Source organism: Bordetella genomosp. 8 (assembly GCF_002119685.1).
GTDB lineage: Bacteria > Pseudomonadota > Gammaproteobacteria > Burkholderiales > Burkholderiaceae_B > Bordetella_C.
The window spans coordinates 4,152,991-4,268,333 of the sequence record NZ_CP021108.1; the positions used below are offsets into that span (position 1 = coordinate 4,152,991).

Sequence of the window (115,343 nt, forward strand, 5' to 3'; positions counted from 1 at the left end):
GTGCGCACCAGCACCCCGCCGGTCGTGATCAACATGATTTCGTGCTCGGGCTGCACCAGCACCGCGCCGACGACCTTGCCGTTGCGCGAGCTGGTCTGGATCGCGATCATGCCCTTGGTGCCGCGGCCATGGCGGGTGTATTCGGTGATGGACGTACGCTTGCCGAAGCCGTTTTCGGTGGCGGTCAGCACGCTCTGTTCTTCGTCGCCGGCGACCAGCATGGCAATGACGTTCTGCGCGTCTTCCAGCATCATGCCGCGCACGCCGCGCGCATTGCGGCCCATCGGACGCACGTCGTTTTCGTCGAAGCGGACGGCCTTGCCCGCATCGGAGAACAGCATCACGTCGTGCTTGCCGTCGGTCAGGTCGGCGCCGATCAGATAGTCGCCGTCATCCAGGTCGACGGCGATGATGCCCGCCTTGCGCGGGTTGGAGAAATCGGACAGCGGCGTCTTCTTGACGGTACCGCGCGAAGTCGCCATGAACACATAGTGATCGTCGCTGAACTCCTTGACCGGCAGCACCACGTTGACTTTTTCGCCGTCGGCCAGGGGGAACATGTTGACGATGGGCTTGCCGCGCGAGGTGCGCGTGCCTTGCGGCACTTCCCAGACCTTCAGCCAGTACACCCGGCCGCGGTTGGAGAAGCACAGCAGGAAATCGTGCGTGTTGGCGATGAAGAGCTGGTCTATCCAGTCGTCATCCTTCATGGCCGTGGCCTGCTTGCCGCGTCCGCCCCGTTTCTGCGCCCGGTACTCGGACAAGGGCTGGCTCTTGATGTAACCGCCATGCGACAGGGTGACCACCATGTCGGTCGGCGTGATCAGGTCTTCGGTATCGAGCTCGGTGGCGTTGAGTTCGACCTCGGAACGGCGCACGTCCTTGGCGGCGGTGGAGAACTCGGCCTTGATGGCCTGCAGTTCGTCGCCGATGATGACGGTAATACGCTCCGGTTTGGCGAGGATGTCCAGAAGATCGGCGATGGTAGCCATCACTTCCTTGTATTCGCCAACGATCTTGTCCTGCTCCAGGCCGGTCAGGCGCTGCAGGCGCATGTTCAGGATTTCCTGCGCCTGCGTATCGCTGAGCCGGTAGAGGCCGTCTTCCTGCATGCCATAGCTGGGCAGCAGGTCGTCGGGCCGATAGGCGGCGATGCCGCCGGGCGTGTCGCCATCCGCGCGCGTGAGCATTTCACGCACCAGGGACGAATCCCAGGAGCGCGCCATCAATTCCTGCCGCGCCACCGGCGGCGTCGGCGCCGCCTTGATGATGGCGATGAATTCGTCGATGTTCGCCAACGCCACCGCCAGGCCTTCCAGCACGTGGCCGCGTTCACGCGCCTTGCGCAGCTGGAATACCGTGCGCCGCGTCACCACCTCGCGGCGATGCTGCAGGAAGTACTCCACCATCTGCTTCAGGTTGAGCAGGCGCGGCTGGCCGTCGACCAGCGCCACCAGGTTCATCCCGAAGGTATCCTGCAGCTGCGTATTCTTATAGAGGTTGTTCAGCACGACCTCGGGCACTTCGCCGCGCTTGAGCTCGATGACCAGGCGCATGCCGTCCTTGTCCGACTCGTCCCGGATATCGGAAATGCCCTCGATCTTCTTTTCGTTGACCAGCTCGGCAATGCGCTCTTGCAGGGTCTTCTTGTTGACCTGGAAAGGAATCGCGTCGACCACGATGGCCTGGCGATTGCCCTTTTCCATGTCCTCGATGTGCGTCTTGGCGCGCATCACCACCCGGCCGCGTCCGGTACGGTAGCCTTCGCGCACGCCCGACAGGCCGTAGATGATGCCGCCGGTCGGAAAGTCCGGCGCCGGAATCAGCTCGATCAGCTCATCGACGCTGCATTCGGGATTGCGCAGGCAATACAGGCAGCCGTCGATGACTTCCTGCAGGTTATGGGGCGGGATATTGGTGGCCATGCCCACTGCGATGCCCGAACTGCCGTTGACCAGCAGGTTGGGCAGCCGCGACGGCAACAGCAGGGGTTCTTTCTCGCTGCCGTCGTAATTGGGGCCAAAGTCGACCGTTTCCTGATCGATGTCGGCCAGCAATTCGTGCGCAATCTTGGCCAGGCGGATTTCGGTGTACCGCATGGCGGCGGCGTTGTCGCCGTCGATCGAGCCGAAGTTGCCCTGCCCGTCCACCAGCATGTAACGCAGGGAGAAATCCTGCGCCATCCGGACGATGGAATCGTAGACGGCCTGGTCGCCATGGGGATGGTATTTACCGATCACATCGCCGACGATACGGGCCGATTTCTTGTAAGCCCGATTCCAATCATTGTTCAGCTCGTGCATCGCGAACAGTACGCGGCGGTGCACCGGTTTGAGCCCGTCCCGCACGTCTGGCAGGGCGCGCCCCACGATCACGCTCATGGCGTAATCGAGGTAGCTGCGACGCATCTCTTCTTCCAGCGATACCGGAAGCGTCTCCTTGGCGAAGGAATCCATATATATAAGTAAGTGGCGACTCGAGTGAAGCCCTGGCCGTGGCGACCCATGGCGACTTAGTGACCGACCCCATGGCCGAACCCAGCGGCTGGCCTGTGGGCTGGAACCCTTCCGCGGCCGTTGCCGGCATGGCGCGCCGCGCGGCATGCCCGCCGGGAAAACAGGAAATTCTATCATTGCGGGCCCGCAAGGCCGGGTCGCGCGGCGTCATTGCGCTCGGGAACAGCTGGCGCGGCGCTTGCTCATCCGAAGGCTACACAGGGCTGTCGCCCCCTGTTGCCAAAAACCAACATAGGGCGATCGCTCTGCGCTGAAATGCTCGAGTCCGGCATGAATGCACGGGTCAGGGCACGACAAATGCCTTAAGATTGTTTCCAGCACGCAGGAAACCCAGTCGCAATTCTTTGAACCTATTCTTGGCGTTGCTATACTGGCCCCGTTTTCCTGATAGCGGCGGGGGTTCGCTGCGAGTCACTTATCCAGCTTCAAGCTCAACGAGGAGAAACATGAACAAACCCTCCAAATTCGCTCTGGCGCTCGCGTTTGCCGCCGTTACGGCCTCCGGTGCTGCCTCGGCCCAGACCGTCGACAACTGGCGCAACCCGTTCGGCAACGTGTGGAAAAACGGCACCAACGAATTGTGCTGGCGTGACGCGTTCTGGACTCCCGCCACTGGCATCCCCGGTTGTGACGGTGTGCCGGTCGCGCAGGCTGCTCCCAAGGCGCCGGCCCCGACGCCGATGGCCGCCAAGGTGGTCTTCAACGCCGACACGTTCTTCGACTTCGACAAGTCGACGCTGAAGCCGGAAGGTCGCCAACTGCTGGATCAAGTGGCTCAGCAAGCCCAGGGCATCAATCTGGAAACGATCATCGCCGTCGGCCACACCGATTCGATCGGTACCGAAAAGTACAACCTGGCCCTGTCGCAGCGCCGTGCTGCTTCGGTCAAGTCGTACCTGGTGAGCAAGGGCATCCCCGCCGACCGTATCTACACGGAAGGCAAGGGCGAATCCCAGCCGATCGCCACGAACAAGACCGCCGAAGGTCGCGCGAAGAACCGTCGCGTGGAAATCGAAATCGTCGGTACCCGTCGCGCCGGTCAGTAATCCAGTCGGGCGCTACAATGAAAGGCCTCGCGCAAGCGAGGCCTTTTTTTATTTGCCCCTCTAATATATACCCGTCGCAAACCCCGAGACTTCCCCTGCCATGACGCTGACACCCACCGCTGCCCTGCCCGCCAACGCCGACCAGGCCGAGCTGGATAAATTCAGCGCGCTGGCGGCGCGCTGGTGGGACCCGGACAGCGAGTTCAAGCCCCTGCATGCCATCAACCCGTTGCGCCTGGACTGGATCCGGCAGACCGCCGGCAGCCTGGCGGGCAAGCGGATCCTGGACGTGGGCTGCGGCGGCGGGATCCTGTCGGAGAGCATGGCGGCCGAAGGCGCCGACGTCACCGGCATCGATCTGGCCGAAAAGTCGCTGAAGGTCGCCCGGCTGCACGGCCTGGAGTCGGGCGTGAAGGTGGACTACCGCGCCGTCGCGGTAGAGCAGCTGGCGCAGGAACAGCCCGAACGGTATGACATCGTCACATGCATGGAGATGCTGGAGCACGTGCCGGATCCGGCCTCGGTGGTGCGCGCCTGCGCGGCCCTGGTGGCGCCGGGCGGCTGGGTGTTCTTTTCCACGCTGAACCGCAATCCCAAGTCCTTCCTGTTCGCCATCGTCGGCGCCGAATACGTGCTGGGCCTGCTGCCGCGTGGCACGCACAGCTATGAAAACTTCATCAAGCCCAGCGAACTGGCCTCGGCCGCGCGCATGGCGCAGTTGCAACCGGTGAAGATCTCGGGCATGACCTACAACCCGCTGACCCAGGTCTATGCGCTGGCCCCGGACGCCTCGGTGAATTACCTGATGGCGACGCGCAAATGAGCGCCCTGATCCTGTTCGACTTCGACGGTACGTTGGCCGATACCGCCCCCGACCTGGCCGCCGCCGCGAACAGACAGCGCGAGCGGCGCGGCCTGGATCCCATGCCGTATGAGCTGCTGCGCCCGGTCGCGTCCCAAGGGGCGCGCGGCCTGCTGCGCGTGGCGCTGGGCATGATGCCGGACCATCCCGAATTCGATGCAACCCGGACATTGTTCCTGGCCGACTACGCCGCCAGCTCTACCGTACATACGCGGCTGTTCCCGGGGATCCGGGAATTGCTGGCCGATATCCGACGCCGCGGCCACGCCTGGGGCATCGTCACGAACAAGGTGACGCATCTGACCTTGCCTATCGTGGAATTCCTGGGGTTGATGGACGAAACCGCCGCCTTGGTATGCGGCGATACCGCGCCGCGCTCCAAGCCCTACCCCGACCCCTTGCTGCACGCGGCGCGCGAAGCCGGCTATGACACCGACCGCTGCGTCTACGTGGGCGACGACCTGCGCGATGTCCAGGCCGCCCACGCGGCCGGCATGCCCGCCATCGCCGCCGGCTACGGCTACCTGGGCGGCGATCACGACATCACATTGTGGGAAGCCGATGCACGGGCCGACACGCCCGACGCCCTCTGGGACGCCATCGAAAGCGTGCTGCCGGTGCGTGCCCGCCCCGCCACGCCTTGAAAAACCGGCGATCCGCCCCGATATTCGTTGAAGACCGGGCCTATGCCCGCCAGGACTGAGCCAGTACCGGGCGGGCGGCAGGGTCGCATTGAGAGTACAATGAAAGGCAACTGGGGCCGATCCGGATTCGACGTGGGTCGCGAAACAGTGCAGGGCATGCCGAGCACCAGTCAGCTCGTAAATCCACTGGAACACTACAAACGCCAACGACGCGTTCTTCGCTCAAGCAAAAGCTGCTTAATGAGCCGCTGCACTGACTTGTCTTTGGGTCAGGTGGAGGAAGGTAAAACTTCCTAGGGGGCAACCCCGAACCGCTGCAGTGTCATCGAACAAAGAATCGGTGTGGACTGGGGTCTGACGGTTCACACTTAAATCACATGACTCGCTTCGGGCCGGCCTGTCGGTTGGCTAAGTCCGGGGTTAAAACCAAATAGATCGACTACGCATGTAGAACTGCCTGCAGAGGGCTTGCGGACGGGGGTTCAATTCCCCCCGGCTCCACCAGATTCGCAGGAAGATCAGTACGATCAGCACGTTCAATGGCCGGCTTCGAGCTTCGAAGACCGGCCTTTCTTTTGTTCGTGCGTGACCGCCTGGAACGGCATCCTGCGACCCGCCCCGGCGAGATGTCCCGGTTTGCGTCTACCGTGCGGCCTTCTTCGCCGGCTTCTTCGCGGATTTCCTCGCCGTCTTTCTCACCGCTGTCTTCGACACTTTCCCTGCGGTTTTCTTCGCCGACCGTGTCGCCACAGGTTCGGGCTGCGGCTGGTCCGACGCGACCTTGCGGTCCGCGGGCGCGGGTTGGCCGCCGACACCCAGTTGGGGAACCACGCCGTGAGGCCCGGACTGGACCTTTTCGCCGGCCTGCCAGGCCGCGACGTATTCGTTGCCGGCCTCGACCATCGCCTGGCCGATGCTCGCGTAGTCGGCTTCGTTCAGGTTCGCCAGCGAAGCGCGTATGGACCAGGGCGGGCCGCCGAAGCCGCCCCCATCCATCAGGACCACCCCGGATTTCTCCGCCAGCCGGAACAGGAAATCGACCGGCTCATAGTTCTTGCGCATGTAGTCGCAGAACTCGTCTCCATAGGTGTTGTGGGCCCACACCATGAAATCCAGCTCGACGTAATACCACGCGCGCTCCTTGTCTTCGGGAGGCAGCGGAATGCCCAGGCCTCGCCACAAGGCATCGCGGCGATCGTGGACGAGCTTCATGGTGAGCTGCTTGTAGCTGTCCTTGCGATCCAGCAGGTGCGACAAGGCGAACAGCGCCATCTGCACCTGCTGCGGCAGCGACAGTCCCGCGGTGTGGTTCAAGGCGACGTCGCGGCTGTCGGCCACCATCCGGTCTATCAGCTTGAGCTTTTCGGGTTCCAGCGTCAGCGCGCCGTAGCGCTCATGCAGGCGCCGGCGTTCCCGGCTCGGCAGATTGGCGATGAGCCGGTCCATGCAGTTGTTCTCGTGGATCGCGATGACGCCCAGCCGCCAGCCGGTGCACCCGAAATTCTTCGAAAACGAATACACGCATATCGTGTTGGCCGGCACCTCCGCCATCAGGGAGCGGAAGTTGGGCACGAAGGTGCCGTAGACATCGTCGGTCACCAGGATCAGGTCGGGATTCTTCCTGATGATGCCGATGATCTGCCGCATCTCCACCGGGCTGAACGCCACCGAAGGCGGATTGCTGGGATTGACCGTCACCGCCATCCTGATCCTGGGATCGGCCAGCTTGGCGATTTCGTCGGCGGGGTAGTGCCAGTCGTGCGTGCCGTCCGCGCGCAGGCTGCTGGCATTGATCGGCACGATCTGGAAGTTGAATCTCTCCAGGCGCGAGATCTCGATGTAGGGCGTGAAGGTCGGCAGGAAAAGCGCGACCTTGTCGCCCTGCTTCAGCAAGCCGTTCTGCTGCAGGCTGTCGAAGATGTAGCACATCGCGGCGGTGCCGCCTTCGACGGCGAACAGATCGAACTTGCCCTTGGGCGGTCGGCCATCGCACATCTCCTTCATGAGATAGTCGTGCACCACCTGTTCGGTGTGGACCAGCATGCGATCGGGCACGGGATAGTTGTCGCCCACGACGGAGTCGACCAGCTCGTGTATCCATGCGTCGGGGTCGAAGCCTTTCTTCTTCCCATAGGCGAGCACGCTGTCCAGGAAGGCCGCGCCCGGCGCATGGCTGTTTTCGCGGATGAACGCGCGCAGCCGCCGGGCGATGCCCGGCTTCGCCGGCAGGCCGGCCATGATGCCGTAGTCGAACACGCGGCGCGCCTCGCACATGGCGAAGTGCCCCAGCAGGAAAAAGGCCTCGCGGGGCTCGGTGGCGATCCAGTTGGGGTTGCCGCGGCCGGCATTCAGCATGATCGCGGTGGAAGTCTTTTCGCGATCCCGCGCCAGGTTGATCAGGAAATCCTTCAACTCGAAGGGCGACAGCTGTTCCAGTTCCTTCTGGCGGGAACGCGTGGTCCTGAGTGCCGAAGCCATGTCGGTACGGATGGGCGGCAGAACAGATTTCGCTTGGGAGATCATGATGGTTTCCGAAGAACAGGTTTGCGTTGGGCGAGCCGACCCTGCCTGGCGCGTCGTGGTGTGGCGTGACGCGTCGTGAATGAAGGGGTCGGCAGGCCGGATGACATCAAGCCATCAGCATGACGATGACGATTCCCCAGATGATCAACAGCGTATTGCCTATCGCGTAGGGGATGGTGTACCCGAGCGCCGGCACCTGGCTCTTGGCGCTTTCCGTGATCTGGCCGATCGCGGCCGTGGTCGTCCGGGCGCCGGCGCATACGCCCAGCGCGATCGCCGGATGGAACTTGAACACGTAGTGCGCGAGAGGAACGCCCAGCAGCATCGGCACGGACGTGGCGATCACGCCGGCCAGGAACAGCTTGAGCCCCAGCTGCCGGAAACCTTCGACGAAGCCCGGGCCGGACGAAATACCCACCACGGCAACGAAGGTCGTCAGGCCTACCGATGTCAGGAACCAGTGCACCGCTGCCGGCACCCTGCCGAAGGTGGGATGGACGGAACGCAGATAGCCGAAGATCAGGCCGGCAATCAAGGCGCCTCCCGACGTCGACAAGGTGATGGGAATGCCGGACACCGTCAGCACGAGCGAGCCCAGCAGGCCGCCGATGACGATGCCGAAGCCGACGAAGACCATATCCGTCTGATCGGTCTGGCGATCCGCGTAGCCCAGCTTGTCCACCATCCGCTCCACGTCGCGCTTGGCGCCGACGATGAACAGATGGTCGCCGCGATCCAGCTTCAACCCCCAGTTGACCGGCATTTCGTGCCCGCCGCGCACGACCTTGCGCAGGAATACGCCTCGACCGAACGACGACTCGGGCGACTGCGCGATTTCTCGCAGCGTCTTGCCGGCAATGTCCTTGTTGGTGAGCACGACCTCGATCAACTCGGCGGGCAGGTTGATGAGATCGGGGTCTTCGACCTCCTGCCCGACGTTGGCGGCGCCGTGCAGCACCAGTACGTCATGGCGACCCGCCAGGCCGAGGATATCTCCGGCCTGCAAGGGGGTGTCCGGCGCGGCATCGACGATGTCGCCGCCACGGCGGATACGCTCCACGAAGACCCGCTCATCGCCGAAGCGTGCCTCCAGATCGGCCACGGTCTTGCCGATTAGGTCGGCCTGGTCCAGGCGATACACGCGGGCGATGAACTTGCGATAGCCGGACAGCTCGAGCGTGTCCTGTCCGCCGGACATCTGCGCCTCATACTCCTTGCACGCCTGCACCAGATCCACGCGCATGAGCTTGGGTCCGATGCTGGCGAGCAGCCATGCGCTGCCTATGGTGCCGAAGATGTAGCAGACGGCATAGGCGACCGGGATGCTGTTGATCCAGCTGGCACGCGTGGCACTGTCGACCTTGGTGAGCCCGTTGATCGTGTCTGTGGCCACGCCCATCACCGCGGAGATGGTCTGCGCCCCCGCCAGCAGGCCCGCGCCAGTGCCGGCATCGAAGCCGAAGGCCACCGCGGTGCCCCAGGTGGCGAGCAGGCATAGCACGCATAGCACGACCGCGAACAGGACCTGAGGCAGGCCATCGCTTCTCATGCCACGGAAGAACTGCGGCCCCACCCCGTAGCCGAGCCCGAACAGGAACAGCAGGAAGAAGACCTGTTTGACGATAGGCGCGATCTGGATATCGAGCTGCCCGACCAGCACCCCGACCAGCAAGGTGCCCGTCACCGCGCCCAGGCTGAAGCCCTTCACCTTCTTGGCGCCTATCCAATAACCCACGCCTAGCGTGAGAAAGATCGCGAGCTCGGGATACTTGCGCAGCGTTTCGAAAAGCCATTGCATTGTCTGACTCCCAAGGAGAACAACACTGACGAACGGCTAAAGCACTTCGTAGGAAGCGGCGCGGATGTCCCCTTGAGGCACCGCGCCTGATGATCGCTGCAGCTTGGATGGCGTCAGGCCGCGAACGACGGCGAGACGATGAGGCAGGGCTCCAAAGGTGAGCCTTTCCGCAGGCATTTGCAATACCGCGATAACGTCGCCACCGCCTTTTTGGTAACTATCTTTGGTTCTACCGTACTTTTCCAAAATCGTTGAGCACGATCTCGTATATCTCGCGATCTACAGGCAGCTGTTTGTCCGCACTTCAATGCGAAGACACGTACACCGCATGCGCATGGGCCGGTGGCAGGGCAAAGCTGGTTTTCATGCGGCGCGCCTCCGCCGCCGGTGTCAGGCCGAACAATCTTTTGAACTCTCGATTGAATTGCGATGCGCTTTCGTAGCCGACCTCGTGGCAGGCCACGGCGGCGGTGTACCCTTCGCGCACCATCAGCAGCCTGGCCTGATGCAGGCGCGTCGATTTCACGTACTGCATGGGCGAGGTACTGGTGACCGCCTTGAAGCTGGCATGGAAAGCGGGCACGCTCATGCCGGATTCCGCCGCGAGCGCATGGATATCCAGCCGAGTCGCGTAGTCGGCATGGATGCGGCGCAAGGCCTTGCCGATCTTTCCGAAGCGGCCCTGCATCGACAGGGCGGCGCGTATGGCCTCGCCCTGCGGACCGGTCAGCACGCGGAAGTAGATTTCACGCACCAGCGACCTGCCTAGCAGTTCGCCTTCCAGCGGGCGGCTGAGCGCCGCCAGCAGACGCAGCACCGAAGCGAAAAAATCCTCATCCATCGGACTGGACGTCATGCTGCGCGGGTTGCCGGCGGACGGCGCGCCGCCCAGGCGATCGATCTCCAGCATCAATTCCGCCGCCAGCGCGAAGTCCAGGTGCATGTAGATGGCGAGCAAGGGCCGCTGTGCCGTGGCGTCGGTCTCCATGGTGAAGGGCACCGGAACGGACACCGCCAGGTAATGCCGCTCGTCATACACATAGACCTGATCGCCGAAGTAGCCGCGCTTGGTGCCCTGGCAGACGATGACGATGCCGGGATCGTAGAGGACGGGCGTACTCGCCAGCGGACGATCCGACCGCAGGATGCGGACATCGGGCAAGACCGTCAGGTTATAGCCTTCGGCCGGCGCCAAGGCACGCAGCAGCGAGATCGCCCTGGCATGCATGGGTGTGGTCCGCCATGAATGCGGCGGCGCGGGAGGCGTGCCCGGACGCGTGGACGCGCGCCCGCCCGCGCGCCGCCGGACGTCAGTGCCCGGCATGCCGCGGAGCCACCGCCGCGCCCATGCCGGCACGGCAGCAGGAGCAATAGAAATAGGCAATAAACATAGAAAATATGGCCTCAAATTTTGGGCGACGAATGACTATTATGCACTTACTGTTTCTATTCCGGAGGCCAAATGTCTACCAATACCACTCTCCTCATCACCGGCGTAAGCAGCGGATTCGGCCGCGCACTTGCGAGCGCGGCGCTGCAAGCCGGGCATCGCGTCGTGGGTACCGTGCGCAGCGCGGACGCGGCCCGCGCGTTCGAAACGCTGCATCCCGGGCTTGCCATCGCCCGGCGGTTGGACGTGACCGACTTCGACGCCATCGATGGCGTCGTGGCGGATATCGAGGCCCGGGTGGGCGCCATCGACGTGCTGGTGAACAACGCCGGGTATGGGCACGAGGGGGTGATGGAAGAATCGCCCCTGTCCGACATGCGCCGGCAATTCGACGTCAACGTGTTCGGCGCGGTCGCCATGATGAAGGCCGTTCTGCCGTATATGCGGCAGCGTCGACGCGGCCGCATCCTGAACATCACGTCGATGGGCGGAATCATCACGATGCCAGGGATTGCCTACTATTGCGGCAGCAAGTTCGCGCTGGAGGGCATCTCCGAAACCGTGGGCAAGGAGGTGCGAGACTTCGGGATCCTGGTCACGGCGGTGGAACCGGGGTCTTTCCGGACCGATTGGGCCGGCCGGTCCATGGTGCGTACGCCACGCACCATCGCCGATTACGACGCCGTCTTCGATCCCATCCGCAAGGCGCGGGAGGAGAAAAGCGGCAAGCAGCTGGGCGATCCCGAAAAGGCGGCGCGCGCCATGCTGGAATTGATCGCGAGCGAAAATCCGCCCGCGCGCCTGCTGCTGGGCAGCGACGCCCTAGCGCTGGTGCGCGCGAAGCTGGCCGCCATGTCGGAAGATATCGATCGGTGGGAAAACCTGACCCGCTCCACGGACGGTCAGGCGACAGTGCAATAGACAGTGCAATAATCACGCTATCGCCTGGAGATAGCCTTGAACCGCCTGGATGACCCTGCACACGACCGTGAAGTCGGCAACGCCGATTCCACCCTGGATACCACTCGCATCGACGATGTGCGCATCGGCGCCGTACGGCCGTTGATTTCTCCCGCCTTGCTGCTGGACGAGCTGCCGGTCTCGCCGGCGATACAGGACCTGGTGGAGCGCACGCGCGGCGCCATCGCGAACGTGCTGCATGGGGGCGACGACAGGCTGGTCGTGGTGGTGGGCCCCTGCTCCATCCACGACCACGACCAGGCGATGGACTATGCCCGGCTGCTGAAGGCCGCCGCGGACGAGCTGCGCGACGACCTGCTGATCGTCATGCGGGTGTACTTCGAAAAGCCGCGCACGACCGTGGGTTGGAAGGGTTATATCAACGATCCGCGCCTGGATGGCAGCTACCGCATCAACGAAGGCCTGCGCCGCGCGCGCGAGCTGCTGCTGGACATCGCCGGCCTGGGCCTGCCCACAGGTACCGAATTCCTGGATCTGCTGAGCCCGCAGTTCATCGCGGACCTGATCGCCTGGGGCGCCATCGGCGCGCGCACGACGGAAAGCCAGAGCCACCGCCAGTTGTCGTCCGGCCTGAGCTGTCCGCTAGGCTTCAAGAACGGCACGGACGGGGGCGTGCAGATCGCCGCGGACGCCATCGTGGCGGCGCGCGCCAGCCATGCCTTCATGGGCATGACCAAGATGGGCATGGCGGCGATTTTCGAAACGCGCGGCAACGACGATACGCACGTGATCCTGCGCGGCGGCAAGCAAGGCAGCAACTACGATGCGGCCAGCATCGACGCCTGCTGCCAGATCCTGAAGAAGGCCGGCCTGCGCGAGCAGGTCATGGTGGATTGCTCCCATGCGAATTCGAACAAGTCGCACAGCAGGCAGGTGGACGTGGCGCGCGACGTCGGCGCACAGCTCGCGGCGGGCGACCGCCGCATCGTCGGCGTCATGATCGAAAGCCATCTGGAAGAAGGCCGCCAGGACCTGAAGCCCGGGGTGCCGCTGCAGCGCGGCGTTTCCATCACGGACGCCTGCCTGGGCTGGGCGCAGACCGAGCCGGTGCTGCGCCAGCTGGCCGGGGCGGTGCGCCAGCGCCGCGCGGCGCGCTGACAGTTTCCGTACAGCTACACCGGCGTATGCTGCCCGGCATCGGAACTTCTGCCAGGAAACCGCCATGCTGAATGCCGCCTCCGCCCGCATGCTCGCCGACTACAAGCGGTGGGCCAATCGCGAAACCTTCGCCATCGTGATGGCGCTGCCGTCCGACGAGATCTACAAGGACCGGGTGTCCCTGTTCAAGAACTTCGCCCGGTCGCTGAACCACACCTATGTGGTGGACCTGATATGGCAGGCCCATATCGAAGGCCGCGAACACGGGATAGCGGCGCTGAATGCGGTCACGCATCCGGAAATCGAGGACCTGTGGCGGGCGCAGCAGGAGCTCGACGACTGGTACATCGACTGGGCGGCCACGCAAACGGATGACTCCCTGTCGCGGGAAAAGGATTTTTCCCTGATCGGCGGAAACACCGGGCGCATGTCGAACGGTGAAATGCTGATGCACGTGGTCAATCACAACAGCTATCACCGCGGCTTCGTGGCGGACCTGCTGACACAGATGTCTGCCCCCCGCCCCAGCGTGGACTTGCCGGTGTACAAGCGCAAGCTGGCCGAAGGCGCGATCCGCGCCTAGCCGGGCACGCCGCCATGCCACCCCGCCGGACCCATCGGGTCCGGTTTTTCATTTCCGTCCCCTGAAAACAGCTGGAGGAACCGGCAACCCGACCGGCGCGCGCCCGCTCAAGTCATATATATGATTTGGTTGACATGGATGAAATTCGAAAATAAGATCATCGCCACGATCAACAGCGAGTGCGACGCAGGATTCATGCGATCGCGCCGCCATCAGGAGGAGACTCATGATTCATGCCGTATTGCATGACGCCAAGGACACGGTGGCCGTCGCCGTGGTGGAAGGGATAACCGCGGGCACGGAACTGAACGCCTGGATCATGGATGAAGACAAGGTCATCCAGGTCAAGGCCAGGCAGGACATTCCCATCGGGCACAAGGTCGCGATGAAAGACATGAAGACCGGCGACACGGTCTTCAAGTACGGCGTCGACATCGGCAAGGTGGTGGCCGACATCCAGGCGGGCCAGCACGCGCACGTCCACAACATCAAGACCAAGCGCTGGTAAGCCGCCCCGCCTCCCTATTCACGCCTGCCCAAGGAAACATTCATGGCTGTCATTTCCGCATCCACCACCTTCCGCGGCTATCGCCGCGACAACGGCCGCGTCGGCGTACGCAATCATGTGATCGTGCTGCCCGTGGACGACATTTCCAATGCCGCGGCCGAAGCCGTGGCGAACAACATCAAGGGCACGATGGCGCTGCCCCATCCCTATGGGCGCCTGCAGTTCGGCGAAGACCTGGAACTGCACTTCCGCACGCTGATCGGCACGGGCTGCAATCCCAACGTCGCCGCCGTCGTCGTCATCGGCATCGAAGAAGGCTGGACCAAACGCATCGTCGATGCCATCGCCAAGACGGGCAAGCCCGTCGCGGGCTTTTCCATCGAATTGCACGGCGACCATGACACCATCATGCGCGCGTCCAAGGCCGCCAAGGAATTCGTGCACTATGCGACAGCGCTGCAGCGCACCGAATGCCCGATCAGCGACCTGTGGGTATCGACCAAGTGCGGGGAGTCCGACACGACTTCAGGCTGTGGGGCCAATCCCACCGTGGGCAATGCCTTCGACAAGCTGTACCCCCTGGGCACCACGCTGGTATTCGGCGAGACGTCCGAGCTGACCGGCGGCGAGCATATCGTGGCGGAGCGCTGCGCCAACGACAAGGTGCGCGAGCGCTTCATGTTCATGTTCGACCGCTACCAGGCCATGATCGATCGCTGGAAGACCAGCGACCTGTCCGAATCGCAGCCGACCAAGGGCAATATCGCTGGCGGCCTGACGACGATCGAAGAAAAGGCCATGGGCAACATCCAGAAGATAGGCAAGAAATGCCGCGTCGACGGCGTGATCGACAAGGCGGAGATTCCCGATCACAGCGGGCTGTGGTTCATGGATTCATCGTCGGCCGCCGCGGAGATGGTCACCCTTTGCGCCGCGTCGGGCTATGCCGTGCACTTCTTCCCCACCGGCCAGGGCAATGTGATCGGCAATCCCATCCTGCCCGTCATCAAGATCTGCGCAAACCCGCGGACCGTGCGCACCATGTCCGAGCACGTCGACGTGGATACGTCGGGTCTGCTGCAACGCGACATGGACCTGGACCAGGCCGGCGACAAGCTGCTGGAATGCATGATGGCCACCATCAACGGCCGCTGGACGGCGGCCGAAGCGCTGGGCCATCGTGAATTCGTCCTGACGCGGCTGTTCGAAAGCGCCTGAAGCCGGGCGCTTCCCGGCGCACCGGCCCGCAGATGGCCGGGCGCCACGGCGCCGCCGCCGCACACGTGGACGGTGGCGCATCCTATCGGAGGAGACACCATGAAACGCATATCCACGGATCTGCCGCTTTCCGCTGGCCGCCGTTCCGCCCTGGGCGTGCTGGGCGCCGCAGGCCTGGCGCTGGCCGCGCCGTCGTTCAAGGCGTACGGGCAAGGCGACAAATGGCCTTCCAAGCCCATCAATTATGTCGTGCCCTTCCCGCCCGGCGGGCTGACGGACGTGGCGGCGCGCCAGGTCGCCAAGGCCATATCGTCATCCGAAGGCTGGAACGTGGTGGTGGAAAACAAGCCCGGCGGCAGCGCCAATATCGGCGCCGCCTTCGTGGCGCGGGCCGAACCGGATGGGTGTACCTGGCTGGCCATGACCATGTCGCACGCCGCCAACGCCACGCTGTTCAAGGGCAAGGCGGGGTATGACCTGATGACCGACCTGGTCCCACTGGCGGGATTGGCGTCGTCGTCCATGATGATCGTGGTCAACCCCAAGAGCGACATCAAGACGCTGGCCGATTTGACCAAGGCGGCGAAGGCCAAGCCTGGTTCCCTGTCAGCCGGTTCCAGCGGCAACGGCACGCCGCCGCACCTGACGCTGGCCTTGTACCAGCAGCTGACCGGCACCAAGCTGCTGCATGTGCCGTACAAGGGCGGCGCGCCATCGCTGACCGACCTGATCGGCGGCCAGTTGGACGTGATCTTCTCCAACTATCCGGAATCGCTGGCCTACGTCAAAGGCGGCCAGTTGCGCGCCCTGGCGGTCTCGACGAAAGAGCGCAGCCCGGACCTGCCCAACGTACCGACCGTGGCGGAGGCCGGACTGCCGGAGCTGATCGTCGAGAACTTCACCGGCGTGATGGTGCCCGCGCATACCGATCCCAAGCTGGTGGAACGCATCGGCAAGGCCATCGAAAAGCAGGTGCAGCAGCCGGAAATGCAGAAGGCGCTGACGCAGCTGGGTTTCATTCCGCGTCCGCGCGGACCGGCGGAGTTCAAGCAGTACCTGGCGGGCGAAGTCGCGCGCTGGGCCAGGACGATACAGGAAGCGAACATCCAGGTCGGCTAGCCGCCCGGATGGGCGCCGTCACGCTGGCGCGGGCGCATGGGCGCCGACGCCGGTTTCATCGTCATGTCGTGCGAGCGAGGCTATGCACATCGTTATTTCCGAATTCATGGACGCGCCGGCGGTGGACCTGCTGCGGCGCGACTTCGACGTCCGGTACGAACCGGACCTGGTGGACCGGCGCGCCGAGCTGCTCAAGGTCCTGGACGGCGCCGACGCCCTGATCGTGCGCAACCGCACCCGCGTGGATGGAGAGATGCTGGCGGCCGGGCGCGGGCTGAAGGCCGTGGGCAGACTGGGGGTGGGACTGGACAACATCGATGTGGTGGCGTGCCGCGATCGCGGGATCCACGTGCTGCCCGCGACCGGCGCCAATGCGCGCGCGGTCGCGGAATACGTGGTGACCAGCGCCCTGGTGCTGATACGCGGCGTCTACCACGGCAGCCTGGCGGTGGCGCAAGGCGCCTGGCCGCGCCCGGCGATGTCCAATGGCCGCGAGGTTCATGGCCGCACGCTGGGCATCGTCGGCTTCGGCGGCATCGGCCGCCTGACCGCGCGCCTGGCGCGCGGGGTGGATATGCAGGTCGTCGCGCATGACCCGATGCTGGCGGACGACGATCCCGTCTGGCGTGAGAGCGGCGTCACGCCGGTGCCCCTGATCGAGCTGCTGGCGCGATCGGATGCCGTCACCCTGCATATTCCCCTGACCGAAGGCACGCGCAATCTGTTCGACGCGCCGCGCATCGCCGCGATGAAGGACGGCGCCGTCCTGATCAACACGGCACGCGGCGGCATCGTCGACGAAGCCGCGCTGGCGCGGGCCCTGCGCGAAGGCAAGCTGGGCGGCGCCGCCGTGGACGTGTTCGACGACGAACCGCTGCCCGCCGGCAGCCCCCTGGCCGATGCGCCGCGGCTTATACTCACGCCCCACGTTGCGGGGCTGAGCATGGAAGCCAACACACGGGTTTCCGACATGGTGGCGCAGCGCGTAGCGGAAGTATTGAAATCGGGAAATCGACATGGCCACGATGCAACTTGACGCGCTTTACGATCTTGCGGCCGCGGCGCTGCAAGGGGCCGGCGCCAACCCGCGTATGGCCGCGGACACCGCGCGCGCCTTGATCTACGCCGAAAGCCAGGGCATCGCGTCGCACGGCGTATCGCGCGTGCCGTTCTACGCGACGCACCTGCGCAATGGCCGCGCGGATGGCCAGGCGGTCGCCCGCATCGCGCGCGAACGCGGTGGCGCGGTACTGGTGGACGCCGCCGATGGCCTGGCTTTCAGCGCCTGTGCGCTGGCGATCGAGCAGGCCATCCAGCGCGCGGGCGAACATGGCGTGAGCTTCGCCGGCGTCTGCAACAGCCATCATTTCGGCGTGGCGGCCTACCACCTGGACGCGGTGGCCAGGGCCGGCATGGTCGGCCTTGCCATGGGCAACTCGCCTTCGGCGATGTCGGCCTGGGGCGGCAAGCGGGCGCTGTTCGGCACCAACCCCATCGCGGCGGTATTTCCGCGCCGTGACGCGCTGCCGCTGGTGATCGACCTGTCGCTATCGGAAGTCGCGCGCGGCAAGCTGATGGTGGCGGCGCGCGACGGCAAGGACATCCCGCTGGGCTGGGCGCTGGATGCCGACGGCCAGCCCACCACCGATCCCAAGGCAGGCCTGGCCGGCAGCATGCTGCCCATGGGTGGCGCCAAGGGCGCCATGCTGGCGTTGATCGTCGAGCTGCTGGCCTGCGCGCTGACCGGCGCGCATTTCGGTTTCGAGGCGGATTCCTTCTTTACCGAGCAAGGCAACCGCGCGCGCATCGGCCAGGCCTTCCTGGTCATCGACCCGGGCGCGCTGGCGGGGCGTGACGTTTACCTGGAACGCGTCGATACGCTGGTATCGGCTATGCTCGCGGACGAAGGCGTGCGCCTGCCCGGGCAACGCCGCGCCGGCCTGGAGCAGCAGGCGCACGTACAGGGCGTGAATGTGCCCGAGACCTTGCTGGCCGAAATGAAGGAGCTGGCGGGCCGGGCCTGAAACCGGAGACAGACATGGCGGAAGCCGGCAAGACCCGTATCGGCATCATCGGCGTGGGCCAGATGGGCCACGGCATCGCGTTCAACATCGCCAAGGCCGGCTATCCGCTGGTGTTCCTGGACCATCCCGGCAACCAGCCGGTGGACGACCTGCTGGCGCGCGGCGCCACCAAGGCGGCGACCGCGGCGGACGTGGCGCGGCAAGCCGATATGGTCATCCTGTGCGTGACCGGCACCCCGGAAGTCGAAGACGTCCTGTTCAAGGCCGGCGGCGTGCTGGCCGGGATGCGCGCGGGCACGGTGGTGATCGACTGCTCCACCGCCATTCCTTCGTCCACGATGAAAGTGGCCCAGGCCGTGGAAAAGGCCGGCGGCCTGTTCCTGGACGCACCCATGACCCGCACGCCCAAGGAAGCCGCCGAAGGCCGGCTGAACCTGATCGTGGGCGGCGATCCCGCGCTGTTCGAACGCTGCAAGCCGGTGCTCCAGGCCTATGCCGAGAACATCGTGCACGCGGGCCCGATCGGCTCTGGCCATCGGCTGAAGCTGCTGCACAACTATGTGTCGCTGGGTTTTTCGGCGGTGCTGGCAGAGGCAGCGGCGTGCGCCAGGCTGGCCGACGTGGATTCCGCCGTGCTGCTGGACATCCTGGCCAAGGGCGGCGGCGATGGCGTGGTGCTGGGCCGGCTGCGCCCTTATATCGAATCCGGCGATACGGGCAGTTTCCGGTTTTCCATCGCCAACGCGTTGAAGGACATGGGGTACTACACCACCATGGCGCAGGAAACCGGCGCGCCGCACGGCACGGCCCAGGCCATACGCGATACCTATGCGCGGGCCAGCCAGGCCGGCATCGCGCAGGCCCCCGTGCCGGAGATCATCGAGTATCTGGCCGGCTCGGAGCCGCCACCAGCCAGGTAAGCTCCGCCTCGTCGAAGCCGGCCGCGCGGCGGGCCTCCAGGTTGAAGGGCCCGCGCTGTCGCGGCGCGGCATGGCGCGCGGCCAGTTCGGCATGCCAGGCGATGCTGTCCTTGCCATGAAGGGCGCATAGATGACGCCACCATCGGTTGCCGACCGCGACGTGGCCGATTTCCTCGCGCAGGATGACGTCCAGGATGGCCGCGCCGGCCTCGTCGCCGACGGCCAGCAGCTTGTCCCGTATCTGCGGTGATGCATCGAGGCCGCGCGCTTCCAGGATGCGCGGCACCAGGGTCAGGCGGGCCGCCAGATCGTCGCGCGTCTTTTCCGCCATTTCCCATAGGCCGTTGTGGGCGGGAAAGTCGCCGTAGCCGTGCCCCAGCGTGGCCAGGTGCGCGTTCAGCAACTGGAAATGGCTGGCTTCTTCCTTGGCCACGCGCAGCCAATCGCGGTAGAAATCCGCCGGCATGCCGGCGAAGCGCCATACGATGTCCAGCGCCAGGTTGACGGCGTTGAACTCGATGTGCGCGATCGCATGGATCAGCGCCGCCCTGCCGGCCAGGGTGCTTACGGGGCGCGGCTTGAGCTGTGCGGGCGGCACCAGTGGGGGACGCGGAGGCCGGCCGGGCAGGTCGGGCGGTTCCTGCAATACGGCCATGCAGTCGACGGGTGCATCCGGCGCCATGGCGTCGACCTGGCGCAGCTTCTGCTCCCAGGCCGGCAGCGCCAGCGCCCGCAGGGCGGCCGCGCGCAGCTCGGTCTGCCCGGGGTTGGGAGGTGCGGCATCATTCATCCCGCCAGGGTAACGGAAAAGCGGGGGCGGGACCGGCCCTGCCCTATACTGCGGGCATCCATGCCTACCGCCATGACCGCCGATATCCGCCTGCAAGTCCTCGAATCACTCAGCGACGTGGAGCCTGCCCTGTGGGACGGTCTGGCGGGAGCGCAGCCCTTCCTGCGCCATGCCTTCCTGAGCGCGCTGCACGAGACCGGCTGCGCGGCGCCCGATACGGGGTGGACGCCCTTCTACCTGAGCCTGTGGCGTGGCGATGCGCTGGCTGGCGCGATGCCGCTCTACGTCAAATCGCACTCGCGCGGCGAATTCGTGTTCGACCAGCTCTGGGCCGATGCCTTCGCCCGCCATGGCTTGCGCTACTACCCCAAGCTGCTCTGCTCGGTGCCCTTCACCCCGGTGACCGGGCCGCGCCTGCTGGCCGCCTCGCACGAGGATCGCGTCGCGCTGGCGCGCGGCGCCATCGAACTGGCGGCCAGGCTCAAGCTCTCGTCCCTGCACGTCCTGTTTCCCAACGACCAGGATGCGGCCGCGCTGCGCGAAGCCGGCTACCTGATCCGCCAGGGCGTGCAATTCCACTGGCGCAACCAGGGCTATCGCGATTTCGACGGCTTCCTGGCGTCGCTGAACCACGACAAGCGCAAGAAACTGCGGCAGGACCGCAAACGAGTGGCGGCCGCCGGCGTCGGCTTCCGCTGGCGGCGCGGCGGCGACATCGACGATGCCGCGTTGCGGTTCTTCCATGGCTGCTACCAGGAAACCTACCGCAACCACTGGTCCAGCCCATACCTGAACCTGGAGTTCTTCCAGCGCATACACCGCGCCTTGCCGGATGCCCTGGTGCTGATCGAAGCCCATCGCGACGGCGTGCCCATCGCCTGCGCGCTGAACATGACCGACGGCGGCGCCCTTTACGGGCGCCACTGGGGCACGCACGATTTCGTCCCCGGCCTGCATTTCGAGACCTGCTATGTGCAGGGGATCGAGTATTGCCTGGCCAACGGCATCGACCGCTTCGAGGGCGGCGCCCAGGGCGAACACAAGATGGCGCGCGGCCTGCTGCCCGAGCCCACCTGCTCGGCCCACTGGATTGCCGACAGCCGCTTCGAGGCGGCCATCGCGGACTTCCTGGACCGCGAGGGCGCCGCCATGGGCGACTATCGCGAAGAATTGGCCGCCCATACGCCGTTCAAAAACAACGGCGCGGGCTGAAATGACCTGTCCTGGGACGCCAGGACCGTGGTTTGCTTGATATTGCACATTGCTGCATCGTATTGTGTCGGCTCTGCTCATCAAGACAAAATTCAAAAGTCCTGCCAACGAAGGTGTACGGTCCATATGAAGAACCAATCCTTGAAACGGCGCATTTATGCGAGCTTTGCCGCAATCCTGGCGGTGATGCTTCTGATGGTGATCGTGGACTACACGCGGCTGCTGGCGGTGGACCGCGACGCGCAGGGCATGGACCAGGATTCGCTGCCGGGGCTGCGTTATGCCATGGACATGCGCAACACCTGGCGCGACGCCTACGATGTGCTGCGCGAAGGCGTCAGCGCCCAGGTCGAACAGACCGCCACCGCCGCGGTCTCCAAGGTGCGCGCCGACGTCGCCCGCACGCAGGGCCAGCTCGATGCCGACATGCGCGGGTATGAGTCGACGCCATTCATCGGCGACGACAGGGCGGTCTATGACGACTTCAAGCGGGCGCTGGACGCCTATCGCAAGATCGAGGACCGGATACTCGGCAGCCTGCAGGCCGGCGATGCGGCCGGCGCGCGCGACCTGCTGCGCGGCCAGCTGCAGCAGGTGTTCAAGGAAGGCCTGGCGGTGACGGACAAGATGCTGGCCGAGAACCGCCAGCGCACCGACGACGCCATCGATCACATACTGGCCGCCCTGCGCCATGCGGAAGCCATCATGCTCGTCGGCCTGTTGCTGGCGGTGATCGTGGCCGTGGCGGCGGGCGCGCTGCTGATGCGGGCAATCAACGGGCCCATGCAACGCATCGTCTCGGTATTGGGGGCATTCGGCAAGGGCGACCTGGCCAGCCGGCTGGACCTGGGACGCCGCGACGAATTCGGCGCCATCGAAACGGGCTTCAACCGCATGGCAGACGAACTGACGGATCTGGTCGGCAAGGCGCAACGCTCCGCCATCCAGGTGGCGACATCGGTCACGCAGATCGCGGCCACGTCCAAGGAGCAGCAGGCCACGGCGTCCGAAGTCGCCGCCACCACTACCGAGATCGGCGCGACTTCGCGGGAGATCGCGGCAACATCTCGCGATCTGGTGCGGACCATGAACGAGGTGTCGGGCGCCGCGGACCAGACCGCCAGCCTGGCCGACGAAGGCCATCACGATCTGGCGCGCATGGAAACCACGATGCGCACGGTGATGGACGCCGCCGGCTCGGTCAACGCGAAACTGGCGGTGCTGAACGAGAAGGCCGGCAATATCAACCAGGTGGTGACCACGATCAACAAGGTCGCCGACCAGACCAACCTGCTGTCGCTGAATGCGGCCATCGAGGCCGAGAAGGCGGGCGAATACGGCCGCGGCTTCGCCGTGGTGGCCACCGAGATCCGACGGCTGGCGGACCAGACCGCCGTCGCCACCTTCGATATCGAACAGATCGTGCGGGAAATCCAGTCTTCCGTGGCGGCCGGCGTCATGGGCATGGACAAGTTTTCCGAAGAAGTGCGGCGGGGCGTGAACGAGATGCAGCAGGTGGGCGAACAGCTGGCCCAGATCATCCAGCACGTGCAGACGCTGGCGCCACGCGTGCAGATGGTGAACGAAGGCATGCAGGCCCAGGCAACGGGCGCCGAACAGATCAACCAGGCGCTGAGCCAGCTGGCCGACGCCACGCAGCAGACCGTGGAATCGCTGCGCCAGTCCAGCGTCGCCATTGATGACCTCAACACGGTCGCGGGCGAACTGCGCGGCAGCGTCACGCGGTTCAGGATGTGATGGCTACCGCCGCGACGCGCGCAAACACCGATCCGGCACGCGCCGAAACCGGCACGCGGGCCAGGCGGCTGTTCCTGCGCTTCGACATCGCGGGCGACCGCTACGTCCTGCCGGCTTCGCCTATCGTGCGCATGCTGCCCTGGATGCCGCTGAAGGGCTTGCCGGCCGCGCCGGCGTGGGCGGCGGGCGTGCTGCTGTACGGCGATGCGCCAGTGCCTGTCATCGATATCAGCGCGCTGGCGACCGGACGCCATTCGGCGGCGCGGGCCAGCACGCGGATCGCGGTAGTGGAATACCGGGCCACGCCGCCGGCGCGGCTGCTGGGGCTGCTGTTGGAGCACGCGACGCAGACCGTGCACTACGACGAGGGCGAGTTCGTGCCCTGCGGCCTGGACTATCCCGATGCGCGTTATCTCGGTCCCGTGCGGCCCGACGAACAGGGCCTGGTGCAGATGGTCGGCGTCGATGACCTGCTGCCGGCGCGGGTCCGCGAGCACTTGTTCCAGCAAGCCGCGCGGGCCGTCGGCGGGTCCGCGGGACAGGAGTCCGCGCCATGACGATGGACGACTTCAGCGCACTGCTCAAGCGGCGGATAGGACTGGATGCGGAATCCATAGGCACGGCCGCCGTCGAACGGGCGGTACGGCAACGCGCCCAGGCCACCACGGGCGGCGATCCGGCGGCATATTGGCAGTTGCTGGTCGGCTCCGTCCGGGAACAGCAGGAGCTGATAGAAACCGTGGTGGTGCCGGAAACCTCTTTCTTCCGGCATGCCGAGTCGATGGACACGCTAGCCCTGCTGGCGCGCCAGCGCGCCGCGCACGGCGACGCCCTGCGCATCCTGAGCCTGCCCTGTTCCAGCGGAGAAGAGCCCTACACCATCGCCATGGCGCTGCTGGATGCCGGCATCGATCCACAGCGTTTCGCCGTGCTGGGCATGGATATCAGCGACCGCCTGGTGGCGCGCGCCGAACAAGGCATCTATGGCCGCAATGCGTTTCGGGGCGAGGCGCTGGACTACCGGGCGCGGCACTTCGCAGAGACGCCGCAGGGATATTCCGTGAGCCCGCGCGTGCGGGCCCACGTGCGTTTCCAGTCCGGCAATCTGCTGGATCCGGCGCTGGCCTTGCCGGCCGATGCCTACGACTTCGTGTTCTGCCGCAATCTGCTGATCTACTTCGACAATCCGACGCAGGAGGCCGCGGTGGGCGTGCTGCGGCGGCTGTGCCGTACGGACGGCGTGATCTTCGTCGGACCGGCCGAGGCCAGCCTGCTCACCCGGCTGGGGTTGAAGCAGATCGACGCGGCGCGCGCTTTTGCATTTCGCAATGCCGTGGCGGCCACGCCGGCAGCGGACCTCAAGCGTGCGCCGCTGGCGGCCGGCCGCGGCGCCGCGCCGCGCCGGCCCGTCCGAGCGCCCGCGGCTCCAGGACGGACCCGGCCGTACGCGCTGACCTGCGCGGCGCCCCAGGCGCCGGAGCCCCGCCTGGGAAGCAAGGGCGACGGGCAGGCGCCGGAGCCACGCGCGGCAAACAAGAGTGACGGACAGGCAACGGCGTCGCGGCCCGGTGCCATGCCCGACCGTGGCACGGCCGGAACAGCCTCGCTGGAACACATACAGGCGCTGGCCGATGCCGGCCGGCTGGACGACGCCCGCGCCGCGGCCAATGCGCACATCCAGGCACACGGCGCGTCCGCGCCGGCCTATTATCTGATCGGGCTGCTGGCCGATGCGGCCAACCAGCCGGCGGCGGCCGAGATGGCATACCGCAAGACGCTGTACCTGGATCCGGGGCATCGGCAGGCTCTGCTGCATCTGGCCTCGTTGCTGGAAACCCGTGGCGAGGTCGCACCGGCCCGCCAACTGAGAGCGCGCGCGGCGCGTCACGGAAACGGCTATGCATGATCGGGAGTCCGCGCCGATAGATGACTGCTGGAACCGCATCGGCGTACGCGGCGACCGGTCCTGCCCGCGGCTGGCGGAATATATCCATTGCCGGGAATGCCCGGTGCAGGAAGAAGCGGCCAAGCACCTGCTGTATCGCGCGCAGGCGGATACCGCGGTCCTGCAGACAGGCGCCGCCGCGATGCCGCCGGTCACCACGGCCGGGGCGCGGCCCGACGCGTTGGCGACCGCCACCGGCACGGACACGACCTCGCTGCTGATCTTCCGCCTGCACGCGGAATGGCTGGCGCTGCCGGTGTCGGCGCTGGCCGAAGTCACGCCCATGCGCCCTGTCCACAGCCTGCCGCGCCGGCCCGGCGTGGTCCTGGGCGTGTGCAATGTCCGCGGACGACTGGTTCCCTGCATTTCGCTGGCCGCCTTGCTCGACCTGGCGCCGCGCGAGGACGCCGCCGACAAGGCCACGCCGCGCATGCTCGTCCTGTCCACGCGCGGCGGCACCATCGTCAGCCCGGTCGACGAAGTGGCCGGCATACAGCCCTACCCGCGTACGGCCATCGGCCCCCTGCCCGACACGCTCGCCGGCGGCCACTATGCGGCGGGCGTCGTGCACTACCGCGACCGCGCCGTCGGCATGTTGGACGCCACCAGGCTGGCGCATGCGATCGAGGGGAAATTGGCATGAGTCCCAACTCCCTGCGCGACGCCTCCCTGCTGGACTTGTACAAGATGGAAGCCGACGTCCAGGTCCAGGTACTGGATGCCGGATTGCTGGCCCTGGAGCGCGACCCGCTGGCGCAGGACCACCTGGCCGCCTGCATGCGCGCGGCGCATTCACTAAAGGGCGCGGCGCGCATCGTCGGCCTGGATGGGCCGGTGCGGGTGGCCCATGCGATGGAAGACTGCCTGGTCGACGCGCAGAAGGGCCGCGCGCCGCTGGATGCCGCCGCCATCGACATGCTGCTGCGGGGGACCGATCTGCTGCGTCATATGCCGACGGCGGATGCACAGGCCGACGTCGCGGCCGCCCAGGCCTTCATCGATACGCTGGGCGGGACGCCCGAGGGCGGCGCCATCGCGGAAACCGCGACGCCCACGCCGACGCCGCGGTCCGGCACGGCGGATGTGGCGCACCTCGGGGCTCCAGACGCGATACCGGTGCCCTCGCCGATGCCCGCACCGCCGGTGACGCCGATCGCGGAAACGATCACCGACCCGATCGCGGTGCCGGCCATCGGCCCGAACGACGCGCCGATCCCGGCATCGACCATCGACCCCGCCGCCAGGCCGGCAGGCACCGGCGCCGAGGCACCCGGCGCACCGCCACGCGACGGCCAGGTTGCCGAACGCGCCTTGCGCGTAACGGCGCGTACGCTGGACGAGCTGCTGGGCCTGTCCAGCGAAACCCTGGTCGAGGCCAACCGCCTTTCGCCCTTCGCCGCCTCCCTGCTCCCCCTCAAGCGCATGCAGGACGGCCTGGCCAAGGCCCTGGAATCCCTGCATCACTCGGTGGCCGCCGGCGGCGCCGACGCCGCCGCCCTCGCCGCCCTGGAGCAGGCAAGCCAGCACGCCGCCGCCTGCCAGGACATGCTGGCCGACCGCATGGCTCAGGCCGATCAATTCGGCTGGCGTATCGGCGACCTGGGCCAGCGCCTGTACGACACGGCGCTGCAATGCCGCATGCGCCCCTTCGGCGACGCGGTCGCGGGCCTGCCACGCATGGTGCGCGATCTCGCCCGCACGCTGGGCAAGCAGGCGCGGCTGGAAATCGTCGGCACCGACACCCGCGTGGACCGCGACATCCTGGAAGGCCTGGACGCGCCGCTCACGCACCTGCTGCGCAACGCCGTCGACCATGGCATCGAAATGCCCGCCCAGCGCCGCGCCGCCGGCAAGCGTGAAGAAGGCACCGTCACGCTGCAGGCACGCCACAGCGCCGGCATGCTCGTGGTGGAAGTCTCCGACGACGGGCGCGGCATCGACGTCGCCGCCCTGCGCGAAGAGATCATCCGCCGCGGGCTGGCCACGCGGCAGACCGCCGACGCGCTCAGCGAAACGGAAACGCTGGCCTTTCTTTTCCTGCCCGGATTCACCACCCGCGCGGCCGTCACCGAGATATCCGGCCGCGGCGTGGGCCTGGACGTGGTGCACGACATGGCGCGGCGCCTGCGCGGCACCGCCCGCGTATTGCAGCGTCCCGGCCAGGGCGCCCGCTTCACGCTGGAGCTGCCGCTATCGCTGTCGGTGGTGCGCAGCCTGATCGTCGATATCGCCGGCGAACGCTACGCCTTTCCGCTGGCCTACGTGTCACGTACGCTGCGCTTGCCGCGCGCCGCCATCGCGCAGTTGGAAGGGCGGCAGCACTTCACCCACGACGGCGCGCAGATCGGCCTGGTCGGCGCCAGCCAGGTGCTGCAATACGCGCGGCAACCGGCGCTGGGCGACCTGGTGGCGGTCGTGCTGCTGACCGATCCGCAGGGCCGCCGTTACGGCGTCGCCGTGGACCGCTTCATCGCCGAGCAGACACTGGTGGTGCAACCGCTCGATCCACGCCTGGGCAAGCTCCAGGATATCCAGGCTGGCGCGGTCATGGAGGACGGCGTGCCCGTGCTGATCCTGGATGTCGAGGACATGCTGCGCACCATCGAAAAGCAGGCCGCCGGCGGTACCCTGCGCCGCGTTGACGGACCCGCCGCCGAGCGCACCGCCGAACGCCGCAAGCGGATCCTGGTGGTGGACGATTCGCTGACCGTGCGCGAGCTGGAACGTAAACTGCTCGGCAATCGCGGCTACGAGGTGGCGGTCGCCGTCGACGGCATGGATGGCTGGAACATGTTGCGCGCCCAGCACTTCGATCTGGTGGTCACGGACGTGGACATGCCGCGCATGGATGGCATAGAACTGGTCACCCTGATCCGCAAGGATCCGCGGATGCAGTCGATGCACGTGATGGTGGTTTCATACAAGGACCGGCCGGAAGACCGGCAGCGGGGCCTGGACGCCGGCGCCGACTATTACCTGGGGAAGAGCAGCTTCCACGACGACGCGCTGCTGGATGCCGTCGAAGACCTGATAGGACGGGCGGACGCGTGAAGATAGGCATCGTCAACGACAAACCGGCGGCGGTGGAGGTGCTCAGGCAGGTCCTGGCCACCGACCCCGATCTGCAGGTCGCGTGGATCGCCTTCGACGGCGCCGAGGCCGTGCAACGTTGCGCGGCTGCGCGGCCGGACATCGTGCTGATGGAACTCGCCATGCCGGTGATGGACGGCAGCGAAGCCACCCGCCGCATCATGGCGGACACGCCCTGCGCGATCATCATCGTCGCCACCGACGTCGACCAGAATACGTCGCGCGTCTTCGACGCCATGGGCCATGGCGCGCTGGACGCCATCGAGATCCCCGCACTGGGGGCCCGGGACGCCCAGTCCGCCGCGGCGCCGCTGCTGCGCAAGATCCGCAATGCCGGCTGGCTGATCGGGGCCTATGACCGCCAGCGCCCCGCCTCGAAGGGCCCCGTCCCGCCGGTCTCGGCCACCGCGCCGCGGCAGCTCGTCGCCATCGGCGCGAGCGCGGGCGGCCCGCCGTCGCTGGCGCTGCTGCTCAAGGCGCTGCCGGCCGATTTTCCGGCCGGGATCATCCTGGTCCAGCACGTGGACGCGACCTTCGCGCAGGATATGGCGCGCTGGCTGGACGAACAGATCCCGATGCCGGTGCGGCTGGCGCTGCCGGGCGACACGCCCGCGCCCGGGACCGTCCTGCTGGCGGGCACCAACGACCACCTGGTACTGCTGCGCGACGGCACGCTGAACTACACCAGGCAACCGGTGGAAGGCCTGTACCGCCCTTCCATCGACGTTTTCTTCAACAGCGTGGCGCGCCAATGGCGCGGCGACGCGGCAGGGGTACTATTGACAGGCATGGGAAGGGACGGCGCGCTCGGGCTGAAAACGATGCGCGACCACGGTTTCCTGACCATCGCCCAGGACCGCGCCACGAGCGCTGTCTACGGCATGCCCAAGGCGGCGGCCGAACTGGGCGCCGCATCGGAAATCGTACCTTTGCACCGTATCGCGGAAAGCCTCGCCAGGCACTTCGCGCGCAAGCCAGCATGACGCACTAAGGAACAAGAAATGGAACCAGTCATCGACTACGTGGCCGGGCTCGACAATAAACCGCAGAACGCCATGGTGTTGCTGGTGGACGACCAGATCATGGTTGGGGAGGCGGTGCGACGCGCGCTGGCCGACGAACCCAATATCGATTTCCACTTCTGCCCGGATGCGCAGGAAGCGCTGAACGTCGCGACCCAGACGCGACCCACGGTGATCCTGCAAGACCTGGTGCTGCCCGGCGTGGACGGCCTGACGCTGGTGCGCGCCTACCGCGCGAACCCCGCCACCCGCGACATTCCCATCATCGTGCTGTCGTCCAAGGAAGACGCCGAGGTCAAGAGCGCGGCCTTCAGCGCGGGCGCCAACGATTACCTGGTCAAGCTGCCGGACACCATCGAGCTGGTGGCGCGCATCCGCTATCACTCGCGCTCGTATCTGGCGATGCAGCAGCGCGACGAGGCATACCAGGCGCTGCGGCAGAGCCAGCAGCAATTGATGGAAATCAACCTGGAGCTGCGCCGCCTGACCAATTCCGACGGCCTGACGGGACTGTCCAACCGCCGCTACTACGACAGCTACCTGAGCGCGGAATGGAAACGCGCCATGCGCGAGCAGAGCGAGATCAGCATGCTGATGATCGACGTCGACCATTTCAAGAGCTACAACGACGCCTACGGCCATATGGCGGGCGATGAAGTGCTCAAGAAGGTGGCGCACACGATCGCCAGTTGCTGCGACCGCTCCACCGACCTGTGCGCGCGTTTCGGCGGCGAGGAGTTCACGGTGGTGCTGCCCGGCACGCCGTTGTCCGGCGCGCGCCTGGTGGCGGAAAAAATCCGCCGCTCCGTCGAAGGCCTGCATATTCCGCATCGCGATTCGGCGACCTCTGAATGGCTGACGGTCAGCGTGGGCATCGCCACGGCCGTGCCCGACCGGGCGGACCGCTATACGCAGATCATCGACGCGGCCGACCGTGGGCTGTACAACGCCAAGCGGCACGGACGCAATCGCGTGATGGCGCGTTCCGACGAATAACTCAGTCGTCCCCGGCGCCGAACCAGTCCGGGTTGCGCGCGCGTATCGGCTCGAACGAGATGGTCAATTCGCGCAGGTGTGCCGCCATGGCGGCCTGCGCGGCCGGCGCGTCGCCGTCGCGCAAGGCGCTGTAGATCGCATCGTGCTGTTCGATCAGGCGGTCCAGCGGCGACACTTCGGCCAGGCTCAGATAGCGGACCCGGTCCATATTCGCCTTGATGTTTTCTATCGTCTGCCACACCGCTGGGCAGTCCGCCGCCGCCGCGATGGCCTGGTGAAAAGCGTCGTCCAGGTCCAGAAAGGACGCCGTGTCGTTCGCCCGCGCGGCGCGGCGCTGGCCGTCCAGCAATCCGGCGATGGCATGCAGCTGTGGCTGGGTGACGCGTTGCGCCGCCCGCGCGGCCACGGCGACTTCCACGGCTTCGCGGATGAAACGGCCGTCTTCCACCCGGCGGGGCGAAATCTTCATGACGAAGGTGCCGCGTTGGGGCAGCACCTGCACCAGGCCGGCCTCGCCCAGCTTGATGAAGGCTTCGCGCACCGGCTGGCGCGATACGCCCAGCCGTTCGGAGATGTCTTTTTCCGATAGCGGCGAGCCGGGCGGGAAAGTGCCCTTGACGATGGCCTCGCGCAGGATCCGGTAGATGCGCTGGTTCACCGGGCCCGGCATGTCGCCGGGCATCGCGAGCGCGGCCATGCCGCCTTCCGGCTTTCTGCGCGCTGCTGCCATGGGCCTGTCCTGTTTCATGAGCAAGGCCCGAGTATAGGTCTAACGATGGCCCCAATCCTGCAGGTCCGCGCCGCCGCGCCTGACCGGCGCGGTTTCCGGCAGCAGCCGCAGCGCCGCCAGCGAGGCGACGCCCAGCACCAGCATGTACACCGCCAGCCCCGCGTAGTGGCCGCCGCTGGACTGGATGATCTTGACCGCCACCAGGCCCAGGATGCCGCTGCCGATCAGCGACCCGATCTGCCATATCAGTGCGATGCCGCTGCAACGCACGCGGGTGGGAAACAGCTCCGGAAACATGGAAGCCTGCGGCGCGTAGCACAGCGCATGGCCCACGGACAGCACCAGGATCATCGCCAGATGGGTCAGCAGCCGGTCGCCGCTGTTCAACATCAGGAAGAAGGGAACCACCATGAGCACCTGTACCAGCGCCCCCGCCATGTAGACCGGACGGCGGCCGTAGCGATCCGACAGCCAGCCGGCCAAGGGGATGGTGAACAACTCCACCCCCACCGCCAGCAGGATGCCTTGCAGCAGCCACGCATCGTTCAAGTGGTTGGCCTTGCCGTAGGCCAGCACGATGGTGCTGTACATGGCGAAGGCGCAGGCTTCCACCAGCTTGGCGAAGACGCCCTTGGTGATGATGCCGGGAAAGGTGCGCAGGACCTCTACCACCGGCCGTGACTCCACCGCCTTGGTTTTGCGGATCTCGTCGAATACCGGCGATTCATCGATGCGCAGGCGCACGTAGAGCCCGATCACGACCAGCACCAGGCTGAGCAGGAAGGGAATGCGCCAGCCCCAGTCCAGCAACTGCGCCTCGCTGAGCGTGGACGTGAGCACGGCGAACAGGCCGGCGGGAATCAGGAAGCCCGCCGGCGCGCCCAGTTGCACCCAGCTGGCGTAGAAGCCGCGGCGCGCGCGCGGCGCATACTCCGCGGTCATCAGCACCGCGCCTGCCTGCTCCCCGCCGACGCCGAAGCCCTGCAGGATGCGGATCAACACCAGGGCGAGCGGCGCCCAGAAGCCGATGCGTTCGTAGGTCGGCATCAGGCCGATGACGAAGGTTCCCAGGCCGACGATCAGGATGGTGATCACCAAGGCCTTCTTGCGGCCCAGCTTGTCGCCGAAATGGCCGAACACGATGCCGCCGATCGGCCGCGCCAGGAAGCCGACCGCGTAGGTCGCGAAGGCGGCCACCGTCCCGACCATGGGATCGGAACTCGGAAAAAACAGCTTGCCGAAGAACAGCACCGCGGCGGTCGCGTAGACGAAGAAATCGTAGTACTCGGCGGCCGTTCCTATGGTCGAGGCGACGGCGGCGCGCCGCAGCATGCCGGTGGGCGCCTGGCGAGCGTCGGCGGCCCGGGCGTGGCTGGTGATGGTGCTCATGTCTGCTCCAGGTTCATTCTGTTTTTGGTACTGCCGGTTTTCTACCAGCTCCACAGCGTGCCGTCTTCCAGCCGCGCCACCGGCAGGTATGCCGGGTCGTAGGGATATTTGGCGGCGAGCTTTTCGTCGATGTCCACGCCCAGCCCGGGCGCTTCGCCGGGATGCATGGTCCCCTTGCTGAACGACCAGGCATGGGGAAACACTTCCAGCGCCTGCTCGGGATAGCCCATGTATTCCTGCACGCCGAAGTTCGGCACCCACAAATCGAAATGCAGCGCGGCGCCCATGCATACCGGCGACAGGTCCGACGGGCCGTGGCAGCCGGTGCGCACCTGGTAGAGCGCCGCGAAGTCGGCGATGCGACGCATATGCGTGATGCCGCCGGCGTGCGTCAGCGTGGCGCGGATGTAGTCGATCAATTGCTCTTCGATCAGTTGCTTGCAGTCCCAGATGCTGTTGAAGACCTCGCCCACCGCGACCGGCGTGACCGTATGGCGTCGGATCAGGCGAAAAGCCTCCTGGTTCTCGGCGGGTGTGGGATCTTCCATCCAGAACAGCCGGTACGGCTCCACCGACTTCCCCAGCCGCGCGGCTTCGATCGGCGTCAGGCGGTGGTGCACATCGTGCAGCAGATGCGTATCGAAGCCGAAGCGCGCGCGCACCGCTTCGAACAGGCGGGGGATGAAATCCAGGTATTTCTCGCTCGACCAGGATTGCTCCTCGGGCCAGCCCTTGGTCGCGGGCTCGTAGGCGCCGCCGTGCTTGGTCACGCCATAGACCGACTTCATGCCCGGCACCCCGCACTGGATGCGGATGGCCTGGTAGCCCTGGTCGACATGCTCGGCATACTTGTCCAGCGCCTCTTCCAGATCACGGCCGGTGGCATGGCCGTAGACCATCACGCGATCGCGCGATGCGCCACCCAGCAACTGGTACAGCGGCATGCCGGCCATCTTGGCCTTGATGTCCCACAGCGCCATGTCCACCGCGGCGATCGCCGACATGGTGACCGGGCCCCGCCGCCAGTACGCACCCTTGTACAGGTATTGCCAGGTATCTTCGATATTGCGCGGATCGCGGCCGATCAATACCGGGCATACGTGGTCCTTCAGATAGGAGGCCACGGCCAGTTCGCGTCCGTTCAACGTCGCGTCGCCCACCCCATGCACGCCCTGGTCGGTGACCAGCTTCAAGGTGACGAAGTTGCGCCCCGGGCAGGTGACGATGACCTCGGCGTGGGTGATTTTCATGTCGGTTCCGGCTTGCTGATCGTAGTCTTGGATACTACCATACCAGTTATGGAGAAACGCATGGACAAACAGCTCCCCCGCCTCGCGCCGGACCGCCTGCCGGCGCTGGCCGCGCACCTGTCGCCCCTGCCCTGGGTCGAGCCGCGCATCGGCATCGTCCACCTGGGCCTGGGCAACTTCCATCGCGCCCACCAGGCCATGTACACCGAAGACGCCATGCTGGCCGCGGGCGGCGACTGGGGCATCTGCGGCGTATCGCTGCGGCGGCCGGACACCCGCGACGCGCTGGCGCCCCAAGGCGGGCTGTACAGCGTGTTGATACGCGATGCGGACGGCGAACGCGTACGGGTGGTGCGCGCACTGCGGCGGATGCTGGTGGCCACCCAGGAGCAGGACGCCGTCCTGGATGCCCTGCGCGACCCGCACGTCCGTATCGTGACCCTGACGGTGACGGAAAAAGGCTATTGCCTGGACCCGCGCACCGGCGGGCTGGATATCGCGCATCCGCTGGTCGCCCGCGACCTGCGCAACCCCGACCATCCGCAAAGCGTGCCGGGCTATCTGGTGGCCGGCCTGCGTGCGCGCCGCGACCATCCCTATACCGTCCTGTCCTGCGACAACCTGGCCCACAACGGCGCGGCCTTGCGCCGCGTGGTGCTGGACTATGCCCGCGCGCTGGACGCCAGCCTGGCGGACTGGATCGAACGCAGCGTTGCCTTCCCGTCCACCATGGTGGACCGCATCGTGCCGGCCACCACGGACGCCGACCGCGAGGCGGCCGCCGCGGCGCTGGGCTGCGTGGACGCCTGGCCGGTGCCCGCGGAAAGCTTCCGGCAATGGGTCATCGAAGACCGCTTTCCGGCCGGCCGGCCCGCCTGGGAACACGCTGGCGCGCTGCTGGTCGAGGACGTCACGCCTTACGAAACCGCCAAGCTGCGCATGTTGAACGGCATCCACTCGACGCTGGCCTACCTGGCGCTGCTCGCCGATATCGAAACGGTGGACCGGGCCGTCGCGCAGGCGGACCTGCATGCGCTGGTGCATCGCATGATGAGCGAGGACATCGCCCCCACGCTGACGGTGCCCGCCAGCTTCGATCGCGCGCGCTACCGCGACGATCTGCTGGCGCGCTTCGCCAACCCCACCCTGAAGCATCGCTGCATGCAGATCGCCATGGACGGCAGCCAGAAACTGCCCCCACGTCTGCTGGGTACGGCGGCGGACCGCCTGCGGGATGGCCACGCCGTGGATCGCCTGGCGCTCGGCATCGCGGCGTGGATGCGTTTCCTGTCGGGACGTTCGGAAAGCGGCGCGGCGCTGGAGTTGAACGATCCCATGGCGGACCGGCTGCGCGCGCTGGCGGCGCCGGGGGCGGAGGGCCTGGTCGACCGATTGCTGTCGGTCGCGGAGATCTTCCCGCCGGAACTGGCGGCGGACGCGCGCTTCGCGGCGGCGCTACGGCGCGCTTGCGATGCCCTGGCGCGCGACGGCGCGCTCACCACGGCGCGGCGCTACGCGGCCCTGTAGCGCGGACGCGGACCGGGCCGCTTCAAAGGAAACGATCGAGCAGCTTGCGGCTATGCTTGTCCAGCGCGCGCAGGTCGCCGATCAGGTAGTGAATGCCGTGGCTGTCGGCCACCAGCAAGGCGTGGCCGCTCAGGCGGCGTATGTCTTCCTCGCCGCGCAGCACGAAATCCGTGGCGCCGCGATCGGTCTGGACTTTCCAGGTGCATGGGGTCGCATACCCGGATACCGCGACGATGCGCTGGATGCGCGGCATGAACTCGCGCGCGCTCAGCGCTTCCTGCAACAGCGTGCGCATGCCGTGCGGCAGGTCGTCCACGCGATCTATCCACACCACTTCATGGCCGGCCGGATCGACCAGCGAACAGCCGCCTTCGGGCGCGGAAATCGGAAAGGCGCGCACCGGCACCACGCCGACGATGCTTCCCCCATCGGCGCCCAGGTATACCAGCCTGCCGTGGGCATCGCGGCGCAGCTGGAAATCAGGTCTCGGCGACGAGATCGTCATCGTCATCCTCCTCGCTGGAACGGGCCTCCGCATCGGCTTCGGCCTGGCGCGCCTGCGCCTGGTACAACGCGTGATAGGCACCGCCGGCGGCCATCAGCTGTTCGTGATTACCCTGTTCGACGATGCGGCCGCGGTCCAGCACCACCAGCCGATCGGCCTTGCGCAGCGTGCTGAGCCGGTGCGCGATCGCGATGGTCGTGCGGCCGCGCACCAGGTTGTCCAGCGCCTTCTGGATCTCTTTTTCCGTGGTGGTATCCACCGACGACGTGGCTTCGTCCAGGATCAGGATGCGCGGGTCTATCAGCAATGCCCGCGCGATGGAAATCCGCTGGCGCTCGCCGCCGGACAGGGCCTGGCCGCGCTCGCCCACCAGGGAATCGTAGCCGTGCGGCAGGCGCAGGATGAACTCGTGCGCGTGCGCGGCGCGCGCCGCCGCGACGATTTCCTCGCGCGTCGCTTCCGGCTTGCCGTAGGCGATGTTTTCCGCGATGGTGCCGAAGAACAGGAAAGGCTCCTGCAGCACCAGGCCGATGTTGCGGCGGTACTGCGCAATGCCCATCGTGCGGATATCGACGCCGTCCACCAGGACCGCGCCCTCGGTCACATCATAGAAACGGCAGATCAGGTTGATCAGCGTGCTCTTGCCCGAGCCGCTGTGACCGACCAGGCCGACCATGATGCCGGGTTCGATCGACAGGTTCAGGCCATGCATCACCGACCGGTTGCCATAGCGGAAACCGACGTCGCGCAACTCGATGCGGCCGCGCACGCGGTCCACCCGCACCGGATTGCGCGGTTCCGGCACGCTGGACACATGGTCCAGGATGTCGAAGATGCGCTTGGCGCCCGCCGCGGCCTTCTGGGTGGCCGACACGATGCGGCTCATGGAATCCAGGCGGGTGTAGAACCGGCCGATGTAGGCCAGGAAAGCCGCCAGCACCCCGACCGTGATCTCGTGCCGCGACACCTGCCAGATGCCGTACATCCACACGATCAGCAGGCCGATTTCGGTCAGCAGCGTCACCGTCGGCGAAAACAACGCCCACACGGTGTTGACGCGATCGTTCACGTCCAGGTTGCGCTGGTTGGCGTCGCGGAAGCGGCGCACCTCGCGCTTTTCCTGGGCGAAGGCCTTGACCACGCGTATGCCGGGAATGGTGTCCGCCAGCACGTTGGTGATTTCCGACCACACCCGGTCGACTTTCTCGAAGCCATGGCGCAGGTGGTCGCGCACCGCATGGATCATCCAGCCGATGAACGGCAGCGGTATCAGCGTGACCAGCGCGAGCCAGGGATTGATCGAGATCAGGATGACGGCGGTCATCACGATCATCAGCACGTCGGTGGCGAAGTCCAGCAGATGCAGGGACAGGAACACGCAGATGCGATCGGTTTCGCTGCCGATACGGGCGATCAGGTCGCCGGTGCGCTTGCCGCCGAAGTACGCCAGCGACAGGTGCTGCAGATGCTCGTAGGTGGTCGTGCGCAGGTCCGCGCCGATGCGTTCGCTGACCCAGGCCAGGATGTAGGTGCGCCCCCAGCCCAGGCCCCAGGCCAGCAGGGCCGATGCGAACAGCCCGGACAGGTACATCACCACGCGGTCGTCGTCGATGGGCGCGCCGTTCTGGAAGGGGATCAGCACCTCGTCCATCAAGGGCATGGTCAGGTAAGGCGGCACCAGCGTGGCCGCGGTGGCCAGCAGCGTCAGCATGAAACCGACGAACAGCGGCACCTGGTACGGCACGGCAAAGCGCCACAGCCGCAGCAGCGCCCAGGTCGATGGCGGTTCGGGCGTCGGCGGGTTGCAGACGGGGCAGATGTCCTGCTCTGCGGTAAGCGGTTCCAGGCAGGTGGCGCAGACCCGGTGATTCGCCTCGCCCGCGTCGCGCAGGCCGCGCAGCACGTCGAACTGCCGTGCGTAGGCGTCGCGCAGGCGCAGCGCCGCCGGATTGCGGCCCAGCGTGTAGCGCCAGACGGCCAGGCGCGCTTCGGGGCCCTGCAATTCCAGCATGCCGGCGCCGGCGTGGTCGGAAACCGTCATGCTTTCCGTTTCGTCATAGGACCAGCGCCGCCATTGCGGATCGCCCGGCTCGCGCGCGACGACGCTCCGGTCGGTCACGAAAACCATACCGGTGCGGAACTTAAGCGCCCCATCCAGGTCTAGCGCCAACCAGGCGAGCAAAGTCTCGCCCTCACCCAGCTGGGCGAGCATGTCGGCGTGCCAATCGGCGGGCAGGGCGGCTCCGTCCGGGACGAAGTCTAAAACGGGTTTCTTCATGGAAAACGTATTCACAGCCGCGGCGGAACCAGCAGGCCGGGACCCCGATTTCGGCGCGAAGCTGAAAACGTGTTCCTTCCTTGCAACACTATAGACGTCATGGATAGAATCCGCGTCGCCGCCCGCTCACCGATATTTCTATAATCGGCGGCATACACAGAGCATCCTGGCACTGACGAACCGCGCACCGTACACCTACACGGCATAACCCACCAACCGTACGAAGCCCAGGAATTTCTTCCGTTCGCCATCGGAATTTTCGGCAAATTAGAACATGAAAAAGAAAGACATTGAATTTCTCGATGTCGTGGCTTTGCGCGGCCCGAACATCTGGACGTACCGCCCCGTCCTGGAAGCCTGGGTCGACATCGGCGAACTGGAGGACTTCCCGTCCAACACCATCCCCGGTTTCTACGAGCGGTTGTCGACGTGGCTGCCCACGCTGATCGAGCACCGTTGCAGCCCGGGCGTGCGCGGCGGCTTCCTGCAGCGGCTGCGCGAAGGCACCTGGCCCGCGCACATCCTGGAACACGTCACGCTGGAACTGCAGAACCTGGCCGGCCTGCCCGGCGGCTTCGGCAAGGCGCGCGAAACCGCGACGCGCGGCGTCTACAAGGTGATCGTGCGGGCCTGGCAGGAAGACGTCACCCGCGCCGCGCTGGCCGAGGCGCGCGAGCTGGTCATGGCGGCCATGGAAGACCGCCCTTTCGACGTGGACGCCACCGTCGGACGCCTGCGGGACATGGTGGACCGCCATTGCCTGGGCCCCAGCACCGCCTGCATCGTCGATGCCGCGGACGACCGCGACATTCCCTGCATCCGCCTGTTCGAAGGCAACCTGGTACAGATGGGTTATGGCGCGAGACAGCGCCGCATCTGGACGGCCGAAACGGACCGCACCAGCGCCATCGCCGAAGGCATTTCACGCGACAAGGACCTGACCAAGCGCCTGCTGGCCGAATGCGGCGTGCCGGTCCCGGAAGGCCGCCTGGTGGAATCGCAGGAACAGGCCTGGGAGGCCGCGCAGGACATCGGCCTGCCGGTGGTGATCAAGCCTTATGACGGCAATCATGGCCGCGGCGTCTTCACCAACCTGAACAGCTATGAAGAGGTCAAGGCGGCCTACGCGGTGGCCGAGGACGAAGGCAACGGCGTCCTGGTCGAACGCTTCGTATCGGGCAACGAGCACCGCCTGCTGGTGGTGGGCGACCGCATGGTGGCGGCCGCGCGCGGCGAACCGGCCTGGATCGTCGGCGACGGCGTCCACACCGTCGAAGACCTGATCGAGCTGCAGATCAATACCGACCCGCGACGCGGCAGCGATGAAGACTGCCCGCTGAACAAGGTGCGGCTGGACTCGGCCGCCCGCCTGGAAATCGCCCGCCAGGGCCTGGCCGCCGACAGCGTGCCGCAGGCGGGACAGGAAGTGCTGATCCAGCGCAACGGCAACGTCGCCTTCGATGTCACCGACCTGGTGCACCCGGAAGTCGCGCACGCGGTCACGCTGGCCGCGCGCATCGTCGGCCTGGACGTGGCGGGCGTGGACCTGGTGGCCGAGGACATCTCGCGCCCGCTGGAAGAACAACGCGGCGCCATCGTCGAGGTCAATGCCGGTCCGGGGCTGCTGATGCACCTGAAACCGGCCGATGGCCAGCCGCGTCCCGTCGGCCGCGCCATCATCGATCATCTGTTCCCCGATGGCGAAGACGGCCGCATCCCGGTCGTCGGCGTGACCGGCACCAACGGCAAGACCGTGGTCGCGCGGCTGACCGCCCGCATGCTGCAGCTGGGCGGCAGCTACGTGGGCCTGGCCTGCAGCGAAGGCCTGTACTTCAACCAGCGCCAGGTTGAAAAAGGCGATCGCGGCGACTGGGCCACCGGCCGCCGGGTGCTGATGAACCGCTCGGTCGACGCCGCGGTGATCGAGAACGGCAGCAGCGTGATCCTGCGCCAGGGCCTGGCCTACGATCGCTGCCAGGTGGGCATCGTCACCAACCTCGATGGCGGCGACCATCTGGGCGAACACGACATCCGCGACCTGGACGGCATGTACAACGTCATGCGCACGCAAGTGGACGTGGTGCTGCCCACGGGCACCGCCGTCCTGAACGCCCGCGACGACCGCGTGGTCGAACTGGCCACGCTGTGCGATGGCGACGTGGTCTTCTTCGGCCTGGATCCGCGCCTGCCCGCCATTGCGTCGCATGTGGCGCTGGGCAAGCGCGCGGTCTACGTGCGCGACGGCCACGTGGTGCTGGCCGAAGGCAACAGCGAACAACGGGTCAGCGAATTGACGTCCATTCCGCTGACGGTGGGTGGACGCATCGACTTCCAGGTCGAAAACGTATTGGCGGCGGTCGGCGCGGCCTGGGCCCTGGGCGTGCCGGCGCACATCATCCGCGTCGCCATCGAAACCTTCGACATCGACCGCGGGGATGCGCCGTGGCAGTTCACGGCCGTCGAACGCAAGGATGCCACCGTGGTGGTGGACGGCGCCCACAACGCGTCCGCGCTGCGCGCCCTGATCGCCGCGGCCGAACGCTTCCCCGCCAGGCGGCGCCGTGTCGTCTACGGCGCCGGCAAGGATCGCCGCGACGAGGACCTGCTGGAGCAAGGGGCCATGCTGGGCAAGGCCTTCGATGAAATCGTGCTGTACGACGACGCCACCGTGCCGTCGAAGCGGCCGGCGGGCCAGGCCCGGGCGCTGTTGCGCGAAGGTGCATCGCAAGGCGGCGGGACCGCCGCCATCGTGGATCAGCCGGACCACGCCACCGCGATGCGCACGGTGCTGGACAGCGTGCTTCCCGGCGATCTCGTCATCCTGCAATGCGACGAAGGCAGCGCCGAGCCTTCCCTGAATTTGTTGCGCCACTGGATACAACAGCACTGAGGACATGGCGGCGCCGCCCCGGCGGGCCGACCGACAGGAACCCGCATGGAAGTTTCCCGCATACGCGCACTGCGCGGCCCCAATCTGTGGAGCCGCAATACCGCCATCGAGGCCATCGTCGCCTGCGACGACCAGGAATGTTCGATCGAGCGCCTGCCGTCGATGGAAGCCCGCCTGCGCGCGCGCTTTCCGCAATTGGGCCCACTCAGCCCCGAAGGCTACGCGGGGACCGTATCGATGGCGCACGTACTGGAACAGGTGGCGCTGCTGCTGCAGGCGCATGCCGGCTGCCCGGTCACCTTCAGCCGCACGTCCGCCACCGTCGAGCCGGGCGTGTTCCAGGTCGTCGTGGAATACAGCGAGGAAGAAGTCGGCCGGCTGGCCTTCGACCTGGCCGAGAAGCTGTGCCTCGCCGCGCGCGAGGACGCGCCCTTCGACCTGGCCGATGCCCTGCACCGCCTGCGCGAACTGGATGAAGACATCCGCCTGGGGCCCAGCACGGGCGCCATCGTCCACGCCGCCGTCGCGCGCGGCATCCCCTATCGCCGGCTGACACAAGGCAGCATGGTGCAGTTCGGCTGGGGCTCGCGGCAACGCCGTATCCAGGCCGCCGAAACCGACCGTACCAATGCGATTTCCGAATCCATCGCGCAGGACAAGGACCTGACCAAGATGCTGCTGGCGGCCGCCGGCGTGCCGGTGCCGCTGGGACGCACCGCATCCAGCGCCGATGACGCCTGGGCCGCCGCGCAGGAACTGGGCGGCCCGGTCGTCGTCAAGCCGCGCGACGGCAGCCAGGGCCGCGGCGTCGCCGTCAATATCGAAACCCGCGAACGCATCACGGCCGCGTACGCCGCGGCCGCGGAGATCAGCCGCGACGTCATCGTCGAACGCTACATCCCCGGCCATGACTTCCGCCTGCTGGTGGTGGGCGACACCCTGGTGGCCGCCGCGCGCCGCGATCCGCCGCAGGTATCCGGCGACGGCGTGCATACCGTGCGCGAGCTGATCGACCAGGTCAACCTGGACCCTTTGCGCGGTGACGGGCACGCGACATCCCTGACCAAGATACGCATCGACGACATCGCCATCGCCACGCTGGCCAAGCAAGGCTACGACGTGAATTCCGTGCCGCCCACCGGCGCGCGCGTGGTCCTGCGCAACAACGCCAACCTGAGCACCGGCGGTTCGGCCACCGACGTGACGGACGAAGTGCATCCCGAGCTGGCCGCGCGGGCGGTGACCGCGGCACGCATGATAGGCCTGGACCTGTGCGGTGTGGACGTGGTCGCGGAAACCATGCACCTGCCGATGGAGGATCAACGTGGCGCCATCGTCGAAATCAATGCCGCGCCCGGGCTGCGCATGCATCTGACGCCGTCCTTCGGCAAGGGACGCGCGGTGGGCGAAGCCATCATTTCGAACATGTACGCCGATGGCGAAGACGGGCGCATCCCCGTGGTCGCGGTCGCCGGCACCAACGGCAAGACGACGACGGTGCGCCTGACCGCACACCTGATCGGCCAGGACGGCACCCGCGTCGGCATGACGAATTCCGATGGCGTCTATATCGGGCCGCGCCGCATCGACACCGGCGACTGCAGCGGTCCGCGCAGCGCGCGCAGCGTGCTGGGGCATCCGGACGTCGATGCGGCGGTGCTGGAAACCGCGCGCGGCGGCATCCTGCGCGAAGGCCTGGCCTTCGATCGCTGCAACGTCGCCGTGGTCACCAACATCGGCATGGGCGACCACCTGGGCCTGGGCTACATCAGCACGGTCGAGGACCTGGCGGTGGTCAAGCGCGTCATCGTCCAGTACGTGCAGCCTTCGGGCTATGCGGTGCTGAACGCGGCCGACCCTATCGTCGCGGAAATGGCACCCAGCTGCCCAGGCGGGATCATCTATTTCGCGCTGGACGGCCATCATCCACGCATGACCACCCATCGTGCGCAGGGTGGCCGCGTCGTCTATCGCGACGGCGCACACCTGGTCGCGGCGCAGGACGGCAGGACGGAAAAAATCGCACTGGCCGATATTCCCTTGACGCGCGATGGCGCCATCGCCTTCCAGGTGGAAAACGCGATGGCCGCGATCGCCGCGGCCTGGGCACTGGAGACCCCGTGGGCGCAGATCCGCCAGGGCCTGCAGACCTTCATCAACGACGCCGCCACGGCGCCTGGCCGCTTCAACGTGTTCAACTACCGGGGCGCGACCATCATCGCGGACTATGGCCACAATCCCGATGCGATCGGGGCGCTGGTCCAGGCCGTGGAAGCCATGCCGGCGACGCGCCGGTCGGTGGTGATCAGCGGCGCCGGCGACCGCCGCGACGAAGACATCCGCCGCCAGACGGAAATCCTGGGCGAGGCCTTCGACGACGTGCTGCTGTACCAGGACCAATGCCAGCGCGGCCGCGCCGACGGGGAGGTCATCGCGCTGCTGCGCGAAGGCCTGCGCAACGCCAACCGGACCAGCTATTCGACCGAGATCAATGGCGAATTCGTCGCCATCGACGCGGCGCTGGAGCGGCTCCAGGCCGGGGATCTGTGCCTGATCCTGGTCGACCAGGTCGAGGAAGCACTGGCCCATATCGCCATGCGCGTGGCGGAGACCCGCGCCACCGGTTGACGCCGCCTGGCGGCATGTAACTCGGTGCCGTCAAAACAACGCCAAGGGTTGCGCATTTGTAACAGCGGTGCCCTGTTGCGGCGGATTCGCTGAGCAGCGCAATGCTGCTTACATTTGTCCACATCCCGGTTTGACCCTCCCCGTGGGCGCCACGTAGCGTACACATAACCCGAACGCCAGGGCACACCGTCCGGCATCGTGGCCACTGCCGGGACCGCCGTGCGATCCCGACGTTTTTCCGACTCGGGAGGCAATCATGCTGTATTACGCCGCTGTTTTCTTTGTCATCGCCATCATCGCCGCTGTGCTGGGCTTCGGTGGCATCGCCGCCGGCGCCGCCGGTATCGCCAAGATCCTCTTCATCGTGTTCCTGGTCCTGGCCCTGCTGTCCGTCCTGGGCGGCGTGTTCCGACGATAGTCGGGACGGGACCGCGTTTTCGCTGGCCACACCTCAGCTGAACCCACAAGGAGAACTCTAATGCGTACTCGTCAAATCATCCTCGCCGCCGTCCTCGGCCTGAGCACCGCCGCCCTGCCGGCCGCCTATGCGGCCGACAATATGAACAGCGACGGCAAGCCCAAGCAATCCGTGGGCGAATACGCGTCCGATACGGTCGTCACCACCAAGGTGAAGGCCGCCATCGTGGCCGACAAATCGCTCAGCGCCCTGGATATCGCGGTGGAAACCAACAACGGCGTGGTCACGCTCACCGGTACGGTGGCGACTTCCGCGCAGAGCGACCAGGCCACCCACGTGGCTCGTGGCGTGGAAGGCGTCAAGCAGGTCAAGAACAACCTGAAGGTCGACGCCTCGAAGAAGTAAGCCTCAGGGCAGCGTTATCGTCCCGCTGCCCAGTTCCAGCACCCGGCCGGACACGCGTATTTCCCGGCCGGGTGTGACTTCCAGCCCCAGGAAGCAGGGACGGCCGACGGCCTCGCCTTGCTCGACCCTTGCCCGCAGCGGCAAATCCCGGCCCGTCGCGATATACCAACCGCCCAGGTTGGCGCACGCGGAACCGGTGCCCGGATCCTCCACCACCCCGCCCCCCGGACTGAGAAACAGATAACGCGCGACCACGCGCTCGACGCCGTCCTCGTCGCGTCCGTCGAAGGCGAACAGGTACATGACCTTGCGCCCGGACTTGCCGGCTTCCCACTGCGCGAGCCGTGCGCCATCGGGCCGGGCGCGCCGCACGGCGTCGGCGGATTTCAACGGCACCACCAACTGGTGCGCGCCGGTGTCCACCCAGACGGGCGGGGCCAGCAGATCGTCTTCAAGCAAGCCGACATTGGCGGCGATCGCACCCGCGGGCTGTACCGGCGCGTTCGTCTGCGGCGTGCCGCCGCCTGGCGCCGCCAGAGTCCAGGTATCGCCGCTCGCTTCCACCGGCACCACGCCCGCCAGCGTTTCGAGCGTCAACGTGTCGCCCGTGCCCGCCAGGGCACGCACCACCTGCGACGTCCCCAGCGTGGGATGGCCGGCGAACGGCATCTCGTAGCCGGGCGTGAAGATGCGCATGCGCGCGCTGGCCGATGCCGACGGCAGGATGAAAGTCGTCTCCGACAGGTTGAACTGCACGGCCAGCGCCTGCATTTCATCGTCGCTCAGGCCGCGGCCATCTTCGAAGACGCATAAGGGATTGCCGCCGAAAGTGCTTTCGGCGAAGACATTCAGGATACGGAAGCGATAGGTTCTCATCCGCGTCATACTACGCCACGGCAGAGCAGCGTGCTACCAGGTGACGAAGAACAGCACCCAGGCATAGCAGAACGGCGCCAGGCCGGCCGCGAACACCAGCCATGCCGCCAGCCTGCGCGTCGGCGACGGCGTACGGCGCGCAATGACGCGCCAGGCCAGCCGCAGCGTCCACGCCACCGCCAGGCTCAGCAGGGCGAACCGTAGGGGATTTGCCCACAACGCCTTCACGCCCTCGTGCTTGAGCAGCGTGATGGTGGTGGCCGACAAGCCCAGGAAAACGCCGATGCCGGCGGCCGGGATCAGGGGCTGGGCCAGCTTGTGCAGCCCCGCGCCGCCCCAGCGCGTGCGGCCCGGCATCGCCGGCAGCAGGCGGTCGGCCAGCCACAGCGCGGCGTAGATCGCCCCGCCCACGACCACCGTGGTGGCCGCGATGAAGAACAGGATGCTGGCGCCGTCCAGCCAGGAGAAGCTGTCGTTGACGTCCGGGTAATGCGTCAGGATGAACCACGGCGCATTGTCCAGCAGCGGCCAGGTGATATCGCGTTCGATCAGCCAGGTGGCAGCGGCCTGCTTGAACGTCACGAACCAGGGGCTGGCGCTCCACAGGAAGGCGCCCATGGCGATGCCCATCATGCCGAATACCACCAGCGCAGTCTGCCAGACATCGCCGTCGGCCACGTCGACGATTTCCGCTTCGGGCGAACGCGGCGTCAGGGCGATGGCGCCACGGTAGCCGCTGCAACGTCCGCACATATGGCAATCGCCCGCGCCCTTCATGTGGCGCAGCGGCACCAGCGGCGCGCAATTGACGGACTGTATGCGTATGACGGGGTGCCGCCAGGCTTCCTCGTTCACCTTGAAATGCCAGGGCGAAAGCTTGGCCAGCAGGTTGAACACGCCGTTGACCGGGCACAGGTACTTGCACCATACCCGTTTGCTGCGTCCGTAGCGCCAGCCCACCACCATGGCCGCGGCGGTCGAGCCGCCCAGTACCGCCAGCACCGCCAACGGATACTGGTACACGCTGACCAGCTGGCCGTAGATGGTGGTCAGGGCGAAGGCCACGAAGGGCCAGCCGCCCCAGCGCATCCAGCGCGGGATGGCCAGGCCCTTGCCCCGCTCGCTGGCCCACTCGGTCAGCATGCCTTCCGGGCAGAACAGGCCGCACCAGGCGCGGCCCATGATGGGCATGGACACCAGGACGAACGGCCACCATATGCCCCAGAAGGCGAACTGCGCCACCACCGTCAGGTTGTTGAATACGGACGCGGTGTTGTCCGGCAGCGGCATGGCGGCCGGCACGATCAGCAGGAAGACATACAGCGCAACGATGCCCCACTGCAGCTTGCGCAGCAAAGGGGCATGGTCACGCAGGAAATCGGCCACGCGGGCGGTTGTCCGCGCCACTGCTACAGCCATCGGTATTACCTTTACAGATACTTCTTGGATGCCCGGGATTCCGGCGCGGCCCGCGAGCGGGACATCGCCATGCGAAAGACGGGCGCCATTATCGCGCGTTGGGGGCCGTGGTGCCGGACGCCGTGTTGGCGGCGCTGGCGCGGGGCGCCGCCGGGCGAACCCGGCTCAGCAGCGCCCACACGACGATCCAGTACGCCACCCACACCAGCACCGTCATCAGCGCGGGATAGGCGCGATAGCCCGCGAAGTCGGCCAGCACCTTGCCTATTCCACTGCTGTCGTCCAGCAGCCAGCTGCTATCCCAGATGGGATCCACCAACGGCGGCACGACGCCCAGCGAAATCAGGTGATCCAGTCCGCCCACCAGCAGCGAGCCGGCCAGCAACAGCAACAGGATTTCCGTCACCCGGAAGAAACGCCGCCAGGTGATCAGCTTGCCGCCCAGCTGCAGCAGCCAGAAGGTCAGCAGGGCCACGGCGAACCCCGCCAGGCCAGCCAGGCCCAGCAGCCAGCCGCTGGCGCCTCCCGCCCCGGCCGACACCGTGCCGTAGAGGAACACCACGGTTTCGCTGCCTTCGCGGGCGACGGCGATCATCACCAGGATCAACAAGCCCCACCAGTTGTCGCTGCGCACCGAATCGCGCGCGCCGCTTTCCAGCTCGCCCTTCAGCGTACGGCCGTGCTTTTTCATCCAGAAGACCATCTGCACGACCAGCGCGCAGGCGACCAGCGCCATGCCGGCCTGGAACCACTCCTGCCCGGTGTCGGACAGCCACGACGATACGCCCAGCAGCACCAGGGCCAGCGCCACGGCCAATCCCAGGCCGGCCGCTACGCCGCCCCACAGATAGGGCAAGCCGCGCCGGCCTTCCGGCGTGGCGCGCAACCACGTATAGAGGATGCCCACGACCAGCAGGGCTTCCACGGATTCGCGCCAAACGATAAATGAAACCTGTTCCATGACACCGCCGGGGCGCGCGCGCCCCGTTCAATCCTTGGGTTTAACGACCAGCGTGCCTTTGACGTCCTGGTGGAAATCGTCGAAGAACGGATATTCGCCGGGCCGCGAAATGGTGATCACGACGAAGGACTTGACGCCGGGCCCCAGTACTTTTTCCTTGCGCAGCGGAATGCTCTCGAATTCCACGGGCTCATTGCTTTCGTTGCTGAGCTCTATCTTGAAGCGGCCCGCGGGGACTTCCAGCCGCGCCGGCTCGAACGTGCCGTTCGGCTTGAACGTCAGCTGGAAAGTCGGCAGCTCGTCCGCGCCCGCGGGTCCCGCCGCGGAAAGCAGGACCAGCGCGAGCGCGGGCAGCCATGCGCGGGCAGGCGCCATCATCAATACCCGCCCTTCTTGCCGGTGCCGGCGAAGACGAACTCATAGTCCAGTTCGAAGGGCTCGAACCACGGACCGACGCCGGTTTCCTTGTCGATGTGGCGGCCGAAATGGCTGTGCGCGTCGGCGGTGGGCGGCGCGATGAGGAACTTGAGCTTGTACTTGCCGGGGCCTTCCAGCTTGACGTTGTCGCCGTAGTGCGGACCGTCGTTGGCGACCATGGGCATCAGCATGCCCTTCTGCACGTTATTGCTGCCGACCTTCTGCAGCTCGAACTTGACCGCCAGGTAAGGCATCCATTCGCCTTCCGGGAAACCGGTGGGATTGTTCGCCGTGGCGTGGATGTCGGCTTCCAGGTGGATGTCCGAGTCCTTGGCCGGACGCATGATGCCGGGAGGATCCATTTCGATGGGCTGCAGGTACACCGCGCCGATTTCCATGCCACCCTTTTCCGCGGGCTTGCCGATAGGATATTCGGCCGCATGGGCGACGCCGTAGAGCATCAGGCCGGCGGCCAGGACGAGGGCATGTTTGATCATCGAATTTTCCTTCCGGCGTACTCGCGCCGTCACGCAACCGTAAAGTTGAAAGGATAGGCAAAAGCAAGCATGAATGCAAACAAGAACTGTTTTCATGCTTACGTTCAACGGCTGGCGTGGCTCCGGCGCGGACGCGGGAGCGACGAGCTGCGGATAGGACCTGGATATGCCTGCGGGGTTCCCCCCGCAGGCTGGCGGAGGGTCCGGCCAGGCTACAGCCTGGCGGACGCCACCAGCCTACTTGCGGTTGCCCTGCGGGGCGCCGGGGAACGGGAACGTGGAGAACATGGACCGTGTCTGGTCCTGCATCTTGTCCTGCATCTGCACGAACAGGTTCTTGCTCTGCTCAATGTAGCTGTTCATCATGTTCTGCATCATTGGGGCCTGGCCGTTCATGAACTGGGCCCAGGCCTCCGGCCCGAACTGATTGCCGTAGAGCCCCTTGGACTGCTCGGCCATGCGCTCCTGGATTTCCATGAACGCCTGGATGTTCTTCTCCAGGTAAGAGCCCATGATGCCCTGCATGGCATGTCCGTAGAAACGGATGATCTGCGCCAGCATGTTCGACGAGAACATGGGCACGCCGCCGCCCTCTTCTTCCAGGATGATCTGCAGCAGGATGCTGCGGGTCAGGTCGTCGCCGCTCTTGGCATCGACGACCTGGAAGGACTCATTGGCAAGCACCAGCTGCTTGACGTCCGCCAGGGTGATGTACGTGCTGGTCTGCGTGTCGTACAAGCGGCGGTTCGGGTATTTCTTGATCAGGCGCGTACTGCCGCCTGCTTGGGCTTGCGTCATGGCTGTCCCCTGCTGGGTCGATCGTGTTGTACTTATGGTGAGAAATCGGTGGTTAAGGGATGCGGCTCAATGCATGTGCAGGCCGCCGTTCAACGAAAAGTCCGCGCCCGTGGCGAAGCCCGATTGATCGGACGCCAGCCACGAAACCATGGAAGCGATTTCCTCCGGCGTGCCCAGGCGCCGCACGGGTATGGTCGCGACGATTTTTTCCAGCACGTCGGGACGGATGGCGCGCACCATGTCCGTACCGATATAGCCCGGCGATACGGTATTGACGGTCACGCCCTTGCTGGCCACTTCCTGCGCGAGTGCCATGGTAAAGCCATGTATCCCGGCCTTGGCCGTGGAATAGTTGGTTTGTCCGAATTGGCCTTTCTGGCCGTTGACCGAGCTGATGTTGATGATACGGCCCCACTGCTTGTCCACCATCGGATCCAGCACCTGCTTGGTCACATTGAACAGGCTGTTCAGATTGGTGTCGATCACGGTGCGCCAGTCGTCCAGCGACATCTTGCGGAACAGGCCGTCGCGGGTGATCCCGGCGTTGTTGACCAGCACGTCCACGGTGCCGTAGTCGGCGCGTACCTTTTCAAAAGCCTGGACCGTGGAATCCCAGTCCGACACGTTGCCGACGGACGCATGGAAGGTATACCCCTGGGCCGCCTGTTCGTCCAGCCACTGCTGGTAGTTGCGGCTGGGGCCGCAGCCCGCGACGACGAGGAAGCCGTCCTTGGCAAGCCGCTGGCAGATCGAAGTGCCTATGCCGCCCATCCCGCCCGTCACATATGCCAGTTTTCCGCTCATCGCTGTTCTCCTTTGACTTTCATGTGGCCCTGACCTTCACGTAACGTCCCGGTGCGGGTTCGATAGGCGGGTATGTTGAACTGCCCGCGCGTGACGGCGCCTTGATCTTCCGGCCCGAGTGTCCCGCCAGCCATGCCGCCCAGTCGGGCCACCAGCTGCCGGGGTGTTCCTGCGCGCGCGCCAGCCAGGACGAAGGATCGCCAGGCAGCGCGCTGTGTCCGTTGCCATTCTTCCGGCTGCCCGCCTGGGCATCGGTCGTCCAGTAGCTGCGGCGTTGTTTCGCGGGCGGATTGATCACGCCCGCGATATGCCCGGAAGCGCCCAGGACGAAGCGCTGCGTGCCGCGCAGCAGTTGCGTGGACGCATAGGCGGACGTCCAGGGCACGATATGGTCTTCGCGCGACCCGAAGATATAGGCCGGCATGTCCAGCGTCGTCAGGTCCAGCGGAACCTCGCCCACGGCGCAGCGCCCCGGCACCTTCAGGTTGTTTTCGAGATAGGTATTGCGGAAGTACCAGGCAAAGAACGGCCCCGGCAGGTTGGTGCTGTCCGCGTTCCAGAACAACAGGTCGAAGGCCGGCGGCTTGCGCCCCTTCAGATAGTTGTCGACGACGTAGTTCCACACCAGTTCGTTGGGCCGCAGGAAGGCAAAGGTCGTGGCCAGCTCGCGGCCGGACATCAGGCCGCCGCCGCCCAGCTGGCGTTCGCGCAGCAGGGCATGGGTTTCGTCCACGAACACGTTCAGCACGCCGGTATCGCGAAAGTCCAGCAGGGCCGTCAACAAGGTCAGGGCCGCGACGGGCCGTTCGCCGCGCGCGTGGGCCAGCGCCAGCGCCGACGCCAGCAGCGTCCCGCCGACGCAGAAACCCAGGGCGTTGACCTGCGGCTGGCCGGTGATCTCGCCGGCCACGCGCAAGGCGGGCAGGACGGCGTTTTCCAGATAGTCGGCCCACTGCGCGCGGTCGACGCCATCGTCGTCCGCCGGCACGGGATTGCGCCACGACATCATGAAAACCGTGTATCCGGCGTCCACTGCGTGCCGCACGAAGGAATTGGCGGGTTGCAGGTCCAGGATATAGAACTTGTTGATGTTGGGCGGCACGATGACCAGCGGCCGCTCATGCACCACAGGCGTGGACGGCGTGTACTGGATCAGCTGGAACAGCGCGTTCTCGAATACCACCTGCCCCGGCGTCACCGCCACGTTGACGCCGATCTCGAACTGGCTTTCGTCGGTCTGCGTGATGCGGCCCTTGCGCACATCGTCCAGCAGGTTGGACAAGCCCGCGTCCAGCGCCTTGCCGGCCGAGGCGACGATGGATTCCTGCGCGTCGGGATTCAAGGCCAGGAAGTTCGACGGCGCGATGGCGTCGAGCCATTGCATGATGGAAAAGCGCAGGCGGTCGCGCAGCGGCTCGCTGACGCCGGCCGCATCCACCATGCGCTGCATGGCGCGAGCCGACAGCAGGTAGGCGTGCGCCATGGCCAGATGATGGGGACTGCGGCGCCAGGCCTCGCTGGCGAAACGCTTGTCGGTCGGCGGTTCCAGGCGCCCGGCGCGGGCATCGTCGGCCAGACGCTGCCAGTCACGGGAGAAGTCCGCCTGGATCTGCGCCAGGACGTCTGGCGCGACCCCCACCGGGACGGGCCATGCTGCGGATGGATGGGCAGTCACCTCGACACCTTGTTATGGACGCTTTTCAAAAGGATGGTGCATTGCGGTGCAGATAGTGTCAATGCGGGTATTCGAAGGGGCGTGCCGACAGCCAGGCCAGCAGGGCCATGCGGCCGGTCTCGCCATCGCGCCGATAGGAAAAGAATCGCCGCGCATCCGACACCGTGCACAGGCCGCTGCGATGCACGTGCGCCACGCCGGCGCGGCGCAGCCGCAATTCGGCCAGGGCCGGCAGGTCGGCGAGCCATTTGCCGGGCACTCCCGGACGCGGTGTGAACAGCGCCGCCGCCTCGCCGCGCGCGCCGCCATCGGCGGGCGCGAACGCGTCGAGCACGTCGGCGCCGACCTCGAAGGCCGCAGGCCCTATGCCGGGGCCTATCCAGGCCTGCCAGGCCGAGGCCGCGGGACATTTACGGCGCAGCGCGTCCAGGGTGTTTTCCAGCACGCCGCCCGCCAGGCCGCGCCAGCCGGCATGGGCGGCTCCCAGGGCACGCCCGCCCGTGTCGGCGATGAGCACCGGCAGGCAGTCGGCCACCATGATGGCCAGCGGACGGTCGACCGCGATGGTGACGGCGGCATCGGCGGCCGGCTCGCCTTCGGCGGCGTCCTCTTCCGAGCCGTCGGCGTCGACCACGCGCGTGCCGTGCACCTGCCGCAGCCAGAGGGGATCGGCGGGCAGCATGGCCCGCACCCTGCGCCGGTTTTCCGCCACGGCCTCCGGACGGTCGCCGGCGCGCAGGCCCAGGTTCAGCGTGTCGTGCGGCGCGGTCCCGACGCCGCCCTCGCGCGTAGTGCAGAAATAGTGGACGCCCGTCCATCGCGGGCCGGTCACGACCGGCAGGCTGGCGGCGTCCCGTGGCAGGGAAGTCGGCTGCGCAGACTGCCCGGGAGATGATGCGCGTGAGTCCACTCTATTCCTCGCTATCGGTCCAGGCGATGGCCTGGCAGGTGCTTGCCATGTCAGGGGGCGGCGGAGCCTCGAACGACCGTTCGCCTCCGCCGGCGGGATCGTCGAAGCGCAAGGCGCGCGCATGCAGCATCTGGCGGGTCGCCCCGGCAATGGCCTTGCCGCCGTACAAGGTATCGCCCAGCAGCGGATGCCCCAGGCTGGCCAGGTGCACCCGGATCTGGTGCGTCCGGCCGGTTTCCAGCCGGCAGGTCACCTGCGATACCCGAACGCCGTCGGCCAGGCCGTTGGCTTCCGGGCTGTAGTGGGTGACGGCATGCTTGGCCGCGATGGGGCGTTCCACGCTCATCCGCACGGGTACCCGCGGATCGCGGCCCACGGGGCGGTCCACCGTCCCGGGCCCCAGGACCCAGCCATGCGCCAGGGCGACGTATGCGCGGCCCATGGAGCGGGCCTGCAGCTGCCGTACCAGGTGAGTCTGCGCCTGTTCGGTACGCGCCACCACCAGCAGGCCCGAGGTGTCCTTGTCCAGGCGGTGCACGATGCCGGCGCGCGCCACCCCGCGCAGCTCGGGGTAGCGGAACAGCAGGCCGTTGAGCAGGGTGCCGGTCCAGTTGCCCGCGCCGGGGTGGGTGACCAGCCCGGCGGGCTTGTCCACCACGATCCAGGCCGGGCTGTCCGCCACGACGCGGAATTCCACGGGTTCGGGCTCGAAAGCCAGGGCGTCGGGCGCCGGTTGCTCCCAGACGGCGATCAGGTCGCCCGGCCCCACGGCCTGGCGCACCTTGGCCGGCGCGCCGTTCACCTGCACGTAGCCCGCCTCTATCCAGCCCTGCAGGCGGCTGCGGGAATGCCCCGCCAGCAGGCCCGACAACACCTTGTCCAGCCGGTCCGCCTGGACGGTTTCCGGGACGCGCAGGATCTGCGGTTCGTCATCGGAGGGAAGATCCGCGCTGGCGGCTAACTCGGACATGGAGACAAATCATATAATCGATGCAGCCAGCCATGCTAACACCAAGGAAATGACCGTCGTGACATCCCGCGTCCCCGCCCTCCCGTTTTCCGCTTCCCGCCTCGGGTCGGTCGCGCGCCTGTGCATGGCGCTTGTGTTTACCGCCCTGCTGGCGGCGTGCGCCACCAACGGCACCAAGTACGACAAGACCGCCAACTGGAGCGCCGAACAGCTCTACAACGACGCCAAGCAGGAAATGGACGCCGGCAACTGGAAAGATGCCCGCGAACGCCTGACGGCCGTCGAAAGCCGCTACCCCTTCGGCGTCTATGCGCAGCAGGCGCTGATGAACCTGGCGTACGTCAACTGGAAGGATGGCGACAACGATCAGGCCCTGGCCGCGATCGACCGCTTCCAGCAGCTGTATCCCAACCATCCCGGCACGGACTACGTGCTGTACCTGAAGGGGCTGATCAACTTCACGCCGGCCAGCGCCTTCATGACGAACATCACCGGCCAGGATCCCAGCGAGCGCGACCCCAAGGGTCTGCGCGCCTCGTATGACGCCTTCAACGAGCTGATCAAGCGCTATCCCGACAGCAAGTACACGCCGGACGCCCGCCTGCGCGTGGTGTGGCTGGTGAACGCCATCGCCATGAACGAAGTCCACGTGGCGCGCTACTACTACGAACGCGGCGCCTACGTGGCGGCCGCCAATCGCGCACAGATGGTGATTACGGACTTCCAGGGCGCATCGGGGTCGGAAGAAGCGCTGTACATCCTGTACAAGTCCTATGAGCAGTTGAAGATGCCTCAGCTCGAAGCCGACGCCCGGCGCGTGCTGAACACCAACTTCCCCAACAGCAAGTACCCGGCTCAGGGGTTCAAGCAGGACAAGAACTGGTGGGATCCCTGGGGCTGGTTCTAAGGCTCAAGGCTCACGAAAACGCCCGCCAACTGGCGGGCGTTTTGCTTATGCGGCGTCCACAGGCGCGGCGCCCGCCTTGGGCGACGCGCCTTCGTGCGACTTGCGTTCCAGGAAAGCCACCGCCTCGGCCAGTTCGCGCGTGCGGGAAAACGGCGGCAGCCCGCGCCACAGCCGCTTGCCATAGCCCTTTTCCACCAGGCGCACGTCACCCACCATCAGCACGCCCCAATCCGCCATGGTGCGGATCAGGCGGCCGGCGCCCTGCTTGAGCGCGATCGCCGCTTCGGGCAACTGGTATTCGGCGAAGGGGTTCCCCCCGCGCGCGCGACACTCGCGCAGCCGGGCCTCGATGACCGGATCGTCCGGCGGGGCGAACGGCAGCTTGTCGATCGCCACCAGGGTCAGCACGTCGCCGGGCAGGTCGATGCCTTCCCAGAAGCTGGCGCTGCCGACCAACACGGGATGCGTCAGCGTACGGAAGCGTTCCAGCAGGTCGCGCCGCGTGCCCTCGCCTTGACGCAGCAGCGGCCATTCCACGCCGTCGTCGTCGAAGGCGTCGGCCAGCAGATTGGCGAAGCGATCCACCGCGCGCAGCGTCGTGCACAGCACCAGCGCACCGCCGGGACTGGCGTGCAGCAGAGGCATCAGCGTGGCGACGAAGCGTTCGGCAAAGCCCGGCGCCTGCGGTTCCGGCAGGTCCTTCGGGACGAACAACAGGCCTTGCGCGCCGTAGTCGAACGGCGATTCCCAATGGCCGGTGGCCGCGTCGTCCAGGCCCAGCTGGCGCGTGAAATGGCCGAAGTCGCCATGCACCGACAGCGTCGCGGAGGTCAGCACCCAAGCCTGGCCAGGTTTGCGGTATTTGGAAAATGCCTGGGCCACCGACAAGGGGGCCGCGTGCAGGCGCACGTGGTGCGTGCCGTGTTCGACCCAGCGCACGGCGGGTCCGGTCCAGTCGACCAGCGGTGGCGTGACGCCCGGGGACGTCGCGCCGAACCGCGCGGCCGCCGCCGTCGTGTCCGCCGTTGGCGGGGTGCCGGTCGCGCCCTGCGCCGCGTGCGCGGTGTTGTCCAGGGCGGACACGCCAGCCGCCATCGCCGCCGACCAGGCAGCGATGATGGTTTCATCGCTTTCCGCGCTATCTGGTGCGCTGTCGGGTGCGCCGCCGCTGCGCGAGCCGGCCGCGACGTCCACCGGCTGCCCGGGCGCGTCGGGCCGCGATGGCGGTGCCCAGCGCTTGAGCCGCAACAGGATTTCCGCGCCTTGCCGCGCCGCCGCCGCCAGGTCCGGATGCTTTTCCGCCACCTGGGTCAGCCCGCGCGTCACCGCGTGCACGGCCGCGTCGAGATTGCGCAGCGCCTCGTGGAAACCATCCGCGTCCGGCACGGCTTCGAAATTGGCCTTGCGACCGGGCATGTGTTCGATGGCGCCGCATGACAGGCGCAGTTCGCGCGCCGCATGCTCCAGCTTGCGCGACGCCTCGCCCCAGTTCATGGCTTCGCGCGCATAGGCCAGGCCGGCGGCTTCGGCGGTTCGGCCAAAGTCCAGCAACTGGTGGGTGGACAGGCTGCTGCCCAGGAAGCGCGTGGCGGTGTCCGGCAACTGATGGGCTTCGTCGAAGATGACCGTATCGGCCTCCGGCAGCAGGTCGGTAACGCCTTCTTCGCGCAGCACCAGGTCGGCCATGAACAGCGCATGGTTGATCACCACCACGTCGGCTTCCTGGGCCTGGCGGCGCGCCTTGACCACGAAGCAATCGCGGATGCGCGGGCATTCCTGGCCCAGGCAGTTTTCGCGGGTGGATGTCGCGCGCTGCCAGATATCGGCATCTTCCGGCACCTGGGCCAGGTCCGCGCGGTCGCCGGTCTTGGTATGCGCGGCGAAGCGCTGGATATGCCGCAGCTGGCTGATTTCCGCACGCGATTTCAACGCCCGGTCATCGCCCGACAGCCGATCCAGGTGATAGTGGCACAGGTAGTTGCCGCGCCCCTTGAGCAACGCCGCCGTGACGGGCACCGCCAGCGCGGCGCGCACCCGGGGCAGGTCGCGGTTGAACAGCTGGTCCTGCAGGGTGCGCGTGCCCGTGGAAATCAGGACCTTGCCGCCATTCAGGAATGCCGGCACCAGATAGGCCCAGGTCTTGCCGATCCCGGTACCGGCTTCCGCCACCAGGGTGGACCGGTGCGTAATGGCCTGCTCGATGGCCTGCGCCAGCTCTACCTGGGAGGCGCGCAGGCGATAGCCGGGCGACGCTTTCGCAAGCGGGCCGTCTTCGGCGAAATACTCGGCAAGCTCCGGATGCAGCATGGAAAAACAAAGTGGCGAAACAGCCTGGAATCATACCGTCCGCGGGCCGTCCCGCCATTAAAGGGGGACAAAATCATCCAGGGCGCATTTTTTCACCGCCGCCCCTTGTGGCAAAATCCGGCGCTTGTTTTTCATTGTCTTTCCCTCTTTGTCGCCCAACAGATGCCCGAGACCTCCGCTACCACGTCCGCCACCGCACCCGCCGTCGACCAGGCCCGCATCATCGCGCAGCTCGCCACCGAGCTCGGCGCACGGCCCAACCAGGTCGCCGCCGCGGTCGAATTGCTGGACGATGGCGCCACGGTGCCCTTCATCGCGCGCTATCGCAAGGAAGCCACCGGCGGCCTGGACGACACCGTGCTGCGCAATCTGGAAGTCCGCCTCGGCTACGTGCGCGACTTGGAAGAACGGCGCGCCGCCATCCTGGAATCCATCGGGCAGCAGGGCAAGCTGACGCCGGAGCTGCAGCAGGAAATCGCCACCGCCGACACCAAGCAACGTCTGGAAGACCTGTACGCGCCCTACAAGCCCAAGCGGCGCACGCGCGCCCAGATCGCCCGCGAAGCGGGCCTGGAGCCGCTGGCGGAAGCCATCCTGGCCGATACCGCATGCGACCCGGCCGTCCTGGCGCAGCAATATCTGAATCCGGAAGCCTCGATCAACGACGCCAAGGCCGCGCTGGACGGCGCGCGCGACATCCTGGCGGAGCGCTACGCGGAAAACGCCGACCTGCTGGCCGACCTGCGCGAATACCTCTGGTCGACCGGCCTGCTCTATTCCAAGATGGCCGAAGGCAAGGAAACGGAAGGCGCCAACTTCCGCGACTGGTTCGACTTCAGCGAGCCGCTGCGCACCCTGCCCTCGCATCGCGTACTGGCGCTGCTGCGCGGCCGCCAGCAGGGCGTGCTGGAGCTGCGCCTGGGCCTGGAAGCGGAACAGGAAGCCCTGACCCCGCATCCCTGCGTGGCGCGCATCGCGCGGCTGCTGGCGCTGGGCCCCAAGCTGTTCGACATCGACGCCACGCCGCGCAACCGCTGGCTGGGTGAAGTCTGCCGCTGGACCTGGCGCGTCAAGCTGCTGTCGGCCTTCGAAAGCGAACTGGTGGGCCGCCTGCGCGAAAGCGCTGAAGCCGAGGCCATCCGCGTGTTTTCCGCCAACCTCAAGGACCTGCTGCTGGCCGCGCCTGCCGGGCCCCGCGCCGTGCTGGGACTGGATCCCGGCATACGCACCGGCGTCAAGGTGGCGGCCATCGACCAGACCGGCAAGGTCGTGCAGACCGCCACGGTCTATCCCTTCGAGCCGCGCCGCGACCGCGAAGGTTCCATCGCCGCGCTGGCCGCCATCGCGGCCAAGCACAAGATCGAACTCGTCGCCATCGGCAACGGCACGGCGTCGCGCGAAACGGAAAAACTGGTCGGCGAGCTGATGTCGCGCTTCCCCGAACTGGGACTGACCCGTGTCGTCGTTTCCGAAGCAGGTGCGTCCGTGTATTCCGCATCCGAACTGGCCGCGCTGGAATTCCCCGACCTGGATGTCAGCCTGCGCGGCGCGGTCTCCATCGCCCGCCGGCTGCAGGATCCGCTGGCCGAACTGGTCAAGATCGAGCCCAAGGCCATCGGCGTGGGCCAATACCAGCACGACGTCAACCAGCGCGAGCTGGCGCGTTCGCTGGATGCCGTCATCGAGGACTGCGTGAATGCCGTGGGCGTCGACGTGAACACCGCGTCGGCCGCGCTGCTGTCGCGCGTGTCGGGACTGAATTCTTTGCTGGCCAAGAATATCGTCTCGTGGCGCGACGACAATGGCGCATTCGCCTCGCGCGATGCGTTGCGCAAAGTGCCGCGCTTCGGCGACAAGGCGTTCGAACAGGCGGCCGGGTTCCTGCGCATCCTGAATGGCGAAAACCCGCTGGACGCCTCGTCGGTGCACCCGGAAGCCTATCCCGTCGTGGAACGCATCCTGGCGAAGATCCAGTCCGACGTGCGCAAGGTCATGGGCCAGCGTGAAGCACTGAAAGGCCTGTCACCCGCCGAATTCACCGACGAGCGCTTCGGCGTGCCGACGGTGCGCGACATCTTCGCGGAACTGGAAAAGCCGGGCCGCGACCCGCGCCCGGAATTCAAGACCGCGCAGTTCAAGGAAGGCGTCGAAACCCTGAACGATCTGCACGAAGGCATGATCCTGGAAGGCGTCGTGACCAACGTCGCCAACTTCGGCGCCTTCGTCGACATCGGGGTGCATCAGGACGGCCTGGTGCATATTTCCGCGCTGTCGGAGAAATTCGTCAAGGATCCGCGTGACGTGGTGCGGGTCGGGCAGACCGTGCAGGTCAAGGTGCTGGAAGTGGACGTCGCCCGCAAGCGCGTGGCCCTGACCATGCGCCTGAACGACAGCGCCGCGCCGGCACGGCGCGGCGGAGCCGCCGACAACCGCGCGGCCGGTTCGCCCAAGCCGGGTGGCGGCGACCGCTCGCGCCGCAACGGCCAGGACAACCGCGGCGGCGGCGCGGCAGCCGCCGGTGGCGCGATGGCCGACGCCATGGCGCAGGCGCTGGCCAAACTGAAACGCTGAAGGCGCGGGCCGGCGGGGCTGTCGCCGGCCCGCCTACAGCGGCTGCGACAAGTGCTGCTCCGACAGTGGACGCATTGCCTCGTAGCGGATACGCCGCATGATGCCGGGCCCCAGGTTGGCACGCGCATTGTCCAGCAGCGCCGCGTCGGCGGGATCCAATCCGAGCCCGTCGACGGCCGCCTGCAGCAGTCCATCGAACTGGGCGGCCAACTGCCGTTCGGCTTCCTCCTGTGCCCGCGCATACGCCGCGGCGTCCCTGCGCTTCAGCAGCGTTTGCCACGGCTCGTAATCCAGCACCAGGAACATATCGAAGTCCGCGCGTTCGCGCACCTGCACGGTTTCCCGCGCCTTGACCAGGTCATGGGGCGTGACCAGCGAAAGCTCGTAGAAACGCATCATGGGCGCGACCGTGGTCAGGTCCAGCGGCTCGCGCAAGCGCACCAGATAAGCCAGGTACAGCTCCACCGGATCCGGTACCGTGCGTCCGCGCTGCTGACGGGTGGCGAACTCCGTCAGCACGTCGATGCGAAACATCTCGCGGGCGATGTCGACCGCTTCGTGCACCCGCTCGTCGTACAGACCCCGTCGGATATCGTCGTTGCGGCGCAGCTTCTGCATATCGTTCCAGGCGACGGTGATGCGGTCCTCGCAGGTCTGGGTGGCCCCATTGCAGACGAGCAGCGTATCGTCGAGCAGCGCCTGCCGTTCCGGCTTCGAGAGCTCGGTCAGCCAGTCCTCCACCTGTGCGCGAAACCCGGGGTCGCGGAAGCTGATCGTCATGCGCAGCTTGTCCACGAACCCGGCGAATTCGACGACGTCGTCGCGCGAACCCAGCGCCCGGTCGATCGCATCCCAGCGGGTCCGGGCCTCCTGTGACGGATCGCTCCACCAAACCCGGGTGACTTCGGCCAGCGTGCGTCGGCGTCCCATCGGCTGCCCTTCGGCCGGATTGAAGAATATGCGCGGGCCGGCGTTTCCGACGGCAATGATGGGAATGGTGCCGGGGGCAAGCGGATTGCCGTCCAGATGTATGGTGCAGGACGCCAGGTCGACGATATTGCTAGGCAACAGCTCGATGGCGTTGTACTGCGCGGTGAGCAGGGTCAGGCGTCGCGGCAGTTCGTCCGGCAGACGCTGGAGCCGGTTGCGCGGAACGATCAGCATTTCCAGGTCGCGCGGCAGGTCGGCGGGCAGGCTTTCCAGCCGATTGGCGCCAGCCTCCAGGACGCGCAGGTGCGTCGGCAGGTCCGGCAGGCCGTCCAGGCTGTTCCAGGAGACGTCGAGCTCGATCAACCCGTCAGGCAGCGTCGGCAGCCGCTCCAGGCGATTGTGCGATACGTGCAATAGGCGCAAGCTCGCAGGCAGGCTGTCCGGCAGGCTGGCCAGGACGTTGCTGGACGCATCCAGCAGCTCCAGTCCCGCGGGAAGCTGCGCGGGCAGCGAAGGCAGGTCGTTATGCGCTATCAGCAGTTCCTTCAAGCCGTCGGGCAAGGTAGGCGCGACCCTAAGCCGGTTGCCCGTCAGTCCCAGGCGCGTCAGGCCCGGCGGAAAAATCAGCGGCGCGTCCGCCAGGCGGTTGTTGCTTACGTTCAATTCCTTCAGGCCCGCCGGCAGGTTGCCCGGCAGTTTATGCATGCCGGTCGCTTCCGCATCGAGGATCGTCAGCCCGGCGGGCAGATTGCGCCAATCGTTGATGAAGTTGTTGGAGACATCCAGGACACTGATATCGCGCGGCAACGGCGGAATGCTGTCCAGGTTCCGATGGGAGAGGTTCAGTTTCAGGTCCAGCCGGCTGTGCTGATTGCGCAGCACAGCCTTGATCGTCGAACGGTCCAGGCCGCCATAGCAGGCCATCTCGCGCAGTTGCAGCCGCAGGTGCCGCACGGTCAGCCTGCGGGGCGTGGGGATCGAGGTGTCCACCTCTCCGTCCAGCATGAGGTCTGGCGGCGACATGGGATCAAGCGCCAGCCATTCGGCCCACGCCTTTTCCAGCCGCGCGTTCATCGGCGGCCGAGCCTCGGCCAGCAAGCCGTCGAAGGGATCCTGGTTCTGCAACAGGCCGGTCATGTTGTTGTAGACGGCCGCCAGCTCATGCACGACCGATTGGGTGTCGCCATATCTCAGCGCTTGCAGGTCCAGGTGCCAGGTCCTGCCCGGCTCGGGACGATCCAGCGCGGGCCGGACGGCGCCAGGAATCGCCGGGTCAGGCAGCAGCACGATCTCCGGCGCCTGCCCCAGCCACTCATGGCAGGCGCTCATCGCGTTCAGGATCGCCCTGCCCCGGTCGTCACCCGCGATGCGGTCGAACAAGACCGCCACCAGCTCGGCCTGTTGCGGCGTGCCGTTGCACATGCCCGCGATCATTGCCTGGCGCAGCCGTGCCAATTGCACGGCATCGGGCAGCAAGGACACGTCGGCCGCGGCGGCGGCGGCGATCCTGCCACGGCCCCGTACGCCGGGCCGGCTCCACGACGGCCCACCACCCGCCAGTCCTGGCGGCGCTGCCTGGCGCCACAGCCTTTCGGCGTGGTCATATACCAGGCGGTGAGCGATCACGTCGGGCACCACGCCGGCCGGCGCCACGGCGCGCCAGATCGGCCGCGTGGACGTGGATGCGCCGGGATCCTGCACGACCCTTACGTAATCGGTATCGAGGCGGGCATAGGCCAGGCCATCCACCGTGACGGTGCCGTCCGGGCCGGCGCGGCGGCTGTCCAGGACATGCCGCAGCCGGGGCGACGCGACCCGGTAGCGCGCCAGGCTGGCGAGCGGCATGGTCTGGTAGAGCCAGCCTTCGCTGTCTGCGACCAGCAGCGCGCCCGTGCGCTGGCCGGTGGCGTCCATTTGCGTGTACGTGCCGCGGGTGCCGTACGGCAGCAGGCCCAGCGTGCCCCCTTGCAAGCTGCGCGCCGTCACCGATGGCAAGGGCACAATTGTGTCGGCGGTCCGCGCCACGGCGCCGCCGGCCATGCGTGCGGCGGGCCCGGGTGGCACGGCGAACACGCCAGGCGCGGGCGCTCGCGCGGCGGCCAGTTGCCATACGCCGTCGGGGATGGCCGTGCCTCTGGTGCGCACCGCCATCCTTTCCAGCATTTCCGCCAAGCGTGGCGCCGCGGTGCGCATCGCCTGCGCGATGCGCGTGACATCCAGTGGGCGTACATGCCCCAAAGCCTGCATCGCCGTGCGGCCGATGTGCGTACGCAGGCGTTCGCGCAGCAAGGGCAGGTGTCCCGCCATGCGCTGAACGCCACGCCAGCCCTGGCGCGCGCCGATGCCGCCGAAGCGGGCGGCCAGCGACAGCCACGGCTTCGCGGACCGCACCGCCGCGCCCGCGAGCCGAAAACCCATGCCGATCTGCGGCAGCAGGGTCAGCACATCCAGGCTACCCTGCACGATGGCCGTGGGAATGTCTCCCTTGCGCAGCGACACGATCATGGCGCGGAAAGGAATCTGGTCCAGCAAGGCATCGATGGTCTGCTCGGACACCGTCTGCCCACGGGCGCTTTCGCGGCCGCGCTCGATCTCGGCGCGGAACATGGCGACCGCCCAGTCCCGCATGGAATCCGACGGACCGGACGCGGCCTCCCGCACATGCACACGCGGCAGCCAGCGTCCCGCCCCACCGGGCAGGCGCGCACGGGCATCGGCATCGTCGAACGCGAGCTCCCGATGGTCGGCAAGCCAGGCCTCGAAGGACTGGCCCGCCGGCAACACGTGCACGGCGCCGGTTCGCGTGGAGACGAAGCATCGATGCGATCGGGTGCCGACCTGCATGGCGACCAGGCAACCCTGCGTGGCGACGCTGCCATAGGCGTTGGAGAACTGCGCCATGCCCCCGCCCGCGCCTGGAACGAAATAGCGCTTGGTGGCCCGCGACACCGCCACCGTCGCGCCGGCCAGTTCGATGCCATGTTCCCTGGCATGCAGGCGCAGCCGGGTGGAAAGCCACTGCCCCAGCAGCGCCCCCGTCCGCTCCCGATGCGCGTCGTAGCGTTGCTGGAATTCCGCATCCAGCGATGCCGGCAGCGCGCGCAGCATACGCGTGGCCTGCTCGTCCGTCGGCCGGCCGCCGCCACGGAGCCGCATGCCGCGAATATCCGCGGCGCTCAACTTGTCGTAGTTGAAGTAGTAGTCCGCGGCCTTGTGTTGGCGCAGCAGGGGCGGCGACGACGCCGACACGCTATGGCGGGCGTGCATGTGAAGCTCGCCCACGGGCGCGCCCGGATCGATGCCCTGCTCGCGCAACAGGGTCGCGGCCAACGCCTGGCGCCCAAGCAGCGGCGGCTCCGCCGCGAGCGCATCCAGCGCCTGGTAAAGATCGATCTCGTCCTGGAATTCCGACCGCAGATAAGTCTCGACCTCGGTAGCGATCCTTTCAGGATCGCCCGAGGCCCATGCCGCGCCGTCGATCTTCCCTTCCAGCCCTGCGACGGCGATGAGTATGTCATCCGCCGTGCCCGACAGAATGTGATCGGCCACCGTCTGGCGGCCGAGTTCCATCAGCGTTTCGGCATCGAACTCGCGCGTGTCCAGACCGAGCTCGCGCGCCGCCGCCACGCCTGTCCTGTAGGCGATCCGTTGCCGGCCATCCCGAGCGATCTCCGGCGGCACGGCGATATCCGGCCACGTGGGCATCGCCGGCGACGCGACAGGCAGGGAGGCGGCAAGCAGCTTCCATGCATCCACCAGCGTCAGGTCTGGCGCCGCGGATGGCGCCGCGCTGGATGGCGCCGCGCCGGCCGCCGCGCGAACCTGGGCGAATGCGAGGGTTGTTTCGCATACCAGGGCCCCAGCCGGCTCCGCGCCCGGCGTCCTGGCCGCGGCCCCTTCCGGCCCTGGCAAGGTGCCGACCGCGCACGTGCTCCCTACTTGCGTACTCACTGCCACCCGACCCACCCCGAATACCGTAAGACCGGCGCGGGGGCGCCGTATCGAGGCAAGCTGAGTCAGCGTAGGAAATTACGGGTTCCGGCAAAGACCCGTACCGGGCTACGCGTCTCCCGCGAGGACGTTCAACGCTTCACGCGTCCGCGCGAGCCTGGCGTCGCGCGCCCCGGGATCGTCGGCTTCCGTCCCGTATGCCACGGGCGTATCGTCGAGCAGCGCCGCATAGGTCTTGCCATCCGCGCGCAGCGAGGCCGCTTCGCCCTGCAGGCGGCGCATCGCGGCGCCGGCCTGCTTGGGGTCGGCATAGGGCACCGAGCACAGCAGCTCTTCGCCATCCGCGCCCAGCAGGCGGAAGCGGAAACTGCCGTCGGGGTCACGGAAGCTGACGAAGCGCGGCGTGCGCCCGGCCGCCTTCTTGCCGCCAGCCGCCGCCGCGGGGGCCTTGCCCCCGCCCAGCCTGCGCAGTCCCACCGCGTCGCGCAACTGCGCCATGAACGGGACGGCCAGCTTGCGCGCTTTTTCCGCGCCGGCCATCAGGATGTCTTCGATGCGTTCCGGCGCCGCCATCAACGCGACATAGCGTTCGCGCATCGCGGCCAGGTCATGTTCCAGCAGATCGCACAACGCCTGCTTGGCATCGCCCCAACCCATGCCGTCCTCGAGGGCCTGGCGGAACTCCGCCGACGCCGGCGCGGATGCGAACGCCCGATACAGCGTGTACAGGTGTGAGTTCTCGGCGTCCTTGGGCTCGCCCGGCTGGCGCGAATCCGTCACGATGCGCATGACGGCGGAACGCAGCGCCGAGGCGCCGCCTTCGAACAAGGGGATGGTGTTGTTGTAGCTCTTGGACATCTTGCGGCCGTCCAGGCCCGGCAGCGTCGCGACTTCCTCGGCGATCACCACCTCCGGCAGCACGAAATAATCGCCGCCGTACAGGTGGTTGAAACGCTGGGCGATATCGCGCGCCATTTCCAGGTGCTGGATCTGGTCGCGGCCCACCGGCACCTTGTGCGCGTTGAACATCAGGATGTCCGCCGCCATCAGCACCGGATAGGAAAACAGTCCCATGCTGACGCCATCGTCCGGATCGACGCCCTTGGCGGTATTCTGGTCCACCGACGCCTTGTAGGCATGCGCGCGGTTCATCAGCCCCTTGGGCGTCACGCAGGTCAGCAGCCAGCACAGTTCTGGAATTTCCGGGATATCCGATTGCCGATAGAAGGTGACCCGTTCCGGGTCCAGCCCCGCCGCCAGCCACGTCGCCGCGATCTCCAGCCGCGAGCGCGCCACGCGCCCCGGATCCTCGGTCGTCTTGATCAGCGCGTGGTAGTCCGCCAGGAAGAAAAACGCATCCACGCCCGCTTCTCGACTGGCCTGGATGGCGGGGCGGATGGCGCCGGCATAGTTGCCCAGATGGGGCGTGCCAGAGGTCGTAATGCCGGTAAGGACGCGGGTATTCATGGCTGCGGACGGAAAAAAGCAAAGGGCAAGTTTACAGCGCGACCGTATCGCGCCGGACCGAATCCAGGTATTCCTTGGATTGCATTTCCAGGATACGCGACACGGTGCGGTGGAATTCGTTGGCCAGGGAGCCTTCGGTATAGAGCTCTTCCGGTTCCACGGCGGCGGACATGATCAGCTTGACGCGATGGTCGTAGAACACATCCACCAGCCACGTGAAGCGGCGCGCCTCGGATGCGTTGCGTGGCGCCATCTTGGGCACGTCCGACAGGATGACCGCCTGGAACCGGCTGGCCAGTTCCAGGTAATCGTTCTGCGAACGCGGTCCGCCGCAAAGCGTCGCGAAGTCGAACCACACCACGCTGCCCGCCAGCGCCTTGGCCTGCAGTTCCCGGTGCTCGATATGCAGCACCGGCTTTTCGGGCGGACGGTCGGCCAGCTTGTCGAAGGCGGCCTGCAAGGCGGCATCCGCCTCCGGTCCCAGCGGCGTGTGATAGGCCTTCACCTGCTCCAGCGAGCGCCGGCGGTAATCGACGCCCGCATCCACGTTCAGCACATCCATGCGGGCCTTGATCAGCGCGATCGCCGGCAGGATGCGTTCACGGTACAGCGCTTCCGGATACAGCTTGTCCGGCTCGTAGTTGGACGTCATCACGAAGGATGTGCCGTTCTCGAACAGCTTGAGCAGCAGCCGGTGCAGGATCATCGCGTCGGCCACGTCGGACACGTGGAACTCGTCGAAGCAGATCAGCCGGTAACGCTTGGCGATGCGGCGCGCGACTTCGTCCAGCGGGTCCTGCATGCCTTTGACGTCCTGCATTTCGCGGTGCACGCTGCGCATGAATTCGTGAAAATGCACGCGCGTCTTGCGCACCACCGGCACCGTTGCGTAGAAGGCGTCCATGAGGAAGCTCTTGCCGCGTCCCACCCCGCCCCACAGATACACGCCGCGCGGCACGTCGGGCCGGTTCAGCAGCTTCTTCAGGGCGTTCGAACGCAGGGCCTTGAAACCCACCCAGTCGTCGTAGTACTGCTGCAGCCGATCGACGGCACGCTCCTGGGCCGCATCGGACTGGTAGCCGCGCTCGGCCAGCGCGTGGTCGTAATACTCACGGACATTCATGGGCTAATCCCGGAAGCCAAAGAAAAAGGCGGATCGTCGCCAATCCGCCCTGCCTGCCTGGAAGGCGGCGTGATCAGAAGTTCAACGTGCGCTTGTCCACGGCCAGCGCCGCTTCCTTCACGGCTTCCGACAAGGTCGGGTGCGCGTGGCAGATGCGGGCGATGTCCTCGGCGGCGCCGCGGAATTCCATGATGGTCACGGCTTCGGAAATCAGCTCCGACGCCATGGGGCCGACGATATGCACGCCCAGGACTTCATCGGTCTTGGCATCGGCGATCACCTTGGCGAAACCGGTGGTGTCGCCCAGCGCGCGGGCGCGGCCATTCGCCAGGAAGGGGAAGCTGCCGGCCTTGTACTCGCGGCCTTCGGCCTTGAGCTGCTGCTCGGTCTTGCCGACCCAGGCGATTTCCGGCGAGGTGTAGATCACCCACGGCACGGTATCGAAGTTCACATGGCCATGCTGGCCGGCGATGCGCTCGGCCACCGCCACGCCTTCTTCCTCGGCCTTGTGCGCCAGCATGGGGCCGCGCACCACGTCGCCGATGGCCCACACATTGGGCAGGTTGGTCTTGCAATCGGCATCGACCGCGACAAAGCCCCGCTCGTCCAGCTTCAGGCCCACCGTATCGGCCTTGAGGCCGTCGGTATAGGGCACGCGGCCGATCGAAACGATCAGCTTGTCCACCGTCAGGGTCTGCTGCTCGCCCTTGGCATCGGTGTAAGGCACCGTCACCGACTTGGCGCTGGCCTTCACTTCGCCGATCTTCACACCCATCTGGATGTTCAGGCCCTGCTTGGTGAATACCTTCAGCGCTTCCTTGGCCACCTGCTGGTCGGCCGCCGCCAGGAACTCGGGCAGGGCCTCCAGGATGGTGACTTCAGCGCCCAGGCGGCGCCACACGCTGCCCATTTCCAGGCCGATCACGCCGGCGCCGATCACGCCCAGCTTCTTGGGCACGGCGCCGATCGCCAGCGCCCCATCGTTGGACAGGACGTTCTTTTCGTCGAAGGGCAGGCCGGGCAGCGCGCGCGCCGCCGAACCCGTGGCGACGATGATGTGCTTGCCCACCAGGTCTTCCTGCGCCGTGCCGGTCACCTTGATGCCCCAGCCGCCTTCCATCTGGCCGGCGAATTCGCCCTTGCCATGGAAGAAGGTGATCTTGTTCTTCTTGAACAGATACAGGATGCCGTCGTTGTTCTGCTTCACCACCGAGTTCTTGCGGCCCAGCATGGTGTCGACCTTGACGCTGGCGCCCTTGACTTCGATGCCGTGCTCGGCAAAGTGGTGGTTCAGCTGCTCGTAGTGCTCGGACGATTGCAGCAGCGCCTTGGACGGAATGCAGCCGACGTTGGTGCAGGTGCCGCCGGGCGCGGGGCCGCCCTGCGCGTTCTGCCAGGCGTCGATGCAGGCGACCGACATGCCCAGTTGCGCGGCGCGGATGGCGGCGATGTAGCCGCCAGGGCCCGCGCCGATGACGATGACGTCGAATTGTTTAGACATGGATTTCTCGCGAGTTGGTGCGGTGCGGACCGGCGTGACGCCGGCCGACCGGCGGGGTGTAGCGCAAGGCGATGGACTTGTAACGCCGGACCCGACAAGGCGCGAAACGCGCGCGCATCTGGCCCAGGCCCTGGCCGCGGTTCCCGGCGCTGCCGCCGGGACCGCGGAGCGGCTTACAGTTCCAGCAGCAGGCGTTGCGGATCTTCCAGCGCTTCCTTCATGGCGACCAGGCCCAGCACGGCTTCGCGGCCGTCGATGATGCGGTGGTCATAGGACATGGCCAGGTAGTTGATCGGGCGGATCACGATCTGGCCGTTTTCGACCACCGGACGTTCCTTGGTGGCGTGGATGCCCAGGATGGCCGACTGCGGCGGGTTGATGATGGGCGTGGACAGCATGGAGCCGAACACACCGCCGTTCGAAATGGAGAACGTGCCGCCGGTCATTTCCTCGATGCCCAGCTTGCCTTCGCCAGCGCGCTTGCCGAAGTCGGCGATGGTCTTCTCGATTTCGGCGATGCTGAGCTGGTCGGCGTTGCGCAGGATGGGCACCACCAGGCCGCGCGGGCTGCCCACGGCGATACCGATGTCGAAGTAGCCGTGATAGATGATGTCCTTGCCGTCCACCGAGGCGTTCAGCACCGGATACTTCTTCAGCGCGGCAACGGCGGCCTTCACGAAGAACGACATGAAGCCCAGCTTGACGCCGTGCTCCTTCTCGAACTTCTCCTTGTACTTGTTGCGCAGGTCGATGACGCCCTGCATGTTGACCTCGTTGAACGTGGTCAGGATGGCGTTTTCCTGCTGCGATTGCAGCAGGCGCTCGGCGACGCGGGCGCGCAGGCGGCTCATCGGCACGCGCTGTTCGGGGCGGCCGTCCAGCGACAGCTGGGTGGGGGCCGGCGCGGGCGCCGCGGCGGCGGCGGGCTTGGCGGCGGGAGCGGAACCCGCTTCCAGGGCGTCACCCTTGGTGATGCGGCCACCACGGCCTGTGCCGGCGACGCCTTCGGGCGAAACGCCCTTGTCGGCCAGGATCTTGGCGGCGGCGGGCGAAGCGACCGCGGTCGACGCGGCGGGCGCGGGCGCGGGGGCCGGCGCGGCGGCAGCGGCCTGGGCGGCCTTGGGCGCTTCGGCGGCGGGCGCGGACGTGGGCGCGGCGGCGGCGGCCTTGGCTTCCGTGTCGATCTTGGCGATGACTTCGTCGGACGTCACGGTGCTGCCGTCGCCCTTGACGATTTCGGCCAGCACGCCCGACGCCGGAGCCGGCACTTCGAGTACGACCTTGTCGGTTTCGATTTCGATCAGGATCTCATCCGCCTGAACGGCCGCGCCAGGTTGCTTTTTCCAGGTCAGCAGCGAGGCTTCCGACACGGATTCGGACAACTGGGGGACTTTGACTTCGATTTGGGCCATTTTTATTCCGTAAAGTGATGTTCGTGTGATCTACGCGCGTGCGTCCGCCGCGGCGGACGCACGCTGGTCGCGCCAGCGCTTACTTGGTCAGCATGAAGCCCTTGTACTTGGACGCCAAGGCTTGTTCCACCAGCGCCTTCTGCTGTTCCTGGTGCTTGGCCAGGTAGCCGACGGCGGGCGAGGCCGACGCGGGACGGCCGGCATAGGCCAGCTTCTGCCCTTCGGCCATGTTTTCGTACAAGTGGTGCTGCACGTAGAACCACGCACCCTGGTTCTGCGGTTCGTCCTGGACCCAGATGACTTCCGTGGCCTTCGGATACTTGCGCAGTTCCGTCTCGAACGCCTTGTGAGCGAAGGGATAGAGCTGTTCGACACGGATGATCGCGACGTTGTCCAGGCCCCGTTCCTTGCGGGCATTGACCAGGTCGTAATAGACCTTGCCGCAGCACACCAGCACGCGCTTGACCGACGCGTCCTTGATGTTTTCGTCCACTTCGCCGATGACGGGTCGGAAACCGCCGCCGGTCAGGTCGGACAGCGGCGAGCCGGCATCCTTGTTACGCAGCAGCGACTTGGGCGTCATGATGATCAGCGGCTTGCGGAAGGGCCGGATCATCTGGCGGCGCAGCAGATGGAAGATCTGCGCGGCGGTGGTGGGCTGCACCACCTGCATGTTGTTGTCGGCGCACAGCTGCAGGAAGCGCTCGATGCGGGCGGACGAGTGTTCCGGTCCCTGGCCTTCGTAGCCGTGCGGCAGCATCATGGTCAGGCCGGACTGGCGGCCCCACTTGGCTTCGCCGGCGCTGATGAACTGGTCGATCACGACCTGGGCGCCGTTGACGAAGTCGCCGAACTGCGCTTCCCAGATGGTCAGGGTGTTCGGTTCGGCGCTGGAAAAGCCGTATTCGAAGCCCAGCACCGCTTCCTCGGACAGCACCGAGTCGATCACCACGAAAGGCGCCTGGCCTTCCGACACGTTCTGCAGCGGGATGTAGGTGCCGTCGTTCCAGCGTTCGCGGTTCTGGTCGTGCAGCACGGCGTGGCGGTGCGTGAACGTGCCGCGGCCCGAATCCTGGCCGGTGATGCGCACAGCGTAGCCGGACGACACCAGGGTCGCGAAGGCCAGGTGTTCGCCCATGCCCCAGTCCAGGTTCAGTTCGCCGCGCGCCATGGCGCGCCGGTCGTTCAGCAGGCGGTTCACCAGCGGGTGCACCGTGAAGCCTTCCGGCACGGTGGTGATGCGTTCGCCGATACGCTTCAGTTCGGCCAGCGGCACGCCGGTGTCGGCCTGGTCGGTCCACTTGGCGCCCAGGTAAGGCGACCAGTCGATCGCGTACTTGCTCTTGTAGTCGGTCAGCACCGGCTCGATGGTGCGGTGGCCGTCTTCCATGAGCTGGCGGTAATCCTTCACCAGCTGGTCGGCCTCGGCGTCGGTCAGCACGCCCTGCGCCACCAGCTTGTCGGCGTAGGCCTTGCGGGTGCCCGGGTGGTGGCTGATCCGCTTGTACATCAGCGGCTGGGTCAGCGACGGAGTGTCCTGTTCGTTGTGGCCCAGCTTGCGGAAGCAGACGATATCGACGACGACGTCATGATGGAACTGGGCGCGGTAGTCCAGCGCCAGGCGCGTCACGAAAACGACCGCTTCGGGATCGTCGCCGTTCACGTGGAAGACCGGCGCTTCGATCATCTTGACCACGTCGGTGCAATACAGCGTCGAACGCGAGTCGCGCGGGTCGGACGTCGTGAAGCCGATCTGGTTGTTGATGACGATGTGCAGCGTGCCGCCCGTGCCGTAGCCGCGGGTCTGCGCCAGGTTCAGCGTTTCCATCACCACGCCCTGGCCGGCGAAGGCGGCGTCGCCGTGCACCAGCACGGGCAGGACCTGCTTGCCTTCGTGGTCGGCGCGGCGTTCCTGGCGGGCACGGACGCTGCCCTCCACCACCGGGTTGACGATTTCCAGGTGCGACGGGTTGAAGGCCAGGGACAGGTGCACCGGGCCGCCGCGCGTCGACAGGTCGCTGGAGAAGCCGTTGTGGTACTTGACGTCGCCATCGGTCAGGCCTTCGGCGTGCTTGCCTTCGAACTCGGCGAACAGGTCACCGGGCATCTTGCCCATGATGTTCACCAGCATGTTCAGACGGCCGCGGTGGGCCATGCCCACGACGATTTCCTGCACGCCGTTCTCGCCGGCGTGGTTCACCACTTCGTCCATCGACGCGATGAAGCTTTCGCCGCCTTCCAGCGAAAAGCGCTTCTGGCCCACGTATTTCGTGTGCAAGAAGCGCTCGAGGCCTTCGGATTCGGTCAGCTGCTGCAGGATATGGCGCTTATGCTCGGTGGACACCGGCGGCGAGCTGAGCGTGGATTCCAGGCGTTCCTCGATCCATCGCTTGACCGCCGGATCCGAGCAATGCATGAACTCGGCGCCGATGGTGCGACAGTAGGTGTCGCGCAGGCTCTTGAGGATATCGCGCAGCGTCATCGTGCTGGCGCTGGTGAAATACGTGTTGGTCGCGGAATAGACCTGGTCCAGGTCGGCTTCCGTCAGGCCGTAGAACGACGGATCCAGCTCGGGTATCGTCGGGCGTTCCTGGCGCTTGAGCGGGTCCAGGTCGGCGTAGCGCGAACCCAGCGTGCGGTAGGCGCCGATCAGCTGCTGTACCGACACCTGCTTGGAAGCGACCGACAGGTCGGGTTCCTGGGCACGATGGACGAAGCCGTTGGTGCGCGCGCGCTGGGCGAACGACGCGACGATGGGAGCGTGGGCCTGGTCGCGGGTGGTTTCCTGTCCGTCCGTGGCGGGCAGGTGCTGCAGCGAATCGAAATAGCTGCGCCAGTTATCGCCGACCGCGGACGGATTGTCGAGATAAGCTTCGTAGAGCTCTTCGACGTAGGGAGCGTTGCTCCCGAACAGGTATGAGGAGGACTTGGATTCGATCTCTGTGGACATATAACGCTTCACCTTACCGGGTGCTTCACCCGTTGCGATGCAGGAAAACCTTCCGCGACACGGCTCAACCGGTTGGCGGATAGCGGGGCAGAAGGCACGTACAAGCCTTGATAGCCGTATCGAAGCAGTATAGCGCTTTGTATGACCGCCCGTGTGGCGCGGTCCAGGCAAAACGAGGCGAGGAAGGCGGGCACGCCATTTTGCGCGTTTTTCGTGGCGCCCCGACGACAATACCGTTCAGGGCCGGGTCAGGGCGGCGCCGCGCGCACGCCGGTTTACGCCGCGCTGCAACAAGCTTCCGGCTACGCTTTCTGATGAAATAACCCGTTTTTCCCATCCCCTTCGAAGGCTGCACCGCAATGGACGAAACCCTTACCAAACTGGCGCTGGACTATCACGCGTATCCGACGCCGGGCAAGATATCCGTCATGCCCACCAAGACGCTGGCGAACCAGGACGACCTGTCGCTGGCCTATTCGCCGGGGGTGGCCGCGGCCTGCATGGCCATACACGCCGATGGCGATGACGCCGCATCCAAGTACACCTCGCGCGGCAACCTGGTGGGCGTGATCACCAACGGCACGGCGGTGCTGGGCCTGGGCAATATCGGCCCGCTGGCCGCCAAGCCGGTCATGGAAGGCAAGGGTTGCCTGTTCAAGAAGTTCGCCGGGATCGACGTCTTCGACATCGAACTGGCGGAAACCGACCCGGACAAGCTGGTGGACATCATCGCCGCGCTGGAGCCCACGCTGGGCGGGGTCAACCTGGAAGACATCAAGGCGCCGGAATGCTTCTACATCGAGAAGAAGCTGCGCGAACGGATGAAAATCCCGGTTTTCCACGACGACCAGCACGGCACGGCCATCATTTCGTCGGCCGCCATCCTGAACGGCCTGAAGGTGGTCGGCAAGCGCATGGGCGAGGTCAAGCTGGTCTGCTCGGGCGCCGGCGCGGCCGCCATCGCCTGCCTGGACATGCTGGTGCAGCTGGGCATCCGCCCGGAAAACATCTTCGTGACCGATTCGCGCGGCGTTATCTGGGAAGGCCGCGAGGCCAATATGGAGCCCAACAAAAAGCGCTATGCGCGCCACACCGATGCCCGCACGCTGGCCGACGTCGTCAAGGGCGCCGACGTGTTCCTGGGCTGCTCCACCGCTGGCGTGCTGACCGCCGACATGGTCGTCACCATGGCCAACCAGCCGCTGATCCTGGCGCTGGCCAACCCGGATCCGGAAATCCGCCCCGAGATCGCCAAGGCGGCGCGGCCGGACTGCATCATCGCCACCGGCCGGTCGGACTATCCGAACCAGGTCAACAACGTCCTGTGCTTCCCGTTCATCTTCCGCGGCGCGATGGATGCCGGCGCCACCCGCATTACCGAAGAAATGAAACTGGCGGCCGTCAAGGCCATCGCCGAACTGGCCGAAGCCGAACAGAACGATGAAGTCGCGCGCGCCTATGCCGGGCAGGAGCTCAGCTTCGGGCCCGATTACATCATTCCCAAGCCCTTCGATCCGCGCCTGATCGTCAAGATCGCCCCCGCCGTGGCGCAGGCCGCGGCCGAGTCCGGCGTCGCGCTGCGCCCGATCCAGGACATGGAAGCCTATCGCCAGAAGCTGATGGGCTTCGTCTATCACTCGGGCCAGTTGATGCGCCCGCTGTTCCACCAGGCCAAGAAGGCGCCCAAGCGCGTCATCTACGCCGACGGCGAAGACGAACGCGTGCTGCGCGCCGTGCAGACCGTGGTCGACGAGCAGTTGGCGCGCCCCATCCTGGTGGGCCGCCCTGCCGTCATCGAAATGCGGGTGCGCAAGTTCGGCCTGCGCCTGGTCGATGGCGACAACATCGAAATCGTCGATCCCGAGGACGACGCGCGCTTCAATGAAACCTGGAACGCGTACTACCAGATGCGCGGCCGCGAGGGTGTCACGCCGGCCATCGCAAAGGCCATGGTACGCAAGCACAACACGCTGATCGGCGCCATGCTGCTGCAACGCGGCGACGCCGATGCGCTGCTGTGCGGGGTCAGCAGCCGCTACGACAACCAGCTGCGGTACGTCGACGAAGTCATCGGGCGCAAGGCCGGCACCCATGCATATGCCGCGCTGAACGTGCTGATGCTGCCGGACCAGACGCTGTTCATCGCCGACACGCACGTCAATGAGGACCCGACCGCGGAAGAAGTGGCCGACATCACCATCCAGGCCGCCGACGAAATGCTGCGCTTCGGCGTGGTGCCGAAGATCGCCCTGCTGTCGCATTCGAACTTCGGCAGCCGCAACACGGCATCGTCCAGCAAGATGGCCAAGGCCCGCCGGCTGGTGGCGGAACGCGCGCCCAACCTGGAAGTCGACGGCGAAATGCACGCCGACGCGGCGCTGTCCGAATCCATCCGCATGACGTCCTACCCGGACAGCTCGCTGAAGGGGCCGGCCAACCTGCTCATCATGCCTAACCTGGATACCGGCAACATCACGTACAACATGCTGAAGATGACGGGTAGCCGAGGGATCGCCATGGGGCCCATCCTCCTGGGGGCGGCGCGTCCGGTCCATATCCTGACCAACAGCGCCACGGTGCGCCGCATCGTCAACATGACGGCGCTGGCGGTGGTCGATGCGCAACAGGAAGCGGCCGAGGCAGCCAGGCGCGGCTGAAGCCGGGCGCGGGCGGCGCCCGCGCCGGCTGTGGCTGTGCCGCCCTGTGCCTGCCGCTGCCGCCCCGCCCCCCCCTTGGGGCACGGGGCGGCAGCCCCCCCGGTCCCGATCCGGATAGGAGCCCACCATGCTGACCGACGCCCTGCTCGCCTGGCTGCACTTCCTGGCGATCTTCACGCTGATCGTTCCCCTGGCGGCGCAGGCGGTGCTGCTGCGGCCTGACATGCCGGCATCGACGGTACGGCGCCTGGCCAATTACGACCGCTTCTATCTGGCCTGCGCCCTGGCCGTCGTCGCCAGCGGCCTGCTGCGCCTGTTCTACGGCGCCAAGGGCGTGGCCTTCTACGTCCCCAATCCCTGGTTCCACGCCAAGATGGGACTGTTCGTCCTGATTGCGGTACTGTCGCTGCGGCCCACCGTGGCTTTCCTGAAATGGCGCCGCCAGGCCCGCATGCTGCCCGGTTTCGTGCCCACCAATGGTGAGATCAGGCGTGTCCGCCGCTGGGTGATGATCCAGGCGCACCTGCTGGGTTTCCTGCCCCTGTTCGCCGTGCTGATGGCACGCGGCATCGGCCGCTGACACGCCGCGGACGTTGAATCTCGCGCCGCCGCGCGCGGAACGACACGCTCCCGCGTCGCTACCGAGGACGCTCTTCCCGCCTAAAGGAGCGCCCCGCCATCATGCAACTTTCCCTGGCCACCCTACTCCCATGCTGCGCCAACCGTCCCCTGGACGAGACCGACAGCATCGCCAACCTGCGCGACATCGAACGCGCCATCAAATCCGTGGCGAAGTCCGCCAGGCTCGGCAAGCAGGGCCGCGAGGCCCTGCTGCAATGGACCAGCTGGGGCATCTACGCCACGGCCATGGCCATGCAGGACCCACACCTGGGCAGCCAGCCGGGCTGGCATATCGTGCTGCCTTACGACCACGGCGCCGCCCGGCACAATCTGCATCGCTTCCTGCTGCGCGCCGGAGAGCGGCAGGACCGCGTGCACGACGCCGTCCAGGACTATTACCAGTACAGCCTGATTCCGGATAACGAAGAAACCTTCCTGGATTTCGCCGAGCCCAGCCGCGGCTTCGAGCGGCTGAAGACCACCTTGCGCAGCGAAAGCGGCCATGAACGGCTGCGCGCGCTACCGGCGAAAGATCTTCCGCGGCATGCCGTGCCCTTCGACAACCTGCCCGCCTGGGCCATCGAAACAGCGCTGTTTTCCGCCAATCTGGTGGGCAAGGATTGCCATGGCATGCGCTTGAGCGGGCTGGACCTGCGCTATCTGCATGCGCCCGGCATCGACCTGGAAGGCGCCGATCTCAGCTACACGAACTTCCATGAGGCCAATCTGTCCGCGGCAAACTGGAAGCACACCCACATACGGGGCGCGGTCATGCCGATAACCCGCTGACGCCGGCCCCGGAAAAAGAAAAAGCCGCGAATAGCGGCTTTTCCTGGCTGCGGACCATGCCCGCCGGCGCCGGCATCGCACCGGCGCCGCGCGCATTACTTCGCGCGCTTGATGTCGCGCGAAGGCGAACCCGTGAACAGCTGGCGCGGACGACCGATCTTGTAATCCGGATCTGTCAGCATTTCGTTCCACTGGGCAATCCAGCCCACCGTGCGGGCCAGGGCGAAGTTCGCCGTGAACAGCGCGGTCGGCACGCCGATGGCGCGCTGCACGATGCCGGAGTAGAAGTCCACGTTCGGGTACAGCTTGCGATCCACGAAGTAGGAGTCTTCCAGCGCGATGCGCTCCAGCTCCATGGCCAGCTTGAACAACGGATCGTTTTCCAGGTTCAGCGCCGCCAGCACTTCCTTGCACGTCTGCTGCATGAGCTTGGCGCGCGGATCGTAGTTCTTGTAGACGCGGTGGCCAAAGCCCATCAGGCGCACGCCCGAGTTCTTGTCCTTCACCTTCTCCATGAACTCGCCGACCTTGGCCACGCCGCCATTGGCTTGCAGTTCTTCCAGCATCTGCAGGCAGGCTTCGTTGGCGCCGCCGTGGGCCGGGCCCCACAGGCAAGCCACGCCGGCCGCGATCGCGGCGAAGGGATTGGTGCCCGACGAACCGCACAGGCGCACGGTGGACGTCGACGCGTTCTGCTCGTGATCGGCGTGCAGGATGAAGATGCGGTCCAGCGCGCGCTCGACCACTTCGTTCACCTTGTAGTCCTCGCACGGCGTGGCGAACATCATGCGCAGGAAATTGCCGGTGTACGACAGATCGTTCTGCGGATAGATGTAGGGCTGGCCTTGCGAGTACTTGTACGCCATCGCGACCAGCGTCGGCATCTTGGCGATCAGGCGGATCGCCGAAATATGGCGATGCTGAGGATTCGTGATGTCCAGCGAGTCATGGTAGAAGGCGGACAGCGCGCCCACCAGGCCCGTCAGCACCGCCATCGGGTGCGCGTCGCGACGGAAACCGCGCAGGAAGAAATGCAACTGCTCGTTCACCATGGTGTGATGCGTCACCTGGGAATCGAAGTCCTTCTTCTGCTCCGGCGTGGGCAGCTCGCCGTTCAGGATCAGGTAGCAGACATCCAGGAAGTCGCAGTTCACCGCCAGTTGCTCGATGGGGTAGCCGCGATACAGCAGCTCGCCCTTGTCGCCGTCGATGTAGGTGATGGCCGACGAGCAAGCCGCCGTCGACATGAAGCCGGGGTCGTAGGTGAACATCCCGGACTGGCCGTAGAGCTTGCGAATGTCGATGACGTCCGGACCTACCGTACCCTGGTAAATCGGGAATTCAATCGGGGCGCTGCCGTCCGAAAACGTTAGGGTGGCCTTTTTGTCTGACTGTTTCATCGTACATTCCTCTCAAAGTTACAGCTCGCGCATCTTGGCGATGATTCCGCGTAGCCTTGGCGTATCCAGTTCACCTTCTGGCTCACTACGCGCCAGCAGCAGATCGAGCAGGTCGTTGTCGCCCAGTTCGAACAGCTGCGTCAGCGCTGCTACATCCGCGTCGGTCAGTTGCGACTCGTACGCGTCCAGGTACTTCGTAATGATGAGATCGTTCTCGAGCAGGCCGCGCCGCGCCCGCCAGCGCAGGCGCGCGCGCTCCAGTTCGGTAAGTCCGACCACGTTACTACCCCTTCCGCCGCGACGCGACGGCATGGACGACGGAAGGCTCGCCGGTGCTCATCGCTAGACCGTCCGGCGAACCATCAGTTCCCGGATCTTGCCGATCGCCTTCGTCGGATTCAGGCCCTTGGGACAGACGTCCACGCAGTTCATGATCGTGTGGCAGCGGAACAGCCGGTACGGGTCTTCCAGATTGTCCAGACGCTCGCCGGTCGCCTCGTCGCGGCTGTCCGCGATGAAGCGATAGGCCTGCAGCAGGCCGGCCGGGCCGACGAACTTGTCCGGGTTCCACCAGAACGACGGGCAGGACGTCGAGCAGCACGCGCACAGGATGCACTCGTACAGGCCATCCAGTTCTTCGCGCGCTTCCGGCGACTGCAGGCGTTCGCGTTCCGGCGGCGGCGTGTCGTTGATCAGGTAAGGCTTGATCGAGTGGTACTGGTTGAAGAAGTGCGTCATGTCCACGATCAGGTCGCGGATCACGGGCAGGCCGGGCAGCGGCTTCAGGACGATCGGTTCCTTGAGTTCACGCAGGTTGGTGATACAGGCAAGGCCGTTCTTTCCATTGATGTTCATCGCGTCCGAACCGCACACGCCTTCACGGCAGGAGCGGCGCAGCGCGAGGCTGTCGTCGACGTCGTTCTTGATGCGGACCAGCGCGTCCAGCAACATCTTGTCCGTCGGCTGGAGTTCGACTTCCAGCTTCTGCATATAGGGCCGCTCATCCTTGTCCGGATCGTAGCGGTAGATCTCGAATTTCACGATACGCTTGGTGCTCATGCCGGCATCCTGCTTAGAAAGTACGCGCCTTGGGCGGGAAGGACTCGACCGTCAGGGGCTTCATTTGTACGGGCTTGTAGTCCAGGCGGCTGCCCTCGGAATACCAGAGGGTGTGCTTCAGCCAGTTTTCGTCGTCGCGGGTGGGATGGTCGTTCAACGCATGCGCGCCGCGGCTTTCGGTACGGTTGGCGGCCGACTTGATGGTGGCGCGCGCCACTTCCGTCATGTTGGCCAGCTCCAGCGCTTCGACGCGCGCGGTGTTGAACACCTTGGACTTGTCCTTGAAGGCGATATGGTCCGCCTGCTTGGCCAGTTCCTCGATCTGCCCCACGCCTTCGTTCAGCAGCTGCAGGGTGCGGAACACGCCGCAGTGGCGCTGCATGGACATGCGGATGGCGTTGCCCACGTCCTGGGTCTTTTCGCCCGAGGTGCGCGTTTCCAGCTTGTTCACGCGGTCCAGCGAGTAATTCAGCGACGACGGCGACACCGTCTGGTGCGAGTGCTGGCGATCCAGGTGCTGGTCGACGATATGGTTGCCGGTGGCACGGCCGAACACGATCAGGTCCAGCAGCGAGTTGGTGCCCAGGCGGTTGGCGCCGTGCACCGACACCGCCGCGCATTCGCCGATCGCGTACAGGCCATTGACGATCTTCGATTCGCCGTTTTCCCACGACACGACCTGGCCATGGTAGTTGGCCGGGATGCCGCCCATCTGGTAGTGGATGGTCGGAACGACGGGGATCGGTTCCTTGATCGGGTCCACGTTGCCGAACTTGATGGCGATTTCGCGGATCGAGGGCAGGCGCTTGTTGATGGTGTCGGCGCCCAGGTGGTCCAGCTTCAGCACCACGTAGCTGCCATCCGGACCGCAGCCGCGGCCTTCCTTGATTTCCTGGTCCATCGAACGCGACACGAAGTCGCGCGGCGCCAGGTCCTTCAGCGTGGGCGCATAGCGCTCCATGAAGCGTTCGCCATCCTTGTTCAGCAGGATGCCGCCTTCGCCGCGCACGCCTTCGGTGATCAGCACGCCCGCGCCGGCCACGCCGGTCGGGTGGAATTGCCAGAATTCCATGTCCTGCAGGGCGATGCCGGCACGCGCCGCCATGCCCAGGCCGTCGCCGGTGTTGATGAAGGCATTGGTGGAAGCGGCCCAGATACGGCCGGCGCCGCCGGTGGCCAGCACCGTCGCCTTGGCTTCCAGGATGTAGATTTCGCCGGTTTCCATCTCCAGCGCGGTCACGCCCACCACGTCGCCGTTTTCATTGCGCAGCAGGTCCAGCGCCATCCATTCGACGAAGAACTGCGTGCGGGCGGCAACGTTGCGCTGGTACAGCGTGTGCAGCAGCGCATGGCCGGTACGGTCGGCCGCGGCACAGGCGCGCTGCACCGGCTTTTCGCCGAAGTTGGCGGTATGGCCGCCGAAGGGACGCTGATAGATGGTGCCGTCCGGGTTGCGGTCGAACGGCATGCCGAAGTGTTCCATCTCGTACACGGCGCTGGGGGCTTCCCGGCACATGAACTCGATGGCGTCCTGGTCGCCCAGCCAGTCCGAACCCTTCACGGTGTCGTACATGTGCCAGTACCAGTTGTCCTCGCTCATGTTGCCCAGCGACGCGCTGACCCCGCCTTGCGCGGCGACGGTATGCGAACGGGTCGGGAACACTTTGGACAGCACCGCCACCGACAGGCCCGCCTGGGCCAGTTGCAGGGAACAGCGCATGCCGGCACCGCCGGCGCCGACGACCACCACATCGAATTGGCGGCGCGGCAAGGAATTCATGACAGCGACCACGGCTTAGAGCCTCCAGATGATTTGCGCGAAGTAAGCGAGCGAGCCCACCAGCCACAGGATGGTCAGGACTTGCAGCAGCAGGCGCACGCCCACCGGCTTCACGTAGTCCATCCAGATATCCCGCACCCCGATCCAGGCATGCCAGATCAGCGATACGAAGGCCAGCGTGGCCAGCACCTGACCCAGCGGCAAGGCGAACACGTGGAAGGAAAACAGCGCCTTCCAGCTCTCGTAGGTGAAGCCCGGCATGACCAGGATGCCGACCAGCAGCACGATGGTGTACAGGGCCAGGATGACAGCGGTGATGCGCTGCGCGATGAAATCCATGGTGCCGTAGTGCGCGCCTACGACCAGGCGCTTGGCGCCATAATTCTTGGTGACAGCCATTATTACCAGGCTCCGAACAGTTTGAGACCGAACACCACGGTCAGCGCCAGGCTGACCCCCAGCACGACGCCCGCGCTCTTCTGCGCCGGGCTCTTGTCGATGATCTTGTGCATGTCCAGCATCAGGTAGCGGATACCCGCACAGAAGTGATGCAGGTAGCCCCAGATCAGCGCCAGCAGGATCAGCTTGACGATGGGGTTGCCCGTGATCGTGGCGATGTTCGCGAAGCTTTCCGGCGAGGCCAGGCTGGCCGCGAGCAGCGGCAGCAGGACCAAGGGAAGACAGAGGAACAGCAGGGCGCCGCTGGCCCGATGAAGGATCGATACCTTGCCAGGCAAGGGCAGCCGGTAGCTGAGGATCTGGGAAACGTTGATGTTGCGAAACTGCGGACGCGGCTTGGCAGCTGAGTCGGACATGACGGCCTCGGGGTTCGGAACTAGAAAATCGTAGCGGCGGGAGTGCCTGGCCCTTGCGGGAAAAACGGACTATTTTCGCCCATGTAACGGGGTGCTATCAAATCGGATGAAAAAAGCCCATCAATTCAAACTATTACGGTAATGATATCGATCAGTCAGGTATAAGCCCCGCCGCACTTCCATCGGCCGGTCGCCGTAGGTGTACGAGGTACGGTCCACCTGCAACAGCGGCGTACCGGGAGCAACGTTCAATGCGGCGGCCGCCTCCGGCGTCGCGGCGACGGCGCGCAGCTTTTCGTCCGCGCGGATCATGCTGACGCCGAATTCCGACTCCAGGAAGCCGTACAGCGGCGCCTTGTTGGCGGTCAATAATTCAAGAGTAAGACGGCGGAACGTGGATCCGGGCAGGTAGATGTCGTCGAGCACGGTGGGCACGCCACCGAAGCTCAGCAGGCGCCGGATCGCCACCACCGTCTCGCCAGCACGCAATTCCAGCGCCCGGGCGACTTCCGCGGTCGCGCGTATGCGGCGGCATTCCTGCACATGGCTTTCCGCGACCTCGCCTTCCGCGCCCTCGTCGCTAGCCAGCCGCAGGAAGCGGAAGCGCACGCGGGCTTCGTGATGGGTGGCGACGAAAGTGCCCTTGCCCTGGCGTCGCAGCAGCACGTGCTCGGCCGCGAGTTCATCCACCGCCTTGCGCACCGTTCCCTGGCTGACCTGGAAACGGGCCGCCAGATCGATTTCGCTGGGGATCAGTTCGCCGGGCTTCCACTCGCCACGGTCCAGGCTCTGCACCAGCAATTCCTTGATCTGCCGGTACAGCGGACTGAAAGCGGCACTCGCGCCTCCGGAACCGGCGGCGCCTCTGTTGCGCGAAGAAATTTCGGGCCGGGGGTCTACCATGAATGCGATAAGACGGGCGTCGCGAGCGATCCGGACGGGCAGCGCGGATGCGAAGCCCGATGCGGAAATTAGGCGCCGAATTGTCGCACAGCGCTCCTGCACTGTCTACTCTTATATAAGACCTGCAGCCGGGTCGTCCGGCTCGGCCTGCCGCCCGCTAGGCGGTTCACTACGACGGGCATGCGACGGGCGGCGAATCGTGAAAATCCCCGCCCCGCGATCAAAAGACCACGTCTATACCGACGACGTTGGTCACCCCCTGATTCAGGCAGTTATGCCCATTCTCGTTGCTGGCCTGCAAACAGGTCGCCGACTTCACCGTCCCGCTTGTATCGACGATCTGGGTAATCCAGGAGCTGCCAATCCCCGATACCAGTTCATGCCTGAAATAAATCAACGCTCCGTTGGTACTGACAGTCCATGCGACGATCTTCGGCGCATTCAGGCAATTACCCACGCCGTTATTGTCCTCAAGCGTCTCCGGCTTCGGAACGCCTGTATTCAACTGGATGGATGCGTCGCCTGGGTTGTACATGCAGGTGACCGAGGATCTGTTCAGGGTGATCGTATTGGCCTGAGTATTGATCCAGGTAAGCACATAGCCGGCGGACTTGTTCTTTGGATTCTTGTCGGCCTTATCGGCGGCGACCGCGTTGATGCTGGACATGAAAACGGCCACCAGCAACAACGTTGCCATCCGCGTCGCCAAACGAATACGTTGCATGATTGTCTCCCATCGTTGAAAACGCCTTGATCAGGCGAAACTCTGCTGAAAAACTCAATGCGAAGGGCAGGTTTCGCCGCCATCTCGCAGCATTTGCCATGGCACGGCGGCCGTACTGGGATCCTGCGCGCCGCCGGTCGGATTCGATGCCGAAGGGTTCGGCCCTTGCCCCCATAGGATGACGGTCTGCTTGTCCTGGTTGACGGTGATGTACCAGATATAGCGCGTACCGCAGGCATAGACTTTTCTGGCCAATCGTCCGCTTTCGTCGTAGCCCGCCAGTAGCACCGCCATGCGGTTGTCGTCGAAGGAAAGCGGCCAATAAGTCAAACCGTCGTATTTCACGACGAAGCAAAACTGGTATTCGTCGAAATCGACGCTGCTCTTGAAACAGCGCGCGCGGGCCAAACTGTTCCCCACGGGCACCGGCGGCGGTGCCTTGTCGACGTGGGCGCGAATGGCTATCGGTATCTCCGGGCCTGGCGATCCGTCCTTGCCGCCACCCGCCGCCTGTGCGGCCATCGGCAAACCCACCAGGGCCCACGCCAGAAAAGCGAGAAACTTCCGTGGATTTCGCATAATGGTTATCCCATTCAAACAGGCGGCGCGTGCGGAGCCATGCAACTTCAATCAGCCTGCCGATCCGCCCGCGATAACGAATAATCTGCGGCGTGATCATTTCTATCATGCGGGTGCCTCGTGAAACTCCACGGTCAAAGCGAAGTTACCGGAGCGACCCCAAGTACGGGTTCTTGAATGCGGGCAACGCCGGCAATCGGAAAAACACGCGGCTTCCGTTTTTGCCGCCGCGATATACAAAAGCGCTTGGGACATTTCCACACACTGAATTACGGACGCCGGGCGTGATTGCGGCGGCCCACCGGTGCCGCGCCGGCCATCCCCCTCGATGCCCAGTCTTATAGAAGACCCGTTTGACGTAAACGTCAACGCGCCTTAGCATCCGGACTGCCACGGGGTCGCCGGCATCGCCCCGCCGTGCGCTGGACCGCCGCGCCCGTGGGCCGGCAGCCGCGTCACACGCATGATGCCGCCAGCCACGCCGACCGATTACACTGTCCGGCGAGATTTTTTCTCGACGACTCATTACGGAGAATGTTCATGTCCAAGCCCGCTTTGCGCGTCGCCGTGACCGGCGCCGCCGGTCAAATCGGCTACGCCCTGCTGTTTCGCATCGCCTCCGGCGAAATGCTCGGTAAAGACCAGCCCGTTATCCTGCAACTGCTTGAAATCCCTGACGAAAAGGCCCAGAAGGCGCTGAAGGGCGTCATGATGGAGCTGGACGATTGCGCCTTCCCGCTGCTGCAGGAAATGACCGCCCACAGCGATCCGCGCACCGCCTTCAAGGATGCCGACATCGCTCTGCTGGTCGGCGCGCGCCCGCGCGGCCCCGGCATGGAGCGCAAGGACCTGCTGACCGTCAACGCCCAGATCTTCACCGCCCAGGGCAAGGCCCTGAACGAAGTCGCCAAGCGCGACGTCAAGGTGCTGGTCGTCGGCAACCCCGCCAACACCAACGCCTACATCGCCATGAAGTCGGCCCCGGACCTGCCGGCCGCGAACTTCACCGCCATGCTGCGCCTGGACCACAACCGCGCGCTGTCGCAACTGGCCGCCAAGTCGGGCAAGGCCGTCGCCGACATCGAAAAGCTGATCGTCTGGGGCAACCACTCGCCCACGATGTATCCGGACATCCGCTTCGCCACGGTCGGCGGCCAGAGCCTGGCCAAGCTGATCAACGACGACGCCTGGAACCGTGACGTCTTCATCCCCACCGTCGGCAAGCGCGGCGCCGCCATCATCGACGCGCGCGGCCTGTCGTCCGCCGCCTCCGCCGCCAATGCCGCCATCGACCACGTGCGCGACTGGGTGCTGGGCAGCAACGGCAAGTGGGTCACCATGGGCATCCCGTCGGATGGCTCCTACGGCATCCCCGAAGGCATCATCTACGGCGTGCCGGTGACCACCGAAAACGGCAAGTACACCCGCATCACCGGTCTGGAAATCGATGCGTTCTCGCGTGAACGCATGGACCTGACGCTGAAGGAATTGCTCGAAGAGCGCGACGGCGTGAAGGATCTGCTGAAGTAAGCAGCAGGCACGCAGCAACCAAAAAAGGGCCCGCCATGCACGGGCCTTTTTCATCCCAGGGCTCACGAGGCCCAGCCATACCATCCCAGGAAAGGAGCAGACATGAGCACGTCCGACCAGGAACAGCAGAAGCCGGGATTCAAACCGAAAAAATCGGTCGCCCTGTCCGGCGTCGTCGCCGGCAACACGGCCTTGTGCACGGTGGGCCGCAGCGGCAACGACCTGCACTATCGCGGCTACGACATTCTGGACATCGCCGACACCAGCGAATTCGAGGAAGTCGCCTACCTGCTGGTCCATGGCAAGCTGCCGAACAAGGCGGAATTGCAGGCGTACAAACGCAAGCTGCGCGCGCTGCGCGGCCTGCCGGCGCAGTTGCAGGTGGCGCTGGAAGCCCTGCCCGCATCCAGCCACCCCATGGACGTCATGCGGACCGCCGTGTCGGTCCTGGGTTGCGTGCTGCCTGAAAAGGACGACCACAACCTGCCGGGCGCGCGCGACATCGCCGACCGGCTGATGGCCAGCCTGGGATCCGCCCTGCTCTATTGGTATCACTACAGCCACAATGGCCGGGTCATCGACGTCGAGACCGACGACGACAGCATAGGCGGGCATTTCCTGCACCTGTTGCATGGCGAAAAGCCCAGCGACGACTGGGTCAAGGCCATGCACAGTTCGCTGATCCTGTACGCGGAACACGAGTTCAATGCCTCGACCTTCACCTGCCGGGTCGTGGCCGGCACGGGCTCGGACATGTATTCCGCCATCACCGCCGGCATCGGCGCGTTGCGCGGTCCCAAGCACGGCGGCGCCAATGAAGTGGCCTTCGAAGTGCAAAGCCGCTACGACACGCCGGACGACGCGGAAGCCGACATCCGCCGCCGGGTGGAAAACAAGGAAGTGATCATCGGCTTCGGACACCCGGTCTATACCGTATCCGACCCGCGCAACAAGGTGATCAAGGCCATCTCGCAGAAGCTGTCCAAGCAGACCGGCAGCATGCAGCTGTACAACATCGCCGAACGCATCGAAAGCGTGATGTGGGACGCCAAGAAGATGTTCGCCAACCTGGATTGGTATTCCGCCGTCAGCTACAACAAGATGGGCGTGCCCACGGCCATGTTCACGCCGCTGTTCGTCATCGCGCGCACCGCCGGCTGGTCGGCGCACATCATCGAACAGCGCGTCGACAACAAGATCATCCGGCCGACCGCGAACTACGTGGGTCCCGAAGACCGCAAGTTCGTCCCGATCGAAAAGCGCAAGTAATCAATCCGCCCGCACGCATACGGAAGCATCCATCATGTCATCGCACATCTCCAACGTCCGGCCGGATCCGGACCAGGTCCTGGTCGACATCGCCGACTACGTCCTCAACTACGAAATCAAGAGCACGCTGGCCTACGAGACCGCGCGCAACTGCCTGATCGACACCCTGGGCTGCGGCCTGGAGGCCCTGGAATACCCGGCCTGCCGCAAGCTGATGGGTCCCATCGTGCCCGGCACGGTCGTACCCAATGGCGCCAAGGTGCCCGGCACCCAGTTCCAGCTGGATCCCGTGCAGGCCGCGTTCAACATCGGCGCCATGATCCGCTGGCTCGATTTCAACGACACCTGGCTGGCCGCCGAATGGGGTCACCCTTCGGACAACCTGGGCGGCATCCTGGCGACGGCCGATTGGCTGTCGCGCAATGCCGTGGCCGCCGGCAAGCCGCCGCTGACCATGCGCCAGGTGTTGACCGGCATGATCAAGGCGCATGAAATCCAGGGCTGCATCGCGCTGGAAAACTCCTTCAACAAGGTCGGCCTGGACCACGTCGTGCTGGTCAAGGTCGCGTCCACCGCCGTGGTAGCGGAAATGCTGGGCCTGAGCCGCGACGAGATCATCAATGCCGTGTCGCTGGCCTGGGTCGATGGCCAGAGCCTGCGCACCTATCGCCATGCGCCCAACGCGGGCAGCCGCAAGAGCTGGGCGGCCGGCGACGCCACCAGCCGCGCCGTGCGCCTGGCGCTGATCGCGCGCACCGGCGAAATGGGCTATCCGTCCGTGCTGACGGCCAAGACCTGGGGCTTCTACGACGTGTCCTTCAAGGGCCAGCCCTTCAAGTTCCAGCGTCCCTACGGCAGCTACGTCATGGAAAACGTGTTGTTCAAGATTTCCTTCCCGGCCGAATTTCATTCGCAGACCGCGGTGGAATGCGCCATGCAGCTGCACCAGCAGATGGCCGCGCAGGGCAAGCGGGCGGAAGACATCAAGAAAATCACCATCCGTACGCACGAAGCCTGCATCCGCATCATCGACAAGAAGGGTCCGCTGAACAACCCGGCCGACCGCGACCACTGCATCCAGTACATGGTGGCCGTGCCGTTGATCTTCGGCCATCTGACGGCCGCCGACTACGAAGACGATTTCGCCCGCGATCCGCGCATCGACGCGCTGCGCGACAGGATCGAATGCGTGGAAGACAGCGCCTTCACGCGCGACTATCACGACCCCGACAAGCGGTCGATCGCCAATGCCCTGACCGTCGAGTTCAAGGACGGCAGCCGCCTGGACGAAGTCGTCTGCGAATATCCGATCGGCCACAAGCGCCGCCGCCAGGAAGGCATCCCGTTGCTGGAAGCGAAGTTCCGCACCAACCTGGCGCGCCAGTTCCCGGCCCGGCAGCAGAACCGTATCCTGGAGGTCTCGCTGGACCAGCAGAAGCTCGAAGCCATGCCGGTGCACGAATACGTGGATATGTACGTCATCTGACCATGAGCCAGTCCGTCTACGTCATCGCGCTGACAACCGCCTTCAATATCTTCGCGGCGTGCTTCTTCGTGGCGGTGGTTTCATTGATCGCGATCTGGTTCTTCAAGCTGGATCGCATCAACGACACCTTGCGCCATCCCCTGCTGCAGCATCGGCCCTTCCGGCAGTTCCCGCGCGCCATCCAGGCGGGGATCTTCCTGGACTATTTCCTGCGGCTGTTGTTTCCGCATGCCCGCAAGGGCTTGTTCGGGCAGGCCAACCGCAACCTCGCGCATGTCGATCCGGCGCGCGTCCCCATGGACGTCAAATGGCCCATCATGGGCCTGTGGGCCGGTTGCTGGATCGGCCTGCTGGCGATGATCACCGTGTGGACGCTGCTGTTGCTGCGTCATTGATCGACTTGCATCACCACACTCAATCCCTCCTAGCGAACAGGACATCTCGATGATCAAGATCTGGGGCCGCGCGAACTCCGTGAACGTGCAGAAGGTGCTGTGGTGCTGCGACGAGATATCGCTGCCCTACGACCGTGTCGACGCGGGCTTGCACTTCGGCCGCAACGACCAGCCGGACTACCTGGCCATGAACCCGAACGGCAAGGTGCCGACGCTGGAAGATGGCGATTTCACCCTGTGGGAATCGAACTCCATACTCCGCTACCTGGCCATGCAGTACGCGCCGCAAAGCGACATCTATCCGCGCGAGCCCAGGGTCCGCGCTTCGGTCGACCGGTGGATGGATTGGGTGCTGTCAACGCTGCAGCCGGTGGAGCGCAACGTATTCTGGGGCATGGTGCGCACGCCGCCGGAAAAGCGCGACATGGCCGCAATCCAGAAATCCGCCGACGACGCCGGCAAGCTGTGGCTGATGGTGGACGAACACCTGCGCGGACGCCGCTACCTGGAAGGCGACGGCTTCACACTGGCCGATATCGTCCTGGGCGCGTATTGCCGCCGCTTTATCGAGCTGGACGGCATCCGCCGGCCCGCCACCCCCAATGTGCAGGCCTGGTACGACGGCCTGAAGACCCGCCCGGCATTCCAGCGCTACGTCGCGCCGGCGCTCACCTGATTTCCCATCCCGCCCGTCTGTCGCAAGGCCCGTCGACGACGGGCCTTTTCCCGGCCACCGCATGGCCAGCCCCGCACACCTATCGCAGGACATCGCAATGACCATAGCGCTGCACACCTGGAATACCCCGAACGGCCGCAAGATCAGCGTCGCGCTGGAAGAAATGGGCCTGCCCTATTCCGTCCATGCGGTCGACATCCGCAACGGCGACCAGCACAAGCCGGACTTCCTGCGCATCAGCCCCAATAATCGCATTCCGGCCATCGTCGATCCGCAAGGGCCGGAGGGCAAGCCGATCAGCGTGTTCGAATCGGGCGCCATCCTGCTGTACCTGGGCGAGAAGACCGGCAAGTTCCTGCCGACAAGACTTGCCGACCGCGTGCCGGTACTGGAATGGTTGATGTGGCAGATGGGCGGCTTCGGCCCGATGCCGGGCCAGGCGCATCACTTCCTCGGCCTGCAGAACGAAGACGACAAACGCTACGGCGCAAAGCGGTATGTGGACGAGACGCGCCGCTTGTACGGCGTGCTGGATCGTCGGCTGGCGCAGGTGGAGTTCGTCGCGGGCGAGATTTCCGTGGCCGATTTCGCCATCGTCGGCTGGGCCTGGCGGCATGAGCGGCACCAGGTCGACCTGGCGGATTTCGCGCACGTCAAGCGCTGGTACGAGACCATGATGGCGCGTCCGGCGACGCGCCGCGGTTTCGAGGTCAAACTGGACAATCTGTAAGAAGTGTGCAGGTATGTTGTTGCGTCCTTTGTGACCCCGGAACCTTATCTCCTTGAGATTGTTCATCATTTTGATTTTGTCCGGGACATGTCCAAATGGTTGTCCACAGTAAATGTGGACAGCTGAGGTGAGTTTCCAAGTTACACCTCAGCTTGTGGATAAGCCGGCTCGCCCCGGCCTCCTGCTCCGCTGAGGCGGCGGTTTCTCTTCGGCCTGTTCGAATACGGCAACGATGGCGTCGGCAAGGGCGCGTACCCTCGCGCTGCGATGCAGGTCGCCGTGCATCACCAACCACACGTCATAGAACTCTCCGCAATCCGGCCAGATGCGCTCCAGGCCCGGCGTGGCGTCGCCCAGATAAGTGGGCAATTCGGCGATGCCTATGCCCTGCGCCACCGCCTCCAGCAACATCAGTCCGGAATTGACCTCCAGCGCCACCTGCGCATTGCCGAAAGCCTCACCGCAAATGGTCTCGCTGCGCGCGCCGAACACCGCGCGCTGGTAAGCGATCACCGTGTGCCCTTCGAACGCCGTGCCGCGACGCGGCTCGCCGTGGGCCTTCAGATAGCGTTTGCTGGCGTAGACGCCCAATTCCGGCTTGCTCAGTCGCCGCGAAATCAGATCGGGATTGTCGGGCCGCACGTTCCGCACCGCGATGTCGGCCTCGCGCCGCGTCAGATTGCTAAGCAGCGTGGACGTTGTCAGCACCACACGCAATTGCGGATGCGTTGCCCGTACCTGCTGGATGGCGCGTATCAGAAAGCCGCGCCCCATCGTATCGGAAGTGGTCACACGCACGGTGCCGGACACGGATTCATCCGTACCCTGCGTCAGGCGTTCCAACCGGTCCGCGGCATGTTCCATGGCTTCCGCCGCCGGCATCGCCAGTTCACCCGCCCGCGTGGGCACATAGCCGCGCGGCGTATGCAGGAACAGCCGCGCCTGCAGGGATTGCTCCAATGCCCGCAGACGCCTGCCCACGGTGGCCTGGTCCACGCGCAGCGCAGCGGCCGCCGCCCGCAGGGTGCCGCCCCGATACACCGCCAGGAAGATACGCGCGTCGTCCCAATCCACGATGATGCAATTTTGCATTCCTTGGGCGCAATTCTACGTATTTTTGCATTGTCGTTTCCAGGGATATGATGCGCGCCTAAGGAGAATTCGCGTCGCCGCACCGTTCGGAGTAACTGGGCAACGACGTCGATCGTGTTCCAATCGCCATGTCGCAACTCATGCCATCGCCGGCCCTGTCCGTGTCGCCTCAACCCCGTGTCCGCTATCTGCCATTGGTCACCCTGGCCATGGGCTTTGTCATGGCGACGCTGGACGTGACCGTCGTCAATGTCGGGCTTTCCAACATCGCCGAACAACTACAGGTCCCGCTGTCCGGATTGGTGTGGGTGGTCGACGGCTATACGCTGACTTTCGCCGCGATGCTGCTGGTGGGCGGGGGCCTGGCCGACCGCTTCGGCGCGAAGAACGTGTACCAGACCGGCCTGACCATTTTCGTGTTGGCGTCGCTGCTATGCGGGGCGGCGCCCAACGGCACGACGCTGGTGCTCGCGCGGTTCCTGCAGGGAATAGGCGCCGCGCTTTTCATGCCCAGCTCATTGAGCCTGCTGACCCGTGCCTATCCCGATGACAAGGTCCGCGGCCGGATGCTGGCGCTCTGGTCCGCCATTGTGTCGATCGCGGGCGTATCGGGGCCGTTGATCGGCGGCATCCTGATAGACCGCCTGGGATGGCGCAGCATCTTCCTGGTGAATCTGCCCATCGGCCTGGTCGGGCTGGCAATGGCGCACAAGGTCATCCCGCATTCCGCGCGGCATTTCCGCGCACTGAACGCCGCAAGTCACCTGTTGGGCGTGACTGCGCTGGCCGGGTTGAGTTTCACGCTGATCGAAGGCCCTGTACTCGGCTGGACATCGGCGCCCATCGTGAGCGCGGCCTGCGCCATGCTGCTGGCCGGCTGGGCCTTCGTGGCACGGGAGCGCGGCAGCGCCAACCCGCTGTTGCCGCGGGATCTGTTCGCCACGGCGCGCTTCCCAGCCGCCAATATGCTGGGCTTCATCATCAATTTCGGCGGCTACGGCCAGCTGTTCGTACTGAGCCTGTTCCTGCAGGAGGCACGCGGCGCCAGCCCGCTGGCCGCCGGCAGCCAACTGCTGCCCACCATGTTGCTGTTCACGCTGGGAAATCTGTCGGCTCCGCGCGTGGTCGCGCGCCTGGGGCCACGCGCCGCCCTGCTCGGCAGCCTGGGCCTGTGCGTGGTCGGCAGCGTGCTCACGGCATGGATACTGCGGCCCGAGACGGATTATTGGCTTTTCGCGATCATCGTTGCCCTGATCAACCTGGGCGTGGGGGTAGCGGTTCCCGCGATGACGGCGGTGGTCATGCAGATCGCCGGCCAGTCGCATGCGAATATCGCGGCCGCCTGTTTGAATGCCAATCGCCAGATCGGCGTGCTGGTCGGCGTGGCGATTATGGGCACCATCCTGCACGCCTATGGCGAGTGGCACATTTCGCTTCCCCTGGCTTTCGGCACCATGGGAACGCTCTATGCGATCGGGACCGTATTGGTGTGGCGCTACCTGAAAACGTAAGCGAGCGCTAAATGCCCCGGGGCGTCCATCCTGGGACGTCCTCATGCACGACCAGTTTGCTTCTTTTCCCTGACAGATTGAGACGATCGCTACACGCGTCTTCCGCTACCCTGGCTCTCCTGAAGCATTCCTTTCATTAAGCTGACCACCTTCCGACACCCCATAGGGTATCGGAGCCGGCCCGCCCTTCGCGCGGCGGCCGTGTCGTCGAAACATGAAAGCGCATGGCAAGGAGTTAGACCAGGAATGAATATGCGCCCCTATCGCCCCGTCGTTCTTTCCATACTGAAAGAACGCGATGCCAGCAGCGTGCTGGACGCGCCCTGCGGGCACGGCTGGCTGGGTCGCGCCCTGCAACGGCAGGGCGGCCAGAAGCGCCCGCAGATCGACGGCGTCTGCCTGTATGAGGAACCCGTGCCGAACAGCGGCTATCGCAGCTTCACGGAACACGATCTGAATGATCCGCTCGCCCTGCCCGCGGACCACTACGACGCGGTCGTGTGCGGGGAAGCCCTGCACCTGTTGACCAACCCCGGCGTGGCTTTGGAAAGTTTCCGTACATGCCTGCGCAAGGATGGCACGCTGATCGTCACGACGCCAAATACGTGGCACATGAGCTCGCGCCTGCAGTATCTGTTTCGCGGCTTCCATTCCGGCTTCCGCGCCGCGGTTGGCAAAAAGCCCGGGCAGTACATCACGTATATCCCGTGGTCCTTCAACCAGCTGCACGTGTTCCTGTCGCATTATGGATTCGTCGACATCACGCTGCATGAAGTCGACGAGCCCAAGCCCAGGCACTGGGCGGAACGCCTCGTCGCCATACCCGCCCTGCTCTACGGCCGCGGCAAGCAACGGCGCGCGGATAACGAGGAAGAAAGCCGATATTGGCGGCAACTGGCGTCACGCCAGTCGCTATACGGACGCTGGCTGGTGGTGTCGGCCCGATTGCCTTGAACCGCGGTTCGCTTGCGGGGTTTGCGTGTCCGAGGTTTGCGCGCGGCTAAACTGCGTGCTCACCATCGATGGAGCAATACGTGGCCGACCCTGTAAAGTCCTGCCCCTGCGGCACCGGCAAGCCTTACGCGGCCTGCTGCGGGCAGTGGCATCACGGCTCCCGGCATCTGCAAGCTCCCACCGCGGAAGCCTTGATGCGTTCCAGGTATAGCGCCTACGTATTGGACCTGGTCGACTATGTGCGCGACACCTGGCATCCGGACACTCGGCCGCCACGTATCGAGCCCAACCCTGCCGGTTTGAAATGGCTGGGGTTGGAGGTCAAACGCCACGTCGTCCAGGATGAGCGCCATGCGCTGGTCGAGTTCGTCGCGCGCAGCCGTTTGCAGGGCAAGGGCCAGCGCATGCACGAAGTCAGCCGCTTCGTTCGCGAAAACGGTGTCTGGCTATACGTGGACGTGGACGGCGACGTCGATGGCGGCGCAGGCAAGGCCTGAGATCCTCAGCACTGTTCAGGCGCATAAAAAGCAAAACCCCGCTGCGTTGAGCAGCGGGGTTTTGGGGATAAGAGCCTGACGATGACCTACTTTCACAGACGTCCGTCCACTATCATCGGCGCGAAGGCGTTTCACTGTCCTGTTCGGGATGGGAAGGAGTGGGACCACCTTGCTATGGTCGTCAGGCGTAAAGGGTTGCGCGGCGCGCGTCCTCTTGGAAGCGCGACACGCCAATCTGGTAGAAGCACGCCGGGTCGGCAGCGCGGGGGCTGTCGGCCTGGTTGAGGGTATTGGGGGTATTGCTGAATTCGGGTTGAGACTGCATTGCAGCGAGCGTTGACTCGCTCGCGTGGGCACTACGCAAGCATCATGGCTTTTGGCAAGCCGCTTGCTTTGGATGGTGCTTTCTAACCATCAGGGTTATAGGATCAAGCCGCACGGGCAATTAGTATCGGTTAGCTTAACGCATTACTGCGCTTCCACACCCGACCTATCAACGTCCTGGTCTTGAACGACCCTTCAGGGGGCTCGAGGCCCCGGGATACCTAATCTTCAGACGAGTTTCCCGCTTAGATGCCTTCAGCGGTTATCTCTTCCGTACATAGCTACCCGGCAATGCCATTGGCATGACAACCGGTACACCAGAGGTACGTCCACTCCGGTCCTCTCGTACTAGGAGCAGGCTCCGTCAAGTATCCAACGCCCACGGCAGATAGGGACCAAACTGTCTCACGACGTTTTAAACCCAGCTCACGTACCTCTTTAAATGGCGAACAGCCATACCCTTGGGACCGGCTACAGCCCCAGGATGAGATGAGCCGACATCGAGGTGCCAAACACCGCCGTCGATATGAACTCTTGGGCGGTATCAGCCTGTTATCCCCAGAGTACCTTTTATCCGTTGAGCGATGGCCCTTCCATTCAGAACCACCGGATCACTATGTCCTGCTTTCGCACCTGTTCGACTTGTCAGTCTCACAGTCAAGCACGCTTATGCCATTGCACTATCAGCACGATTTCCGACCGTACCTAGCGTACCTTCGAACTCCTCCGTTACGCTTTGGGAGGAGACCGCCCCAGTCAAACTGCCCACCATGCACTGTCCCCAACCCGGATAACGGGCCAAGGTTAGAACCGCAAACAGACCAGGGTGGTATTTCAAGGTCGGCTCCACCGAATCTGGCGACTCGGTTTCCGCGCCTCCCACCTATCCTACACAGGCCGGTTCACAGTCCAATGCAAAGCTACAGTAAAGGTTCATGGGGTCTTTCCGTCTAGCCGCGGGTAGATTGCATCATCACAAACACTTCAACTTCGCTGAGTCTCGGGAGGAGACAGTGTGGCCATCGTTACGCCATTCGTGCAGGTCGGAACTTACCCGACAAGGAATTTCGCTACCTTAGGACCGTTATAGTTACGGCCGCCGTTTACCGGGGCTTCGATCAAGAGCTTGCACCCCATCACTTAACCTTCCGGCACCGGGCAGGCGTCACACCCTATACGTCGACTTTCGTCTTTGCAGAGTGCTGTGTTTTTAATAAACAGTCGCAGCCACCGATTCTCTGCGACCCCATCATGCTCAGCGCGCAGGCGCCTCACACTACCGGGGCATACCTTCTCCCGAAGTTACGGTATCAATTTGCCGAGTTCCTTCTCCCGAGTTCTCTCAAGCGCCTTGGAATATTCATCCCGTCCACCTGTGTCGGTTTGCGGTACGGTCTCGTACAGCTGAAGCTTAGAGGCTTTTCTTGGAACCACTTCCAATCACTTCGCGAGACATGCTCGCTCGTGCCACACCCTTGAGTCACGCGCCCGGATTTGCCTAAGCGCCCTCTCTAATGCAGCAACAGGGACATCCAACACCCTGATGATCTTCCGCAATCCGTCCCCCCATCGCACTGTACGATGGTGCTGGAATATTAACCAGCTTCCCATCAGCTACGCATCTCTGCCTCGCCTTAGGGGCCGACTCACCCTGCGCCGATGAACGTTGCGCAGGAAACCTTGGACTTACGGCGAGGGGGCTTTTCACCCCCTTTATCGCTACTCATGTCAGCATTCGCACTTCTGATACCTCCAGCAACCCTTACGAGTCACCTTCACAGGCTTACAGAACGCTCTCCTACCGCGTACACCCTAAGGTGCACACCCGCAGCTTCGGTTTATCGCTTAGCCCCGTTACATCTTCCGCGCAGGACGACTCGATCAGTGAGCTATTACGCTTTCTTTAAAGGATGGCTGCTTCTAAGCCAACCTCCTGACTGTCTAAGCCTTCCCACTTCGTTTCCCACTTAGCGATAATTCGGGACCTTAGCTGGCGGTCTGGGTTGTTTCCCTCTTGAGTCCGGACGTTAGCACCCGGTGCTCTGTCTCCCAAGCTGGACTTGCGGGTATTCGGAGTTTGCCATGGTTTGGTAAGTCGCCATGACCCCCTAGCCATAACAGTGCTCTACCCCCCGCAGTCATACTTGAGGCACTACCTAAATAGTTTTCGGAGAGAACCAGCTATTTCCAGATTTGTTTAGCCTTTCACCCCTATCCACAGCTCATCCCCTAGTTTTTCAACACTAGTGGGTTCGGTCCTCCAGCACGTGTTACCGTGCCTTCAACCTGGCCATGGATAGATCATCTGGTTTCGGGTCTACACCCAGCGACTGAATCGCCCTATTCGGACTCGCTTTCGCTACGCCTTCCCTATCCGGTTAAGCTTGCCACTGAATGTAAGTCGCTGACCCATTATACAAAAGGTACGCCGTCACCCCACAAGGAGGCTCCGACTGTTTGTATGCATACGGTTTCAGGATCTATTTCACTCCCCTTCCGGGGTTCTTTTCGCCTTTCCCTCACGGTACTGGTTCACTATCGGTCGATCACGAGTATTTAGCCTTGGAGGATGGTCCCCCCATCTTCAAACAGGATTTCACGTGTCCCGCCCTACTTCTCTTACGCCTAGTTCCACGCATTGCATTTCGCCTACAGGGCTATCACCTGCTACGGCCGGGCTTTCCATCCCGTTCGACTATACAACGCGCTAAATCGTAAAGGCTCTTCCGATTTCGCTCGCCACTACTTTCGGAATCTCGGTTGATTTCTGTTCCTCGAGTTACTGAGATGTTTCAGTTCACCCGGTTCGCCTCCTGGAGCCTATGTATTCAGCCCAGGATACCGTCTTGCGACGGTGGGTTTCCCCATTCGGATATCTGCGGATCAATGCTTGTTTGCCAGCTCCCCGCAGCTTTTCGCAGGCTACAACGTCCTTCATCGCCTGTGATCGCCAAGGCATCCACCATATGCACTTAGTCGCTTGATCCTATAACGCTAATGGCTATAGAACACTTCCCAAGCAACCGTCTTGCTCTGACATGATACTTTGCGTTTGTGCCGTTCAAATTCACTTGAGTTTGAACTACTAATGCAATCACAACCCGTATTCAACGACGCGCTCATTTCCCATCGATATCGCTATCAAAGGGGATGAACACACCGCCAATACTTCTCGTTGTGCTTCTTCCAGATTGTTAAAGAACGAGTAAAACTGTCGAGTTAAAAACCCAACGATCAAGATTCGATCTGCTCTTTCCTGAACAGATCAAACACTGATCGTTGAACTCTTTTTTCTCGCGGACCCTTCGACGCTGCACCCGCCTGATTAAAAGGCAATTGGTGGAGGTGAACGGGATCGAACCGATGACATCCTGCTTGCAAAGCAGGCGCTCTCCCAGCTGAGCTACACCCCCAGATAAAACCTTGGTGGGTCTGGTTGGATTCGAACCAACGACCCCCGCCTTATCAAGACGGTGCTCTAACCGACTGAGCTACAGACCCAATTCGCATCGGATCCGCTTTCGATCCAGTCTTACATCAACAACCGATAAGTGTGGCCGCTTAACAAACGCAAACGCTTGCTCTGAAAGGAGGTGATCCAGCCGCACCTTCCGATACGGCTACCTTGTTACGACTTCACCCCAGTCATGAATCCTACCGTGGTAATCGCCCTCCTTGCGGTTAGGCTAACTACTTCTGGTAAAACCCACTCCCATGGTGTGACGGGCGGTGTGTACAAGACCCGGGAACGTATTCACCGCGACATGCTGATCCGCGATTACTAGCGATTCCGACTTCACGCAGTCGAGTTGCAGACTGCGATCCGGACTACGATCGGGTTTCTGGGATTGGCTCCCCCTCGCGGGTTGGCGACCCTCTGTCCCGACCATTGTATGACGTGTGAAGCCCTACCCATAAGGGCCATGAGGACTTGACGTCATCCCCACCTTCCTCCGGTTTGTCACCGGCAGTCTCATTAGAGTGCCCTTTCGTAGCAACTAATGACAAGGGTTGCGCTCGTTGCGGGACTTAACCCAACATCTCACGACACGAGCTGACGACAGCCATGCAGCACCTGTGTTCCGGTTCTCTTGCGAGCACTCCCAAATCTCTTCGGGATTCCAGACATGTCAAGGGTAGGTAAGGTTTTTCGCGTTGCATCGAATTAATCCACATCATCCACCGCTTGTGCGGGTCCCCGTCAATTCCTTTGAGTTTTAATCTTGCGACCGTACTCCCCAGGCGGTCAACTTCACGCGTTAGCTGCGCTACCAAGGCCCGAAGGCCCCAACAGCTAGTTGACATCGTTTAGGGCGTGGACTACCAGGGTATCTAATCCTGTTTGCTCCCCACGCTTTCGTGCATGAGCGTCAGTGTTATCCCAGGGGGCTGCCTTCGCCATCGGTGTTCCTCCACATATCTACGCATTTCACTGCTACACGTGGAATTCCACCCCCCTCTGACACACTCTAGCCCGGTAGTTAAAAATGCAGTTCCAAGGTTAAGCCCTGGGATTTCACATCTTTCTTTCCGAACCGCCTGCGCACGCTTTACGCCCAGTAATTCCGATTAACGCTTGCACCCTACGTATTACCGCGGCTGCTGGCACGTAGTTAGCCGGTGCTTATTCTGCAGGTACCGTCAGTTACGCCAGGTATTAGCCGGCGCCGTTTCTTTCCTGCCAAAAGTGCTTTACAACCCGAAGGCCTTCATCGCACACGCGGGATGGCTGGATCAGGGTTGCCCCCATTGTCCAAAATTCCCCACTGCTGCCTCCCGTAGGAGTCTGGGCCGTGTCTCAGTCCCAGTGTGGCTGGTCGTCCTCTCAAACCAGCTACGGATCGTCGCCTTGGTGAGCCGTTACCCCACCAACTAGCTAATCCGATATCGGCCGCTCCAATAGTGCGAGGTCTTACGATCCCCCGCTTTCCCCCTCAGGGCGTATGCGGTATTAGCTACGCTTTCGCGTAGTTATCCCCCGCTACTGGGCACGTTCCGATACATTACTCACCCGTTCGCCACTCGCCACCAGACCGAAGTCCGTGCTGCCGTTCGACTTGCATGTGTAAGGCATCCCGCCAGCGTTCAATCTGAGCCAGGATCAAACTCTTCAGTTCAATCTCTGTTTCGTACAACCCAAGGTCCATCGACCCGGACTGTCTTTCGCTTAGCGCTCTCAAAGGAAGTGATAGAACCCAGACGATCTTGCGACCATCTGATTCCTGACACTTACTTCTGTGAGCACTTGATTTCTTCGGCCCTGGCCCGCCCTACGCTCGAACTGTTACGTCCGCACGCCAGACCGGCTCAGGTGCGCCTACATCCATCAAGCGCCCACACTTATCGGTTGTTTAGTTTTTAAAGAGCAGTTCCGCTTTTTCGCTGGCACCGCCGCTTCGCTATTTGCTTTGCGTCGTTGCTGTGTCAGCAGCAGAGAAACGAGATTATGAAGCGTTTTTTTGGGGCTGTCAAATCAGCGTCGCTTTATTTTGCTTTGCCGCTTTGACTGCGGCGCCAGCACTACGCTTGCCCCGCCCCTCCCGATCCAACGGCCATGCCGCCAAACCAGGGGTACCGACTTCTTCTCGCCCTTCGCTTCAGCAGCGAAGGGGCGCGACTATAGCACAGGAATTCGCGATGCGTGTGGCCATGCGGATGAAAGCCGCACCGTTTCAGATCGATGTAGGCGGCCTGCCCCCACAATGTCGATCCGATATACCCGCTGCCATTGTGTTTTGACACCGGGATGACAGTCCCGCATGCCGGGAGCTCCATCCACGGCGCCAGACGTGCAGCCCTGGAGACCCGCATGAGCACCCCCCGTTTGCCCCGTGTTCCTTTGCTGGAACCCGCGCAGATGAGCCCCGAACAGAAGCGCATCCACGACGTGATCACTTCCGGGCCTCGCGGGCAGGTACGCGGCCCGCTCGCGGTGTGGCTACATCGGCCCGCCATGGCGGAACATGCGCAGGCGCTGGGCCAGTATTGCCGCTACGAGACCAGCCTGCCAACGCGGCTGTCGGAATGGGCGATCCTGATCATGGCGCGCCATTGGCGTTCCGAATATGAATGGTGGGCGCACAAGCCGCGCGCCATCAAGGCTGGCCTGGACGAAAGAATGGTGAACGCCCTGCGCGACGGCACGGCCATTCCCTATGCGCATGCGGATGAAGCGCTGGTCCACGAATTCCTGACGGTGCTGCACCAGACGCGCCGGACACCGCAGGAACTCTACGACCGGACAGTCCATGTGCTGGGTGAAGCCGGCGTGATCGACCTGGTGAGCATTGCGGGGTACTACACCCTGATCGCCATGACCCTGGGCGCCTTCGATATCCGGCCGCCGGAAGGCGAAAGCGTGGAACTGGGCGTATAGCTCGACGCCGCAAGCCGGCGGACGGGTGGCGAATCTCGGTTGAAGCGCGCCGATAATCGGCGGACTGAAGTAAACCGAAGTAAGTCCACTACGAGTAATTAACTACCAGTAATTAAATACCCGTAATTAACTACCAGTAATAAAGGCTCATGGCATAGGCGCGATGCTGCTCGAATTCGCGCAAGGCCTGGGCTTCGGCGAGTTCGTCCGGGGAAGCCCCCATATCAAGAAGCTCCGCTTCGGTCAGCTGATGCAGCTTGAGCGAGGTATCCGGGGTCGACCAGCTCTCCCAGAGCGCGACGAACGGGGCGGCGAAGAATGCGCGGAAACCGCGCCATACACCGGCGCGCTCGACGGGCGCGGACGAAATGGCGGCCACAGCGGTAGCGTTGTCGGACATGGGTTGCTCCTCATGAGAACAAGATAGGGGTTTGCACGAGCCGTTGCGTACGGCAACAGGCGCCTGGGAGTCACCGCCGCCGATGGGGCGGTTCCTCGAGGTCGCCGTATTCCAGGACGATGAGGACAGCCCGCCTTCTTTTTCAGATTTCTCCGACATGGTGTTGGGGCGAAATGACATGTGAGCGCTCCCTGATGAGGGTGGTTAGAATATTCAACCAATCAACCCACAGGAAGCCATCATTTCTGGCAAGCCTGGATAGTTATTCTTACCAGCCATGCGAGCGGTGAAACCTCGCCCCTGAGTCCCCACCATGAGCCGCCTTCCCCTCAACACCCTGCCCGTCTTTCGCGCGGTGGCGGAAAGCCAGAACCTGCGCGCCGCCGCGGAGGCCCTGCACTTGACGCACAGCGCCGTCAGCCAACAGATCCGCCTGCTGGAATCACGCTTGGGACATGCGCTATTCGATCGACGTGGCAGACGTGTGGTGCTGAACGCCGCCGGCGCGGCCCTGCTGCGCAGCGTGCAAGGCGCCCTGGCCGTGCTGGACGAAGGCGTGCAGGCGGCCGCGGCGGCGGCCGGCACGACGGAGCAGCGCCTGCGCATCAGCGTGTTGCCTTCGTTCGCGCAGCGCTGGCTGCTGCCGCGCATGGGACGCTGGCATCAGCGGCATCCCGGCTTGGCGCTGGAAATCGAGACCTCGCAGCGTGTCGTCGACCTGCAGCGCGACGGCTTCCATGCCGCGCTACGGCAGGGCCTGGGTAACTGGCCGGGCGTCGTCGCCGACCGCCTGTTCGATGGGTCGATGGCGATGATCGCGGTCGCCAGCCCGGCCATCGCCCGCCGCCTGGCCGGCGCCACGCCGGAGGACTACCTGCACGAACCGTTGCTGGGGGAAAGCGGCTTGTGGGAACACTGGCTCGCCGCGGCGGGCATACGCGGCAAGCGCGGCAAGGTCACCCCGGTCGCGGTCTTCAACGACGCGGCGCTGCTCCTGTCGGCGGCGGAGCAAGGACTGGGATTGGCCGTAGTGCGCGAGCTGCTGGCGGCAGATGCGCTCCGTGACGGACATCTGGTCAGGCTGTCATCCATCGCGATCGAATATGAAAGCGCGCGCGCCTATCACCTGGTGTATCCCCCCGCGCTGTCCGACTGGCCGCCACTGGCCGCGCTGCGCGACTGGATATATGACGAGCTGTCCGTATCGCTGGCGGCGCTGGAAGCATCACGCGCGGGAGAAAACGCGCATCAACTGGCGTCGAGCTCCGGATAGTGCCGGAAGATTCCGTCGCCATAAGGCAGACGGCGTTCGCTGGACAGGTAATCCTTGAGCTCCGGCAAGGCCGCCACACGTTCGTAAAGGCGCCTGACCTTGGGATACTGGCCCGCCAGCGCCGCCATGCGCTTGGGGAAGGCAAAGCGCAGCCCGTCCATCAGCTGGAACAGCGACAGGTCGGCATAAGTCCATTTTTCACCGCCGGCCAGCCACATGCCCTCATGCACCAGGACGCGCTCGAACCACGCCAGGAACTTGGGGATGCGTTCCTCGCGGAAATGCTTCGCGCGGCGCGCCGCCTCTTTCTTCTGGTCCTCGTAGTAGAGACTGTTCGCAATGGGGTGATGCACGTCGTGGGCTTCGGCGACCAGGTCGGCGATGGTCAGCTGTATCTGGTGCACCCAGAGCCGGCCGGCCAGGTCCTGCGGCGCCAGGCCATGTTTTTCGCCCAGGAACAGCAGGATGTTGGCGGTCTGCCCCACCGATATCCCTTCGCCCACCAGATAAGGCGGCGCGAACGGCGGATGATGATCGCGGGCCTTCATATCGCGCACGATGGCTTCGTCGCCGCCCGGTTCCCGCGCCCGATCCCGATAGGGAATACCGCCGGCTTCCAATGCAAGCCGGACGAACTCGCCACGTCCGGGAATACCGTCCCAATACCAGAGATCGTAAGGTGTCATTGCCGCGTCTCCATTGAAGCGCGCTAGATAGCAAACCGTGTACCCATCAATGATAGGCAGGATCCGGCCGGGCTTGTATCGGCCAGGTGGCAAACGCAAAACGTTGCGGACGAACGCAGGCGGGAAACGATGTGGTAGCGTGGTCACGCCGACATATCCGGTCGACGGCAATCCTTGCTTCAAGGAGAGAACCATGAACGGTGTGATAAGCAATGCCTGGTGGGTACTCGTCGTGCGCGGCGTACTCGGAATCGCGTTCGGTGTGCTGGCGCTGGCCTGGCCGGTACTGACGCTGCTGGTCCTGGTGGCGATGTTCGCCGCCTACGCGGTGCTGGGCGGCATCGCCGCGGTCGCCGGCGCATGGCGAGCCCGCGGGACGCCGGCGCGCGCGAGCGACACGTGGATGATCATCCTGTTGGGACTGGTGGCGATCGCCTGCGGCATCATCGCCATCGTGTGGCCAGCCATCACGGCGCTGGCACTGGTGCTCATCATGGGCGTCAATGCCCTGGTGGCGGGCGTGCTGGACATCGTCGTCGCCGTGCGCCATCGCGACACGATCAAGCACACCTGGCTGCTGGTGCTGGCGGGCCTGGTGTCCATCGTGTTCGGCTTGGGCGTGGTCATCGTGCCTGGCGCCGGGGCGCTCGCATTGGTCTGGATGATCAGCATCTATGCCATCGCAAGCGGCGTTCTGTTGCTGGCGATGGGCATACAGGCACGCCGCGGCCAAGCCACGACGCAGCACGCGCCGGTGTAGGGTACGACGCGCGGCGCATTTCCCCGGGGGCGCCGGCATATTTTTGTTGCAGCCATGGTGTTGCCCGCGGGGTATGCTTCGGCGTCCTCAACCTGCACCGCGCCAATGCGTTACCCAGCACTCCTTCCAGCCGACCTGCCCCCCCATCACCGGCCCCGCCATTGCGCCACCCGCACGCGGGGATCCTGGCTCCGACTCGCCGCCGCGCGGCCACTGCTGGCGCTTCTGCTGGGCCTGAGCCTGTTCCTGGCGGCGGGCTGGACGCCCGTCCAGGCGCAGGCGCCCAATGGCCAGCAGGAGATAGACAAGGCGCTGGACGCGGCGCGCAAGGACATGGAGGCGCTGCGCAAGAACCTGTCCGAACAGACCGATGACGCCGAACTGCTCCGCCGCCGGGCGGCCGCGAGCGATATCCAGTCCAAGGCGGACGGCATCGCCGACAAGCTCGCGCCCATCCTGACCTCGGTGCAGGCGCGCCTGACGGAACTGGGCCCCTCGACCGACACCGGCAAGGAGGCGCGCGACATCGCCGCCCAGCGGGCGGAACTGGAGAAAACCCGATCGACGCTGGACGCGCAGATCAAGCTCGCGCGCCTGCTGTCCGTCGAAGGCGTGCAGACGGCCGAATCGATATCGACCATGCGCCGCTCGCAGTTCCAGGCGCGCCTGGGCGAACGCCGGCCGTCCATACTGGGCGCGCAATTCCGCGACGATTTCAGGAACGACCTGCCGCGCGACATGAGCCGCCTGGCCAGCCTGCGGGACGAACTGGCGGCCGCGCTGGGCGGCACTCCGGGCTGGGTGTGGAGCATCCTGCTGCTGGCGGCCGCGGTCATCGTGGGATTGACCGTGCTGGCCGCGCGGCAAATGCGCCGTTTCACGGCGTCGCGGGTCCCCGCGGGACGCTTGCGCCGTTCCTTCCATGCCCTGATCGTCGTGATGGCGGCCACGCTGGCGCCCGGGCTGATCGGGCAATTGCTCTACATCGGCCTGGATTGGCAGGGACAGCTGCCGGACGAGCTGGAAACCTTGATATCCGGATTCGCCGGCATCCTGTGCCTGGGCGGCTACGTGACCGGGCTGGGGCTGGCGCTGCTGTCGCCTTCGCGACCGTCGTGGCGGCTGCCGGACATCCCGGATCGGATCGCCAAGAAGATGCGCTGGTTCCCGCACGTGCTGGGTCCGCTGATCGTCCTGGTGTGGCTGCTCGATCGACTGCCGGTTTCGCTGAACGGCAGCCTCTCGACGACTATCGCGGTCAATTGCCTGGTGACGGTCCTGCTGGTGGTGGTCATCGTCGTCGGACTGGTGCGATTGGAGCGCACGCGCCGCAAGGTGCTGCACGATCCCGAAAAAGGACAGGCTCCGCCGCGCCACCTGTGGCTGCTGATCGCGGTCAGCCTCGCGTGGCTGATGGCCGCGGGGTCGCTGATTGCGGTATTTACCGGCTACGTGGCGTTCGGCAACTTCGTCGCGAAGCAGGTGGTGTGGGCGCTCATCGTGCTGAGCTCCGCCTATCTGCTGGCGCTGCTGGTCGACGACTTCTTCATGTCCGTGCTGGGAACGCCCCCACGCGACGGCGACGCGCACGAACGGGGCTACGAACCGCGCATCCGCGACCAGGCCGCGGTGGTGCTCTCCGGCCTCGCGCGTCTGTTGATCGGCCTGATCGCACTGATCATGGTGCTGGGCCAGTTCGCCGAAGGCCCGATGGAGCTGCTCCAGCGCGCCGAGCAACTGCTGAACGGACTGTCCATCGGGCAGGTGCAGCTGCGCCCGGCCGCGCTGGTGCAGGGCTTCCTGGTGCTGTTCGCCGGACTGCTGGGCGTCCGGCTCCTGAAGCGGTGGCTGATCACCCGCTATCTGCCGACGACGACGCTGGACCTGGGCATGCAGACCTCGGCCACCACGCTGTTCGGCTATGTGGGGGTGGTCGTCGCGGTCGGGTTGGCGCTGTCCGCCCTGGGGTTGGGACTGGAACGGATCGCCTGGGTGGCCAGCGCCCTGTCGGTGGGTATCGGTTTTGGCCTGCAAGCGGTGGTGCAGAATTTCGTATCGGGGCTGATCCTGCTGGCCGAGCGGCCGGTCAAGGTTGGGGACTGGGTGTCGCTGGGCGGCGTCGAAGGCGATATCCGGCGCATCAATGTCCGCGCGACGGAAATCCAGATGGGAGACCGTTCGACGGTGATCGTGCCGAACTCGGAGTTCATCACCAAGACCGTACGCAACGTCACCCATGCCAATCCGCTGGGGCTGGTCCAGATCAAGCTCCCCATGCCCTTGAGCACGGATGCGGCAAAGGCGCGCGAGATCATTCTCTCCGCGTTCGTCGATCACGAGGACGTGCTGGAAACGCCCGCGCCCAATGTATTCCTGGATGGTATCGACGCCGGCAACCTGGTGTTCAACGCCACCGGCTACGTCGGCTCGCCGCGCCAGGCCTACGGCACCCGCAGCGCATTGTTGTTCGAGGTGCTGCAGCGCCTGGCTGCCGCCAACATCGGCCTGGGCAAGCCACCGACCATGCTGGTGAGCGCCCCGGCCGCGCCGTTGCTGCCGGGCATAACGGCGGTGGAGCAGCCTCGCCCAGCTCCGGCGCCGGGGCAAGAGGACGCCTAAGGGTTGGAATGACGAGGCAGGATTTCACCGACGAATGAGAAACAGCGCGAATTGATCAGCGCTTGGGCGAGCTGGCCGGGGCCGGCGTCATGGGTTGCGAGCGTCATATCCATCCCGTAAGGCTGGACGCTCGACTGCGCGAGTTTATAAACCGCCATCTTGTACATCCAGGCGATCCATTCGGTGCAAAAGAATATCCGTTTTGCGGCGACCGCCGCGTCGACGAAGGAACCGCCCGCGCGTATGACCTCCCGCTCCGTCGCGAGCCTGCTGTCTTCAGCCTGCTCGCTGGGACCGAACACGTGCTTCAGGATCGAACGTTTTTCCAGGGCCAGTGCCGCGAGATTGTATTTCCACCTTTCGTTCGTGCCACGCACCACGAAAGCGGGCGCCTCCCTGTGCACGAGCTCCGCGACGTCCTTACGCTTGCACCGCCAAACGTGGTAGCCGACCCTGATCATGTCCTTTTCCAGCGTAGACCTGTAGATGTTCGGCGCCAGGCGATTGGAATTGACCATCAGGTCGCGCTTCAGCATGTGCACGGGCCGCCGCCCATAAAGGCCTTCATTGCCATCGTGCGGCAAACCGCCATTCACGTCATAAATGAAGCTGCTCTGCCCGGCGACGCTGCCCTTGCCGGCGATGCCGCCGTGGACATAATGAGACCCGGTCATCCCGCTGATGACGGCGCCGATCGGATCGCCGACGACGCTGTCGAAATATAGTTTGAGCATGATGTCGCCGGGCGCAACCTGGCTTCTCAGCATGCCGCATCTTGCTTTCAGTCTGTCCGATGCCATTCCGTTCAATTCCACAGCACGATAATCCAGCGGCAATCGTACGTGGCGCCCCCTCGGGCGCATATGAGAATGGGCCGCACAGGCGGTCGGAGACCCTGCCTAGAACGGCCAGAAGCCGGAGTCGAGATCGTCCTTGCAACCGGCATATTGCTGGCGGAAGCGATCGGCGCGCGCCTGCACCTTGCGCGCGACGCCGATCAGCCAGGGCTTGCGGTTGTAGCTCTTGGCGCGATAGCCGCCCCAGCCCTCGTGGTACGCCAGGTACTGGCCATAGGCGTCCCATTTGGACACGCCGTTGAGCTTCTGCGTCTTGTCGATGTACCACCCCATGAAATCCAGGGCGTCGTCGAAATCGTCGCGGCTGGCGAACCAGCGGTTGTTCTGCTTCACGTAGTCGCTCCAGGTCTCGTCCTTGGCCTGCGCGTAGCCATAGGCCGAGCTGACGCGGCCCCAGGGGATGAAGCCCAGCAGGTAGTCGCGCGGCGGCTTGGCGTCGTAGCGGAAGCCGGATTCCTGGAACAGGATCGCGAAAGGCACCTGCACCGGCACGCCCCATTTTTTCTGGACGTCCAGCGCGGCTTCGTACCAGTCGTCCTTTTCGCGGAAGATCGCGCAGATGTCTTCCGGATTGCGCGGCGGCGCGCTCGCGCAGCCGGCCAGCCATACGGAAGCGGAAACCGCCGCCAGCACGGCGGCGCCGCGCAGGCCGGCCATGGGGCGCATGGATCCGGCGGGCGCGCGCCGGGCGCGGCGGTCAGGAAACACGAACCAGCAGCTTCCCGAAGTTCGCGCCTTTCAGCATGCCCATGAAGGCCCGCGGCGCGTTTTCCAGGCCATCGACGATGTCCTCGCGATAGCGGACGCGTCCGCTGGCCACGGCTTCGCCGACTTCGCGCAGGAAATCGGGAAAGTGCTCGGCGAACTCGAAATTGATGAAGCCGCGCAGCGTCAGGCTGCGCGACAGGATCTCGCGCATGGTGGCGGGCAGCAGGTTGGGGCCGTCCGCGGCGGCGCCGTCATACTGGGCGATCAGGCCGCAGACCGGCACCCGGGCGTATTTGTTCAACAAGGGCAGCACCGCCTGCCACACCGCCCCGCCGACGTTCTCGAAGTACACGTCCACACCATCGGGACAGGCCTGCGCGAGGCGCTCGGGGAAATCCGGGTCGCGATGGTCGACCACGGCGTCGAAGCCCAATTCATCCCTGACGTGCGCGCACTTGTCCGCGCCGCCGGCGATCCCCACGGCCCGGGCGCCCTGGATCTGGGCCAATTGCCCCACCAGCGAACCGACCGGCCCGCTGGCGGCCGCCACCACCACGGTTTCGCCCGTCCTGGGCTGGCCGATGAAGCGCAGCCCACTGTAGGCGGTGAAACCGGGCATGCCCAGCACGCCCAGGCCGGTGGTAAGGGGCGCCAGCGCGGGATCCAGCTTGCGCAGGCCGCGAGCGGCCACATTGGCATGGCTGCACCAGCCCGTGCGCGCCAGCACGATGTCGCCGACGGCATAGTCCGGATGCCGGCTGGCGATCACCTGCGCGGCGGTCTCGCCTTCCATGGGGCTGCCCAAGGCCACCGGCGGCGCGTAGGACTTGCGTTCATCCATCCGGCCGCGCATATAGGGATCCAGGGACAGATAGCGCACCTGCAACTGGACCTCGCCTTCCGCGGGTTCGGCCAGGGGCGCGGTTTCGATGCGGAAGTCGCTGGCGCGCACGGCGCCCTGCGGGCGCGCGGCCAGCACGACCCGGGTGCTGGAGGAAACGGACATGGTGGATACCTCGCTGTTCGGCCACGGCGCCGTGCCGCAGCCCTGCCAGCCGAAATACGGGCCGGAACCCCGGTATTAGACACTGCACGGCGCGACGTTGCTACGTCGCCGCAACACTCTTATATAAGATATAAGACCGCTTGCCGCGCGCCGCCATGACTACTACAATCGCGGCCGATATCCCCCCAACCACGACCAGGGCATTCCATGCTAGCTACCTATCGCCAACACGTCGCCGAACGCGCGGCACTGGGCGTCCCCCCGCTCCCCCTGTCGGCCCAGCAGACCGCCGACCTGATTGAATTGCTGAAGGCGCCGCCCGCTGGCGAGGAAGCCTTCCTGCTGGACCTGATCACCCACCGCGTCCCCGCGGGCGTGGACGACGCCGCCAAGGTCAAGGCTTCGTACCTGGCCGCCGTGGCCCTGGGCAAGGAATCGTGTCCGCTGATCGATCGCGCCAAGGCGACGGAACTGCTGGGCACCATGCTCGGCGGCTACAACATCAGCGCGCTGATCGAATTGCTGGACGATGCCCAGGTCGGCGCCATCGCCGCCAACGGCCTGAAGACCACCCTGCTGATGTTCGACGCCTTCCATGACGTGAAGGAAAAGGCCGACAAGGGCAATGCCAACGCCAAGGCCGTGCTGCAAAGCTGGGCCGACGCCGAATGGTTCACCTCGCGTCCGGAAGTGCCGAAGAGCCTGACCGTGACGGTGTTCAAGGTGACCGGCGAAACCAATACCGATGACCTGTCGCCCGCCCCGGACGCCTGGAGCCGCCCCGACATTCCGCTGCACGCGCAAGCGATGCTGAAGAACGCCCGTCCCGGCATCGAGCCGGACGAGCCTGGCAAGGTCGGTCCGATCGACTTCCTGAACCAGCTGAAGAAAAAGGGCAACCTGGTCGCCTATGTGGGCGACGTGGTCGGCACCGGCTCTTCGCGCAAATCCGCGACCAACTCCGTGCTGTGGTTCACCGGCGAGGACATCCCCTTCGTCCCCAACAAGCGCTTCGGCGGCGTTTGCCTGGGCAGCAAGATCGCTCCGATCTTCTACAACACCATGGAAGACGCGGGCGCCCTGCCCATCGAAGTGGACGTGTCGCAGATGAACATGGGCGACGTCGTCGAGCTGCGCCCGTACGAAGGCAAGGCCCTGAAGGACGGCAAGGTCATCGCCGAATTCCAGGTCAAGTCGGACGTGCTGTTCGACGAAGTGCGCGCCGGCGGCCGGATTCCGCTGATCGTCGGCCGTGGCCTGACCGCCAAGGCCCGCGAAGCCCTGGGCCTGCCGCCCTCCACCCTGTTCCGCCTGCCCGTCAGCCCGGCCGACACCGGCAAGGGCTACACGCTGGGCCAGAAAATGGTCGGCCGCGCCTGCGGCCTGCCCGAAGGCAAGGGCGTACGTCCCGGTACCTACTGCGAGCCGCGCATGTCGGCCGTGGGCAGCCAGGACACCACCGGCACCATGACGCGCGACGAGCTGAAGGACCTGGCCTGCCTGGGCTTTTCGGCCGACCTGGTGATGCAGTCCTTCTGCCACACCGCCGCCTATCCCAAGCCCGTGGACGTGAAGACGCACCACACGCTGCCGCAGTTCATGAGCACGCGCGGCGGCATCTCGCTCAAGCCCGGCGACGGCGTGATCCACTCTTGGCTGAACCGCATGCTGCTGCCCGACACCGTCGGCACCGGCGGCGACTCGCACACGCGTTTTCCCATCGGTATCTCCTTCCCCGCCGGTTCGGGCCTGGTGGCTTTCGCCGCCGCCACGGGCGTGATGCCGCTGGACATGCCGGAATCGGTGCTGGTGCGATTCAAGGGCAAGATGCAGCCCGGCGTGACGCTGCGCGACCTGGTCAATGCGATCCCGCTGTACGCCATCAAGCAGGGCCTGCTGACGGTCGAAAAGCAGAACAAGAAGAACGTGTTCTCCGGCCGCATCCTGGAAATCGAAGGCCTGCCCGACCTGAAGTGCGAACAGGCGTTCGAACTGTCGGATGCATCGGCCGAGCGTTCCGCCGCGGCCTGCACGGTGCGCCTGAACAAAGAGCCGATCATCGAGTACATCAACAGCAACATCGTCATGCTGAAGTGGCTGATCGCCAACGGCTACGAAGATGAGCGCTCGATCCGCCGCCGCATCCAGGCGATGGAAGCCTGGCTGGCCAATCCCCAGCTGCTGGAGCCGGACGCCGACGCCGAATACGCCGCGGTCATCGAGATCGACCTGGCCGACATCAAGGAACCCATCGTCGCCTGCCCCAACGACCCCGACGACGTGAAGACGCTGTCGGACGTGGCCGGCGCCAAGATCGACGAAGTGTTCATCGGCAGCTGCATGACCAACATCGGCCACTTCCGCGCGGCGTCCAAGCTGCTAGAAGGCAAGCGGGATATCCCGGTCAAGCTGTGGGTGGCACCGCCGACCAAGATGGACGCCCGCCAACTGACCGAAGAAGGCCACTACGGCACCTTCGGCGCGGCCGGCGCGCGTACCGAAATGCCGGGCTGCTCGCTGTGCATGGGCAACCAGGCGCAGGTCCGCGAAGGCGCGACGGTGATGTCCACCAGCACCCGCAACTTCCCCAACCGCCTGGGCAAGAACACCAACGTGTACCTGGGCTCGGCGGAACTGGCCGCCATCTGCTCCAAGCTGGGCCGCATCCCGACCCGCGAGGAATACATGGCCGATATCGGCGTCGTGAACGAAAACGGCGACAAGATCTACCAGTACCTGAACTTCGACAAGATCGAGGATTACAAGGACGTCGCCGACGTCGTGGAAGTCTGATCGTGCCTTGAAGCGGAGCCGGCAACGCCGGCGCCGCGCAGGCCCCGTCGCCCGCCCGTGTGGACCACCGCACGCGGCGGGCGATTTTTTTATAAGGTCCCCGGCCGGCGTCGCATCCGCGCGACGCCGCGAGTTGCATGTCGGGGGCAGATTACTGATAATGCGAATGCTTCGCATTTGTTTAAACAGTAACGTTTGCGAAGAAGTTGTTCGCATGCCTATGCATGTATCCCATCCATGCGGCGGGAGCCTCGCGGGCCCGGCCGCCATAAATCCTCCAAGGGACACCATGCCTACTCCCAAGCCTTTGACCCTGGCCGTGCGCCTGGCCTGCATCGCCATGGCGGCAAGCGCCACGCTGCCCGCCCGGACCTGGGCGCAGACCCCAGCGCCCCCATCGCCGGCCGGCGCGGACGGCGCCGCTCCCGTGACCACCATGGCACCGGTCTCGGTCACCGGCACCGCCATTACCGAGGGCGACGTCCTGCCCCCCACTTTCGCCGGCGGCCAGGTCGCCAAAGGCGCCCGCCTGGGCATACTGGGCGAACAGGACGCCGCCAACGTGCCCTTCAGCGTGACCAGCTTCACGTCGCAGCTGGTGGAAGACCAGCAGGCGCGCACCTTGGGCGACGTATTGCGCAACGACCCATCGGTGCAAGTCACGCGCGGCTATGGCAATGACTCGCAGTCCTACGTCATCCGCGGCTTCCAGCTCTACGGCGACGACATCTCCTATGGCGGCCTGTTCGGCGTGATGCCGCGGCAGATCATTTCGCCGCAGGGCGCGGAACGCATCGAGATATTCAAGGGGCCGAGCGCCTTCCTGAACGGCGTGCCCGCGGGCGGCTCGGGCGTGGGCGGCATGGTCAACATCGAGCCCAAGCGCGCGGGCGACGATCCCTTGAGCCGCATATCGCTGGACTACGGCACGTCGTCGCAAGCCGGCGCGAGCGCGGATATCGCGCGCCGCTGGGGCAGCAGCAACCAGTTCGGCATCCGCGTCAACGCCTTGCAGCGCGAGGGCGACACCGGCATCGACGACGCCAGCACGCGCATGACCTTCGGCTCCGTCGGCCTGGATTATCGCGGCGACCGCTTCCGCGCGTCCCTGGATGTGGGCTATCAGAAGCAACGCACCGACCAGGGCCGGCCCATGGTCCAGGTGATCGGCGACGGCATCCCCGATCCCCCATCGGCGCGGCGCAATTATGCGCAGCCGTGGACGTACTCCATGACGGAGAACACCTTCGGCATGCTGCGTACGGAATACGACCTGACCGACCGGTGGACGGCGTACGCGGCGGTGGGCGGCAATCATGCACGTGAAGACGGCTCGTATTCGTCGCTCAGGGTGGGCGAGAGCGGCGCCGGCACCGCCAGCCGCATGGATTCGGTCTACGACCAGGATACGGTCGGCACGATGTTCGGCGTGCGGGGCAAGTTCGACACCGGTCCGCTGAAGCATGCCGTCAACCTGGGATTCTCCAGCGTGTATCTGAAGAAACGCGCAGCCTACGAGACGTCGGCCGCGTTTCCGACCAACCTCTACGACACGCCGACTGTCGCCAAGCCGGCATCCACTGGCGGCGGCGGGGATCTCGGCTCGCCCGGCGTCACGGGACGCACCCGCATGACCGGGGTTTCGGTATCGGATACGGTCTCGTTCCTGGACGACCGCGTCTTCGCCACGGTGGGCGCGCGCCACCAGAAGATCGACGTCAGCGGCTACAACTACAACACCGGCGCGCAGACCAGCCATTACGACGATACGGCGACTTCGCCGGTCTATGGGCTGGTGGTCAAGCCGTGGGAACAGCTGTCGCTGTACTACAACCACATCGAAGGACTGCAGCAGGGTCCGTCCGCGCCGTCCACCGCCATCAACCGCGGCGCCGTGTTCGCGCCGTCGAAGTCCAAGCAGAACGAAATCGGCGCCAAGCTGGACATGGGATCCTATGGCGCGAACCTGGCCTTCTTCGAAATCAAGCAGCCCGTGGGGGTGACGGACCCGGTCAGCAACATCTTTTCGGTCGCCGGCGAACAGCGCAACCGCGGCGTGGAGCTGAATGTCTATGGCGAACCGGTGCGCGGCTTGCGGCTGATCAGCGGCGTCACCTATATCGATGCCCGCCAGCGCGACACGGGAAATGCGGCCACCGAGGACAACAAGGCGGTGGGAGTGCCCAACTATACGGCCGTGCTCGGCGCCGAATGGGACCTGCCCTGGGTGCCGGGGCTGACCTTGCAGGGGCGTGTCACGCGCGCCGGATCGCAGTACCTGGACACCGCCAACGAGCTCAAGGTCAAGCCCTGGACCACGCTGGACCTGGGCGCGCGCTACGCCATGAAGATCGAACGGCATGACGTCGTATGGCGCCTGGGCGTGGACAACGTCACCAACAAACGCTATTGGACGTCGGCCAACGGCGGATACCTGATCCAGGGCGACCCGCGCACCCTCAAGCTATCCGTGGCGGTGGATTTCTAGGCGCGGCGGGCCGGGCGGCCCGGGTACACTCGGGCCCATGGAAACCTGGGCCCGCGGCCTACCCGCGGGCCGCCTCGGCAATGAAGATAGACCTACCCGCCCTGCAGATGCTGGTGGCCGCCGTCGAAGAACGCAGCCTGGCCAAGGCCGGCGAACGCGAGCATCTCGTCACCTCGGCCGCCAGCAAGCGTATCGCGGAACTGGAGCGTCAGATCGGCACCGCCCTGCTGGTGCGCCACAATCGAGGCGTGGAGCCGACGCCCGCGGGCGCCGCGCTGTACCACAAGGCCAAGGCCATCCTGACCAGCGTGCGCACGCTGGAAGGGCTATGCGAGGAATTCTCGCCTGACGGCATCCCGAAGATACGGCTGGCCGCGAACCGCTCCGCCATCGTGGAATTCCTGCCGTCGGACATACGCGCCTTCCAGGCGCTGAGCCCGAAGTCGCGCCTGGACCTGGTGGAAGCCTATAGCGGCGACATCCCGCGCATGGTGACCGACCAGGAAGTGGACATCGGCATCTATCACGCCGTCGGCGCGGCGCCCGGTGTAGTCTCCTTTCCCTATCGCAGCGACCGCGTGGTCCTGGTGGTGCCGCGCGGCCATCCGCTGGCCGACGCGCCCGCCCTGCACCTTGACCAGGCGCGCGAGTACGACTTCCTGGGTTACTTTCCGCGGCATTCCTTCGAGGCCTTCATGGAGCTGGTGGGCCCGACGTTGACCGGCCCGCTGAACGTCAAGATACAGGTCGCGAACTACGAGGCCCGCTGCCGCATGGTGCGCGAAGGCCTAGGCATCGCGGTCATGCCCGAACCCATCGCCGACACCTATCTGAGCCTGCTGGGGCTGGTCAAAGTGCCGCTGTTGGACGATTGGGCCAAGCGGCAGTTCTACGTCTGCGCCCGCGACCGCGCGCACATGCGCATGGCGGCTGGCGATCTGTTCGATTTCCTGGTGAAGGCGGCCTGACGGCGAGTTAAAGACAGGTTCACGACAGGGTGACGGCTGTTTGACGGCAGTTTGACGGCACCAGCTCCTCAGCCGTATGCTGCAACGCGTCTGCGGCGAGACGGCCCAC

88 protein-coding genes, 2 tRNA genes, 3 rRNA genes and 1 other RNA gene (1 of these 94 running past the window's edge) are annotated in these 115,343 nt (G+C 65.3%); 47 read left to right on the forward strand and 47 right to left on the reverse strand.

Annotation, left to right across the window (positions count from 1 at the left end):
* Positions 1 to 2,456, reverse strand: partial view of a DNA gyrase subunit A gene (gene gyrA / locus CAL12_RS18955; protein WP_086066050.1) — the 5' portion only. The gene continues 202 nt to the left of window position 1, outside the view; 2,456 of the gene's 2,658 nt are visible here — the first part of the coding sequence; its start codon is at positions 2,454 to 2,456; its stop codon lies off the left edge, out of view.
* 506 nt (positions 2,457 to 2,962) lie between these two features.
* On the opposite strand from gyrA, the gene ompA reads away from it, so the two are divergent.
* The 4 genes from ompA to ssrA all read left to right on the forward strand — a co-directional run bounded on the left by ompA (position 2,963) and on the right by ssrA (position 5,572).
* Positions 2,963 to 3,562: an outer membrane protein OmpA gene (gene ompA, locus CAL12_RS18960; RefSeq protein WP_086066051.1), complete on the forward strand. Its 600-nt coding sequence runs from the start codon at positions 2,963 to 2,965 to the stop codon at positions 3,560 to 3,562.
* A 100-nt stretch (positions 3,563 to 3,662) separates the two neighbouring features.
* A complete protein-coding gene (ubiG, locus tag CAL12_RS18965; RefSeq protein WP_086066052.1) occupies positions 3,663 to 4,385 on the forward strand; it encodes a bifunctional 2-polyprenyl-6-hydroxyphenol methylase/3-demethylubiquinol 3-O-methyltransferase UbiG in 723 nt (240 codons plus the stop codon).
* The gene (locus CAL12_RS18970) at positions 4,382 to 5,068 is read left to right on the forward strand and encodes an HAD-IA family hydrolase (RefSeq protein ID WP_086066053.1); all 687 of its coding nucleotides are present in this window, start codon (positions 4,382 to 4,384) and stop codon (positions 5,066 to 5,068) included. The genes ubiG and CAL12_RS18970 overlap by 4 nt, the downstream gene beginning before the upstream one ends.
* A 112-nt stretch (positions 5,069 to 5,180) precedes the next feature.
* Positions 5,181 to 5,572: a transfer-messenger RNA gene (gene ssrA, locus CAL12_RS18975) on the forward strand.
* A gap of 138 nt (positions 5,573 to 5,710) precedes the next feature.
* Here ssrA and CAL12_RS18980 read toward each other — a convergent pair.
* The 3 genes from CAL12_RS18980 to CAL12_RS18990 all read right to left on the reverse strand — a co-directional run bounded on the left by CAL12_RS18980 (position 5,711) and on the right by CAL12_RS18990 (position 10,617).
* Positions 5,711 to 7,591: a bifunctional aspartate transaminase/aspartate 4-decarboxylase gene (locus CAL12_RS18980; protein WP_086066054.1), complete on the reverse strand. Its 1,881-nt coding sequence runs from the start codon at positions 7,589 to 7,591 to the stop codon at positions 5,711 to 5,713.
* 106 nt (positions 7,592 to 7,697) lie between these two features.
* Entirely contained in the window at positions 7,698 to 9,389 is a 1,692-nt protein-coding gene (gene aspT / locus CAL12_RS18985) for an aspartate-alanine antiporter (protein ID WP_086066055.1), read from the reverse strand.
* Between the two features lie 304 nt (positions 9,390 to 9,693).
* On the reverse strand, positions 9,694 to 10,617 hold the full coding sequence (locus tag CAL12_RS18990; RefSeq protein ID WP_086066056.1) for an AraC family transcriptional regulator: 924 nt from the start codon (positions 10,615 to 10,617) through the stop codon (positions 9,694 to 9,696).
* A 234-nt stretch (positions 10,618 to 10,851) separates the two neighbouring features.
* On the opposite strand from CAL12_RS18990, the gene CAL12_RS18995 reads away from it, so the two are divergent.
* The 9 genes from CAL12_RS18995 to CAL12_RS19035 all read left to right on the forward strand — a co-directional run bounded on the left by CAL12_RS18995 (position 10,852) and on the right by CAL12_RS19035 (position 19,230).
* Positions 10,852 to 11,700 (forward strand): oxidoreductase, encoded by an 849-nt coding sequence (locus CAL12_RS18995; RefSeq protein ID WP_086066057.1) that lies wholly within the window; start codon positions 10,852 to 10,854, stop codon positions 11,698 to 11,700.
* A 36-nt stretch (positions 11,701 to 11,736) separates the two neighbouring features.
* Positions 11,737 to 12,858, forward strand: coding sequence for a 3-deoxy-7-phosphoheptulonate synthase (locus tag CAL12_RS19000; protein WP_086066058.1), 1,122 nt, complete (start codon positions 11,737 to 11,739; stop codon positions 12,856 to 12,858).
* A gap of 64 nt (positions 12,859 to 12,922) precedes the next feature.
* Positions 12,923 to 13,441: a DinB family protein gene (locus CAL12_RS19005; RefSeq protein WP_086066059.1), complete on the forward strand. Its 519-nt coding sequence runs from the start codon at positions 12,923 to 12,925 to the stop codon at positions 13,439 to 13,441.
* A 226-nt stretch (positions 13,442 to 13,667) separates the two neighbouring features.
* Positions 13,668 to 13,949 carry a UxaA family hydrolase gene (locus tag CAL12_RS19010; RefSeq protein WP_086066060.1) on the forward strand — a complete coding sequence of 94 codons (282 nt, stop codon included), beginning with the start codon at positions 13,668 to 13,670 and terminating at the stop codon, positions 13,947 to 13,949.
* 42 nt (positions 13,950 to 13,991) lie between these two features.
* Positions 13,992 to 15,167: a UxaA family hydrolase gene (locus CAL12_RS19015; RefSeq protein ID WP_086066061.1), complete on the forward strand. Its 1,176-nt coding sequence runs from the start codon at positions 13,992 to 13,994 to the stop codon at positions 15,165 to 15,167.
* Between the two features lie 99 nt (positions 15,168 to 15,266).
* Positions 15,267 to 16,286 carry a Bug family tripartite tricarboxylate transporter substrate binding protein gene (locus CAL12_RS19020; protein WP_086066062.1) on the forward strand — a complete coding sequence of 340 codons (1,020 nt, stop codon included), beginning with the start codon at positions 15,267 to 15,269 and terminating at the stop codon, positions 16,284 to 16,286.
* Positions 16,287 to 16,368: 82 nt separating this feature from the next.
* Positions 16,369 to 17,322 (forward strand): hydroxyacid dehydrogenase, encoded by a 954-nt coding sequence (locus CAL12_RS19025; RefSeq protein WP_086066063.1) that lies wholly within the window; start codon positions 16,369 to 16,371, stop codon positions 17,320 to 17,322.
* On the forward strand, positions 17,303 to 18,310 hold the full coding sequence (locus tag CAL12_RS19030) for an Ldh family oxidoreductase (RefSeq protein ID WP_086066064.1): 1,008 nt from the start codon (positions 17,303 to 17,305) through the stop codon (positions 18,308 to 18,310). The genes CAL12_RS19025 and CAL12_RS19030 overlap by 20 nt, the downstream gene beginning before the upstream one ends.
* Positions 18,311 to 18,324: 14 nt before the next feature.
* Positions 18,325 to 19,230: an NAD(P)-dependent oxidoreductase gene (locus CAL12_RS19035; RefSeq protein ID WP_086066065.1), complete on the forward strand. Its 906-nt coding sequence runs from the start codon at positions 18,325 to 18,327 to the stop codon at positions 19,228 to 19,230.
* On the opposite strand, the gene CAL12_RS19040 is transcribed toward CAL12_RS19035, so the two are convergent.
* Positions 19,187 to 20,020 carry a ferritin-like domain-containing protein gene (locus CAL12_RS19040; RefSeq protein ID WP_086066066.1) on the reverse strand — a complete coding sequence of 278 codons (834 nt, stop codon included), beginning with the start codon at positions 20,018 to 20,020 and terminating at the stop codon, positions 19,187 to 19,189. The two genes, CAL12_RS19035 and CAL12_RS19040, sit on opposite strands and share 44 nt — an antisense overlap.
* A 72-nt stretch (positions 20,021 to 20,092) precedes the next feature.
* On the opposite strand from CAL12_RS19040, the gene CAL12_RS19045 reads away from it, so the two are divergent.
* From CAL12_RS19045 to CAL12_RS19080, 8 genes are all read left to right on the forward strand, one after another.
* A complete protein-coding gene (locus CAL12_RS19045) occupies positions 20,093 to 21,232 on the forward strand; it encodes a GNAT family N-acetyltransferase (RefSeq protein ID WP_086066067.1) in 1,140 nt (379 codons plus the stop codon).
* A gap of 126 nt (positions 21,233 to 21,358) precedes the next feature.
* Positions 21,359 to 22,990 (forward strand): methyl-accepting chemotaxis protein, encoded by a 1,632-nt coding sequence (locus tag CAL12_RS19050; protein WP_086066068.1) that lies wholly within the window; start codon positions 21,359 to 21,361, stop codon positions 22,988 to 22,990.
* Positions 22,990 to 23,547, forward strand: a complete 558-nt coding sequence (locus CAL12_RS19055; protein ID WP_086066069.1) for a chemotaxis protein CheW — start codon at positions 22,990 to 22,992, stop codon at positions 23,545 to 23,547. Before CAL12_RS19050 ends, CAL12_RS19055 begins: the two co-directional genes overlap by 1 nt.
* Positions 23,544 to 24,896 (forward strand): CheR family methyltransferase, encoded by a 1,353-nt coding sequence (locus CAL12_RS19060; protein ID WP_086066070.1) that lies wholly within the window; start codon positions 23,544 to 23,546, stop codon positions 24,894 to 24,896. The genes CAL12_RS19055 and CAL12_RS19060 overlap by 4 nt, the downstream gene beginning before the upstream one ends.
* Entirely contained in the window at positions 24,889 to 25,578 is a 690-nt protein-coding gene (locus CAL12_RS19065; RefSeq protein ID WP_086066071.1) for a chemotaxis protein CheW, read from the forward strand. The genes CAL12_RS19060 and CAL12_RS19065 overlap by 8 nt, the downstream gene beginning before the upstream one ends.
* The gene (locus CAL12_RS19070) at positions 25,575 to 27,986 is read left to right on the forward strand and encodes a hybrid sensor histidine kinase/response regulator (RefSeq protein ID WP_086066072.1); all 2,412 of its coding nucleotides are present in this window, start codon (positions 25,575 to 25,577) and stop codon (positions 27,984 to 27,986) included. The genes CAL12_RS19065 and CAL12_RS19070 overlap by 4 nt, the downstream gene beginning before the upstream one ends.
* Positions 27,983 to 29,008, forward strand: a complete 1,026-nt coding sequence (locus CAL12_RS19075; protein WP_086066073.1) for a chemotaxis response regulator protein-glutamate methylesterase — start codon at positions 27,983 to 27,985, stop codon at positions 29,006 to 29,008. Before CAL12_RS19070 ends, CAL12_RS19075 begins: the two co-directional genes overlap by 4 nt.
* Positions 29,009 to 29,026: 18 nt before the next feature.
* On the forward strand, positions 29,027 to 30,043 hold the full coding sequence (locus tag CAL12_RS19080) for a response regulator (protein ID WP_086066074.1): 1,017 nt from the start codon (positions 29,027 to 29,029) through the stop codon (positions 30,041 to 30,043).
* Between the two features lies 1 nt (position 30,044).
* Here CAL12_RS19080 and CAL12_RS19085 read toward each other — a convergent pair whose 3' ends face one another.
* Genes CAL12_RS19085 through manD form a run of 3 tightly spaced genes read right to left on the reverse strand, consistent with a single transcriptional unit; the run spans position 30,045 to position 33,412 of the window.
* Positions 30,045 to 30,773, reverse strand: a complete 729-nt coding sequence (locus CAL12_RS19085) for a GntR family transcriptional regulator (RefSeq protein ID WP_269768402.1) — start codon at positions 30,771 to 30,773, stop codon at positions 30,045 to 30,047.
* Between the two features lie 39 nt (positions 30,774 to 30,812).
* Entirely contained in the window at positions 30,813 to 32,162 is a 1,350-nt protein-coding gene (locus tag CAL12_RS19090) for an MFS transporter (protein ID WP_086066075.1), read from the reverse strand.
* A gap of 41 nt (positions 32,163 to 32,203) precedes the next feature.
* Positions 32,204 to 33,412, reverse strand: coding sequence for a D-mannonate dehydratase ManD (gene manD / locus CAL12_RS19095; RefSeq protein ID WP_086066076.1), 1,209 nt, complete (start codon positions 33,410 to 33,412; stop codon positions 32,204 to 32,206).
* Between the two features lie 60 nt (positions 33,413 to 33,472).
* Here manD and CAL12_RS19100 point away from each other — a divergent pair, with 60 nt between their 5' ends.
* Positions 33,473 to 34,939, forward strand: coding sequence for a mannitol dehydrogenase family protein (locus CAL12_RS19100; protein WP_086066077.1), 1,467 nt, complete (start codon positions 33,473 to 33,475; stop codon positions 34,937 to 34,939).
* 22 nt (positions 34,940 to 34,961) lie between these two features.
* On the opposite strand, the gene CAL12_RS19105 is transcribed toward CAL12_RS19100, so the two are convergent.
* Both CAL12_RS19105 and CAL12_RS19110 read right to left on the reverse strand, forming a co-directional pair.
* On the reverse strand, positions 34,962 to 35,444 hold the full coding sequence (locus CAL12_RS19105; protein WP_086066078.1) for a cyanophycin metabolism-associated DUF1854 family protein: 483 nt from the start codon (positions 35,442 to 35,444) through the stop codon (positions 34,962 to 34,964).
* On the reverse strand, positions 35,419 to 37,722 hold the full coding sequence (locus CAL12_RS19110) for a cyanophycin metabolism-associated ABC transporter (RefSeq protein ID WP_086066079.1): 2,304 nt from the start codon (positions 37,720 to 37,722) through the stop codon (positions 35,419 to 35,421). Before CAL12_RS19110 ends, CAL12_RS19105 begins: the two co-directional genes overlap by 26 nt.
* A 274-nt stretch (positions 37,723 to 37,996) precedes the next feature.
* On the opposite strand from CAL12_RS19110, the gene cphA (CAL12_RS19115) reads away from it, so the two are divergent.
* The 4 genes from cphA (CAL12_RS19115) (at position 37,997) to CAL12_RS19130 (ending at position 44,063) form a co-directional block, all read left to right on the forward strand.
* Positions 37,997 to 40,612 (forward strand): cyanophycin synthetase, encoded by a 2,616-nt coding sequence (gene cphA, locus CAL12_RS19115; protein WP_086066080.1) that lies wholly within the window; start codon positions 37,997 to 37,999, stop codon positions 40,610 to 40,612.
* Positions 40,613 to 40,657: 45 nt separating this feature from the next.
* Positions 40,658 to 43,240, forward strand: coding sequence for a cyanophycin synthetase (cphA, locus tag CAL12_RS19120; protein WP_086066081.1), 2,583 nt, complete (start codon positions 40,658 to 40,660; stop codon positions 43,238 to 43,240).
* Positions 43,241 to 43,496: 256 nt separating this feature from the next.
* Entirely contained in the window at positions 43,497 to 43,658 is a 162-nt protein-coding gene (locus CAL12_RS19125; protein ID WP_066353213.1) for a DUF1328 domain-containing protein, read from the forward strand.
* A 60-nt stretch (positions 43,659 to 43,718) separates the two neighbouring features.
* A complete protein-coding gene (locus CAL12_RS19130; RefSeq protein ID WP_086066082.1) occupies positions 43,719 to 44,063 on the forward strand; it encodes a BON domain-containing protein in 345 nt (114 codons plus the stop codon).
* A 3-nt stretch (positions 44,064 to 44,066) separates the two neighbouring features.
* Here the strand turns inward: CAL12_RS19130 and CAL12_RS19135 are convergent, their stop codons facing one another.
* The 10 genes from CAL12_RS19135 to CAL12_RS19180 all read right to left on the reverse strand — a co-directional run bounded on the left by CAL12_RS19135 (position 44,067) and on the right by CAL12_RS19180 (position 53,390).
* Positions 44,067 to 44,939: a PhzF family phenazine biosynthesis protein gene (locus CAL12_RS19135; protein WP_086067984.1), complete on the reverse strand. Its 873-nt coding sequence runs from the start codon at positions 44,937 to 44,939 to the stop codon at positions 44,067 to 44,069.
* Between the two features lie 33 nt (positions 44,940 to 44,972).
* Complete coding sequence (locus tag CAL12_RS19140; protein WP_086066083.1) at positions 44,973 to 46,358, reverse strand: 4Fe-4S binding protein; 1,386 nt, start codon at positions 46,356 to 46,358, stop codon at positions 44,973 to 44,975.
* Between the two features lie 88 nt (positions 46,359 to 46,446).
* Complete coding sequence (locus CAL12_RS19145; protein WP_086066084.1) at positions 46,447 to 47,319, reverse strand: FTR1 family iron permease; 873 nt, start codon at positions 47,317 to 47,319, stop codon at positions 46,447 to 46,449.
* 27 nt (positions 47,320 to 47,346) lie between these two features.
* The gene (locus CAL12_RS19150; RefSeq protein ID WP_086066085.1) at positions 47,347 to 47,697 is read right to left on the reverse strand and encodes a cupredoxin domain-containing protein; all 351 of its coding nucleotides are present in this window, start codon (positions 47,695 to 47,697) and stop codon (positions 47,347 to 47,349) included.
* Positions 47,697 to 48,233 (reverse strand): iron transporter, encoded by a 537-nt coding sequence (locus tag CAL12_RS19155; RefSeq protein WP_086066086.1) that lies wholly within the window; start codon positions 48,231 to 48,233, stop codon positions 47,697 to 47,699. Before CAL12_RS19155 ends, CAL12_RS19150 begins: the two co-directional genes overlap by 1 nt.
* Before the next feature lie 237 nt (positions 48,234 to 48,470).
* Positions 48,471 to 49,031, reverse strand: a complete 561-nt coding sequence (gene phaR, locus CAL12_RS19160; RefSeq protein WP_086066087.1) for a polyhydroxyalkanoate synthesis repressor PhaR — start codon at positions 49,029 to 49,031, stop codon at positions 48,471 to 48,473.
* A 66-nt stretch (positions 49,032 to 49,097) separates the two neighbouring features.
* The gene (gene phbB / locus CAL12_RS19165) at positions 49,098 to 49,835 is read right to left on the reverse strand and encodes an acetoacetyl-CoA reductase (protein ID WP_086066088.1); all 738 of its coding nucleotides are present in this window, start codon (positions 49,833 to 49,835) and stop codon (positions 49,098 to 49,100) included.
* Positions 49,836 to 49,854: 19 nt separating this feature from the next.
* The gene (gene phaC, locus CAL12_RS19170; protein ID WP_086066089.1) at positions 49,855 to 51,510 is read right to left on the reverse strand and encodes a class I poly(R)-hydroxyalkanoic acid synthase; all 1,656 of its coding nucleotides are present in this window, start codon (positions 51,508 to 51,510) and stop codon (positions 49,855 to 49,857) included.
* Positions 51,511 to 51,568: 58 nt separating this feature from the next.
* Complete coding sequence (gene pgeF / locus CAL12_RS19175; protein ID WP_232464929.1) at positions 51,569 to 52,372, reverse strand: peptidoglycan editing factor PgeF; 804 nt, start codon at positions 52,370 to 52,372, stop codon at positions 51,569 to 51,571.
* 49 nt (positions 52,373 to 52,421) lie between these two features.
* On the reverse strand, positions 52,422 to 53,390 hold the full coding sequence (locus CAL12_RS19180; RefSeq protein ID WP_086066091.1) for an RluA family pseudouridine synthase: 969 nt from the start codon (positions 53,388 to 53,390) through the stop codon (positions 52,422 to 52,424).
* Between the two features lie 124 nt (positions 53,391 to 53,514).
* On the opposite strand from CAL12_RS19180, the gene CAL12_RS19185 reads away from it, so the two are divergent.
* Complete coding sequence (locus CAL12_RS19185) at positions 53,515 to 54,297, forward strand: outer membrane protein assembly factor BamD (RefSeq protein ID WP_086067985.1); 783 nt, start codon at positions 53,515 to 53,517, stop codon at positions 54,295 to 54,297.
* 45 nt (positions 54,298 to 54,342) lie between these two features.
* Here the strand turns inward: CAL12_RS19185 and CAL12_RS19190 are convergent, their stop codons facing one another.
* Positions 54,343 to 56,604 (reverse strand): ATP-dependent DNA helicase, encoded by a 2,262-nt coding sequence (locus tag CAL12_RS19190; protein ID WP_086066092.1) that lies wholly within the window; start codon positions 56,602 to 56,604, stop codon positions 54,343 to 54,345.
* A 162-nt stretch (positions 56,605 to 56,766) separates the two neighbouring features.
* On the opposite strand from CAL12_RS19190, the gene tex reads away from it, so the two are divergent.
* Positions 56,767 to 59,175, forward strand: a complete 2,409-nt coding sequence (gene tex / locus CAL12_RS19195; RefSeq protein ID WP_086066093.1) for an RNA-binding transcriptional accessory protein Tex — start codon at positions 56,767 to 56,769, stop codon at positions 59,173 to 59,175.
* Positions 59,176 to 59,208: 33 nt separating this feature from the next.
* Here tex and CAL12_RS19200 read toward each other — a convergent pair whose 3' ends face one another.
* The 6 genes from CAL12_RS19200 to CAL12_RS19225 all read right to left on the reverse strand — a co-directional run bounded on the left by CAL12_RS19200 (position 59,209) and on the right by CAL12_RS19225 (position 72,509).
* Positions 59,209 to 64,056, reverse strand: coding sequence for an NEL-type E3 ubiquitin ligase domain-containing protein (locus CAL12_RS19200; RefSeq protein WP_157793031.1), 4,848 nt, complete (start codon positions 64,054 to 64,056; stop codon positions 59,209 to 59,211).
* Between the two features lie 108 nt (positions 64,057 to 64,164).
* Positions 64,165 to 65,523, reverse strand: coding sequence for a tryptophan--tRNA ligase (locus CAL12_RS19205; protein ID WP_086066095.1), 1,359 nt, complete (start codon positions 65,521 to 65,523; stop codon positions 64,165 to 64,167).
* A 31-nt stretch (positions 65,524 to 65,554) separates the two neighbouring features.
* Entirely contained in the window at positions 65,555 to 66,646 is a 1,092-nt protein-coding gene (zapE, locus tag CAL12_RS19210; RefSeq protein WP_086066096.1) for a cell division protein ZapE, read from the reverse strand.
* A 73-nt stretch (positions 66,647 to 66,719) separates the two neighbouring features.
* Positions 66,720 to 68,147 carry a dihydrolipoyl dehydrogenase gene (gene lpdA / locus CAL12_RS19215; RefSeq protein WP_086066097.1) on the reverse strand — a complete coding sequence of 476 codons (1,428 nt, stop codon included), beginning with the start codon at positions 68,145 to 68,147 and terminating at the stop codon, positions 66,720 to 66,722.
* 173 nt (positions 68,148 to 68,320) lie between these two features.
* Positions 68,321 to 69,559, reverse strand: a complete 1,239-nt coding sequence (odhB, locus tag CAL12_RS19220; protein ID WP_086066098.1) for a 2-oxoglutarate dehydrogenase complex dihydrolipoyllysine-residue succinyltransferase — start codon at positions 69,557 to 69,559, stop codon at positions 68,321 to 68,323.
* A gap of 79 nt (positions 69,560 to 69,638) precedes the next feature.
* Positions 69,639 to 72,509, reverse strand: a complete 2,871-nt coding sequence (locus CAL12_RS19225; protein ID WP_086066099.1) for a 2-oxoglutarate dehydrogenase E1 component — start codon at positions 72,507 to 72,509, stop codon at positions 69,639 to 69,641.
* 359 nt (positions 72,510 to 72,868) lie between these two features.
* On the opposite strand from CAL12_RS19225, the gene CAL12_RS19230 reads away from it, so the two are divergent.
* From CAL12_RS19230 to CAL12_RS19240, 3 genes are all read left to right on the forward strand, one after another.
* Positions 72,869 to 75,166 carry an NADP-dependent malic enzyme gene (locus CAL12_RS19230; RefSeq protein WP_086066100.1) on the forward strand — a complete coding sequence of 766 codons (2,298 nt, stop codon included), beginning with the start codon at positions 72,869 to 72,871 and terminating at the stop codon, positions 75,164 to 75,166.
* Between the two features lie 127 nt (positions 75,167 to 75,293).
* Positions 75,294 to 75,746 carry a DUF2214 family protein gene (locus CAL12_RS19235; RefSeq protein WP_086066101.1) on the forward strand — a complete coding sequence of 151 codons (453 nt, stop codon included), beginning with the start codon at positions 75,294 to 75,296 and terminating at the stop codon, positions 75,744 to 75,746.
* A gap of 101 nt (positions 75,747 to 75,847) precedes the next feature.
* A complete protein-coding gene (locus tag CAL12_RS19240; protein WP_086066102.1) occupies positions 75,848 to 76,576 on the forward strand; it encodes a pentapeptide repeat-containing protein in 729 nt (242 codons plus the stop codon).
* A gap of 95 nt (positions 76,577 to 76,671) precedes the next feature.
* On the opposite strand, the gene CAL12_RS19245 is transcribed toward CAL12_RS19240, so the two are convergent.
* From CAL12_RS19245 to CAL12_RS19285, 9 genes are all read right to left on the reverse strand, one after another.
* Positions 76,672 to 77,976 (reverse strand): citrate synthase, encoded by a 1,305-nt coding sequence (locus CAL12_RS19245; RefSeq protein WP_086066103.1) that lies wholly within the window; start codon positions 77,974 to 77,976, stop codon positions 76,672 to 76,674.
* An 18-nt stretch (positions 77,977 to 77,994) separates the two neighbouring features.
* Complete coding sequence (locus tag CAL12_RS19250; protein ID WP_086066104.1) at positions 77,995 to 78,255, reverse strand: succinate dehydrogenase assembly factor 2; 261 nt, start codon at positions 78,253 to 78,255, stop codon at positions 77,995 to 77,997.
* A 63-nt stretch (positions 78,256 to 78,318) separates the two neighbouring features.
* Entirely contained in the window at positions 78,319 to 79,035 is a 717-nt protein-coding gene (locus CAL12_RS19255; RefSeq protein WP_086066105.1) for a succinate dehydrogenase iron-sulfur subunit, read from the reverse strand.
* 13 nt (positions 79,036 to 79,048) lie between these two features.
* A complete protein-coding gene (sdhA, locus tag CAL12_RS19260; RefSeq protein WP_086066106.1) occupies positions 79,049 to 80,827 on the reverse strand; it encodes a succinate dehydrogenase flavoprotein subunit in 1,779 nt (592 codons plus the stop codon).
* A 3-nt stretch (positions 80,828 to 80,830) separates the two neighbouring features.
* Complete coding sequence (sdhD, locus tag CAL12_RS19265) at positions 80,831 to 81,214, reverse strand: succinate dehydrogenase, hydrophobic membrane anchor protein (protein ID WP_086066107.1); 384 nt, start codon at positions 81,212 to 81,214, stop codon at positions 80,831 to 80,833.
* A 2-nt stretch (positions 81,215 to 81,216) separates the two neighbouring features.
* Complete coding sequence (gene sdhC / locus CAL12_RS19270; protein ID WP_086066108.1) at positions 81,217 to 81,630, reverse strand: succinate dehydrogenase, cytochrome b556 subunit; 414 nt, start codon at positions 81,628 to 81,630, stop codon at positions 81,217 to 81,219.
* Between the two features lie 120 nt (positions 81,631 to 81,750).
* On the reverse strand, positions 81,751 to 82,533 hold the full coding sequence (locus CAL12_RS19275) for a GntR family transcriptional regulator (protein ID WP_086066109.1): 783 nt from the start codon (positions 82,531 to 82,533) through the stop codon (positions 81,751 to 81,753).
* A 220-nt stretch (positions 82,534 to 82,753) separates the two neighbouring features.
* The gene (locus tag CAL12_RS19280; protein ID WP_157793032.1) at positions 82,754 to 83,257 is read right to left on the reverse strand and encodes a hypothetical protein; all 504 of its coding nucleotides are present in this window, start codon (positions 83,255 to 83,257) and stop codon (positions 82,754 to 82,756) included.
* A 54-nt stretch (positions 83,258 to 83,311) separates the two neighbouring features.
* The gene (locus CAL12_RS19285) at positions 83,312 to 83,887 is read right to left on the reverse strand and encodes a hypothetical protein (protein ID WP_157793033.1); all 576 of its coding nucleotides are present in this window, start codon (positions 83,885 to 83,887) and stop codon (positions 83,312 to 83,314) included.
* A gap of 489 nt (positions 83,888 to 84,376) precedes the next feature.
* Between CAL12_RS19285 and CAL12_RS19290 the strand changes: the two genes are divergently transcribed.
* From CAL12_RS19290 to CAL12_RS19315, 6 genes are all read left to right on the forward strand, one after another.
* Entirely contained in the window at positions 84,377 to 85,366 is a 990-nt protein-coding gene (locus tag CAL12_RS19290; protein ID WP_086067986.1) for a malate dehydrogenase, read from the forward strand.
* 102 nt (positions 85,367 to 85,468) lie between these two features.
* Positions 85,469 to 86,635 (forward strand): bifunctional 2-methylcitrate synthase/citrate synthase, encoded by a 1,167-nt coding sequence (gene prpC / locus CAL12_RS19295; RefSeq protein ID WP_086066112.1) that lies wholly within the window; start codon positions 85,469 to 85,471, stop codon positions 86,633 to 86,635.
* A 34-nt stretch (positions 86,636 to 86,669) separates the two neighbouring features.
* Complete coding sequence (locus CAL12_RS19300; RefSeq protein WP_086066113.1) at positions 86,670 to 88,121, forward strand: bifunctional 2-methylcitrate dehydratase/aconitate hydratase; 1,452 nt, start codon at positions 86,670 to 86,672, stop codon at positions 88,119 to 88,121.
* Between the two features lie 2 nt (positions 88,122 to 88,123).
* Positions 88,124 to 88,516 carry a hypothetical protein gene (locus CAL12_RS19305; RefSeq protein ID WP_086066114.1) on the forward strand — a complete coding sequence of 131 codons (393 nt, stop codon included), beginning with the start codon at positions 88,124 to 88,126 and terminating at the stop codon, positions 88,514 to 88,516.
* Positions 88,517 to 88,565: 49 nt separating this feature from the next.
* Positions 88,566 to 89,192 carry a glutathione S-transferase family protein gene (locus CAL12_RS19310; protein WP_086066115.1) on the forward strand — a complete coding sequence of 209 codons (627 nt, stop codon included), beginning with the start codon at positions 88,566 to 88,568 and terminating at the stop codon, positions 89,190 to 89,192.
* Between the two features lie 97 nt (positions 89,193 to 89,289).
* Positions 89,290 to 89,922: a glutathione S-transferase family protein gene (locus CAL12_RS19315; protein WP_086066116.1), complete on the forward strand. Its 633-nt coding sequence runs from the start codon at positions 89,290 to 89,292 to the stop codon at positions 89,920 to 89,922.
* Between the two features lie 147 nt (positions 89,923 to 90,069).
* On the opposite strand, the gene CAL12_RS19320 is transcribed toward CAL12_RS19315, so the two are convergent.
* The gene (locus tag CAL12_RS19320; protein WP_086067987.1) at positions 90,070 to 90,996 is read right to left on the reverse strand and encodes a LysR family transcriptional regulator; all 927 of its coding nucleotides are present in this window, start codon (positions 90,994 to 90,996) and stop codon (positions 90,070 to 90,072) included.
* 146 nt (positions 90,997 to 91,142) lie between these two features.
* Here CAL12_RS19320 and CAL12_RS19325 point away from each other — a divergent pair, with 146 nt between their 5' ends.
* The 3 genes from CAL12_RS19325 (at position 91,143) to CAL12_RS19335 (ending at position 93,976) form a co-directional block, all read left to right on the forward strand.
* Positions 91,143 to 92,525, forward strand: coding sequence for an MFS transporter (locus CAL12_RS19325; RefSeq protein WP_086066117.1), 1,383 nt, complete (start codon positions 91,143 to 91,145; stop codon positions 92,523 to 92,525).
* A 246-nt stretch (positions 92,526 to 92,771) separates the two neighbouring features.
* Positions 92,772 to 93,479 (forward strand): class I SAM-dependent methyltransferase, encoded by a 708-nt coding sequence (locus CAL12_RS19330; RefSeq protein WP_198298269.1) that lies wholly within the window; start codon positions 92,772 to 92,774, stop codon positions 93,477 to 93,479.
* 68 nt (positions 93,480 to 93,547) lie between these two features.
* A complete protein-coding gene (locus CAL12_RS19335; protein ID WP_086066118.1) occupies positions 93,548 to 93,976 on the forward strand; it encodes a YchJ family protein in 429 nt (142 codons plus the stop codon).
* Between the two features lie 73 nt (positions 93,977 to 94,049).
* Here CAL12_RS19335 and rrf read toward each other — a convergent pair.
* The 5 genes from rrf to CAL12_RS19360 all read right to left on the reverse strand — a co-directional run bounded on the left by rrf (position 94,050) and on the right by CAL12_RS19360 (position 99,417).
* Positions 94,050 to 94,162, reverse strand: a 5S ribosomal RNA gene (rrf, locus tag CAL12_RS19340).
* Positions 94,163 to 94,400: 238 nt separating this feature from the next.
* Positions 94,401 to 97,286, reverse strand: a 23S ribosomal RNA gene (locus CAL12_RS19345).
* 351 nt (positions 97,287 to 97,637) lie between these two features.
* Positions 97,638 to 97,713 (reverse strand) — tRNA-Ala (locus CAL12_RS19350).
* Positions 97,714 to 97,724: 11 nt separating this feature from the next.
* Positions 97,725 to 97,801, reverse strand: a tRNA-Ile gene (locus CAL12_RS19355).
* Between the two features lie 85 nt (positions 97,802 to 97,886).
* Positions 97,887 to 99,417 (reverse strand): 16S ribosomal RNA (locus CAL12_RS19360).
* Together the 16S, 23S and 5S rRNA genes with 2 tRNA genes alongside form the textbook arrangement of a ribosomal RNA operon.
* A gap of 692 nt (positions 99,418 to 100,109) precedes the next feature.
* On the opposite strand from CAL12_RS19360, the gene CAL12_RS19365 reads away from it, so the two are divergent.
* The gene (locus CAL12_RS19365; RefSeq protein WP_232464568.1) at positions 100,110 to 100,676 is read left to right on the forward strand and encodes a carboxymuconolactone decarboxylase family protein; all 567 of its coding nucleotides are present in this window, start codon (positions 100,110 to 100,112) and stop codon (positions 100,674 to 100,676) included.
* 130 nt (positions 100,677 to 100,806) lie between these two features.
* Here the strand turns inward: CAL12_RS19365 and CAL12_RS19370 are convergent, their stop codons facing one another.
* Complete coding sequence (locus tag CAL12_RS19370; RefSeq protein WP_086066119.1) at positions 100,807 to 101,076, reverse strand: hypothetical protein; 270 nt, start codon at positions 101,074 to 101,076, stop codon at positions 100,807 to 100,809.
* Between the two features lie 313 nt (positions 101,077 to 101,389).
* On the opposite strand from CAL12_RS19370, the gene CAL12_RS19375 reads away from it, so the two are divergent.
* A complete protein-coding gene (locus CAL12_RS19375; protein ID WP_086066120.1) occupies positions 101,390 to 102,349 on the forward strand; it encodes a LysR substrate-binding domain-containing protein in 960 nt (319 codons plus the stop codon).
* Here CAL12_RS19375 and CAL12_RS19380 read toward each other — a convergent pair.
* Positions 102,325 to 103,035, reverse strand: coding sequence for a glutathione S-transferase (locus CAL12_RS19380; RefSeq protein WP_086066121.1), 711 nt, complete (start codon positions 103,033 to 103,035; stop codon positions 102,325 to 102,327). The two genes, CAL12_RS19375 and CAL12_RS19380, sit on opposite strands and share 25 nt — an antisense overlap.
* A 193-nt stretch (positions 103,036 to 103,228) precedes the next feature.
* On the opposite strand from CAL12_RS19380, the gene CAL12_RS19385 reads away from it, so the two are divergent.
* Both CAL12_RS19385 and CAL12_RS19390 read left to right on the forward strand, forming a co-directional pair.
* Complete coding sequence (locus CAL12_RS19385) at positions 103,229 to 103,795, forward strand: HdeD family acid-resistance protein (RefSeq protein WP_086066122.1); 567 nt, start codon at positions 103,229 to 103,231, stop codon at positions 103,793 to 103,795.
* A gap of 105 nt (positions 103,796 to 103,900) precedes the next feature.
* Positions 103,901 to 106,414, forward strand: coding sequence for a DUF3772 domain-containing protein (locus CAL12_RS19390; protein ID WP_086066123.1), 2,514 nt, complete (start codon positions 103,901 to 103,903; stop codon positions 106,412 to 106,414).
* On the opposite strand, the gene CAL12_RS19395 is transcribed toward CAL12_RS19390, so the two are convergent.
* From CAL12_RS19395 to CAL12_RS19405, 3 genes are all read right to left on the reverse strand, one after another.
* Complete coding sequence (locus tag CAL12_RS19395) at positions 106,411 to 107,181, reverse strand: hypothetical protein (protein ID WP_086066124.1); 771 nt, start codon at positions 107,179 to 107,181, stop codon at positions 106,411 to 106,413. The genes CAL12_RS19390 and CAL12_RS19395 overlap by 4 nt on opposite strands.
* Positions 107,182 to 107,313: 132 nt before the next feature.
* Positions 107,314 to 107,928, reverse strand: coding sequence for a transglycosylase SLT domain-containing protein (locus CAL12_RS19400; RefSeq protein ID WP_086066125.1), 615 nt, complete (start codon positions 107,926 to 107,928; stop codon positions 107,314 to 107,316).
* A 40-nt stretch (positions 107,929 to 107,968) separates the two neighbouring features.
* Positions 107,969 to 108,985, reverse strand: a complete 1,017-nt coding sequence (locus CAL12_RS19405; RefSeq protein ID WP_086066126.1) for an NADP-dependent oxidoreductase — start codon at positions 108,983 to 108,985, stop codon at positions 107,969 to 107,971.
* A 207-nt stretch (positions 108,986 to 109,192) separates the two neighbouring features.
* Here CAL12_RS19405 and acnB point away from each other — a divergent pair, with 207 nt between their 5' ends.
* From acnB to CAL12_RS19420, 3 genes are all read left to right on the forward strand, one after another.
* Positions 109,193 to 111,778: a bifunctional aconitate hydratase 2/2-methylisocitrate dehydratase gene (gene acnB / locus CAL12_RS19410; RefSeq protein ID WP_086066127.1), complete on the forward strand. Its 2,586-nt coding sequence runs from the start codon at positions 109,193 to 109,195 to the stop codon at positions 111,776 to 111,778.
* A gap of 289 nt (positions 111,779 to 112,067) precedes the next feature.
* On the forward strand, positions 112,068 to 114,266 hold the full coding sequence (locus CAL12_RS19415) for a TonB-dependent receptor (protein WP_086066128.1): 2,199 nt from the start codon (positions 112,068 to 112,070) through the stop codon (positions 114,264 to 114,266).
* Positions 114,267 to 114,346: 80 nt separating this feature from the next.
* The gene (locus tag CAL12_RS19420) at positions 114,347 to 115,234 is read left to right on the forward strand and encodes a LysR family transcriptional regulator (RefSeq protein WP_332458416.1); all 888 of its coding nucleotides are present in this window, start codon (positions 114,347 to 114,349) and stop codon (positions 115,232 to 115,234) included.
* Positions 115,235 to 115,343: the final 109 nt, after the last annotated feature.

Coding starts and splice junctions, on each gene's coding strand:
- ompA (WP_086066051.1), top strand. CDS start 2,963: ATGAACAAACCCTCCAAATTCGCTCTGGCGCTCGCGTTTGCCGCCGTT.
- ubiG (WP_086066052.1), top strand. CDS start 3,663: ATGACGCTGACACCCACCGCTGCCCTGCCCGCCAACGCCGACCAGGCC.
- CAL12_RS18970 (WP_086066053.1), top strand. CDS start 4,382: ATGAGCGCCCTGATCCTGTTCGACTTCGACGGTACGTTGGCCGATACC.
- CAL12_RS18980 (WP_086066054.1), bottom strand. CDS start 7,591: ATGATCTCCCAAGCGAAATCTGTTCTGCCGCCCATCCGTACCGACATG.
- aspT (WP_086066055.1), bottom strand. CDS start 9,389: ATGCAATGGCTTTTCGAAACGCTGCGCAAGTATCCCGAGCTCGCGATC.
- CAL12_RS18990 (WP_086066056.1), bottom strand. CDS start 10,617: ATGCATGCCAGGGCGATCTCGCTGCTGCGTGCCTTGGCGCCGGCCGAA.
- CAL12_RS18995 (WP_086066057.1), top strand. CDS start 10,852: ATGTCTACCAATACCACTCTCCTCATCACCGGCGTAAGCAGCGGATTC.
- CAL12_RS19005 (WP_086066059.1), top strand. CDS start 12,923: ATGCTGAATGCCGCCTCCGCCCGCATGCTCGCCGACTACAAGCGGTGG.
- CAL12_RS19010 (WP_086066060.1), top strand. CDS start 13,668: ATGATTCATGCCGTATTGCATGACGCCAAGGACACGGTGGCCGTCGCC.
- CAL12_RS19015 (WP_086066061.1), top strand. CDS start 13,992: ATGGCTGTCATTTCCGCATCCACCACCTTCCGCGGCTATCGCCGCGAC.
- CAL12_RS19020 (WP_086066062.1), top strand. CDS start 15,267: ATGAAACGCATATCCACGGATCTGCCGCTTTCCGCTGGCCGCCGTTCC.
- CAL12_RS19025 (WP_086066063.1), top strand. CDS start 16,369: ATGCACATCGTTATTTCCGAATTCATGGACGCGCCGGCGGTGGACCTG.
- CAL12_RS19030 (WP_086066064.1), top strand. CDS start 17,303: ATGGCCACGATGCAACTTGACGCGCTTTACGATCTTGCGGCCGCGGCG.
- CAL12_RS19035 (WP_086066065.1), top strand. CDS start 18,325: ATGGCGGAAGCCGGCAAGACCCGTATCGGCATCATCGGCGTGGGCCAG.
- CAL12_RS19040 (WP_086066066.1), bottom strand. CDS start 20,020: ATGAATGATGCCGCACCTCCCAACCCCGGGCAGACCGAGCTGCGCGCG.
- CAL12_RS19045 (WP_086066067.1), top strand. CDS start 20,093: ATGACCGCCGATATCCGCCTGCAAGTCCTCGAATCACTCAGCGACGTG.
- CAL12_RS19050 (WP_086066068.1), top strand. CDS start 21,359: ATGAAGAACCAATCCTTGAAACGGCGCATTTATGCGAGCTTTGCCGCA.
- CAL12_RS19055 (WP_086066069.1), top strand. CDS start 22,990: ATGGCTACCGCCGCGACGCGCGCAAACACCGATCCGGCACGCGCCGAA.
- CAL12_RS19060 (WP_086066070.1), top strand. CDS start 23,544: ATGACGATGGACGACTTCAGCGCACTGCTCAAGCGGCGGATAGGACTG.
- CAL12_RS19065 (WP_086066071.1), top strand. CDS start 24,889: ATGCATGATCGGGAGTCCGCGCCGATAGATGACTGCTGGAACCGCATC.
- CAL12_RS19070 (WP_086066072.1), top strand. CDS start 25,575: ATGAGTCCCAACTCCCTGCGCGACGCCTCCCTGCTGGACTTGTACAAG.
- CAL12_RS19080 (WP_086066074.1), top strand. CDS start 29,027: ATGGAACCAGTCATCGACTACGTGGCCGGGCTCGACAATAAACCGCAG.
- CAL12_RS19085 (WP_269768402.1), bottom strand. CDS start 30,773: ATGGCAGCAGCGCGCAGAAAGCCGGAAGGCGGCATGGCCGCGCTCGCG.
- CAL12_RS19090 (WP_086066075.1), bottom strand. CDS start 32,162: ATGAGCACCATCACCAGCCACGCCCGGGCCGCCGACGCTCGCCAGGCG.
- manD (WP_086066076.1), bottom strand. CDS start 33,412: ATGAAAATCACCCACGCCGAGGTCATCGTCACCTGCCCGGGGCGCAAC.
- CAL12_RS19100 (WP_086066077.1), top strand. CDS start 33,473: ATGGACAAACAGCTCCCCCGCCTCGCGCCGGACCGCCTGCCGGCGCTG.
- CAL12_RS19105 (WP_086066078.1), bottom strand. CDS start 35,444: ATGACGATCTCGTCGCCGAGACCTGATTTCCAGCTGCGCCGCGATGCC.
- CAL12_RS19110 (WP_086066079.1), bottom strand. CDS start 37,722: ATGAAGAAACCCGTTTTAGACTTCGTCCCGGACGGAGCCGCCCTGCCC.
- cphA (WP_086066080.1), top strand. CDS start 37,997: ATGAAAAAGAAAGACATTGAATTTCTCGATGTCGTGGCTTTGCGCGGC.
- cphA (WP_086066081.1), top strand. CDS start 40,658: ATGGAAGTTTCCCGCATACGCGCACTGCGCGGCCCCAATCTGTGGAGC.
- CAL12_RS19125 (WP_066353213.1), top strand. CDS start 43,497: ATGCTGTATTACGCCGCTGTTTTCTTTGTCATCGCCATCATCGCCGCT.
- CAL12_RS19130 (WP_086066082.1), top strand. CDS start 43,719: ATGCGTACTCGTCAAATCATCCTCGCCGCCGTCCTCGGCCTGAGCACC.
- CAL12_RS19135 (WP_086067984.1), bottom strand. CDS start 44,939: ATGAGAACCTATCGCTTCCGTATCCTGAATGTCTTCGCCGAAAGCACT.
- CAL12_RS19140 (WP_086066083.1), bottom strand. CDS start 46,358: ATGGCTGTAGCAGTGGCGCGGACAACCGCCCGCGTGGCCGATTTCCTG.
- CAL12_RS19145 (WP_086066084.1), bottom strand. CDS start 47,319: ATGGAACAGGTTTCATTTATCGTTTGGCGCGAATCCGTGGAAGCCCTG.
- CAL12_RS19150 (WP_086066085.1), bottom strand. CDS start 47,697: ATGATGGCGCCTGCCCGCGCATGGCTGCCCGCGCTCGCGCTGGTCCTG.
- CAL12_RS19155 (WP_086066086.1), bottom strand. CDS start 48,233: ATGATCAAACATGCCCTCGTCCTGGCCGCCGGCCTGATGCTCTACGGC.
- phaR (WP_086066087.1), bottom strand. CDS start 49,031: ATGACGCAAGCCCAAGCAGGCGGCAGTACGCGCCTGATCAAGAAATAC.
- phbB (WP_086066088.1), bottom strand. CDS start 49,835: ATGAGCGGAAAACTGGCATATGTGACGGGCGGGATGGGCGGCATAGGC.
- CAL12_RS19180 (WP_086066091.1), bottom strand. CDS start 53,390: ATGTCCGAGTTAGCCGCCAGCGCGGATCTTCCCTCCGATGACGAACCG.
- CAL12_RS19185 (WP_086067985.1), top strand. CDS start 53,515: ATGGCGCTTGTGTTTACCGCCCTGCTGGCGGCGTGCGCCACCAACGGC.
- CAL12_RS19190 (WP_086066092.1), bottom strand. CDS start 56,604: ATGCTGCATCCGGAGCTTGCCGAGTATTTCGCCGAAGACGGCCCGCTT.
- tex (WP_086066093.1), top strand. CDS start 56,767: ATGCCCGAGACCTCCGCTACCACGTCCGCCACCGCACCCGCCGTCGAC.
- CAL12_RS19205 (WP_086066095.1), bottom strand. CDS start 65,523: ATGAATACCCGCGTCCTTACCGGCATTACGACCTCTGGCACGCCCCAT.
- zapE (WP_086066096.1), bottom strand. CDS start 66,646: ATGAATGTCCGTGAGTATTACGACCACGCGCTGGCCGAGCGCGGCTAC.
- lpdA (WP_086066097.1), bottom strand. CDS start 68,147: ATGTCTAAACAATTCGACGTCATCGTCATCGGCGCGGGCCCTGGCGGC.
- odhB (WP_086066098.1), bottom strand. CDS start 69,559: ATGGCCCAAATCGAAGTCAAAGTCCCCCAGTTGTCCGAATCCGTGTCG.
- CAL12_RS19225 (WP_086066099.1), bottom strand. CDS start 72,509: ATGTCCACAGAGATCGAATCCAAGTCCTCCTCATACCTGTTCGGGAGC.
- CAL12_RS19230 (WP_086066100.1), top strand. CDS start 72,869: ATGGACGAAACCCTTACCAAACTGGCGCTGGACTATCACGCGTATCCG.
- CAL12_RS19235 (WP_086066101.1), top strand. CDS start 75,294: ATGCTGACCGACGCCCTGCTCGCCTGGCTGCACTTCCTGGCGATCTTC.
- CAL12_RS19240 (WP_086066102.1), top strand. CDS start 75,848: ATGCAACTTTCCCTGGCCACCCTACTCCCATGCTGCGCCAACCGTCCC.
- CAL12_RS19245 (WP_086066103.1), bottom strand. CDS start 77,976: ATGAAACAGTCAGACAAAAAGGCCACCCTAACGTTTTCGGACGGCAGC.
- CAL12_RS19255 (WP_086066105.1), bottom strand. CDS start 79,035: ATGAGCACCAAGCGTATCGTGAAATTCGAGATCTACCGCTACGATCCG.
- sdhD (WP_086066107.1), bottom strand. CDS start 81,214: ATGGCTGTCACCAAGAATTATGGCGCCAAGCGCCTGGTCGTAGGCGCG.
- sdhC (WP_086066108.1), bottom strand. CDS start 81,630: ATGTCCGACTCAGCTGCCAAGCCGCGTCCGCAGTTTCGCAACATCAAC.
- CAL12_RS19275 (WP_086066109.1), bottom strand. CDS start 82,533: ATGGTAGACCCCCGGCCCGAAATTTCTTCGCGCAACAGAGGCGCCGCC.
- CAL12_RS19280 (WP_157793032.1), bottom strand. CDS start 83,257: ATGCAACGTATTCGTTTGGCGACGCGGATGGCAACGTTGTTGCTGGTG.
- CAL12_RS19290 (WP_086067986.1), top strand. CDS start 84,377: ATGTCCAAGCCCGCTTTGCGCGTCGCCGTGACCGGCGCCGCCGGTCAA.
- prpC (WP_086066112.1), top strand. CDS start 85,469: ATGAGCACGTCCGACCAGGAACAGCAGAAGCCGGGATTCAAACCGAAA.
- CAL12_RS19300 (WP_086066113.1), top strand. CDS start 86,670: ATGTCATCGCACATCTCCAACGTCCGGCCGGATCCGGACCAGGTCCTG.
- CAL12_RS19305 (WP_086066114.1), top strand. CDS start 88,124: ATGAGCCAGTCCGTCTACGTCATCGCGCTGACAACCGCCTTCAATATC.
- CAL12_RS19310 (WP_086066115.1), top strand. CDS start 88,566: ATGATCAAGATCTGGGGCCGCGCGAACTCCGTGAACGTGCAGAAGGTG.
- CAL12_RS19315 (WP_086066116.1), top strand. CDS start 89,290: ATGACCATAGCGCTGCACACCTGGAATACCCCGAACGGCCGCAAGATC.
- CAL12_RS19325 (WP_086066117.1), top strand. CDS start 91,143: ATGTCGCAACTCATGCCATCGCCGGCCCTGTCCGTGTCGCCTCAACCC.
- CAL12_RS19330 (WP_198298269.1), top strand. CDS start 92,772: ATGAATATGCGCCCCTATCGCCCCGTCGTTCTTTCCATACTGAAAGAA.
- CAL12_RS19335 (WP_086066118.1), top strand. CDS start 93,548: ATGGAGCAATACGTGGCCGACCCTGTAAAGTCCTGCCCCTGCGGCACC.
- CAL12_RS19365 (WP_232464568.1), top strand. CDS start 100,110: ATGAGCACCCCCCGTTTGCCCCGTGTTCCTTTGCTGGAACCCGCGCAG.
- CAL12_RS19370 (WP_086066119.1), bottom strand. CDS start 101,076: ATGTCCGACAACGCTACCGCTGTGGCCGCCATTTCGTCCGCGCCCGTC.
- CAL12_RS19375 (WP_086066120.1), top strand. CDS start 101,390: ATGAGCCGCCTTCCCCTCAACACCCTGCCCGTCTTTCGCGCGGTGGCG.
- CAL12_RS19380 (WP_086066121.1), bottom strand. CDS start 103,035: ATGACACCTTACGATCTCTGGTATTGGGACGGTATTCCCGGACGTGGC.
- CAL12_RS19385 (WP_086066122.1), top strand. CDS start 103,229: ATGAACGGTGTGATAAGCAATGCCTGGTGGGTACTCGTCGTGCGCGGC.
- CAL12_RS19390 (WP_086066123.1), top strand. CDS start 103,901: ATGCGTTACCCAGCACTCCTTCCAGCCGACCTGCCCCCCCATCACCGG.
- CAL12_RS19395 (WP_086066124.1), bottom strand. CDS start 107,181: ATGCTGAGAAGCCAGGTTGCGCCCGGCGACATCATGCTCAAACTATAT.
- CAL12_RS19400 (WP_086066125.1), bottom strand. CDS start 107,928: ATGGCCGGCCTGCGCGGCGCCGCCGTGCTGGCGGCGGTTTCCGCTTCC.
- CAL12_RS19405 (WP_086066126.1), bottom strand. CDS start 108,985: ATGTCCGTTTCCTCCAGCACCCGGGTCGTGCTGGCCGCGCGCCCGCAG.
- acnB (WP_086066127.1), top strand. CDS start 109,193: ATGCTAGCTACCTATCGCCAACACGTCGCCGAACGCGCGGCACTGGGC.
- CAL12_RS19415 (WP_086066128.1), top strand. CDS start 112,068: ATGCCTACTCCCAAGCCTTTGACCCTGGCCGTGCGCCTGGCCTGCATC.
- CAL12_RS19420 (WP_332458416.1), top strand. CDS start 114,347: ATGAAGATAGACCTACCCGCCCTGCAGATGCTGGTGGCCGCCGTCGAA.